The 115,343-nt window shown below is 58.7% G+C and carries 99 protein-coding genes, 2 tRNA genes and 2 pseudogenes (2 of these 103 cut by a window edge); 72 read left to right on the forward strand and 31 right to left on the reverse strand.

Annotation, left to right across the window (positions count from 1 at the left end; genetic code table 11):
• A protein-coding gene (locus ACQZ63_RS06940) for a LysR substrate-binding domain-containing protein (protein ID WP_065704488.1) crosses the window boundary here: on the reverse strand, positions 1 to 377 show its 5' portion. It extends 484 nt beyond the left edge of the window; only the first 377 of its 861 coding nucleotides appear in the window; it begins with the start codon at positions 375 to 377; its stop codon lies beyond the left edge, outside the window.
• Between the two features lie 99 nt (positions 378 to 476).
• Between ACQZ63_RS06940 and ACQZ63_RS06945 the strand changes: the two genes are divergently transcribed.
• Positions 477 to 1,496 carry a bile acid:sodium symporter family protein gene (locus tag ACQZ63_RS06945; protein WP_025595317.1) on the forward strand — a complete coding sequence of 340 codons (1,020 nt, stop codon included), beginning with the start codon at positions 477 to 479 and terminating at the stop codon, positions 1,494 to 1,496.
• Positions 1,497 to 1,562: 66 nt separating this feature from the next.
• Here the strand turns inward: ACQZ63_RS06945 and hspL are convergent, their stop codons facing one another.
• Complete coding sequence (gene hspL / locus ACQZ63_RS06950; protein ID WP_019564988.1) at positions 1,563 to 2,045, reverse strand: heat shock protein HspL; 483 nt, start codon at positions 2,043 to 2,045, stop codon at positions 1,563 to 1,565.
• A 384-nt stretch (positions 2,046 to 2,429) separates the two neighbouring features.
• Between hspL and ACQZ63_RS06955 the strand changes: the two genes are divergently transcribed.
• Complete coding sequence (locus ACQZ63_RS06955) at positions 2,430 to 3,371, forward strand: alpha/beta hydrolase (protein WP_111803340.1); 942 nt, start codon at positions 2,430 to 2,432, stop codon at positions 3,369 to 3,371.
• Positions 3,372 to 3,424: 53 nt separating this feature from the next.
• Here the strand turns inward: ACQZ63_RS06955 and hisN are convergent, their stop codons facing one another.
• Positions 3,425 to 4,201: a histidinol-phosphatase gene (gene hisN / locus ACQZ63_RS06960; protein ID WP_013761929.1), complete on the reverse strand. Its 777-nt coding sequence runs from the start codon at positions 4,199 to 4,201 to the stop codon at positions 3,425 to 3,427.
• A 319-nt stretch (positions 4,202 to 4,520) separates the two neighbouring features.
• On the reverse strand, positions 4,521 to 5,405 hold the full coding sequence (locus tag ACQZ63_RS06965) for an N-formylglutamate amidohydrolase (protein ID WP_113555455.1): 885 nt from the start codon (positions 5,403 to 5,405) through the stop codon (positions 4,521 to 4,523).
• Between the two features lie 181 nt (positions 5,406 to 5,586).
• Here ACQZ63_RS06965 and cpdR point away from each other — a divergent pair, with 181 nt between their 5' ends.
• The 11 genes from cpdR (at position 5,587) to ACQZ63_RS07020 (ending at position 18,962) form a co-directional block, all read left to right on the forward strand.
• Positions 5,587 to 5,949: a cell cycle two-component system response regulator CpdR gene (gene cpdR, locus ACQZ63_RS06970; protein ID WP_003497910.1), complete on the forward strand. Its 363-nt coding sequence runs from the start codon at positions 5,587 to 5,589 to the stop codon at positions 5,947 to 5,949.
• A gap of 81 nt (positions 5,950 to 6,030) precedes the next feature.
• Positions 6,031 to 6,105 (forward strand) — tRNA-Val (locus tag ACQZ63_RS06975).
• A 554-nt stretch (positions 6,106 to 6,659) separates the two neighbouring features.
• Positions 6,660 to 7,673, forward strand: coding sequence for a substrate-binding domain-containing protein (locus ACQZ63_RS06980; RefSeq protein ID WP_003511565.1), 1,014 nt, complete (start codon positions 6,660 to 6,662; stop codon positions 7,671 to 7,673).
• Positions 7,674 to 7,742: 69 nt separating this feature from the next.
• Positions 7,743 to 9,263 (forward strand): sugar ABC transporter ATP-binding protein, encoded by a 1,521-nt coding sequence (locus tag ACQZ63_RS06985; protein ID WP_113555454.1) that lies wholly within the window; start codon positions 7,743 to 7,745, stop codon positions 9,261 to 9,263.
• 12 nt (positions 9,264 to 9,275) lie between these two features.
• Entirely contained in the window at positions 9,276 to 10,277 is a 1,002-nt protein-coding gene (locus ACQZ63_RS06990; RefSeq protein ID WP_003511562.1) for an ABC transporter permease, read from the forward strand.
• Positions 10,278 to 10,306: 29 nt separating this feature from the next.
• Complete coding sequence (locus ACQZ63_RS06995; RefSeq protein ID WP_019564982.1) at positions 10,307 to 11,281, forward strand: sugar-binding transcriptional regulator; 975 nt, start codon at positions 10,307 to 10,309, stop codon at positions 11,279 to 11,281.
• Entirely contained in the window at positions 11,278 to 12,276 is a 999-nt protein-coding gene (locus ACQZ63_RS07000; protein WP_113555453.1) for an aldo/keto reductase, read from the forward strand. The genes ACQZ63_RS06995 and ACQZ63_RS07000 overlap by 4 nt, the downstream gene beginning before the upstream one ends.
• A 122-nt stretch (positions 12,277 to 12,398) precedes the next feature.
• A complete protein-coding gene (locus tag ACQZ63_RS07005) occupies positions 12,399 to 14,123 on the forward strand; it encodes a glycerol-3-phosphate dehydrogenase/oxidase (protein WP_113555452.1) in 1,725 nt (574 codons plus the stop codon).
• A gap of 2 nt (positions 14,124 to 14,125) precedes the next feature.
• Positions 14,126 to 14,968 carry a class I fructose-bisphosphate aldolase gene (locus ACQZ63_RS07010; RefSeq protein ID WP_113555479.1) on the forward strand — a complete coding sequence of 281 codons (843 nt, stop codon included), beginning with the start codon at positions 14,126 to 14,128 and terminating at the stop codon, positions 14,966 to 14,968.
• Positions 14,961 to 16,460 carry an FGGY-family carbohydrate kinase gene (locus tag ACQZ63_RS07015; protein WP_162763576.1) on the forward strand — a complete coding sequence of 500 codons (1,500 nt, stop codon included), beginning with the start codon at positions 14,961 to 14,963 and terminating at the stop codon, positions 16,458 to 16,460. Before ACQZ63_RS07010 ends, ACQZ63_RS07015 begins: the two co-directional genes overlap by 8 nt.
• A gap of 297 nt (positions 16,461 to 16,757) precedes the next feature.
• On the forward strand, positions 16,758 to 18,962 hold the full coding sequence (locus tag ACQZ63_RS07020; RefSeq protein ID WP_113555451.1) for a methyl-accepting chemotaxis protein: 2,205 nt from the start codon (positions 16,758 to 16,760) through the stop codon (positions 18,960 to 18,962).
• A 16-nt stretch (positions 18,963 to 18,978) separates the two neighbouring features.
• On the opposite strand, the gene ACQZ63_RS07025 is transcribed toward ACQZ63_RS07020, so the two are convergent.
• The 7 genes from ACQZ63_RS07025 to ACQZ63_RS07055 form a co-directional block, all read right to left on the reverse strand.
• Positions 18,979 to 19,947 carry a GNAT family N-acetyltransferase gene (locus ACQZ63_RS07025; protein ID WP_448799115.1) on the reverse strand — a complete coding sequence of 323 codons (969 nt, stop codon included), beginning with the start codon at positions 19,945 to 19,947 and terminating at the stop codon, positions 18,979 to 18,981.
• Between the two features lie 202 nt (positions 19,948 to 20,149).
• Complete coding sequence (locus tag ACQZ63_RS07030) at positions 20,150 to 21,298, reverse strand: alpha-hydroxy acid oxidase (RefSeq protein ID WP_111801866.1); 1,149 nt, start codon at positions 21,296 to 21,298, stop codon at positions 20,150 to 20,152.
• Positions 21,299 to 21,384: 86 nt separating this feature from the next.
• A complete protein-coding gene (locus ACQZ63_RS07035; protein WP_003511539.1) occupies positions 21,385 to 23,007 on the reverse strand; it encodes an ABC-F family ATP-binding cassette domain-containing protein in 1,623 nt (540 codons plus the stop codon).
• A 162-nt stretch (positions 23,008 to 23,169) separates the two neighbouring features.
• Positions 23,170 to 24,408 (reverse strand): vWA domain-containing protein, encoded by a 1,239-nt coding sequence (locus tag ACQZ63_RS07040; RefSeq protein WP_013761916.1) that lies wholly within the window; start codon positions 24,406 to 24,408, stop codon positions 23,170 to 23,172.
• 157 nt (positions 24,409 to 24,565) lie between these two features.
• Positions 24,566 to 25,444: a transglutaminase family protein gene (locus tag ACQZ63_RS07045; RefSeq protein ID WP_003511536.1), complete on the reverse strand. Its 879-nt coding sequence runs from the start codon at positions 25,442 to 25,444 to the stop codon at positions 24,566 to 24,568.
• 4 nt (positions 25,445 to 25,448) lie between these two features.
• The gene (locus ACQZ63_RS07050) at positions 25,449 to 27,854 is read right to left on the reverse strand and encodes a circularly permuted type 2 ATP-grasp protein (protein WP_003511535.1); all 2,406 of its coding nucleotides are present in this window, start codon (positions 27,852 to 27,854) and stop codon (positions 25,449 to 25,451) included.
• Between the two features lies 1 nt (position 27,855).
• Positions 27,856 to 31,185 carry a transglutaminase family protein gene (locus ACQZ63_RS07055; RefSeq protein ID WP_113555449.1) on the reverse strand — a complete coding sequence of 1,110 codons (3,330 nt, stop codon included), beginning with the start codon at positions 31,183 to 31,185 and terminating at the stop codon, positions 27,856 to 27,858.
• A 71-nt stretch (positions 31,186 to 31,256) separates the two neighbouring features.
• Between ACQZ63_RS07055 and ACQZ63_RS07060 the strand changes: the two genes are divergently transcribed.
• Both ACQZ63_RS07060 and ACQZ63_RS07065 read left to right on the forward strand, forming a co-directional pair.
• Positions 31,257 to 31,493: a hypothetical protein gene (locus ACQZ63_RS07060; RefSeq protein WP_003511532.1), complete on the forward strand. Its 237-nt coding sequence runs from the start codon at positions 31,257 to 31,259 to the stop codon at positions 31,491 to 31,493.
• Positions 31,478 to 33,286: an ABC transporter ATP-binding protein/permease gene (locus ACQZ63_RS07065; protein ID WP_025595330.1), complete on the forward strand. Its 1,809-nt coding sequence runs from the start codon at positions 31,478 to 31,480 to the stop codon at positions 33,284 to 33,286. The genes ACQZ63_RS07060 and ACQZ63_RS07065 overlap by 16 nt, the downstream gene beginning before the upstream one ends.
• Positions 33,287 to 33,324: 38 nt before the next feature.
• Here the strand turns inward: ACQZ63_RS07065 and ACQZ63_RS07070 are convergent, their stop codons facing one another.
• Positions 33,325 to 33,519, reverse strand: coding sequence for a hypothetical protein (locus ACQZ63_RS07070; RefSeq protein ID WP_013761913.1), 195 nt, complete (start codon positions 33,517 to 33,519; stop codon positions 33,325 to 33,327).
• A 172-nt stretch (positions 33,520 to 33,691) separates the two neighbouring features.
• On the opposite strand from ACQZ63_RS07070, the gene ACQZ63_RS07075 reads away from it, so the two are divergent.
• The 5 genes from ACQZ63_RS07075 to ACQZ63_RS07095 all read left to right on the forward strand — a co-directional run bounded on the left by ACQZ63_RS07075 (position 33,692) and on the right by ACQZ63_RS07095 (position 38,403).
• Positions 33,692 to 34,081, forward strand: a complete 390-nt coding sequence (locus ACQZ63_RS07075; protein ID WP_003511527.1) for an acyl-CoA thioesterase — start codon at positions 33,692 to 33,694, stop codon at positions 34,079 to 34,081.
• Between the two features lie 165 nt (positions 34,082 to 34,246).
• Positions 34,247 to 35,434, forward strand: coding sequence for an ATP-grasp domain-containing protein (locus tag ACQZ63_RS07080; RefSeq protein ID WP_111801864.1), 1,188 nt, complete (start codon positions 34,247 to 34,249; stop codon positions 35,432 to 35,434).
• 6 nt (positions 35,435 to 35,440) lie between these two features.
• A complete protein-coding gene (locus tag ACQZ63_RS07085; RefSeq protein ID WP_111801863.1) occupies positions 35,441 to 36,490 on the forward strand; it encodes a polysaccharide deacetylase family protein in 1,050 nt (349 codons plus the stop codon).
• A gap of 160 nt (positions 36,491 to 36,650) precedes the next feature.
• A complete protein-coding gene (locus ACQZ63_RS07090) occupies positions 36,651 to 37,691 on the forward strand; it encodes a four-carbon acid sugar kinase family protein (protein ID WP_113555448.1) in 1,041 nt (346 codons plus the stop codon).
• A gap of 4 nt (positions 37,692 to 37,695) precedes the next feature.
• On the forward strand, positions 37,696 to 38,403 hold the full coding sequence (locus ACQZ63_RS07095) for a FadR/GntR family transcriptional regulator (RefSeq protein ID WP_003511522.1): 708 nt from the start codon (positions 37,696 to 37,698) through the stop codon (positions 38,401 to 38,403).
• A gap of 48 nt (positions 38,404 to 38,451) precedes the next feature.
• Here ACQZ63_RS07095 and ACQZ63_RS07100 read toward each other — a convergent pair whose 3' ends face one another.
• The 3 genes from ACQZ63_RS07100 to ACQZ63_RS07110 are packed head-to-tail and all read right to left on the reverse strand — an operon-like array spanning position 38,452 to position 41,725.
• Positions 38,452 to 39,579, reverse strand: coding sequence for an iron-containing alcohol dehydrogenase (locus tag ACQZ63_RS07100; protein WP_065704462.1), 1,128 nt, complete (start codon positions 39,577 to 39,579; stop codon positions 38,452 to 38,454).
• Positions 39,576 to 40,532 carry a 4-hydroxythreonine-4-phosphate dehydrogenase PdxA gene (gene pdxA / locus ACQZ63_RS07105; protein WP_003511520.1) on the reverse strand — a complete coding sequence of 319 codons (957 nt, stop codon included), beginning with the start codon at positions 40,530 to 40,532 and terminating at the stop codon, positions 39,576 to 39,578. Before pdxA ends, ACQZ63_RS07100 begins: the two co-directional genes overlap by 4 nt.
• Positions 40,529 to 41,725, reverse strand: a complete 1,197-nt coding sequence (locus ACQZ63_RS07110; RefSeq protein ID WP_111801862.1) for an exo-alpha-sialidase — start codon at positions 41,723 to 41,725, stop codon at positions 40,529 to 40,531. The genes pdxA and ACQZ63_RS07110 overlap by 4 nt, the downstream gene beginning before the upstream one ends.
• Positions 41,726 to 42,045: 320 nt before the next feature.
• Here ACQZ63_RS07110 and ACQZ63_RS07115 point away from each other — a divergent pair, with 320 nt between their 5' ends.
• The 29 genes and pseudogenes from ACQZ63_RS07115 to ACQZ63_RS07255 form a co-directional block, all read left to right on the forward strand.
• A complete protein-coding gene (locus tag ACQZ63_RS07115) occupies positions 42,046 to 43,554 on the forward strand; it encodes an ABC transporter substrate-binding protein (RefSeq protein WP_065660504.1) in 1,509 nt (502 codons plus the stop codon).
• A gap of 73 nt (positions 43,555 to 43,627) precedes the next feature.
• Positions 43,628 to 44,542: an ABC transporter permease gene (locus ACQZ63_RS07120; protein ID WP_003511517.1), complete on the forward strand. Its 915-nt coding sequence runs from the start codon at positions 43,628 to 43,630 to the stop codon at positions 44,540 to 44,542.
• A gap of 14 nt (positions 44,543 to 44,556) precedes the next feature.
• Positions 44,557 to 45,480, forward strand: a complete 924-nt coding sequence (locus ACQZ63_RS07125; RefSeq protein WP_065660432.1) for an ABC transporter permease — start codon at positions 44,557 to 44,559, stop codon at positions 45,478 to 45,480.
• Positions 45,473 to 47,113, forward strand: coding sequence for an ABC transporter ATP-binding protein (locus ACQZ63_RS07130; RefSeq protein ID WP_111801861.1), 1,641 nt, complete (start codon positions 45,473 to 45,475; stop codon positions 47,111 to 47,113). The genes ACQZ63_RS07125 and ACQZ63_RS07130 overlap by 8 nt, the downstream gene beginning before the upstream one ends.
• Positions 47,110 to 47,991, forward strand: a complete 882-nt coding sequence (locus tag ACQZ63_RS07135; RefSeq protein WP_013761902.1) for a dihydrodipicolinate synthase family protein — start codon at positions 47,110 to 47,112, stop codon at positions 47,989 to 47,991. Before ACQZ63_RS07130 ends, ACQZ63_RS07135 begins: the two co-directional genes overlap by 4 nt.
• Before the next feature lie 197 nt (positions 47,992 to 48,188).
• Positions 48,189 to 48,278: transfer RNA gene (locus tag ACQZ63_RS07140), tRNA-Ser, on the forward strand.
• 318 nt (positions 48,279 to 48,596) lie between these two features.
• A complete protein-coding gene (locus ACQZ63_RS07145; protein ID WP_448799143.1) occupies positions 48,597 to 48,959 on the forward strand; it encodes a hypothetical protein in 363 nt (120 codons plus the stop codon).
• Positions 48,960 to 49,255: 296 nt separating this feature from the next.
• Positions 49,256 to 49,933, forward strand: a complete 678-nt coding sequence (locus ACQZ63_RS07150; protein WP_013761901.1) for a helix-turn-helix domain-containing protein — start codon at positions 49,256 to 49,258, stop codon at positions 49,931 to 49,933.
• 96 nt (positions 49,934 to 50,029) lie between these two features.
• Complete coding sequence (locus ACQZ63_RS07155) at positions 50,030 to 50,935, forward strand: class II glutamine amidotransferase (RefSeq protein ID WP_038494325.1); 906 nt, start codon at positions 50,030 to 50,032, stop codon at positions 50,933 to 50,935.
• A 35-nt stretch (positions 50,936 to 50,970) separates the two neighbouring features.
• Entirely contained in the window at positions 50,971 to 51,657 is a 687-nt protein-coding gene (locus tag ACQZ63_RS07160; RefSeq protein WP_003511508.1) for a GltB/FmdC/FwdC-like GXGXG domain-containing protein, read from the forward strand.
• Between the two features lie 16 nt (positions 51,658 to 51,673).
• A complete protein-coding gene (locus ACQZ63_RS07165) occupies positions 51,674 to 53,002 on the forward strand; it encodes an FMN-binding glutamate synthase family protein (protein ID WP_003511507.1) in 1,329 nt (442 codons plus the stop codon).
• A gap of 83 nt (positions 53,003 to 53,085) precedes the next feature.
• Entirely contained in the window at positions 53,086 to 54,393 is a 1,308-nt protein-coding gene (gene glnT / locus ACQZ63_RS07170; RefSeq protein ID WP_065660505.1) for a type III glutamate--ammonia ligase, read from the forward strand.
• A gap of 91 nt (positions 54,394 to 54,484) precedes the next feature.
• Positions 54,485 to 55,369: a formyltetrahydrofolate deformylase gene (gene purU, locus ACQZ63_RS07175; RefSeq protein WP_003511505.1), complete on the forward strand. Its 885-nt coding sequence runs from the start codon at positions 54,485 to 54,487 to the stop codon at positions 55,367 to 55,369.
• Between the two features lie 144 nt (positions 55,370 to 55,513).
• A complete protein-coding gene (locus ACQZ63_RS07180; protein ID WP_111801860.1) occupies positions 55,514 to 56,209 on the forward strand; it encodes a GntR family transcriptional regulator in 696 nt (231 codons plus the stop codon).
• 184 nt (positions 56,210 to 56,393) lie between these two features.
• Positions 56,394 to 57,254, forward strand: a complete 861-nt coding sequence (locus ACQZ63_RS07185; protein WP_013761897.1) for a transporter substrate-binding domain-containing protein — start codon at positions 56,394 to 56,396, stop codon at positions 57,252 to 57,254.
• A gap of 76 nt (positions 57,255 to 57,330) precedes the next feature.
• A complete protein-coding gene (locus ACQZ63_RS07190; RefSeq protein WP_003511502.1) occupies positions 57,331 to 58,020 on the forward strand; it encodes an amino acid ABC transporter permease in 690 nt (229 codons plus the stop codon).
• Positions 58,021 to 58,049: 29 nt separating this feature from the next.
• Positions 58,050 to 58,781, forward strand: coding sequence for an amino acid ABC transporter ATP-binding protein (locus ACQZ63_RS07195; RefSeq protein WP_025595347.1), 732 nt, complete (start codon positions 58,050 to 58,052; stop codon positions 58,779 to 58,781).
• A gap of 97 nt (positions 58,782 to 58,878) precedes the next feature.
• A complete protein-coding gene (locus ACQZ63_RS07200; RefSeq protein ID WP_111801859.1) occupies positions 58,879 to 60,057 on the forward strand; it encodes an iron-containing alcohol dehydrogenase in 1,179 nt (392 codons plus the stop codon).
• A 118-nt stretch (positions 60,058 to 60,175) separates the two neighbouring features.
• Positions 60,176 to 60,778, forward strand: a complete 603-nt coding sequence (locus ACQZ63_RS07205) for an amino acid synthesis family protein (protein ID WP_003511499.1) — start codon at positions 60,176 to 60,178, stop codon at positions 60,776 to 60,778.
• An 11-nt stretch (positions 60,779 to 60,789) separates the two neighbouring features.
• Positions 60,790 to 61,635, forward strand: coding sequence for an alpha/beta fold hydrolase (locus tag ACQZ63_RS07210; protein ID WP_019564955.1), 846 nt, complete (start codon positions 60,790 to 60,792; stop codon positions 61,633 to 61,635).
• The gene (locus tag ACQZ63_RS07215) at positions 61,632 to 62,570 is read left to right on the forward strand and encodes a flavin reductase family protein (RefSeq protein WP_111801858.1); all 939 of its coding nucleotides are present in this window, start codon (positions 61,632 to 61,634) and stop codon (positions 62,568 to 62,570) included. Before ACQZ63_RS07210 ends, ACQZ63_RS07215 begins: the two co-directional genes overlap by 4 nt.
• Positions 62,567 to 63,607 (forward strand): LLM class flavin-dependent oxidoreductase, encoded by a 1,041-nt coding sequence (locus tag ACQZ63_RS07220; RefSeq protein ID WP_111801857.1) that lies wholly within the window; start codon positions 62,567 to 62,569, stop codon positions 63,605 to 63,607. The genes ACQZ63_RS07215 and ACQZ63_RS07220 overlap by 4 nt, the downstream gene beginning before the upstream one ends.
• Positions 63,608 to 63,611: 4 nt before the next feature.
• Positions 63,612 to 65,078 (forward strand): aldehyde dehydrogenase, encoded by a 1,467-nt coding sequence (locus tag ACQZ63_RS07225; RefSeq protein ID WP_111801877.1) that lies wholly within the window; start codon positions 63,612 to 63,614, stop codon positions 65,076 to 65,078.
• Positions 65,079 to 65,082: 4 nt separating this feature from the next.
• A complete protein-coding gene (locus tag ACQZ63_RS07230; RefSeq protein ID WP_003511494.1) occupies positions 65,083 to 65,397 on the forward strand; it encodes an NIPSNAP family protein in 315 nt (104 codons plus the stop codon).
• A 56-nt stretch (positions 65,398 to 65,453) separates the two neighbouring features.
• Positions 65,454 to 66,464, forward strand: a complete 1,011-nt coding sequence (locus tag ACQZ63_RS07235; RefSeq protein WP_026330721.1) for an ABC transporter substrate-binding protein — start codon at positions 65,454 to 65,456, stop codon at positions 66,462 to 66,464.
• Positions 66,465 to 66,573: 109 nt separating this feature from the next.
• Complete coding sequence (locus tag ACQZ63_RS07240) at positions 66,574 to 67,401, forward strand: ABC transporter permease (protein WP_370647636.1); 828 nt, start codon at positions 66,574 to 66,576, stop codon at positions 67,399 to 67,401.
• Between the two features lies 1 nt (position 67,402).
• Entirely contained in the window at positions 67,403 to 68,203 is an 801-nt protein-coding gene (locus ACQZ63_RS07245) for an ABC transporter permease (RefSeq protein WP_111801856.1), read from the forward strand.
• Positions 68,200 to 69,282 (forward strand): ABC transporter ATP-binding protein, encoded by a 1,083-nt coding sequence (locus ACQZ63_RS07250; RefSeq protein ID WP_003511490.1) that lies wholly within the window; start codon positions 68,200 to 68,202, stop codon positions 69,280 to 69,282. Before ACQZ63_RS07245 ends, ACQZ63_RS07250 begins: the two co-directional genes overlap by 4 nt.
• 36 nt (positions 69,283 to 69,318) lie before the next feature.
• Positions 69,319 to 69,453: pseudogene (locus ACQZ63_RS07255) on the forward strand (aldehyde dehydrogenase family protein); the annotation flags it as partial.
• Positions 69,454 to 69,491: 38 nt separating this feature from the next.
• On the opposite strand, the gene ACQZ63_RS07260 reads toward ACQZ63_RS07255, so the two are convergent.
• The 3 genes from ACQZ63_RS07260 to ACQZ63_RS07270 form a co-directional block, all read right to left on the reverse strand.
• Positions 69,492 to 70,121, reverse strand: a complete 630-nt coding sequence (locus ACQZ63_RS07260) for a LysE family translocator (protein ID WP_035199708.1) — start codon at positions 70,119 to 70,121, stop codon at positions 69,492 to 69,494.
• Positions 70,121 to 70,576 (reverse strand): Lrp/AsnC family transcriptional regulator, encoded by a 456-nt coding sequence (locus ACQZ63_RS07265; RefSeq protein ID WP_013761886.1) that lies wholly within the window; start codon positions 70,574 to 70,576, stop codon positions 70,121 to 70,123. The genes ACQZ63_RS07260 and ACQZ63_RS07265 overlap by 1 nt, the downstream gene beginning before the upstream one ends.
• Positions 70,577 to 70,723: 147 nt before the next feature.
• On the reverse strand, positions 70,724 to 71,626 hold the full coding sequence (locus ACQZ63_RS07270) for a LysR substrate-binding domain-containing protein (RefSeq protein ID WP_111801855.1): 903 nt from the start codon (positions 71,624 to 71,626) through the stop codon (positions 70,724 to 70,726).
• Positions 71,627 to 71,733: 107 nt separating this feature from the next.
• Between ACQZ63_RS07270 and ACQZ63_RS07275 the strand changes: the two genes are divergently transcribed.
• The 3 genes and pseudogenes from ACQZ63_RS07275 to ACQZ63_RS07285 all read left to right on the forward strand — a co-directional run bounded on the left by ACQZ63_RS07275 (position 71,734) and on the right by ACQZ63_RS07285 (position 73,137).
• Positions 71,734 to 72,135, forward strand: coding sequence for a tautomerase family protein (locus ACQZ63_RS07275; protein WP_111801854.1), 402 nt, complete (start codon positions 71,734 to 71,736; stop codon positions 72,133 to 72,135).
• Positions 72,132 to 72,566, forward strand: a complete 435-nt coding sequence (locus ACQZ63_RS07280; RefSeq protein ID WP_113555447.1) for a cupin domain-containing protein — start codon at positions 72,132 to 72,134, stop codon at positions 72,564 to 72,566. Before ACQZ63_RS07275 ends, ACQZ63_RS07280 begins: the two co-directional genes overlap by 4 nt.
• Positions 72,563 to 73,137 (forward strand): annotated as a pseudogene (locus tag ACQZ63_RS07285) (DUF4865 family protein). Before ACQZ63_RS07280 ends, ACQZ63_RS07285 begins: the two are co-directional and overlap by 4 nt.
• 47 nt (positions 73,138 to 73,184) lie before the next feature.
• On the opposite strand, the gene ACQZ63_RS07290 reads toward ACQZ63_RS07285, so the two are convergent.
• Together ACQZ63_RS07290 and ACQZ63_RS07295 are read right to left on the reverse strand one after the other, a co-directional pair.
• The gene (locus tag ACQZ63_RS07290) at positions 73,185 to 74,216 is read right to left on the reverse strand and encodes a fatty acid desaturase family protein (RefSeq protein ID WP_111801852.1); all 1,032 of its coding nucleotides are present in this window, start codon (positions 74,214 to 74,216) and stop codon (positions 73,185 to 73,187) included.
• A gap of 598 nt (positions 74,217 to 74,814) precedes the next feature.
• Complete coding sequence (locus ACQZ63_RS07295) at positions 74,815 to 75,429, reverse strand: TetR/AcrR family transcriptional regulator (RefSeq protein ID WP_019564940.1); 615 nt, start codon at positions 75,427 to 75,429, stop codon at positions 74,815 to 74,817.
• 306 nt (positions 75,430 to 75,735) lie between these two features.
• Here ACQZ63_RS07295 and ACQZ63_RS07300 point away from each other — a divergent pair, with 306 nt between their 5' ends.
• From ACQZ63_RS07300 to ACQZ63_RS07315, 4 genes are all read left to right on the forward strand, one after another.
• Complete coding sequence (locus ACQZ63_RS07300) at positions 75,736 to 76,812, forward strand: efflux RND transporter periplasmic adaptor subunit (protein ID WP_111801851.1); 1,077 nt, start codon at positions 75,736 to 75,738, stop codon at positions 76,810 to 76,812.
• A complete protein-coding gene (locus tag ACQZ63_RS07305; protein ID WP_065660451.1) occupies positions 76,812 to 77,897 on the forward strand; it encodes an efflux RND transporter periplasmic adaptor subunit in 1,086 nt (361 codons plus the stop codon). The genes ACQZ63_RS07300 and ACQZ63_RS07305 overlap by 1 nt, the downstream gene beginning before the upstream one ends.
• Positions 77,894 to 80,965, forward strand: coding sequence for an efflux RND transporter permease subunit (locus tag ACQZ63_RS07310; RefSeq protein WP_111801850.1), 3,072 nt, complete (start codon positions 77,894 to 77,896; stop codon positions 80,963 to 80,965). The genes ACQZ63_RS07305 and ACQZ63_RS07310 overlap by 4 nt, the downstream gene beginning before the upstream one ends.
• Positions 80,966 to 81,182: 217 nt before the next feature.
• Entirely contained in the window at positions 81,183 to 81,899 is a 717-nt protein-coding gene (locus ACQZ63_RS07315; RefSeq protein WP_013761876.1) for a FadR/GntR family transcriptional regulator, read from the forward strand.
• Here the strand turns inward: ACQZ63_RS07315 and ACQZ63_RS07320 are convergent.
• On the reverse strand, positions 81,868 to 83,280 hold the full coding sequence (locus tag ACQZ63_RS07320) for an aspartate ammonia-lyase (RefSeq protein ID WP_162633708.1): 1,413 nt from the start codon (positions 83,278 to 83,280) through the stop codon (positions 81,868 to 81,870). The genes ACQZ63_RS07315 and ACQZ63_RS07320 overlap by 32 nt on opposite strands.
• Positions 83,281 to 83,569: 289 nt before the next feature.
• Here ACQZ63_RS07320 and ACQZ63_RS07325 point away from each other — a divergent pair, with 289 nt between their 5' ends.
• The 10 genes from ACQZ63_RS07325 to ACQZ63_RS07370 all read left to right on the forward strand — a co-directional run bounded on the left by ACQZ63_RS07325 (position 83,570) and on the right by ACQZ63_RS07370 (position 94,466).
• Positions 83,570 to 85,027, forward strand: coding sequence for an amino acid permease (locus tag ACQZ63_RS07325; protein WP_019564934.1), 1,458 nt, complete (start codon positions 83,570 to 83,572; stop codon positions 85,025 to 85,027).
• Positions 85,024 to 85,977: an asparaginase gene (locus ACQZ63_RS07330; RefSeq protein ID WP_065660454.1), complete on the forward strand. Its 954-nt coding sequence runs from the start codon at positions 85,024 to 85,026 to the stop codon at positions 85,975 to 85,977. Before ACQZ63_RS07325 ends, ACQZ63_RS07330 begins: the two co-directional genes overlap by 4 nt.
• Positions 85,978 to 86,143: 166 nt before the next feature.
• Positions 86,144 to 86,281 carry a hypothetical protein gene (locus tag ACQZ63_RS07335; RefSeq protein ID WP_003497749.1) on the forward strand — a complete coding sequence of 46 codons (138 nt, stop codon included), beginning with the start codon at positions 86,144 to 86,146 and terminating at the stop codon, positions 86,279 to 86,281.
• A gap of 12 nt (positions 86,282 to 86,293) precedes the next feature.
• A complete protein-coding gene (gene kdpF / locus ACQZ63_RS07340) occupies positions 86,294 to 86,383 on the forward strand; it encodes a K(+)-transporting ATPase subunit F (protein ID WP_003511473.1) in 90 nt (29 codons plus the stop codon).
• Positions 86,384 to 86,416: 33 nt separating this feature from the next.
• Complete coding sequence (gene kdpA, locus ACQZ63_RS07345; protein WP_035199696.1) at positions 86,417 to 88,120, forward strand: potassium-transporting ATPase subunit KdpA; 1,704 nt, start codon at positions 86,417 to 86,419, stop codon at positions 88,118 to 88,120.
• A 9-nt stretch (positions 88,121 to 88,129) separates the two neighbouring features.
• Entirely contained in the window at positions 88,130 to 88,294 is a 165-nt protein-coding gene (locus ACQZ63_RS07350; RefSeq protein ID WP_162995269.1) for a hypothetical protein, read from the forward strand.
• A 44-nt stretch (positions 88,295 to 88,338) separates the two neighbouring features.
• A complete protein-coding gene (kdpB, locus tag ACQZ63_RS07355) occupies positions 88,339 to 90,423 on the forward strand; it encodes a potassium-transporting ATPase subunit KdpB (RefSeq protein WP_035199695.1) in 2,085 nt (694 codons plus the stop codon).
• 11 nt (positions 90,424 to 90,434) lie between these two features.
• Complete coding sequence (kdpC, locus tag ACQZ63_RS07360) at positions 90,435 to 91,001, forward strand: potassium-transporting ATPase subunit KdpC (RefSeq protein WP_111801876.1); 567 nt, start codon at positions 90,435 to 90,437, stop codon at positions 90,999 to 91,001.
• Between the two features lie 54 nt (positions 91,002 to 91,055).
• Positions 91,056 to 93,758 carry a sensor histidine kinase gene (locus ACQZ63_RS07365; protein ID WP_111801848.1) on the forward strand — a complete coding sequence of 901 codons (2,703 nt, stop codon included), beginning with the start codon at positions 91,056 to 91,058 and terminating at the stop codon, positions 93,756 to 93,758.
• A gap of 18 nt (positions 93,759 to 93,776) precedes the next feature.
• Positions 93,777 to 94,466: a response regulator transcription factor gene (locus tag ACQZ63_RS07370; protein WP_003511468.1), complete on the forward strand. Its 690-nt coding sequence runs from the start codon at positions 93,777 to 93,779 to the stop codon at positions 94,464 to 94,466.
• 36 nt (positions 94,467 to 94,502) lie between these two features.
• Here ACQZ63_RS07370 and ACQZ63_RS07375 read toward each other — a convergent pair whose 3' ends face one another.
• Complete coding sequence (locus tag ACQZ63_RS07375; RefSeq protein WP_019564929.1) at positions 94,503 to 95,555, reverse strand: threonine aldolase family protein; 1,053 nt, start codon at positions 95,553 to 95,555, stop codon at positions 94,503 to 94,505.
• A gap of 371 nt (positions 95,556 to 95,926) precedes the next feature.
• On the opposite strand from ACQZ63_RS07375, the gene gltB reads away from it, so the two are divergent.
• Genes gltB through ACQZ63_RS07390 form a run of 3 tightly spaced genes read left to right on the forward strand, consistent with a single transcriptional unit; the run spans position 95,927 to position 102,309 of the window.
• Entirely contained in the window at positions 95,927 to 100,672 is a 4,746-nt protein-coding gene (gene gltB, locus ACQZ63_RS07380; protein ID WP_038494278.1) for a glutamate synthase large subunit, read from the forward strand.
• Between the two features lie 8 nt (positions 100,673 to 100,680).
• A complete protein-coding gene (locus ACQZ63_RS07385; RefSeq protein ID WP_153793133.1) occupies positions 100,681 to 100,839 on the forward strand; it encodes a hypothetical protein in 159 nt (52 codons plus the stop codon).
• A 15-nt stretch (positions 100,840 to 100,854) separates the two neighbouring features.
• Complete coding sequence (locus tag ACQZ63_RS07390) at positions 100,855 to 102,309, forward strand: glutamate synthase subunit beta (RefSeq protein ID WP_111801847.1); 1,455 nt, start codon at positions 100,855 to 100,857, stop codon at positions 102,307 to 102,309.
• Between the two features lie 180 nt (positions 102,310 to 102,489).
• On the opposite strand, the gene ACQZ63_RS07395 is transcribed toward ACQZ63_RS07390, so the two are convergent.
• From ACQZ63_RS07395 to ACQZ63_RS07410, 4 genes are all read right to left on the reverse strand, one after another.
• On the reverse strand, positions 102,490 to 103,845 hold the full coding sequence (locus ACQZ63_RS07395) for a sensor histidine kinase (RefSeq protein ID WP_076845432.1): 1,356 nt from the start codon (positions 103,843 to 103,845) through the stop codon (positions 102,490 to 102,492).
• Positions 103,842 to 104,516 carry a response regulator transcription factor gene (locus ACQZ63_RS07400; RefSeq protein WP_111801846.1) on the reverse strand — a complete coding sequence of 225 codons (675 nt, stop codon included), beginning with the start codon at positions 104,514 to 104,516 and terminating at the stop codon, positions 103,842 to 103,844. Before ACQZ63_RS07400 ends, ACQZ63_RS07395 begins: the two co-directional genes overlap by 4 nt.
• A gap of 206 nt (positions 104,517 to 104,722) precedes the next feature.
• A complete protein-coding gene (locus ACQZ63_RS07405) occupies positions 104,723 to 105,958 on the reverse strand; it encodes an SGNH/GDSL hydrolase family protein (protein ID WP_013761862.1) in 1,236 nt (411 codons plus the stop codon).
• Between the two features lie 64 nt (positions 105,959 to 106,022).
• Complete coding sequence (locus ACQZ63_RS07410) at positions 106,023 to 107,246, reverse strand: lytic murein transglycosylase (protein WP_003511460.1); 1,224 nt, start codon at positions 107,244 to 107,246, stop codon at positions 106,023 to 106,025.
• Positions 107,247 to 107,441: 195 nt separating this feature from the next.
• Here ACQZ63_RS07410 and galU point away from each other — a divergent pair, with 195 nt between their 5' ends.
• Positions 107,442 to 108,329 (forward strand): UTP--glucose-1-phosphate uridylyltransferase GalU, encoded by an 888-nt coding sequence (gene galU / locus ACQZ63_RS07415; RefSeq protein ID WP_003511458.1) that lies wholly within the window; start codon positions 107,442 to 107,444, stop codon positions 108,327 to 108,329.
• A gap of 59 nt (positions 108,330 to 108,388) precedes the next feature.
• Here the strand turns inward: galU and uppP are convergent, their stop codons facing one another.
• Positions 108,389 to 109,867, reverse strand: coding sequence for a polysaccharide biosynthesis protein UppP (uppP, locus tag ACQZ63_RS07420; RefSeq protein WP_111801845.1), 1,479 nt, complete (start codon positions 109,865 to 109,867; stop codon positions 108,389 to 108,391).
• 404 nt (positions 109,868 to 110,271) lie between these two features.
• Here uppP and ACQZ63_RS07425 point away from each other — a divergent pair, with 404 nt between their 5' ends.
• Complete coding sequence (locus ACQZ63_RS07425; protein ID WP_013761857.1) at positions 110,272 to 110,637, forward strand: PAS domain-containing protein; 366 nt, start codon at positions 110,272 to 110,274, stop codon at positions 110,635 to 110,637.
• Between the two features lie 60 nt (positions 110,638 to 110,697).
• The gene (locus tag ACQZ63_RS07430; protein ID WP_035199687.1) at positions 110,698 to 111,693 is read left to right on the forward strand and encodes a KpsF/GutQ family sugar-phosphate isomerase; all 996 of its coding nucleotides are present in this window, start codon (positions 110,698 to 110,700) and stop codon (positions 111,691 to 111,693) included.
• A 3-nt stretch (positions 111,694 to 111,696) separates the two neighbouring features.
• Here the strand turns inward: ACQZ63_RS07430 and ACQZ63_RS07435 are convergent, their stop codons facing one another.
• The 4 genes from ACQZ63_RS07435 to ACQZ63_RS07450 all read right to left on the reverse strand — a co-directional run.
• On the reverse strand, positions 111,697 to 112,164 hold the full coding sequence (locus ACQZ63_RS07435; RefSeq protein WP_035199685.1) for an NfeD family protein: 468 nt from the start codon (positions 112,162 to 112,164) through the stop codon (positions 111,697 to 111,699).
• A 2-nt stretch (positions 112,165 to 112,166) separates the two neighbouring features.
• Positions 112,167 to 113,216 (reverse strand): SPFH domain-containing protein, encoded by a 1,050-nt coding sequence (locus ACQZ63_RS07440; RefSeq protein ID WP_111801844.1) that lies wholly within the window; start codon positions 113,214 to 113,216, stop codon positions 112,167 to 112,169.
• 60 nt (positions 113,217 to 113,276) lie between these two features.
• Complete coding sequence (gene hemH / locus ACQZ63_RS07445; RefSeq protein ID WP_013761853.1) at positions 113,277 to 114,311, reverse strand: ferrochelatase; 1,035 nt, start codon at positions 114,309 to 114,311, stop codon at positions 113,277 to 113,279.
• 357 nt (positions 114,312 to 114,668) lie between these two features.
• Positions 114,669 to 115,343: the final stretch of a 5'-nucleotidase C-terminal domain-containing protein gene (locus ACQZ63_RS07450; RefSeq protein WP_035199683.1), read on the reverse strand. Its footprint extends 1,257 nt past the window's final position; only the last 675 of its 1,932 coding nucleotides appear in the window; its start codon lies beyond the right edge, outside the window; it ends in the stop codon at positions 114,669 to 114,671.

The following is a 115,343-nucleotide window of genomic DNA, read 5'->3' on the forward strand; positions in this document are numbered from 1 at the left end:
GACACCGTCAGCTCCAGATCGACCAAGGGATAGAGGCGGATGAATTCTTCCAGGATGGCGGTGAGCCGGCTGGCGACGAAATCCTCGGAAACGCCGAGCCTTAAGCGCCCGCGCAGGCGGTTTTCGCTGAACAGTGATGAAACCCTGCTGTCGATCTCCAGCATATTGCGGGCATAACCGAGCAGCGCCTCGCCTTCGCCCGTCAGCTTCACCTGATGGGTGCTGCGCGCAATCAACCGACGGCCAAGTGCCGCCTCAAGCCGCTGAATATGCTGGCTGACGGTGGATTGGCCGATGCCCAGCCGCTCGGCAGCCAGCGTGAAGCTGCCGGTTTGCTGAAGCATCACGAAGCTGGCAAGATGTTGAAGGTTCAGCATTTATCTCATATCGTGATAACTGTTAGTCTTTGCATCCGAATTCATGATGAGCGATAGTATGGGATATTTCAAGCAAAACCGATGTCGGAAAGACCTCCCATGACCCGCTTCCTGCCTGACCGTTTCACCATGATGCTGGTGGCCACCGTGATCCTGGCTTCCCTTTTGCCGATCAGCGGACAGCCAGCGGTGTATTTCGGGCTTGCCACGAAACTGGCAATCGCATTGCTGTTTTTTCTCCACGGCGCGCGGCTGTCGCGGGATGTGGTGATTGCGGGTATCTTGCACTGGCGCCTGCACATGGCGATCCTTCTCGTCACCTTCGGCCTTTTCCCATTGCTGGGCGTGGCGATCGGTTTCATTCCCGAGAGCATTCTGCCGGCACCGCTTTATATGGGTGTGCTGTTTCTCTGCGTCCTGCCGTCGACGGTGCAATCGTCCATCGCCTTCACATCCATGGCAGGCGGAAACGTGCCTGCCGCGATCTGTTCAGCCTCCGCCTCGAATATTTTCGGCATGGTGCTGACGCCGCTGCTGGTCGGGCTGCTGTTCACGGTCGGTGGCCATGGTGGTGGATTTTCGCTGGATGCGTTCCTGCAAATCTTCCTGCAACTGCTCTTGCCCTTCATCGCCGGCCAGGTGCTGCAGCCGTGGATCGGTGACTGGATCAGGGCACGCAAGAAATTGCTGTCGCCGGTCGATCGCGGTTCCATCCTGATGGTGGTCTATCTTGCTTTCTCCGAAGCAGTTATCGAAGGCATATGGCAGACGTTTTCCGTTCGCGATATCGGCGTTGTCATCGGCATCAATATCGTTCTTCTGGCGCTTGTTCTCTGCGTGACGATGTTCGGCAGCCGGGCGCTCGGTTTCGACAAGGCGGATGAAATCACCATCACCTTCTGCGGGTCGAAGAAGAGCCTTGCCAGCGGCGTGCCCATGGCAGGAGCGATCTTCGCCGGCCAGAGCATCGGCGCAATCGTATTGCCAATCATGCTCTTCCATCAGATTCAGCTGATGGTCTGCGCAGTGCTGGCCCAGCGTTATGCCCGCAAGGCCCATGAAAAAGCTGCGATAACGGAAACTGTCGCTGCGGAAGGTGCGGCAGTATCCACCCGCTGAGGGCTGAATTTTCGGCAAACAAAAACGGCCCCTTAACGGGGCCGTTGGTTTGACATCCGGATCGGCTTAGTTGACCTGGGCCGGCGTGATCTGTGCTTCGATCGTCTTCGGCGCATCTGCGCTGTCGGAGGAGATCGCGATACGGCGCGGTTTCATGGCTTCCGGAATATTGCGGACGAGATCGATGTGAAGCAGGCCATTCTTCAGGGAAGCGGTCTGGACTTCGACATGATCGGCCATCTGGAAGCGGCGTTCGAAAGCGCGCGTGGCAATGCCGCGATACAGGAACTCGCCTTCAGACGACTTCTCATCTGCAGCCTTCTCGGCTTTCACCGTCAGCGTATTGGCACGGGATTCTATGCTGAGTTCCGTTTCATCGAAACCGGCAACCGCCATGGTTATACGATAGGCGTTTTCACCCGTCCGCTCGATGTTATAGGGCGGATAGGACTGGGCCTGTTCGGGCTGGCCGAGGCCGTCGAGCATCGAAAAAAGACGGTCGAAACCGACGGTGGAGCGATAGAGGGGGGAAAAATCGACGTGACGCATGGTGTCCTCCTTATGAAGCGACTGTTTGCGGTTGATCCGGCGTCCCGTTCTGGCGACGGCCGGACATATGGCGCGGCCCCGTTCTGGCGGCCGCATGAATGAGATGGGAATGGCTTGGCGCTCCGTCAAGGGGGCGCTTTAAAGCGGAATGGGCGACACAAGATGAACCATCGCTGAACATCCGGTTCCAGCATCGTTCAGTTTGAGAGCCATAAATATCCGTCATCGGAGACATGCTCCGTGGCAGAAGCAATAACGTCCCTTCTTCTTCTGCCCTATTCGCCGGAACCGCGACTGCTTTAACCGACGGTTCCGGCAATTTTTTCTTTGACCTTCCGCCGTCGCCGACCTATCCCGAAAAGGCAGAGAAGCCGGAAAAGACCGATGATCGAAGCCACATTGCGCGAGAGCGAAGACAACCCGGTTCCCGGCAACCATACCGTCGGTTATTTCACCGGCCACGGCGGCAAACAGCTTCGATACGCGATCTTCCGCGCCAGCCGACACATTGCGCGCGGAACCGTGGTTCTGCTGCATGGTCGCAACGAATGTATCGAGAAATACTTCGAGACCGTCAGCGATCTGACGGCCATGGGATTCTGGGTCGCGACCTTCGATACGCGCGGGCAGGGCGGTTCCGAACGGTTGCTGAAGAAGCCAAGCGCCGGGCATGTACGACGTTTTTCCGACTACAAGCGCGATATAAGTTTGTTTCTCGAACAGGTGGTGCTGCCGGATACCCGGCTGCCATTCTTCATGATCGCCCATTCAACCGGCGCACTTGCAGCACTGGCCGCAGCACCCGGCCTGTCGAACAGGATCGACCGTCTGGCGCTTTGTTCGCCCTTTATCGAGCTGGACAGCCAGCAATCCGTTCCTTCGTCCGTCATCCGGCTGGTCGCGACCGCTTTAAGCCTGTTGGGTCTTGGAAAGCTTCAGCTCGGCAGGGATCAGCGCGAACGGGATTTCGATGGCAACCCGCTGACCTCTGACGCCAGACGTTTTGCCAGAAATCTTGCGCTGCATCGGCAATTTCCGGAACTCTTCATCGGCGCACCGACAGCGCGATGGGTTTATGAAGCGCTGAAAACGATGGATCGGGTGACCCGTCAGGACCATTTGACGGACATAACCATTCCCACCCTCATTCTTGCGCCGATGCTGGATACGATCACGCCCTATAAGGCGCAGGAGGAACTCTCGCGCAACTTCCGCGCGGCGCAGCTTCTTCCCATAACCGGTGCTCGCCATGAATTGCTGCATGAGCGCGACGTTTTCCGCAAACAGGCGCTGGCGGCCATCGACGCCTTTTTCGCGCCGGAATGACGCGGCGATGACGGGGATGGCGCGGTTTGCGCCATCCCCGTCAGTCGTATCATCTACAGTTTTGAAAGAATGGCGAGCGCCTGTTCGTGCACGGCTTTGGAACCGGCTGCCAGAATGCGGCCGCCATTTTCCGGACGCCCCCCATCCCAGGTGGTGATGATGCCACCTGCCTGTTCAATCACCGGAATGAGCGCGCCGACATCATAGGGCTTCAAGCCCGATTCGATCACCAGATCGACATGGCCGGCGGCAAGCAGGCAATAGGCGTAACAATCCACGCCATAACGGAAAAGGCGAACCTGATCCTGCACCTTGTCGTAAAGGGGCTTTTCTTCCGTCGTGAAGATATGGGGTGTCGTGGTGAACAGCACAGCATCCGACAGCGAAGCGCATTCGCGCGTGCGGATCTTGCGTTCACCATCCGGCCCGAAATACCATGCGGCCTCGCCGTCGGCGAAATAACGCTCTTTCGTGAAGGGCTGGTCCATGATGCCCATCGAAGCGCGGCCGGCCGACTGGAAGCCGATCAGCGTGCCCCAGACCGGCACGCCGGAAATGAAGGCGCGTGTGCCGTCAATCGGATCGATAACCCAGATATGTTCGCGATCGAGACCGACATTGCCGTGTTCTTCACCAAGAATGCCGTGTTGCGGGAAACGTGCCTCGATGAGGGCGCGAATGGCGCTTTCTGCTGCCTGATCGCCTTCCGTCACCGGATCATAGCCGCCGTCCTCCTTGTTGGTGACGGCAATGCCTGTGCGGAAGCGGGGAAGCGTTTCAGCGCTGGCGGCTTCGGCAAGTTTGAAGAAGAAATCCCGGTCGGGCAGCATGCGAAACCTCATTGCCTGAATTATTGGGCCTGAATTGTATGGCGAAATGCATAGACCGGAATTGCACCCGCCGTCCACACGTACGGATGCAGGCACGGCCGATTCCAAATTTTCAGCATAAGCCTAAAAAAAGTGCATAAAATAAAATGATTGACAATTGTGCATATAATGCGTAGCGTGACCCTGCAGTCTTTGACTGTAAATACCCTCCTTGGGTGTTTCCTCCCTAGACTTGACCGCGCCAAGGCGCGGTTTTTTTTGCCCGCGCGTGGCCAGGCGGTCTGGAACAGGGATCTGAAATATCCTGGAATTTGATGTGTTATTCGGCGGCGAGCGAGGTTTCGATCGCGTATTCCGAAACGAAAGCGCCGAGCTGGCGCATGAAGATTTCAAGCGATGCCTGAATGGCGGGAAAATCTGCTTTCTTCGAAAGCGTTTTTTCATCGACGTACAGCGCCCGATTGACCTCGATCTGGAGCGCGTGAAGAGAGCGGATCGGTCGCCCGTAATGTTCCGTGATGAAGCCGCCGGCATAGGGCTTGTTGCAGACCGCAACGAAACCCAGTTCTTCAAGAAAATGCAGGGCGGCGCGGGAGACCTCCTGGGAAGCACTGGTGCCGTAGCGATCGCCTATAATGATATCCGGCCGCAGGTTTGAGCCGGCAACGCGGATATTGCCCGGCATCGAATGGCAATCGATCAGTACCGCCATGCCGAAATTGGCGTGGGTGCGTGACAGTAGCCGGCGCAGGCAGGCGTGGTAGGGTTTGTAAATCGTCTCGATCCGTGACAGCGCCTCGTCCACCGGCAGGCGGTGGGCATAGATGTCCATATTCTCGGCGACGATACGGGGTACCGTTCCCAGGCCGCCGGCGACCCGCATGGAGCCGATATTGGCATAGGGAGGCAGAGTGCCTTCGAACATGCGCGGATCAAGCTCGTAGGGCTCGCGATTGACGTCGAGATACGCGCGGGGAAAATTGGCTTTCAGGAGCGGCGCACCGATGTCGGGCGCAGCGGCGAACAACTCGTCAACGAAGTGATCTTCCGAGCGCCGGATCTCGTGCGAATCAAGCCGCGCCGATTCCAGAAAGGAGATGGGGTAACAGCGACCGCTATGAGGTGAATTATAGACGAATGGCAGGGTTTGAACGGCAGGTTCCGTTACTTCGAACAGCTCGTATTCACCCGTTATCCAGTCCATTCAGTGCCATTTACCATGTCGTAAACTATCAGGATGTTCATGTTGCCAGTTACGGTGCGGCAAGTCCATACTATCGACCATGCAGCGCTATACCGATTCTTGTGTTCACATGATATTTACCGTGAAAATCCTATAATCGGGCTAGGGTATCTCAAACATTGAGCAGTTACGGTCACTTATGATGAATCAGAAAATTCTTCTCGCTGAAGATGATAACGATATGCGCCGCTTTCTCGTCAAGGCGCTGGAAAAAGCCGGTTACAAGGTTTCTTCCTTCGACAATGGCGCAAGCGCTTACGACCGGCTTCGCGAAGAGCCTTTCTCGCTGTTGCTGACAGATATCGTCATGCCCGAAATGGATGGCATCGAGTTGGCCCGGCGCGCGACTGAACTCGACCCCGACCTGAAAGTCATGTTCATCACCGGCTTTGCGGCCGTCGCGCTGAACGCCGATTCGAAGGCTCCAAAGGATGCCAAGGTGCTTTCCAAGCCGTTCCATCTTCGCGATCTGGTGGATGAGGTCAACAAACTCCTTGTGGCGTAAGGGGTCTCAAAAAACCTTCACAAAACCGAAAAAAAGCAGTTGACGCATGAACCGGTTTTGTGGTCTATCCGCCGCCACGGAGGGCGTGTAGCTCAGCGGGAGAGCACTACGTTGACATCGTAGGGGTCACAGGTTCAATCCCTGTCACGCCCACCATCCGAATTCTTAAATATCAAGGCCTTGCGAGAAATCGCAGGGCCTTTTTGCATAGTGGCCTCAGTGTCAATCGAACCTGTCCCCTATGGAGTATGCGTCAACGGTCCCATCACAGGAACACGCTGCGACACCGTCATAAATACCACTCCAACTAGGGCAAAGAGGATCGGCAGGAGGACTTAGCGGCCTTCCATGCGGCATGGACATGGAGGAGGGCGTGATGAACCGAAGCGTTTGCGTGCTGCCCGCCATTTGGCGTCCTGAGTGCATCGCGCCTTGCCATCCCTTGGTCTTAAGACATCCGACTGCCGCCAGCTGATTGGTATAGGCAAGCAGATTGACTGCCTATTCGATCCGCGGAGTTCGCTCGAGCGACGGGCTATCCTGTAGGCAGCGTCCAAACTATCCATGCGCTCCGCAATAAATTTCACTCAAAAAAATAAAATTCAAACCGGATTGACGCTTGCCCGGTTTCCCGATATCTCAAACGTCATGCAATAAATTACACGACTTAAAATTTATTGCGGGTTGGTCATTGTCCTTGGGAGGGGAATATGTTGGCTTTTCTGAAATCGACCGTTGCCGCGGGTGTCTTAGCCGTGGCGATTTCCGCAGGCGCCGGCTCTCAGGCCGCTGCTGCGGGCAAATTCGCCTGTGAACCGGGCGAGACCTATGTGATGAACGTCATGGTTTCGAGCCACCCCTACTGGGTGCCGGTCTTTGAAGGTTTCAAGCAGGCCGCGAAGGCCTTGGGCTGCGAGGCCGTTTTCACCGGCACGCCCGAATACGACATCACCAAGCAGATCGCGTCCTTCGAGCAGGAACTGGTGAAGAAGCCGAAGGGTATATTGCTGCATCCGATGCAGGCCGATCCCTTTATCGAACCGATCAACAAAGCGATCGACTCCGGTGTTTCGGTGACGACTTTTGCGGCGGATTCGCCGAAGTCGAAACGCACCGCCTACATCACCTCGGACAATGTTGCCGAGGCGAAATTTGCGGCTGACGAGATCGTCAAGAAGCTGGGCAAGAAGGGCGAATATGCCGTTCTCGAAAATCCGGGCCAAAGCAACCATGATCTGCGCGTCACCGCACTCATCGATTACATGGGGCGCACTTATCCGGAAATGAAGCTCGTCGGCCGCCAGGCGACCAACCAGGATGCAAACGTCGCCTATCAGGCGGTGGGTGCCCTGTTGCAGGCCAACCCCAATCTAGGCGCATTGTGGATTCCTGAAGCCGGCTCGGCTGAAGGCGCAACGACCGCTGTTCTCGAGGCCAAGAAGAAGGTCCTGATCCTGCATGCGGATATTACCCCGGCGACGCTGGAGCACATCAAGCAGGGCAACATCTACATGTCCATCAATCCCAATCAGGGCGTTCAGGGCTTCATGGGTTTCATGAACACCTTTCTGGGTGCCCATTCGGATCTGATCGACCCCTTCAACGACTACAAGGTATCGGGCTTCAACCCGATGCAGGTTCCTTCGATGGACAATGGTTTCGCCGTGATTACCAAGGCGAACGCCGCTTCCTTTGATCTCAATGACTATATGAAGGGGCGCTGACGCGCCGCCCTGAAACCGGCGAGGTTTACGCCTCGCCGGCAAAGGGGAGCCACGTTCGGGAGGGGCGTTATGGGCGAGGTCATCCTCAACATGACGAATATTCACAAGGCGTTCGGGCCCGTGCGGGCGTTACGCAGTGCTGCCTTTGAGCTGCGGCGGGGAGAAATCCATGCGCTCGCGGGTGAAAACGGCGCCGGTAAATCGACGCTGATGCATATTATCGATGGCATTTTGCAGCCCGATGGCGGCGAAATCCTGCTGGACGGCAAACCGGTCAAAATATCCTCGCCCAATGCGGCGAACCGGCTCGGTATCGGTTTCGTGCATCAGGAGATTGCGCTTTGCCCGGAAATTTCGGTTGCCGAAAACATGTTCATGTCGGAGACCGGCCAGAGTAAATCCTGGTTCATGAATTATCGCGATCTTGGCAAGCGGGCGGCAACCATCCTCAAGGAAATCGGCGATATCGATCCCGCCAGCCGTGCCGGTGATCTGTCGATTTCGCAACAGCAGATCGTCGAGATTGCAAAGGCGCTGACGCTGGACTGCCGTATCCTGATCCTTGATGAGCCGACGGCGGCTTTGACCGAAACCGAGGCCCAGACCCTTTTCCGGATCATGCACCGGTTGGCGGAACGCGGGATTGCGATCATCTATATCTCGCACCGGATGGCGGAGATTTTTGAGCATTGCGACCGCATCACGGTGATGCGCGACGGTTGCCACATCAGGACGGAGAATATCTCGGAGATTTCCCCGGAGGAAGTCGTCAACAGCATGGTGGGACGGGTGCTCGACAAGCTCTACCCACCGAAACTTGCGGAAGAAGAAAAATCGAATGACGTCATTCTCTCTGTTCGGGGACTGAACGAGGGAAAGCGCGTTTTCGATGTCGATTTCGATCTGCGCCGGGGCGAAATCCTCGGGCTCGCCGGCTTGATCGGCGCAGGGCGAAGCGAAATTGTCCGTGCGGTCTGCCGGCTGGAGGGAAAACCAAAAGGCGAGGTCACGTTGCGCGGCCGGCCGCTGAGGCTCAAGGACTATCGCGACAGCATTCGGGAGGGGCTGGTCTATCTGTCGGAAGACCGCAAGGGCGACGGGCTGTTTCTCAACATGTCCATTGCCGCGAATGTCTCGGCGCTCGATGTCGGCAGGATATCGAACGGCATGGGCTTTATCGAACGGCGCAAGGAAATGAAGCGCGCCGACGAGTTGGGACGCCGGCTGAAATTGCGGGCAAACAGCGTCGGTGACGCTGTCTCCACCTTGAGCGGCGGCAACCAGCAGAAGGTGGCACTGGCAAAGATGCTGTCGGTGGAGCCACAGGTCGTCTTTCTCGACGAGCCGACACGCGGGGTGGATGTGGGCGCAAAGGCCGAAATCCACCGCCAGATCCGGGAATTGGCACGCGAGGGTGTGGGCGTGATCGTCATATCCTCCGAATTGCCGGAACTCATCGGTGTCAGCGACCGCGTACTGGTCGTGCGCGAGGGGCGCATTGCCGGCGAGGTTGAGGGTGAGGACATGACGGAAGAAAAGATCATGCAGCTTGCATCGATCAATATTGCAGAGAGCCCGACAGGGGCCTGAGGGAGCGGGAAAATGGCAACATCGGAAACACCTTCGGGCATTGCAGAAGTGGCGGTTCGCCGCACAGGCTGGTGGGAACCGGCGCTCAAGGCACGGGAGACCGGACTTATCGTCATCATCCTCGCCCTTTTCGCGGTGATGTCTTTCATATCCCCGTATTTCCTGACGGTCGACAATCTGCGGGCCATGGCGATGGTTTTCGCCATCGAAAGCATCGTCGTGGTCGGCATGACGATCCTGTTAATCTCGGGCGGCATTGATCTATCCGTCGGTTCCGTCACGGCGCTTGCGATGGTTGCGGCTGGCTGGCTATTCCTCAACGGTGTCGATCCCTGGGTCGCGGCCGGGCTGGCAATCTGCCTCACCACGTTGGTCGGCATGGCCATGGGATTTCTGACAACGGTCATCGGCCTGCATCACTTCATCGTATCGCTCGGCGTCATGGTGATTGCGCGCGGCGTCTGCCTGCTCGCAACGGGCGGCCGGCCGCTTGGTCTCTACTCGCTGCCGCCGGAATTCAAATTCATCGGCCAGGGCGCGCTTGGCGGCATTCCGCTGGTGCTGATCATATTCGCGGTGGTGGTCGTCTGCTTCGATCTCTTGCTGCGGCGCACGACGGCATTCCGTAAGGTGTTCTATACCGGCAGCAATCCGAAAGCGGCGGCTTATTCCGGCATCCGCGTCGGCCGGGTGGTGTTTGCCACCACCACACTTTGTTCGATGCTGTGCGGTGTCGCAGGCGTGATCTACATGGCCCGCTTCGGGTCAGCACAGCCGAGCTTCGGAGTCGGCATGGAACTTAACGTGATTGCAGCCGCGGTCATCGGTGGCGCCAGCCTTTCGGGCGGCTCTGGCACCATTCTCGGCGCAATCCTCGGGGCGATCCTTCTGTCGGTCGTTTCCAGTTCACTTGCCTTGCTCAATGTGTCTGTCTACTGGCAGGACATCATCAGGGGAAGCATATTGCTGACGGCGGTCCTGTTCGACCACTATCTTGTCAAGCGTCGCCGCTGAGCGCCTGTGGTAATTGGAGATATACGATCATGCTGGATACCAAGGACGATTTCGATCAACAGAGGCAGATGTACTCCGTCCTGGTGCTGCATTTCATCGAGGGCGTGAAGCAGTCGGAAATTGCCGAGCGGCTCAATCTTTCCCACACCAAGGTGAACCGTATGATAGCGGCGGGCCGCAAGGCAGGCATGGTAAAGATCACTATCGCCAGTCCCTATCAGAGGCTGGTGGACCTCGAAAACGAGATCACACGCCGCTTCGGCCTCAGACAGTCGGTGGTGACACCAACGGTGTCCGACAATCCGGAAACCGCGCTGCAGATGGTCGGACGCGTGGCCGCCAACCACTTGCTGGAGACTATCCGCGACGGCGACGTGATTGCGATTACCGGCGGCAAGGCGGTGAGTGCCGTCGTCGATAATCTGGAGGCCGAGCGCCGTTTCGATGTGCGGGTAGTGCCGCTGACCGGCGGTGTCCAGGGCAAGCACTATACGGATGTCAATCATCTGGCCACGCAACTGGCGGAAAAGCTCGGCGGCAGCGCGTCGCTCATTCATGCGCCGCTATTTGCCGAGGATGAGGAACAGCGTGATCTCCTGATGAATGTCGCTTCGATCCGCGAAGTGTTCGACTTAGCGCGACAGGCGCAGGTGGCGCTGGTTGGCATCGGTTCCGTGGAGGCGCCCGGTTCCGGTTATTACGATCTGCTGCCGGATGTGGCCCGTGGCGGGCAGGCGCTGGTGGATGCGGGCATTGCCGGGGAATTCCTTGCCCATCTCACCATGGCGGATGGGCAACTGGCGCGGATCGATCTCAACTCGCGCGTGGTGGCGCTGGACCCCGGGCAGCTTGCCCGGTGCCCGAACATCATCGGCGTGGCGGCCGGGGCCATCAAGGCCGGACCGGTGGCAGCCACGCTTGCCGGCCGCTATCTGACCTCGCTCGTCGTGGACGAGGCGATCGCCGGCTATTTACTGGATCAGGAAGAGGGGGAAACTTCGTGACGGACAATTCAATATTGACCCGGACGATTGGCCGCAGCGGTATCAGCGCATCAGCCGTGGGGCTGGGCACCTGGGCCATCGGCGGCTGGATGTGGGGCGGCACCGATGAGCGGCAATCCATCGCCGCTATCCAGGCCTCCATCGATGCGGGCATTTCCCTGATAGATACCGCGCCAGCCTATGGCATGGGGCTTGCGGAAACCATCGTCGGCAAGGCGATTGCCGGCCGGCGCGACAAGGTGGTGTTGGTCACCAAATGCGGGCTGGTCTGGCATGTGAACGAGGGCGCCTATTTCTTCCACCAGGATGGCAAGCCCGTTCACCGTTATCTCGGCGCCGCTTCGATCCGGCATGAGGTCGAAGAGAGCCTGAAGCGGCTCGGAACCGACTATATCGACCACTATGTCACCCACTGGCAGGATGCGACGACGCCGATTGCCGAGACGGTGGAAACGCTTGTGCGCCTGAAGGACGAAGGCAAGATCCGTTCGATCGGCGCGAGCAACGTCTCGCCGGAGGATTTGGTAGCCTATATCGCCACCGGCGCGCTGGATGCCATCCAGGAAGAATATTCAATGGTGCGGCGGGACATCGAGACGACACTTCTGCCGCTTTGCCGCACGAGTGCTGTTTCGGTCCTGAGCTACTCGTCGCTGGCGCTCGGTCTTCTGTCCGGCAAGGTCGGACCTGAACGGGTTTTTGCAGGGGATGATCAGCGCAAGGGCAATCCGCGTTTCAGCCAGGCAAACCGCGAGAAGATCGCGCGGCTGATGCGGGGTCTGGAGCCGGTGGCCGAAGCGCATGGGGCGTCGATTGCGCAGGTCGTGATTGCCTGGACGATTGCCCAGCCCGGCATAACATTCTCGCTGTGCGGGGCGCGCGATCCGGCTCAGGCGGTTGAAAACGCTGCTGCGGCCCGCCTGCGCCTCGCGGAAAATGAACTGGCTCTCATCAGCGCCGGCGTTGCCGAGCATCTCGTGGGGCTCGATGCGTAAATCATGTAGCTGAGACGGGGCTTCAGGCGAATATCGCATAATTTTCGTCACCCCTCTCTCTCGTCGCTTTAAACGTTTAACAACATTGGGACGCTGGTTGTTAGCCAGCGAACGGTATTCCTATGCCCAGTTTTCGCGAGGACGCTCTACGCCGCATCCGGCAAGACGGTGATTTCGACGCCGTCGTCATCGGTGGCGGTATCAATGGTATCGCCGCCTATCGCGATCTCGCTTTACAGGGACTGCGGGTGCTTCTGGTAGAGCGCTACGACTTCTCGTCCGGTTGCAGTGCCGCACCCTCGCGCATGATCCACGGTGGCCTGCGATATCTCGAAAATGGTGAATTCGGCCTAGTGGCGGAATCGCTGCGGGAGCGTGATGCGCTTCTGACGCTGGCACCGCATATGGTTCATCCGCTGCCGACGACGATCCCGATCTTTTCAACCTTCAGCGGCCTGTTCAACGCGGCTGCGACCTTTGTGGGTTCCGGCGGAAAACCCGCCAGCCGGGGGGCACTGGCCATCAAGGCGGGCCTCATGCTCTATGACTTTGTCACCCGCAAAAATCGCATCCTTCCCCGACACACCTTCCGCAACGCACGCAAGACGTTGCAACGCTGGCCGGGCCTGACGCCAGGCATCAGATATTCGGCCACCTATTACGATGCGTGGATCAGCCAGCCCGAACGGCTTGCGCTGGAGCTTCTGATCGACACCCGGGCCGATGCGCCGCAAAGCATTGCGCTGAACTATGCCGAGTTTGTCCGTGCGGGCGACGACTATCGTCTTAAGGTGGAGGGCACGGACGAAACCTTGCCCGTCCGGCCACGCATCATCGTCAATGCGACGGGCGCCTGGATCGATGAGACGATTGGAGCGCTAACGACCACACAGGCTGCGGGGAGGGCGAAACCGACCGTTTCCGGCACCAAGGGATCGCATCTGATCCTCGCCAACGAGGCGCTCTTTAAGGCCTTAAACGGCCATATGATTTTTTTCGAGAATGCCGACAACCGTGTCTGTATCCTCTTTCCCTATCTTGGCCGGGTTCTCGCTGGTTCGACAGATATCAAGGTTGATCGTCCCGAACGGGTGCGATGCGAACCGGAAGAGCGTGATTATATTCTCGATGCGGTCCGTCAGGTCTTTCCGCATATTTCCATCGACCATTCCGACATCGTCTACAGTTTCAGCGGCATACGCCCGCTGCCGCGCAGCGACGCAGCTTTTACCGGAAGAATATCCCGCAGCCATTTCATCCACCGCGTGGAGGGCGATCCGCCGCAGCTCTGCATGATCGGCGGCAAGTGGACGACGTTCAGAGCCTTTGGCGAACAGGTGACCGACGAGGCTCTGGCCTTTCTCGGACGCAAGCGGCTGACTGGCACAATGAACCGCCCGATCGGCGGCGGCAGGAACTTCCCCAGCGGTGCCGGGCGCCTGCCGGCCCTGCTGTCGGAGGAATTTTCGATCGACCGGGACCGGGCCGAGTATCTGGCATCGGCCTACGGTTCACGTGCCTTCGAGTTGATGGGTTTTTGTCGGGGCCGTCCGGATGACAGTCCGCTTTGCGAAAAACCGTCGATCACGGCGGCAGAGGTGGTCTGGCTGATCCGCTGCGAACATGTCCGCCATCTGACCGACCTCATCCTGCGGCGCACGACGCTTGCCATTACCGGCGTCATCGATGCCGATCTGATCGATGCGATCCTTGGCGTCGCAGCGCGCGAGCTGGGATGGGCGCCACAGCAGGCGGCGGACGAACGGCAGCGGCTCGTTGATGAACTGGAGACCTTTTACGGGGTCACGACGGCAATGCTTAAACACAGATGCAAGGAGAATGCATGATGATGCGGATTTCGAAAAAGGCGCGCATGAACCGGCTGTTCCGCAATGGTGGATGCTTGGACGTTGCCATTGATCACGGGGTTTGCAACGAGCCGAGCTTCCTCGTCGGGCTGGAGGATATGGCTCAAACTGTCGACAGGCTGGTGGAAGCAGCTCCCGATGCCATCCAGATGACCTACGGACAGGCGGACCTGCTGCAGCAAAGGCCGCAGCGCGACAAGCCGGCGCTCGTCATGCGCATCGACATGGGCAACCCCTATAATTCAACGCGCCACAGAACCATGTGGTCGCAGCTCCAGAATTATCACGATCCGATCATCGGCGCGCTGGAGATGGACGCCGCCTGCGTCGTCGTGAATCTGTTCATGTTGCCGGACGAGCCGGAACTGTTTCGCCAATGCGTCGAGAATATCAGCCGCGTGCGCGCCGATTGCCATCGTTACGGCATGCCGCTGATGATCGAACCGCTGGTGATGTTGCCCAATGACGTGCGCGGCGGTTACCAGGTGGATGGCGATGCTGAAAAGATCGTCACCCTGGTGCGTCTTGCTTCGGAAATGGGAGCCGATATCATCAAGGCCGATCCCACCAGCAATCCGCTGGATTTTTACAAGGTCATCGAGGCAGCGCGGTGCCCGGTTCTGGTGCGGGGCGGGGGGCGTGAGGACTTGCGCAACGTGCTGGCGAAATCAGCGGCACTGGTGGCCGAAGGTGCGAACGGGATGGTCTATGGACGCAATATCTACCAGCATGACAACCCCAAGGCCGTCGTTGCGGCCTTGATGGCTATCATCCATCAGGGTGCGGGCAGCGAAGAAGCATGGGACATCTATAATCGTGGCTGATAAAAATCATATATTGGGTCTGGATGTCGGCAACACGGTTATCAAGGCGGTGCTGTTCGACACGGCCGGCCGGCAGGTCGCGCAACACGCCATCGACGGCCATTCGACATTTCCGCAGCCCGGTTACGTCGAGCGCGATCTGGAGGAGTTGTGGCGCAACGGATGCGAGGCGATCCGCCAGCTTCTGGCAAAATCGTCCGTCGATCCCCGGAGCATCCTCGCCGTCGGTTGCGCCGGCCACGGCAACGGTCTCTACCTGCTGGACAAGGATCAGCAGCCCCTGATCGGTATCCAGTCGCTTGACAGCCGAGCCGCCGATGTGGCGGTAGAGCTTGACCGGAAAAGCGGCGCGCAACTACAGAACCGTTGTCTGCAACGGCCTTGGCCCGCGCAAACGCCCAGCCTGCTGGCCTGGGTGAAAAGGCATGCGCCCGATACATATGCCCAGATCGGAACGGTGCTGTTCTGCAAGGATTTCCTGAACTTCCGCCTGACCGGTTGTCTTGCCAATGATATTTCCGATCTCAGTGGTGCGGGGTTGCTTGCCTTCCCCGAAGCGAAGCTCGACCGGGAACTCCTGTCGCTCTACGGGCTTGAGGATGCCGTCGCCTTTTTTCCGCGCCTCGTAGAATCGGCGGATATCGTCGGCCATGTGACAGCTGAGGCTTCGGCTCTGACGGGGCTTTCCGAGGGCTCACCCGTTATCGGTGGTTTTTTCGATGTCGTCTCCAGCGCCATGGGGTCGGGCGTCATCAACGCCGGGGAGGCTTCTATCATCGCCGGCACCTGGAGCATTAATCAGGTTTTCGCGGATAAACCGGTCATCAGCCCCGATGTCTTCATGGTCACGACCTTCGGACGTGACCGCTATGTCAATATCGAGTCCAGCGCCACCTCTGCGGCCAATCTTGAATGGTACGTGCACCGTGTTCGCGGTGACCATGGTGACCATGCCTTCGAGCGCTGCAACGATCTGGTCGGTTCCGTTTCGCAGCGCGCCGACGATCCGTTCTTCCACCCGTTCATCTTTGGCTCGCGACTGGGCGAGGAATTTCGGGGCGGGTTTTATGGTCTGGCGGGATGGCATGGCGAAGGCCACATGCTGAGAGCCCTGTTCGAGGGTGTGTGTTTCGAACACCGCCGCCATATCGGCGTTCTCAGGGAAGCGGGGCTGCCGGTCGACAGTGCCGTCATGTCCGGCGGCGGTTCCCGCAGCCAGCATTGGCCGCAGATCATGGCGGACGTTCTTGAAATCCCGCTGCGTGTCGCGGAGGCCCGCGAGACCGGCGCGCTTGGTGCGGCCATCGGCGCGGCCGTGGCGGTCGGTCTCTATCCCGGCTATGAAGCGGCGGTCGCAGCGATGACCCGCGTGGCCAGTGCCTACCGGCCGGATGCGGGGCAACTCCCGCATTATAGGCGGCGCTACGGCCTCTACACACAATTGACCGACCAGTTGCGCGGCTTTTGGAGTGATCTGCGTTTGCAGGACTAAAGGCTCCCGGTTTTCCTGATCAGCGGCACGCAATGATGCGTGCCGCATGAGCTTGCTCGTAGCTTGCAATATATGCTGGCGTTTCGGAAGGTTCGGATATCACGTAATATTTTGTTTGTACTGTAATATTACGGTTTTATAATTTATTTCTGTTTTCTTAATTGCGCTAAAAATATGAATTAAAGTAATTTTTAAGCATAGTTTTCTAATATTATCGTCTGGTCTGGTTGCTGACATTTTGGGCTTGCGCGCAGCGACCTCAGCCGTCGCGGCCGGGATTTTTTGTGGGGATGTGACATGCTGTTTAAATCGACAACGGGCCGTAATATCTTCGCAGTCGCCGCATGCGGCGTCGTTGCAACGATCGCGGCTTCGGCCGTGCTGTTTTATCGGTCCTTTGAGGATACGAGGGCCAACAGTATGGAGCGTATGCAGCAGATCGCGCAAGCTGAAGCCCTGACGACCGAGAAAAATATCGGCGGCATGATTCACATCGTCAATAGCCTCGGCTCGGTTCTGGAATCGATGAAGCAGTCGGGCGATGCCGATCGGAGCAAGGCCGATCAGCTTATCCGGCACATGCTGGCGAACAATCCCGATTTGCTTGGTCTCTGGACCGGATGGGAGCCCAATGCCTTCGATGGCAAGGATGCGGATTTCGTCAACAAGGAGGGATATGATGCGACTGGTCGTTATGTACCCTATTGGGTGCGGAGCGGAGGCAAAATAAGCAACACCGCATTGACGGATTATACCACCGCGGGTCCAGGCGATTATTATCAGTTGCCCTTCACATTGAAGAAAACAGTCGTCATCGAACCCTATTCTTACGCAATCGATGGCAAGGAGGTTCTGATTACCTCGGTCGCCAAACCTGTCATCGTCGACGGTAAAACTCTGGGCGTCGCTGGCCTCGATCTGTCGCTGGAGGAAACGAACAAGGCGTTGTCAGCCGTCCGGCCGATGGGAACGGGCTTCATGAGCCTTGTGAGTGGCGGCGGCAAGATCATCAGCCATCCCGATGCGACGATAATGGGTAAGAACCTCGCAGATGGCGGCGCACAAACTGCAGGCTGGGATAAACTGATCGCCAATCCCGGAAAAGAGCTGGAAATGACGGCACAGGACGGCACGGTTTCCCTTGCCGTCGCCTTGCCGGTCATGCTCACCGGCGACATGAAATGGTACGCAATCGTCTCGGTTCCGGAAGACACGGTCTTTGCGCAGCTGCATGCAATGATACGTGACGCCGTCCTGACGATCGTTACGGCGGCGGTGCTGCTGGCGTTGGCCGGCTGGTTTATTGCACGGCGGTTCATCAACCGCATCACGAATGTCATCGATGAGACCGCCCAGATCGCTCGGGGAAATCTCCAGCTGACATTGAAGGATATCGAGACCAGGGACGAGATCGGCGATCTTGCCCGCTCGCTTGACGTTTTGCGCGAAAACAATCGTGAAAAAGCCTTGCTGGAGCAGGAAGCGGAAGCCAACCGAACTCTTGGCGAACAGGAGCGGGTGGCCCGCGAACACAAGGCGGCCGATGAGGCGAGCGGCATCCGTTTCGCGGTTGACAGTCTGGCTCACGCGTTGGCCAGGCTCGCAGATGGCGACGTGTCCTGTCGTATCAACGATCCCTTTGTCGAGCGGTTCGATGCCGTGCGTAACGATTTTAACGGTTCTGCCGGGAAGTTGCAGAACGCGCTTCTGCGGGTATCGGATAATGCCGCCGGTATTGATGCCGGCGCTAATGAAATCAAGGCAGCCTCCGATGATCTGGCAAGGCGGACGGAACAGCAGGCTGCTGCCGTGGAGGAAACCGCCGCAGCTCTTGAAGAGATCACAATAACCGTGAAAGATGCCGCGAACCGTGCGCATGAGGCGGGCCGTCTGGTTTCCCGCACGCGCATCGGTGCGGAACGATCGGGCGAAGTCGTGCGTCAGGCCGTGATCGCGATGGAGCGGATCGAAAAATCCTCGAACGAGATTTCCAGTATCATCGGTGTGATAGACGAGATTGCCTTCCAGACGAACTTGCTGGCACTCAATGCCGGCGTGGAAGCGGCGCGAGCCGGCGAGGCGGGCAAGGGTTTTGCCGTGGTGGCGCAGGAGGTGCGCGAACTTGCGCAGCGTTCTGCCGGCGCGGCGAAGGAAATCAAGTCGCTGATCACAAAATCGAACCAGCAGGTCGAAGAGGGCGTGCATCTTGTCGGCGACACCGGCAAGGCACTCGACGCGATTGTCGCCGAAGTGCAGGAGATCAACCAGCACGTCGCCGCGATCGTCGAATCCGCGCAAGAGCAGTCGTCCGGCCTTCAGCAGATCAATACCGCCGTGAACCAGATGGATCAGGACACGCAGAAAAATGCCGCGATGGTGGAAGAAATGACCGCCGCAAGCCACAATCTTGCAGGCGAGGTCGATGCGCTGAACCGGTTGCTCGGCCAGTTCGAGCTGGGTTCAGGCGCACTTGCTCATCGGGGGGCTCTCAAGGCGGCTTGATCGGCCGCCACGGGGTTTAGTTCGCTTCACGTCCAGCGCCGCCAACCACAGGAAGCGGCCTGACAAAGCGCTGTTCCAGAACCTCGCTTCCCCATTGGCTGCCGGGACGTTCCTCTACACAGGTAAAACCTTGGGCCTCGTAAAGATGCCGTGCTGCCAAAAGTCCGTTGAAAGTCCATAGATGGGTTTCGGCGAACGCTTTTTCGTCCGTGAACGCAAGGGCGGTTGCCAACAGCCTTCGCCCGACGCCGCCGCCACGCACGCCATCATCGACGATGAACCAGCGCAGATGCGCGGTTCCCGGTCCCAGATCTTCACCGTCGATTGCGACGGAGCCGATGATATCGTCTCCACGCATTGCGACCCAGATCGCATTTTGCGGGCTTTCGAGCCGGTTGCAAAAGGAGGCCAGACCTTCGGCAACAACGGATTCGAAGCGCTGGCCGAAGCCTGATGTCCGGGCATAATAAAGCGCATGCATTTGCGTGATACGGGCAATAAGGCCGGGCCTGTAGCCCCTGACGATTTCGATCGGGGGAGCCGCGGCGTCGGCCCGGTCTCCCAGCGCGTCGGCATAAAGGCGAAGCCCGTCAAGGATTTTTTGGCCATCCGCAGGCGCGAGCCGCGACAGTGCGTTTGATACCTGTCGGTTTGCAAAGGTGTGGATGGCTTCGACCCGCTTCTGTCCTCGCCCGGCGAGGCGCAACCGCTTGATACGACTATCCTCTTCGTCCGTTTCTTCCAGAACATCGCCCGAAAGAACCAGTTTGCGAAGCATGCGGCTGATGCTCGACTTTTCAAGCCGAAGCATCTTTCCCAGATCGCGTGCGGAAATGCGTGGGCATGCCTCGATCTCGATCAGGGCGTGCACGGCGGAGGGCGGCAGATCGGTGCCGGCAAAGTCTCCACCCATGAAGCCGAGTTCGCGCACGAGCCGACGCGAGGTGGAGCGGATATCGTTTATGGGAAAGGGTCTTTCGGACATGCCAAAATCCATTATGGTTGCATCATGCAACCATAATCATATTTGATCGGTCTTGCCAAGGTCACCACTGCGCAGCGCCGATAACATGAAAACCTCTCGAAACCGCTGTGGTGGTATCAAAGGGATCATTCGGTACGGGTGATTATCCGACTATATTGTCGATAAGCTCGACAGGCCTCGATTTCCTCGCGCTGACACCGCTCTAGTCACGAAACCGCAGGTTCCGGCGTGTCAGTTGGTCGACGGTGGTGCAGCCCATCAGCTTCATGCCGCGCTCGATTTCGATGCGCATCAGCTCAAGCGCCCGCTCGACACCCGGCTGTCCGGCGGCGGCAAGCGGGAAAAGGTAATAGCGGCCAAGCCCGACGGCCTTCGCCCCCAGAGACAGGGCTTTGAGGACGTGCGTTCCGCGCTGAACCCCGCCATCCATCATGACATCGATACGGTCACCGACTGCGTCGACAATCTCGGCCAGTTGGTCGAAGGCGCTACGCGAACCATCGAGCTGGCGACCGCCGTGATTGGAAAGCACGATGCCGCTGCAACCGATATCGACGGCGCGTCTGGCGTCCTCCACGGACATGACACCCTTCAGACAAAAAGGGCCGCCCCATTCACGCACCATCTGTGCGACGTCGTCCCATGTCATGGATGGGTCGAGCATTTCGGTGAAATAGCGACTGATGGAGAGCGCGCCGCCGTCCATTTTGATGTGGCCGTCGAGCTGGGGCAGGCTGAAGCGCTCATGCGTCAGATAATTGATCCCCCAGGCCGGCTTGATGGCGAATTGCGCAATGCCGGAAAGATTGAGCTTGAACGGAATGGCAAAACCGGTGCGCTTGTCGCGCTCACGGTTCCCACCCGTGATGCTGTCCACCGTCAGCATCATCGTCTGCACACCCGCAGTCTTGGCGCGCGCCATCATATCGCGGTTGAGACCACGGTCCTTGTGGAAATAAAACTGATAGACCTGTGGGCCGCCGCTGATCCGGCGCGCTTCCTCGAGGCTGGTGGTGCCGAGTGAAGAAACGCCGAACATCGTGCCGAATTTTCCGGCTGCGGCCGCAACCGCCCGCTCCCCCTGATGGTGGAAGAGACGCTGAAGCGCCGTCGGGGAACAATAGACCGGCATCGCCAGCTTCTGCCCCATGACGGTGACAGACATGTCCACATCGGCCACGCCCCGCAACACGTCGGGAACGAGATCGCAATTGTCGAAGGCGGTCGTGTTTCTCCGGTACGTCACCTCATCGTCGGCAGCACCGTCGATGTAGTTGAAGATCGGTCCGGGAAGACGCTGTTTAGCCATTCGGCGAAAATCGTGGAAATTGTAGCAGTCTTTAAGTTGCATTTGTTAGTCCGCCGATCCGCTATGCAAACGTTAAAAGATGAAACCTGTCCCGGGAATTCTGCGTCTCATACGTCCGTCAAGCTGCCTCAGCTGCGCAGGCCCGGCGCTTCCTGTCCGGTGCTTTCGACATATTCCGTATATCCGCCGCCAAATTGGTGGATACCGTCAGGCGTCAGTTCCAGCACCCGGTTGGAAAGGGCGGCCAGGAAATGGCGGTCATGCGAAACGAAAAGCATCGTGCCTTCATATTCCGACAGGGCCTTGATCAGCATTTCCTTGGTGTCGAGGTCGAGATGGTTCGTCGGCTCGTCCAGCACGAGGAAATTCGGCGGGTCGAACAGCATGGCAGCCATGACCAGACGGGCCTTCTCACCGCCGGACAAAACGCGGCAGCGCTTCTCCACATCGTCACCGGAAAAACCGAAGCAGCCGGCAAGGGCGCGCAGCGGTGCCTGCCCGGCTTTCGGGAAACGTTCCTCCAGCCATTCCAGAATGGTGCTGTCACCATCAAGAACATCCATGGCGTGCTGGGCGAAATAACCGAGCTTGACGCTGGCGCCGAGAGTGACATTGCCGGAATCCGGCGTGGTCGTGCCAGTCACGAGTTTCAGCAAGGTGGATTTTCCGGCACCATTGACACCCATGATGCACCAGCGTTCCTTGCGCCGCACCATGAAGTCCAACTCGCCATAGATCGTGCGGCTGCCATAGGCCTTGTTCACTTTCTTCAGCGCGACGACATCTTCGCCAGATCTCGGCGCCGGCGCAAATTCGAAAGCGACCGTCTGGCGCCGCTTGGGCGGCTCGACGCGGTCAATCTTTTCGAGTTTCTTGACGCGGCTCTGCACCTGTGAGGCATGCGAGGCACGCGCCTTGAAGCGCTCGATGAACTTGATTTCCTTGGCGAGCATCGCCTGCTGGCGTTCGAACTGCGCCTGCTGCTGCTTTTCGTTCTGCGCACGCTGCTGTTCGTAAAAGCCGTAGTCGCCGGAATAGGTGGTGAGGTTGCCAGCGTCAATTTCGATGATCTTGGTAACGATGCGGTTCATGAATTCGCGGTCGTGCGAGGTCATCAAAAGCGCGCCGTCGTAGTTCTTCAGAAAATCTTCGAGCCAGATCAGGCTTTCGAGATCGAGATGGTTCGAGGGTTCGTCGAGCAGCATCACGTCCGGGCGCATCAGAAGGATGCGGGCGAGCGCCACGCGCATCTTCCAGCCGCCGGAAAGTTTGGCGACGTCGCCATCCATCATTTCCTGACTGAAGCTCAGCCCGTCCAGAACCTCGCGCGCGCGGCCCTCCAGCGCGTAGCCGTCCAGTTCTTCATACCGCGCCTGCACTTCGCCGTAACGCTCGATGATGGCATCCATTTCGTCCATCCGGTCGGGATCGGACATGGCGGCTTCCAGCTGCCGAAGTTCGGCTGCGACTTCGCTGACCGGGCCGGCGCCTTCCATGACTTCGGCCACGGCGGAACGGCCGGACATTTCGCCGACGTCCTGGTTGAAATAACCGACCGTCATGCCCTTTTCGACGACGACCTGTCCCTCGTCGGGCTGTTCCTCGCCGGTCATCATTCGGAACAGCGTGGTCTTGCCAGAGCCGTTGGGGCCAACAAGGCCGATCTTCTCGCCGCGATTGAGCGCAGCGGAGGCCTCGATGTAGAGAATGCGGTGACTGTTCGACTTGCTGATATTTTCGATGCGGATCATGACAGGGGCCTGTGAATGGGAGCGGCTCTCCTATGCCATGTGTCGCCGGCGCTGTCACCTGCCGCGCACGCCGTGCCAGCCATGCAACCCGGCAAGGTCGCCCAGGGAACATCGCTCCCCGGAAGCGGGGTCGTTTCCGGGGGATGCTGGCTTGATTTTCCCTTAATTGGTCAGCGTTGCCAAACTGCCGGCAGCCTTGCGGGCAATTTCGCCGAAGGCGGTAACGATCTGCTCCATGTTTTCAGGCGCGTAATAATTGTCGAGACTGGACGCACAATGTTGCAGCAGCGACTTGCCCTTGTCCGGCGCCATGAACGCGACGCTGAAAATCTTGATACCGTCTTTCTTGGCCGTATCGCAGGTATTGCGCACGGTCTGGTCGATGCTGGAACTCCAGGAGGAGCTGTTCCCCGTCATTTCGCCATCCGTCATGAGAACGATGTATCGCTCGAAGGATTCGCTTTTCTTGTCCTTGTGTTCTTTCGCTTCAACGGTATTCGCTTTTTTAAGGGCGTTGTATGCGGCATTCAGACTGCTGCGGGCATCCGTACCGCCAGACGGAAACTCCGGGATCTGTTTGTCGACATAGGTGGCAACGCTGCTAGTACCCCAAGTGATAGGCTGGGCCGCGTAGGTCTCATGCGTATAGACCGAGGCTCCTGTTCGAACCAGTTCGGAACCGCCGTTGGCGGTATAAGTGGGATCGGCCTTGTTCAACGTCGCGACGAGATAGCCGACCGCGGTTTTTAGCGAAGTAGCCTTGTTGACGTAGCAGGGCGATGTATTTTTGAGATTGGGATAACTCCCCCAGTTATCGACCGTGTAGTTCTGGCACGACGTTTTCTTGGTGTTGAGCGTATCGGTCTTGAAGGACATCGAACCCGAGCGGTCGAGCACCAGATACATGGAGATCGGCGCGCCCTTGTTGACAGTGCTTACCGCGGTGCCTGTCGCGGCAAGATCGAGTGTTTTCGCCCCGAAGAACCCCAAGAGCGGATTAAGCTGCATCTGGTAGTTTATCGTGGTCTGGATGGTGTAGGTCTTGCCGCGCGCATCGTCCGTTGTGCCAATATTGACTGGAGAGTTTTTCTCGAGCGCCTTCTTCTCCTCCTCGGTCAGGGTCTTTTCCATCTGGCTGGCGATGAAGGCCTTGGCGATTTCCTTGATTTGTTCGTCCGTCAGAGCGCCTTCTTTCAAGCGTGCCTCGGTCGCCGCCGCGAGAGCCGCCGAATCCGCCGTGTTCTGCAGGTCCGCTTTCACCTGCATCACATTCGCCAGCTCCATTCCGGCTCCGGCAAAACCAAGCAGCACCGGCAGCAATATTGCCGTCATCATGCCAAAATTGCCGCCCGTATCGGCAAGGAAACGGCGCGTCATTTTTTGATATGCGGAGGAGATCATAACGGGCTCACTAATTAGAACATTAGACTGAGCGCAGGAAACCCGCAAACGATGTAGAATCCACTAATGCAGACGGTTAAATTTTATACGTCGCTCAAATTGGGGCAGTTTTTCAAGTATTAATTCGAGTATGCTCATAATAACACGTAATGTATCATTACTGGACGGGAATGACGTCGACGGCCTGTTTGATCTGCTGGTTGCCGTAGCTCTTCAATACGCCGATCACCGGCGCGACATCGGAATAGTCCCGACCATAGCCAACGACGATATGGTCGCTGCCGGCAACGATATCGTTTGTGGGGTCGAGCTCCAGATAACCGGCGGCCTCACCGCACCATACGCGAACCCAGGCATGCATCGCATCGGCACCTTCCAGACGTTCCTTGCCCGGCGGGGGGATGGTGCGCAGGAAGCCGCTGACGTAACCGGCGGGAATGCCGAGGCTGCGCAGCGCCATGATCATGATATGCGAAAAGTCCTGGCATACGCCGCGTTTCAGCTTGAAGGCTTCCGACGGTGTCGTATCGACAGTCGTCGCCTCACCGTCATAGGTGAAGTCCTTGTGTATGCGTTTGCACATCGAGAGTGCGATTTCGCGAATGGTCATTCCGGGCTTCAGCAATTCCCGCGCATAGGCCGATATCGCCGTATCCGTCCCTAGCCGCGGGCTGGCGCCGATGAAGTGATGCGGTGACTGGAAGTCAACCGACCAGACGTCGGCAAGGTCTTGCGGCAGGCGTGAAAGCTCGGGTGAAAAATCTGCCGTCAGCGCAGGTGCCTCCACCATCACACGCGCCTGCATGCGGATATCCAGCTTTTCGTGCGGTGCGCGCAGATGCACTGAGGTGGCCGATTGATGAAAGAAATCTTCAAAGACCGCCCGTTCTTCCGGCACCGGCGAAACATCGATGGTGCCGGCGATGAAGCGCTGACGGCCCGGGATCGAAAGGGGTAGCACGCGGATGATGTGACGCGCGCCATGGGCCGGCGTGTCGTAGGTGTAACCCATATGCAGGGAAAGGTCATAAAGCATCGGGTTATCCGAGATATGTCTGGGCCAGAACATCGGAGAGATGTTCCATGTCCGTTTCGAGCTGTCGGTAGATCGCGCCGTTCATGTTTTCCGGCGTCATGACGGCAAGGCCGGAATGCAGCCGCATCGCCTCGCGGTAAAAGGGCGACATCTGGCCGTTCGTAAATGCGTTCGGCAGCTGCTCCACCTCGGTACGAATCTCGTTCAGCTGAAACAGGATGGACCGTGGGTTGAGCGGATCGAGCGCCAGAAGATCGGTGACGGTCAGACCCGCCGTGCTGACATTGTAGCGGCGGCGATGGGTCATGACGCTATCACCGATTTCGAGCAGCATGTCATAGGATCCATCTGGCGCATCTGGTCCGGTCATGTGGCCGAGAAGCCTTGTCATATGCAGGCCACGCTCGAGATAGCGGCCGATCGACAGGAAACGCCAGCCGGTGAAACGATACATGTTTTCGTGCACGAGACCGGCGAAGCCTGCAAGCTTGCGAAGGAGGATCGTCATGGCATGGGTCGCGTCGTCGCCCGGCGAAACCTTTGCGTGGAACCGACGGGCAGTCTTGGCAAGGTCATTCAGCGCAAGCCATCCGTCCGGCGAAAAACGGTCTCGGATGTTGCTGGCGGAATAGAGCGCGCTGTTGATGTTGTTCAGCAGGCTTTCCGGCACGGCATCGTTCATTTCCACATCCAGCGCTTCGAGATAACGCGTGACATGCGCAAGCAAGGGCTGACGTGGGTCGGCGGATTCGGCATAACGTCCGTGCCAGGCGCGCAAGATGCGCAATGCGCCTTCCGAACGTTCGATATAGCGGCCGAGCCAGAAGAGATTGTCCGCCGCACGGCTTGGCAGGCTGCCCGGCATATTTCGGGTGAAGCTTTCTTCCGCCGGTAAAAGCGTGGTGCGTTCCACCGGCTTGTCGCTGACGATCCAGACATCCGCAGCACTGCCGCCTGATTGCATGGCGATGGCCGATACATCGTTGCTGCTGCCGATCCGCGCAAAGCCGCCCGGCATGATCTGCCATCCATCCTGGGTGCGGGCGGCAAAAACGCGAAGGCTCATCGGGCGCGGCACGAGCTTGTTGTCGATATAGGCCGGCGTGGTGGAAAGCGTCACCACCTCTTGGCCGACAAGCCTGTGGCCATCGGAAGCGAGCCAGTCGCTGATCGATTCCTTCGCCGTTTCACGTAAGGACGAGCCGAGCACGGACTGACCGTTGTCTTCGAAGAAGGGCAGCCGGGAATAGGCCGGGCCGATGACCATGCCTTCGATATTGCCGGCAACGTGGCGGCGCTCGGATTCCTGTCCGCACCACCAGGTCGCGATGGACGGCAGTTTCAGGTCTTCGCCAAGCAGGTGGCGACAGACGCGCGGCATGAAGGACAGCAGGGCCCGTGTTTCGAGAATGCCGGTGCCGAGCGCGTTGACGATTGTCAGTGCTTCATTGCGCAGCGCCTGCACCATGCCGGGCGTGCCGATGTGGGATTGCTGGTTCAGTTCCAGCGGATCGGAATAGGAGGCATCAAGGCGCCGCCAAAGCACGCCGATCGGTTTCAGTCCGGCCACGGTTCTTACCATCACGCGGCCGTTGACAACGGTCAGATCCTCACCCTCTAGCAGCATGAAGCCGAGATAGCGGGCGATATAGGCGTGTTCGAAATAGGTCTCGTTTGCGGGGCCGGGCGTCAGCACGGCGATGCGGTCATCCGGATGTTTTCTGTGCGACTGCAAGGTGTCGCGGAAAGCGCCGAAGAATGAAGCGAGACGGTGAACATGGGTTTCGGCATAGATGTCGGAAAGCGCGCGTGTGGTCGCCACCCGGTTTTCCAGCGCAAACCCTGCGCCGGAGGGCGCCTGTGTCCTGTCGGCCAGTACCCACCAGTTGCCATCAGGTCCGCGTCCAATCTCGAACGAGCAGAAATGCAGATAATGGCCGCTTGCTGGTTTTACGCCGACCATCGGCCGCAGATATTCCGGATTGGAGGCGATCAGTGCCGGCGGTACGTAACCTTCCTTCACCAGCCGGTTTTCGCCGTAAAAATCGGCGACCATGGCTTCCAGAAGATTGGCGCGCTGTTTAAGCCCTTCGGAAAGAACCGTCCATTCCTTGTCGTCGATCAGCACCGGAATATGGGAGATCGGCCAGTTTCTTTCGCTGCTGCCCTTGCTGTAATCGCGGTAAAACACGCCCGCATCGCGCAGATAGCGGTCGGTGCGGGCAAAGCGCTCATGCAGTTCGCGTTCCGACATGCGCGACAGGGCACCGAGCAGGGTTTTCCAGACCGGTCTGACCTTGCCGTTGGTATCGAGCATCTCATCGGCCACGCCGGGCAAGGTGGAGTAGTCAAGCCCGCGCGATTGCGCGCTCGTTTCCGTCTTGCGTTCCGTGGCCGGGGCTTTGGACAATTTACACTCCGTATGGCCGGCGCAGATCGAGCGTCAGCGGAAATTCTGGCGACACGGTTTCCGCCATCAACGGATATTGCCCGGCCGTATGTCCCCATGGTTCGAAACGGGCAAGGCGGCGTGCCTCGGCCTCGTTGCCGTTGACGGGAAAGGTCTCGTAATTGCGACCACCCGGATGAGCAACATGGTAGATGCATCCGCCGATCGATCGTCCCGACCATGTATCATAAATGTCAAAGGTCAAGGGCGAATTGACCGGCAGAACGGGATGCAGGCCGGAAGAGGGCTGCCACGCCTTGAAACGAACACCGGCCACCGCAACGCTTCGGTTTTCCGTCGGAGTTAGCGGAACGGCGCGACCGTTGCACGCCACGGTATAGCGCGCAGGGTTGGAGGTTTCGAGGCGGACCTGCATACGCTCGACGGAGCTGTCGACAAAACGCACGGTTCCCCCGATGGCACCCTGTTCGCCCATAACATGCCAGGGCTCCAGAGCCTGGCGCAATTCCAGCTTCGCGCCTTCGTATTCCACCTCACCGAAGAAGGGGAAACGGAACTCCTGCTGGGCTGTGAACCATTCCGGCTTCAGGTCGAAGCCATTTTCCCTCAGGTCTCCGAGCACGTCGATAAAGTCCGCCCAGATGTAGTGCGGCAGCATGAATCGGTCTGCAAGTGCCGTGCCCCAGCGCACGAATTTGCCGGCGGCGGGGTTTTTCCAGAAACGGGCGATGAGGGCGCGCACCAGCAATTGCTGGGCGAGCGACATGCGGGCATTCGGCGGCATTTCGAAGCCGCGGAACTCCACAAGACCAAGGCGGCCGGTCGGCCCATCCGGAGAAAACAGCTTGTCAATGCAGATTTCGGCGCGGTGGGTGTTGCCCGTCACATCCGTCAGGAGGTTGCGGAACAGGCGGTCGACCAGCCATGGCAGCGGCGGCGCACCCTGGCCAGGGGCAGGCACCTGCGCCAACGCGATCTCCAGTTCGTAAAGACTGTCGTGGCGGGCTTCGTCGATGCGGGGCGCCTGACTCGTCGGTCCGATGAACAGGCCGGAGAACAGGTAGGAAAGCGACGGGTGCCGCTGCCAGTGCAAGACAAGGCTTTTCAGAAGGTCGGGACGGCGCAGGAAAGGGCTGTCATTCGGGTTGGCCCCGCCCACGACCACATGGTTGCCACCACCGGTGCCGGTGTGACGACCATCGATCATGAATTTGTCAGCGCCCAGACGCGTCTGTCGCGCCTCTTCATAGACCGCCGTGGTGATGTCGACACAATCCTTCCAGCTTGCGGCCGGGTGGATGTTGACCTCGATGACGCCGGGATCGGGTGCGACACGGATGACATTGATACGCTCGTCATGCGGTGGAGCATAACCTTCGATATGGACGGGCAGCCCGAGCTCGGCCGCTGCCGCTTCTGCCGCTGCGACCAGTTCCAGATAATCCTCGATGCGTTCGACAGGCGGCATGAAGACGCAGAGCCGTCCATCGCGCGGTTCCACCGACATGGCTGTGCGCACCGCGCCGCCGATTTCACCAAGCGTCTGCTCGATGCGTTCCTGGCCGGATGCCTCATCCGCGTGGAAAGACGCTTCCGGCATGGTGCGTCCGGAGGGCTGGAATTTCTCGGGAAGCGGCGCTCGCGGGATCGAAGGGTCAGCTTCATGGATATATGGATAGGCGGACGGCGGCACATGGGGCAGGGTACCAAGGGGCAGGCGGTAACCTACCGGGCTATCGCCTGGAACGAGAAAAATCTTGCCGCGCCGTGTTTTCCATTTCTCGCTGACCCAGCGTTTGTCTGTGGTGGGCTTGGCGTTCCACGCCTGCACCGGAAGAATATAACCCGTCGGTGTCGTCAGCCCGCGTTCGAACACGCGGGCAAGGCGATTGCGTTCTTCCGGGTCTTTCAGTTTCGAGTTGGACGGATCGACATTTTCGGGAAGACTACCTTCCTTGATGATCCATTCGGCCGGATCCTCATAGGCCGGAAGCACCAGATCCGGCTCCACACCGAGATGAGTGGCGATACCGCTCAGTAGCTTTTGCGCGTCGTCGGCCGCAACACCGGTATTTGCGCCTTCTTCGGCAATCAGCGCAGGGTTCTGCCAGATCGGCAGACCGTCCTTTCGCCAGTAGAGCGAAAATGTCCAGCGCGGCAGGCTTTCGCCCGGATACCATTTTCCCTGCCCGTAATGCAGGAAGCCGCCGGGCGCGAAACGTTCGCGCAGGCGGCGGATCAACACGTCCGCTTTTTCGCGTTTCGTCGGTCCAACCGCGCCGGTGTTCCATTCCTCGGATTCGAAATCGTCGATGGAAACGAAGGTCGGCTCGCCGCCCATGGTCAGCCTGACGTCATGGGCGTTCAGAACCTGATCGACCTTTTCGCCGAGTGCATTGAGGCTCTCCCAGCTCTCATCGGAGAAGGGTTTGGTGATGCGCGGGGTCTCGGCAACGCGCCGAACCTGCATGTCGAAAGCGAATTCCGTATTGGCCTCGCCGAAATAACCGCCGGAAATCGGCGCGGCATTGCGGAAATGCGGCGTTGCCGCCAGCGGAATATGGCTCTCGCCGGTCAAAAGCCCCGAAGTGGGGTCGAGACCGACCCAGCCGGCGCCCGGCATATAGACCTCGGCCCAGGCATGCAGATCGGTGAAATCGACCTCTGTCCCTGACGGGCCATCCAATGCCTTGAGATCCGGTGTCAGCTGGATGAGGTATCCCGACACGAAACGTGCGGCAAGGCCGAGATGTCTCAAGATCTGAACGAACAGCCAGCTGGTGTCGCGGCATGAACCCTTGCCGGAAGCCAGCGTTTCTTCCGGCGTCTGAACACCCGGTTCCATGCGGATGACGTAACCGATTTCCTGCTGCAGACGGGCATTGAGGCCAACGACCATATCCACCGTCGGCTGCCCGGGTGTGTGGTCCACGGTGGCCATGAAGGCGGAAAGCAGGGGGCCGGTCGGTTCCGGTTTCATGTATATGGACAGATCTTCCCGCAGCTCCTGCGGATAATCGAACGGCCACTTGGTCGCCTCTTCCTCAACGAAGAAATCGAACGGATTGTAAACCGTCATATCGGCGACAAGATCGACCTCGATCTTGAATTCCGTCGCCGGCTCGGGAAAAACGAAACGGGCGAGATAATTGCCGTATGGGTCCTGTTGAAGGTTCACGAAATGATTTGACGGCGAAACCTTGAGAGAATGGCTGATAACATGGGTTCTGGAGTGCGAGGCGGGCTTCAATCTTATGATTTGCGGTCCAAGGCGAACCGGATTGTCGTATTTATAATGCGTCAGATGATAGATGCTCGCTTTGATCGCCATTAATCTGCCTTGCCCGGTTTTCCGGTTTATGCGGTTTGTCCGCCCCTCTGAAATTATTTGGATTTTGTGCAATGCAGGAAAAGAAAGCAAGGATCATTTCCGGAGGCAACCGCATTGTTGGCCGAGGCGCCGATGTTTGCCGGCGCGAAGAATTGCCGCGGCTTTTTAATTGTCTCCCTGGGGATTTCTCCGCGGTTGTGGACAAGGTCGAACGGCGTGTTATTGCTGGGCATCGCAAGGTGCAGGATCGCAAACCGCTTTCCTTGCCGACTGACGTTTCGGAATGGAATGAATGGCAACAACGGTGACCGACGATCAGCGCAAGAGTGCGGCGAACCTTTCGGGCTTCGATCTCGATTTTCGTTCGCAACTGCGCATGATGGGCAATGCCTTCTGGACGTCGCCGGTTCGCAACCGGCTGATATTGCTGTCGATTGCCCTGCTCACGGTGATATTGCTCACCGCTTACGGGCAGATCAGGCTCAATGAGTGGAACGCGCCGTTTTACAATGCGCTGGAGCGGCGCGATCTTGACGCCTTCCTCCACCAGCTCGAAGTCTTCGCGATCATTGCCGGGCTGTTGTTGCTTCTCAATGTCATTCAGACCTGGCTTAACCAGATGACGGCGCTGAACATGCGCGAGGGTCTTGCCAAGGATATGGTGGACCAGTGGCTGAAACCGGGGCGCGCCGCCCGCCTTGCCGGTTTCGGCACGATTGCGATCAATCCGGACCAGCGTTTGCACGACGATGTCCGCAACCTTGCGGAAAGCAGCACGGCGCTTTCCATCGGCCTTGTGAATGCGACGATCCTGCTCATCAGCTTCATCGGCGTTCTGTGGACATTGTCGGCAGGCTTTTCCATCACGATCAACGGCGATCCGGTCGCGATTCCCGGATACATGGTCTGGGCGGCGATCCTTTATGCGGGCTCGGCGTCCCTGCTCAGCAACCTTGTCGGCTATCGTCTGGTCGGCCTGAATGCTGAACGTTATTCAAAAGAGGCCGAACTACGCTTTTCCCTGATGCGGGCCAGCGAAAATCTGGCGGCGATTGCGCTTGCGCGTGGTGAAAAAAACGAGCGGCGGCGGATCGGCGTCGATATCGATGCCGTGCTCGGCGTAATCCGCGGGCTCGCTTTAGCAATGACGCATCTGACCTGGGTGTCGTCGGGCTACGGCTGGTTGGCGGTTGTGGCGCCCATTCTTATTGCAGCGCCGGTCTATTTTTCCGGCAACCTCACCTTCGGCGGGCTGATGATGGCCGTCGGCGCCTTCAACCAGGTCAATACCGCACTTCGCTGGTATATCGACAATTTCGGGCCGATTGCCAGCTGGAAGGCGACGTTGCAGCGTGTTTCGGTGTTTCGCAACGCTCTGATCCAGATGGATAGCGTTGAACAGCACGGCCTCGCAATCGATCTTCAACGGAGTGCCGACAACGAAAAAATCCGCCTTCGGTCGGTGACTATCTGTCGTGATGCGGGCGGGCAGGATCTGGAGCGTGGTTTCCGGCTGCGTGAGGCCGAGGTTGAAATCGGGCGGGGTGATCGTCTGATGATCAATGGCGAACAGGGCGTGAACCGGCGGCTGCTGTTTGCCGCCATGGCCGGCCTGTGGCCATGGGGGCAGGGCAGGATAGAAATGCCCGAACAGTCCGACACGCTTTTCATTGCCCAGCACGGCTATTTGCCAACAGGTACGCTGCGCGAAATTCTGGCCTATCCGCGCGCGCCCCAGCGGTTTGCGGAGGCAGACTATGTCGCGGCGCTGACCGCGTGCGGTCTCGGTGAAATGGCGCCCCGGCTTGATGAACACATTCGCTGGGACAAGAAGCTGGATTCGGATGAACAGGCCAGCATCAGGATCGCCAATGCCCTGTTGTTGAAGCCGAAATTCATCGTCATCGACGATTTGCTGGAAGGGCTGGAAAAACAGACACAGGATACGCTGGCGGAGGTTTTGAATGGGATCGACGGCGTAGCGATTATCTATATCGGCAGATCAGAGACATTTCTGTCGGTTCTTACCCCGGCTTTGGCCCATCTGGACCATGCCCCCATGAAGGAAAATACCGTAAAGCCGGATATCGCTCCAAAATAAGCCGCCGGGTTATGCTGCTGTTGACACTATCGTGCGGATCAAAGCCGCAAATGCCATTTTTCGAGGTCCAGCCGTTGCTGTTTGGCAAGGCTTATGGTGCCGTCCGGCTCCATCTGCGAGCGCAGAACAAAGGTGCCGGTCGCCAGGCTGATGGCAATGACGCTGGCAACCGCGAGAATGATACGGTCGTAGCGCTGCTGTATCTTATTGTTTCCACTCCAGTCATAGGCCATTCGCACGCCCTCGCGGTTTTTTGGAATCGTGCCGCATCATGGTTAACCGAAGCTTACGATGGCTTCGTGATTCCTTGCTGTTTTGGAAGGGCTGCCGCGAAAAATCGGCTATTGGCTGAGGGGGCGCGGTTGTTTAAATCCGGCGGCGGGAGGTTCTTGAAAGGAATTTGATATGGAACAGCAACCGCCCGCCGATATGGAACTCACGCTCAGAACGCTTGCCATGCCGGCTGACGCCAATCCGGCCGGCGACATTTTCGGCGGTTGGGTGATGTCGCAGATGGACCTTGCCGCCTTCGTCCGCGCCAATGATGTGGCAGGCGGGCGTACCGTCACAGTGGCGGTTCATGAAATCGTCTTCAAGAAACCGGTCAAGATCGGCGATACATTGTGTGTCTATACCAGGATCGAAAAGGTTGGGCGCACCTCCGTCACGCTCAAGATCGAGGCCTGGACCCGCAGGCACTATCAGGATTCCCGGGAAAAGGTTACGGAGGCCGTCTTCATCATGGTAGCGGTGGATGACAAAGGCGAGCCGCGCCCTGTGCGCAAAGAGGCGTAAGGCGCTTGCCTTCGAAGCAAACTTCCGACCGTTCGCAGGCAGCCGAAAGAGCATGAGGCTCTTCGGCTCCGCCAATTCGATCTCCGAACGCGCAATACTTTAGAAATATCCAATTTATTTATCAATTTTTGCGATCAAGGTGTGGAATAGGGCGGGGATCAGGCTGTGACCATTCCAGGTGTTGTTATTGTTGGTGGCGCTCACGGCACGCTTGCCCTTGCCCGCAGCCTTGGCACCCTTGATGTGCCTGTGCACTATATCACCCATGATTCACCGCTGCCGGGCTGGTCGCGTTTCGTGACGAACACGATCCGCTGGTCCGGTCCTCATGATGCAGGGGCGATGGCGTTTTTACGCGATATGGCAGAGAAGCATCATCTGAAAGGTTGTCTTCTGGTGCCATCAGGGGATGGCGAGGTTCAGCTCGTTTCACAACATCGCGACGAGCTTTCCGCCCTTTACAAAATCGTCCTGCCTGATTGGTCCTCCCTTCAATGGTTGTGCGAGAAACCGCTGCTCTACAAACGCGCGGCGGAACTCGGTGTCAGCTTCCCCCGGACCTATGCCATGGCCTCGTCCGATGACGCCGATGCGCTGGACGTGACGTTTCCCGTTATCCTGAAGCCGAATATGGGCGGGGGCGATACCGCGATTTCCCGGGCGAAGGTTATCCGCGCCGATGACAGGCAGGCGCTGAAAGCCGCTTTTGCCGCTGCGAGCGGCGAGATCGGCGCGGGCAATGTCGTCGTGCAGGAGCTCATTCCCGGCGGGGGAGAAAGCCAGTTTTCCTATGCGGCGCTCTGGCGCAATGGCGAGCCTGTTGCAGAATTCACCGCCCGACGACTGCGTCAGTATCCCGTCGATTTTGGTTACACCAGCACCTGTGTCGAGGTTGTCGACAACCCTCAAGCGATCGATGCGGCAAGGAAAATATTGAAATCGGCTGGTCACAGCGGGTTGGTCGAGGTGGAGTTTAAGCGGGATGGCAGGGATGGATCGCTGAAACTTCTCGACGTTAATCCGCGCCCATGGTCGTGGTTTGGCCTGTGTTCAGCGGCCGGCATCGATCTCGGCGCGCTGCTGTGGCAGGTTGCCAACGACGTGCCGCGCGGCCAGATGCTCGAGGCGCGGCAAGGTGTGTCATGGTCCTATCTTGTCCGTGATGCCATTGCCGCATTGACGTTGAATCGACGGGGACAGGCGGGAATTGGGGACTATGTCGCCTCTCTGCGCACAATCCGCAGCTGGGCGGCTTTTGCGGCGAACGATCCTTTGCCGGGCCTTATCGACCTGCCCCTCACGGTCTGGAGAGTCATCAAAAAACGGGTTCTGCCCGGTTTGAAGTTGCGGTAATCGGCAATGGTGTTTTTGCGGTCGGTAAAACGCTCTCTGAAATATGGGGTCATAAGGGCGGGGCTGGAGATAGCTTCCCTGCCGGCGGTTCGTGCGGCTTTTCCGGCTCTTGCCGGGCGTGGCGTGATCTTCACTCTCCACCATGTTCGTCCGGACGAGGAAGCGTCAGCTTTTGCGCCGAATGCACACTTGTCGATCACGCCACAATTTCTGGAAGAGGCGATAGAGGCGGCGCTCGAATGTGGTCTCGTTCCCGTTCATCTACACGATCTGCCGGGCCTGCTCGCCGATAATTCCGAGAAACGGTCGTTCTGTGCTTTCACGCTTGATGATGGCTATCGCAACAATGCCGAATATGCTGCACCGATTTTCCGAAAATATGCTGTTCCCTATACGATTTTCATCACGCCGGGTTTTGTGGAGCGGACGCGTAGCGTGTGGTGGGAAACTACTGCCGCGCTGACGCAGAAAGCCACGTCCTTTGAATTCGATTTCGGGACAGGGCCGGAGGAGATTAAATCCGGCAGCCTTCCACAAAAAGCGGAAGCCTTTGCGCGTCTGGAAAACTTAGTCCAGATGTTCGCGGAGGACGAGGCGGTGGAGAGGATCGACCGTGTCGCGGGGCAACATGGTATCGATCCGATCGCGATCGTGGAAAAACTCGTCATGGATGCGGCCGAACTCAAGGCGCTGTCGAGCGATCCCCTGGTCCATCTCGGCGCGCATACCATGATGCATGTGAACATGCGCAAGATCGATGCGGCGCGCCTGGCCTACGAAATCGAGGAATCGACAAGACGGGTGGAGACCTATGTCGGCCGTCGGCCGAGGTCCTTTTCCTATCCCTATGGCTGGATGAAGGCCGTGGGAGAACGCGAGGCGAAAGCGGTGTTTGATGCGGGATTTCCCGTAGCTGTTACCACGCAGGCCGGTGTTCTTGGGGCCCATAGCCTTGAAAAGCCGATGCTGTTGCCGCGCGTTTCGCTGAACGGCCGCTTTCAGAAAAAGCGCTTTGTCAAAGCGCTCATCTCAGGCCTGCCTTTCCGGTTCGTCTAGGGATCAATCTCTCCCTGCCATCTTTCGCCGATGACGACGACGTGTGTCGGTGCGGCTAATCGAGCTGTCGTGTTGTTTTTGTTATTCACATCCATTTATCTATTGATTATAAATAAATTTATCGAAGGAAAACATTACAACTTTTCTTAAGGTTTCGCCCGTGCTGTTGATTTTTTCCGATGACCTGACCGGTGCGCTTGATGCGGCCGCCCCCTTCGCCGGGCGTGGGCTTTCGACTGAAGTTGCGATCGGTCTTGAGGGCGTCCGTGCAGCGGTGGCCGATGCGCCGGCCGTCCTCAGCGTCAATCTGGGTTGTCGGGATGGCAAGGCGGATGAAGCCCGCCGCCGCACGCAGGAACTGATGGCACTGGTTCCGGATGATACAGTTCTGTTCAAGAAGATCGATTCCCGCCTGAAAGGACATATCGCCGCGGAAATGGATGCTGTTTCCTATCGGCATGCGCTTGTAGCGCCAGCCATTCCGGATTTTGGACGCATCGTCGTAGACGGTTCCGTGTCCGGCTTTGGCGTTGACGGCACGATTTCGGTTCATGAAAGACTGGGGGGTCACGCCAGCCGCTGCGCAATACCAGACACCCTATCGCATGCGGACATCAGGGAGGCTTTGCTTGCCGGGCGCGCAAACGGGGTTGATCTTCTGGTGGGCGCGCGAGGGCTGGCCGAGGCGCTGGCCGAAATGATGACAGCGCAGGCAGTGCCCGAAGCGGCATCTATTCCCGCGGGTAAGGGCCTTTTCGTCATAGGTTCGCGCGACCCGATCACCGTTGAACAAATTGAAATCCTTAAAGGAACGGGGTTGGTATCGGTCACCGATGCACCCAATGGCGTCGTGCCCTTTCACGCGCATGCTCGTTCCAGCCTGACGCTCGTTTACGCGACGCAAGGGGCGGAAGATCTTTCCCCGCTCGAGGTTTCAGACCAGCTGGCGTATGGCGTCGTGCCGCTTTTCACCACCGGGACCGACACGTTGCTTTTGTCCGGCGGCGCCACGGCCGAAGCGGTGCTGCTTGCCATGGGGGTATCGCGTCTGCGCCTTGCCGGCGAGTGCCTGCCCGGTCTTGGTGTCGGCTGGTCCGGCGACCAATGTATCATTGCGAAGTCAGGTGGTTTTGGGCAAGCTGACACGTTGAAACGGATTGCGAAAATGATGCTTGGCGAAAATGACGCTGGAGAAAGCTGACCAGATGGGGCTGATGAAAGAAACGGCGCGCAAGGCACTTCCGGACATTATTTTCGAGAGAATGCACCGGGCGATCAAATCCGGCGCCTACAAGCCGGATGAACGGCTTCCGACCGAACATGAACTCGCCATGGAATTCGAAGTGTCGCGACCGGTGGTCCGCGAGGCGCTTCGGCGGCTGCGCGAACAGGGGTTCATCTATTCGCGAAGGGGTTCCGGCAGCTATGTGCGGGCATTCGGCCTGCGCGAGCCGCTGGGCTTTGGCCAGCTCGAAAATGTCGCTGACCTGCTGAACTGTTATGAATTCAGGCTGACTCTGGAGCCGGCAGCGGCGGCGGCGGCGGCCCTGCGGCATGATGGCGAGAGGCTCGTCGCAATCAAAAAGGCGCTCGAGCTGATGCGGGACGCAACCAATCGCCAGTCCCACCGTGAGGATGCCGATTATCAGTTCCACCTTGCCATCGCGCGGGCGGCACGGAATAGCTATTTCTCGACTGCGATGGAGGCTCTCAAGGACCACATTGCGGTGGGAATGAAGTTTCACGGCATGTCGGTGAAGCGTGAGGCATCCGGCCTTACCCGCGTGTTTGCCGAGCACGAGGCGATTGCGGTGGCGATTGCCGAAGGAGATGCCGAGGCCGCGCGGCGGCTGATGCACGACCATCTGACGGGATCACGTGACCGCCTCTTCGAGTCTTCGCATACGGATTGAGGGAAGTGACGGCGAGCCGGTGCGCGCGATAGCGCACCGGACTTTCGATTAGAAAGCGCGGCGGTAAATGCCGAGCACGTCATCAAGGCTCATATCGACGGGATTGTTGTCCATCAGCCGGCGGATTGCGTGAGCGTCTTGCGCATAACGGGGAAGGTCGGTTTCGCTTGCCCCGTGCCGCGCAAGGGACATTTCAATGCCGAGGCCGGCGCAGAAATCTGTCGCTGCCTTGCGAAGATCATCGGATGAAAGATGCTCGCGAAGCCCAAGCGCTCCGGCCACCTCCGCCGTCTTTGCCGAAACGGCGTGCTGGTTGAAAGCCAGAACATGCGGGAAGACGATAGCGTTTGCCAACCCGTGCGGCAGGTTGAGAAGCGTGCCGAGCGGATAGGCGATGGCGTGACCCGCCGCCGTATTGACCGGGCCAAGGCAGATGCCGCCATAGTAGGAGGCGAGCATCATTCCTTCGCGGGCTTCGGTATCAGCGCCGTCGCGAACGGCGCGCGCCAGATATTTGCCCACCAGCGAAAAGCCCATGCGGGCAAAACCGTCGATCATCGGATGGGCCTTGCGATTGGTGAAAGCCTCCACGCAATGCGCCATGGCATCCACCCCCGTCGCCGCTGTCACAGCTGATGGCACGGAATACGTGAGTTCCGGATCGAGCACCGCGAAATCGGCAATCAGATGAGGGCTTTCGACCGCGACCTTGCTGCCCTTGACGGGATCGGTGATGAGCGAGCGAATCCCGGCTTCCGAGCCGGTTCCGGCGGTGGTGGCGATCTGGACGAGCCTGGTGTCGCGCCCTGCGACCCTGTTCGGTCCTGCCACATCCTCAAGCGTCTGGCTGGAATTCCAGAGTGCGGCGACGAGTTTCGCCACATCCATCACCGAGCCACCGCCGAGGCCGATGACGAGATCGGGTTTGGCGGCGCGCGCTGCGGCCAGTGCTGCATCGAGCGTCCCTGTGTCCGGTTCGCCGGGAATGGCGTCAAAGACAGTGAAAGGACCCTGCAATTGCAGCCGGTCGGCAAATTTCGCGGTCAGCGGCGTGGCGATCACCAGGGTCGAAGCGGTTTTGACGGCCCAGGCGCCGACCTGAGAAATGGTGCCGGCGCCAACGGCAAGCCTGCGCGGCTGATGGATGAGAATGGAGGCTGTGGACATGGTGTTCATCCTCTTGCGCCCTTGCCCGCCACGAGCTTGCGCGCATAGGCTATGGCCTCATTCATGTTGCCGTGATTGGCGATGCCTTTGCCGGCGATGTCGAAGGCCGTTCCATGATCGACCGAAGTGCGATCAATCGGCAGATCGACCGAGACATTGACGGCGGTATCAAAGGCGACGAGCTTGATCGGGATATGGCCCTGATCGTGATATTGCGCGACGACCAGATCGAAAGTGCCCGAATAGGCGCGGTGGAACACGGTATCGGCGGAGATCGGCCCGTGTACCTCGATGCCTTCAGCGCGCGCGGCGGCAACCGCTGGCGCAATCTGGTCGTCATCCTCGGTGCCAAACAGACCGTTTTCGCCGCAATGCGGATTGATACCGGCAACCGCGATGCGCGGCCGCTCGTAACCGATGCGCTTTAAATGAGCATTGCCAGCGCGGATGGTCGCCAGCACCCGCTCCGTCGTTGCCCGGCGAATGGCTTCCTGCAGGGACACGTGGGTCGAGACGTGAATGACCTTCAGCCGCTCGGAGGCAAGCAACATGTAGGCGGCTGAAGAACCGGTTAGGCTGCGCAGCATGCCGGTGTGGCCGTCATAATGGTGGCCCGCAAGATTGAGGGCCTCCTTGTTAATCGGAGCAGTGACGATGCAGCCGATTGCGCCCGCTTCGGCATCCCGCACCGCTTTTTCAATGAAACGGAAAGCGGCGTCTCCGGCAACCGGCGACAGCGTGCCCCATGGCAGCGGCGCACCCTCCACCGGCAGATCGACCACATTCCGAGTAAGATCGATGTCGATGCCAAGCGCACCCCGCGCCGCTTCCAGCGTGGCAAGGTTGCCATAAATCCGCGTTGCTTCCCTATCCGGGGCGGACATTTCCGCAAGCGCGCGGACGGTGATTTCCGGGCCGACGCCGCAGGGGTCACCCATGGTGATACCAATGATGTTGCTCATCCGATTCTCCCGTCCTTGGCGTCTGCCCAGCCGGGCGCCAACCGGACATATTTGATTGCGCGGCGATGATAGGTGTAGCTTGCGTGCAGGGTACCGTCCGCTGCCTCCAGAAGCCATGGATAGGACATTTCCAGATTGCGGCCGTCGGTCGAATCGTTGGACAGACAGGTGCCCGGCCCGTCCTCGATCAAAATCCGGGTAGGAAAGCTGCGGCCGTCGTCATCGGACAGGCAGATGGAAACCGGCGCGCGCGGCACGCCCCATATGGGCACACATCCACCGCTCGGATCGGCATCCGGTCTGTCGTCTTCCTCGCCCAGTTCATCATAAAGCGAGGCGCGACGGTCGCTGGATTGCGCGGCGTTGACGGGGTTGCAGATCATCGCCAGCCTGCCGTGTGCGAGCCTGATCGCGGCGATGGAGGAATTATTGTTCGGTACGTCGGTCGGCAGCGGTTCTGTCCATGAGCGACCGCCATCTGTGCTTTCCGTGCGGTAAACGAAATCGGCCTGACGGCGGCGAAAAAAAGCGGAGTAGCGCCCATTCGCGCCCGCAACCGGGCTCATATGAACGCAGCCGGTCGAGCCCGCCAGCTCCTGCAATTGCCATGTGAGGCCGTTATCTTTCGATATGCCGAGTGCTGCGGTATCGTGGCTGCCGTTCCATTTCTGGCCGGGGCGTTGGACGCAGCGGAAGATCGGCAGAAGCCATGCGCCGTCATCGCGGATGCGAAGCGGCGCACGGATGAAGCAGCCTTTCGGAAGATCGAGAAAACGGCCATCTTCGGCGGACAGCTTTTCCGGCGTTGCCGGATCGCGTACGACCCGCGCCATGCGGATGCGGCATTCGTCCTGATTACCGGAGGGCTGGGCGGTGTGAAACAGCCAGAGAGTGCCATCAGGTGCGGTGAAAATAACCGGGTTCTGTTCGGAATGGGCGGGATCGTTGCTCAGGCGCTGCGGCGCTCCCCACCGGCTCGCGCCGGGTGTGAGCGCGGACGCGAAGATCGAAATATCCGATTTTCCCTCCAGCGTTCCGCCAAACCAGGCGCACAGCAGGGTGCCGTCCTGCAGAAGGTGCAGAAAGCTCGCATGGTTCTGGATCATCGGCGATGGCAGGAAAGCTTCGTGCCGGTTTTCCGAAACAGCATGGATGGCTCCGGTCATGGCGTGAGCAATGTCATCAGGGGTCATCGTGGTCTCCTCTTGGTCTGATGAAAATGACATATTCAAAAAGTTGTCAAGTTTATTTAAGACAAAAAGAGGTCCTAAAATTTTTGATGACTTAAAATAAATGTATGTTTTATAACGATAAAACTTCTGTACTAGGCCTCAATAAAAAATCCTTCTGAAAAATAATTTGACAAAAAATGTGATAGCGTCGATGCTTTGATAACGGGTGGAGGAGACGATCATCCGCACGCCATGCTCCTCAATGCAGGAGACGGGGCTTTTGAATGCCTCTTGCGGCACGCCGCCATGTTGCTGAATTTCTGATCTGGGAGGAGAACGGAATGAAGAAGTCATTGATTGCGGGCGCCCTTGTTATGGGTTGCCTTAGCGCCGCGATTTCGCCGGCGCTTGCGGCGTCGGGGCCGATCAAGATCGTGCTGGCGGAAGAGGCTGACCTGCTGGAGCCTTGCATGGCGACCCGCTCCAATATTGGCCGTATCATCATGGAAAATGTCAGCGAGACGCTGACCGAGCTTGATGTGCGCGGCAAGAACGGCGTGCAGCCGCGCCTCGCTGAAAAATGGGAGCAAAACGCGGATGGCAGCTGGCGTTTCCACCTGCGTGAAGGCGTGAAGTTTTCCGACGGCACGGGTTTCGATGCCAAGGATGTCAAGCATAGCTTCGAACGCATCATGAGCGACAAGAATGCATGCGAATCCCGTCGTTACTTCGGCGGTATGACCGTCACCCCCACGATTGTCGACGACCATACGATCGACTTCAAGACAGAGCCGGCCCAGCCCATTCTGCCGCTCCTGATGTCGCTCGTCACCATCGTGCCCGAAGAAACCAAGATGGAATTTATCCGCGAGCCTGTTGGCACCGGACCTTACAAGCTGACCAACTGGACACCGGGCCAGCAGATTGTTTTGACTGCACGTGACGACTATTGGGGCGCCAAGCCGCAGGTGACGGAAGCGACCTATCTTTTCCGCGCTGATCCCTCGGTTCGCGCCGCCATGGTGCAGACCGGCGAAGCCGATCTTTCCCCCTCCATTTCGCAGCTCGACGCGACAAACCCGAAGACCGACTTTTCCTATCTCGACAGCGAGACGGTCTACATGCGCCTCGACCACAACATCGCGCCGCTGAATGACGTGCGGGTGCGCCGTGCACTCAACCTCGCCATCGACCGGCAGGCTTTCCTCGGCACGCTGGTTCCCGAAGGTGCTGTGCTGGCCACCGCACTCGTTCCGCCGACCACGCTCGGCTGGAACCCTGATGTAAAGGTTTTCCCCTACGACCCTGATGGCGCGAAGAAGTTGCTGGAGGAGGCAAAAGCTGCTGGTGTGAAGGTGGATACGCCGATCACCATCATCGCGCGCACCGCGAACTTCCCTAATGTCACCGAGATCATGGAGGCGATCCAGCAGCAATTGCAGGAAGTCGGCTTCAAGATCGACCTCAAATTCGTGGAAGTGGCCGAGCACGAAAGCTATTATTCCAAGCCCTTCAAGGAAGGCCGGGGACCGCAGATCGTCGCTGCCATGCACGACAATTCCAAGGGTGATCCGTCCTTCACCATGTTCTTCAAATATGCCACCAAGGGCACGCAATCCGGCTTCTCGGACCCCAAGGTGGATGACTTGATCGAACGAGCATCTGCAGCCGTCGGCGATGAACGCGCCAAGCTCTGGTCCGAGCTCATCGCCTACCTGCATGACGATGTCGTGGCGGATGTGCTGCTGTTCCACATGGTTGGCTTCTCACGCGTCTCCGAACGGCTGGACTTCAAGCCCACCATCGCCACCAATTCGATGCTGCAGCTTTCGGAAATCGGCATCAAGTAAGCCGGTATCTCATCTGCCAAAGAGCGGCGGCGGAGCTTTAGCTTCGCCGTCGTGCTGAACACCGGAGGTAACCATGCTGAGCTTCATCCGAAAACGTTCCGTTGCGAGCCTGATCTCCCTGATCGGCCTCATCGTAATGGTTTTCTTCCTCTCCCGCCTGACGGGCGACCCGGCCGCGCTGTTTTTGCCGGTGGAGGCTTCGGAGGAATTGAAGCAGCAGTTTCGTGCGCTGCATGGGCTGAACGATCCGCTGATGGTGCAGTTCCTGCGCTACGCGGGCGACGTGATGACGGGGGATCTGGGTGAATCGCTCAGGAAAGCCCGCCCTGCGCTGGATGTGGTGCTGGAGGCTTTCGTCTGGACGCTGTGGCTTGCTGTCATCACCATGTCGCTCGTCACCACCGCAGCCATCGTCGTCGGTTCGCTTGCCGCTTTCCGCTCCGGTGGCTTCTTCGATCGCATGGCCTCCACCATTTCGCTCATCGGCGCTTCCGTGCCGGATTTCTGGCTTGCGATCGTGGCGATCGTGGTGTTTTCCGTCAATCTCGCCTGGCTGCCCACTTCAGGCACCGGCTCGGTGCTGCACTGGATATTGCCGATCTCGGTTCTGTTCGTGCGCCCCTTCGGCATCATCGTTCAGGTGGTGCGCGGCTCGATGATCGGTGCGTTGTCCTCTGCCTATGTCAAAACGGCGCGCGCCAAGGGTGTGAAATCGGGTCCGATCATCTTCATCCACGCCTTGCGAAACGCCATGCTCCCGGTCATCACCGTCATCGGCGATCAGGCGGCAAGCCTTCTCAACGGCGCAGTCATCGTCGAAACCATCTTTGGTTTCCCCGGGGTTGGCAAGCTGATGATCGATTCCATTCTTCAGCGCGATTTCAACGTCGTGCTGGCAGCAATACTTGTGACCGCGCTTGCGATCTTCCTGATGAATCTTCTGATCGATATCGCCTATGCGTTGCTCGATCCACGTATCCGGCACTGAGGAGACGTTCAGCCATGAGCCTTTCGAACGCCGATACAGAAATCATTGATGAGCCATCCTTTGCAACGCGCATGCTGCGCATGTTGTGGGCGGATAAATTCGCCCTCTGCGCCGCGATCTTCCTCGTCGTCGTCATCATTCTCGCCTTTGTCGGCCCGGCGTGGCTTGGCGAGCTGGCGACGAAGCAGAACCTGCGTGGACGCAACCTTGCCCCGTTCGAATGGCAACGCGAATGGTATTTCTGGCTGGGGGCGGATGCGCTCGGTCGCCCGCTGCTGGCGCGCATCGTCGCCGCCACGCAAAATACACTGATGATCGCCGCCGGTGCCGTTTTCCTTTCCGCCGTCACCGGCACCGTGCTTGGCCTGATCGCCGGTTTTTCCTCCAACCGTGTTGGCCAGATCATCATGAGGCTCGCGGACGTGATCATGTCGTTTCCGTCACTGTTGATCGCGGTCATCGTGCTTTATCTGCTCGGCTCCTCCATCCTCAACCTGATGCTGGTTCTGGCGATAACCCGCATCCCCGTTTACATCCGCACCACAAGGGCCGAAGTGCTGGAGGTGCGTGAACGCATGTTCGTACAGGCGGCGCGCGTGATGGGCGCATCCGGCAAACGTATCCTGTTCCGCCATATTCTACCCGTGGTCCTGCCGACGCTGACAACGCTTGCGACGCTTGATTTCGCCTATGTGATGCTGGCGGAAAGCGCGCTGTCTTTCCTTGGTATCGGCATTCAGCCGCCGGAAATCACCTGGGGCCTGATGATCTCGCAGGGGCGGCAGTACCTCACCAACGCCTGGTGGCTGTCCTTCTGGCCGGGCCTTGCCATCATACTCACCACCCTGTCGCTCAACCTGCTGTCCAACTGGCTGCGCATTGCGCTCGACCCCGTGCAGCGCTGGCGGCTGGAAATGAAAGGCCGCAAACATGGCTGACCATCTTCTCGATGTGCGCAACCTTTCCGTGGAGTTTCACACCGCAGGCGGTGTCGTGCATGCGGTGAAGGATGTTTCCTATCATATCGACCGTGGTGAAACGCTTGCGATCCTGGGTGAAAGCGGCTCAGGCAAATCGGTATCGTCCTCGGCCATCATGAACCTCATCGACATGCCGCCCGGACGTATCAGCGGCGGCCAGATATTTCTTGATGGCAAAGACCTTCTGACAATGCCGGCTGAGGCCCGCCGCGAGATCAATGGCCGGCGCATCGCCATGATCTTTCAGGACCCGCTCAGCCATCTCAATCCGGTCTATACCGTCGGCTGGCAGATCCGCGAGGCGATGACCACCCATGGAATGGACAGGGCGAAAGCCGAAGCGGAGGCGAGGCGGCTTGTCGCGCGTGTTGGAATTCCTGATCCGGACGGAGCCTTGAAGAAATATCCGCATGAATTTTCTGGCGGCCAGCGCCAGCGTGTGATGATCGCCATGGCGCTTGCGCTCCGGCCCGATCTCCTGATCGCCGACGAGCCGACCACGGCACTCGATGTGACGGTTCAGGCTGAAGTTCTTGCCCTGCTCAAGGAATTGCAGCGGGAAACCGGTATGGCCGTTCTCATCATCACCCATGATCTTGGCGTCGTTGCCGAAATCGCCGACCGCGTGGTCGTGATGGAAAAGGGCGTGCTGGTGGAGGCAGGCACGGTTCGCGAGGTCTATCGCAACCCAAAGCATCCCTATACCCGCAAGCTCATCAGCGCCGCCCCCGGCAGGGGCGAAATGCACGAGCCGAATGCGACCGGCGAACCGCTCCTCCGTGTGCGCGATGTGCGCAAACGTTATGGGGCATTCGAGGCACTGAAGGGCGTTTCCTTTGACCTTATGGCGGGGGAAACCATAGCTGTCGTCGGCGAAAGCGGTTCCGGCAAATCGACACTCGCGCGCATTCTGCTCCGGCTCGACGAGCCGGATGCCGGCAGCGCCGAGTGGAAGGGGCGTGATCTCTTCAAGCTTTCGCCTGCCGAACTCTTTGCCCTCAGGCGTGATTTACAGATGGTGTTTCAGGATCCAACCCAGTCGCTGAACCCCCGCATGACCGTGTTCCAGCTGGTTTCCGAAGCCTGGGTGATCCATCCGGACATACTACCCAAAGCGAAATGGCGCGAACGGGTCGCGGAATTGCTGCATCAGGTCGGCCTCTCGCCGGAACATATGCGCCGTTATCCGCATCAGTTTTCCGGTGGCCAGCGGCAGAGGATCGCGATTGCCCGCGCGCTGGCGCTGGAGCCGAAGCTCATCATCTGCGATGAAGCGGTCTCGGCGCTCGACGTGTCTGTCCAGGCGCAGGTTGTTGCACTTCTTGACAAGCTGCGCCGTGAAATGGGCCTCTCCTTCATCTTCATCGCGCATGACCTGCCGGTGGTCCGCGATTTTGCCGATCACGTCATGGTCATGCAGCGGGGAGAGGTTGTGGAATTCGGGACTGTCCGGCAGGTTTTCGAAGCGCCGCGAGAGGCCTATACGCGCGCACTTCTTTCCGCCAGCCTCGATCCCGACCCCGATATGCAGTCTGTGCGTCCGATCGATGCCGATCACACTATTGGAAATCCAAGCGGAGTTCTTTCATGACCAAACAAGCCTTCGTCGCGCTCGTGACCTGTTTCAACGAGGACGAAACCATCAATTACGAAGCGACCCGTGCGCAGGTGCGCCGTCAGGTGGCGGCTGGCAACAACATCATGTGCGCCGGAACTAACGGCGATTTCACCGCACTGACGCATGAAGAAAAAATCCGGCTGACGGAAGAGGTGGTGGACGAAGTTGCGGGCCGTGCGAAGGTCATCGTCAACGCCGGCATGCCCGCCACTTTCGAAACGCTGCAACTCGCCAAAGCCTTCGACCGCATCGGCGTCGACGGTATTGCCGTCATCACACCCTTCTTCATCGCCTGCACCCAGGATGGGCTGATCCGCCATTTCTCGACTGTGGCCGACGCCGTCGAAACACCGGTCTATCTTTACGATATTCCCGCCCGAACCCAGAACCACATAGAGCCGGAAACCGCCCGCAAACTTGCCGCCCATGGCAACATTGCCGGCATCAAGGATTCGGGCGGTGCGCAGCAGACGCTGGAAGCCTATCTACAGGTAGCAAAGGAGATGCCCGGTTTCGAAGTCTATTCCGGCCCGGATCATCTCGTTCTCTGGTCGTTGCAGAACGGTGCCGCCGGCTGCATCTCCGGCCTCGGCAACGCGCTCCCGCATGTACTTGCCGGCATTCTCAATGCTTTCAACGCCAGCGATATCGCTGAGGCCGAACGCCAGCAGGCGATCTATACGGATTTTCGCACCGATCTCTATGCGCTCGGTTTTGCACCCGCCATGGTCAAGCGCTCGCTTTACCTTCAGGACCCATCCGTCGGCGCCAGCCGGCAACCCGCCCTTCTGCCGGATCAGGAACAGGACGATCGGATCGTGGAAATCTTACGTCGTTATCAACAGCTGTGACGCCACCGCCCGAATGTGACGTGCAGGAGTGAAGCCGTGTGGCGCCACGTGAAAAATATCCACAAAACGGCCAGAAGCCGAAGCATTTATACAGCCTTGTCCGGGACGAATAATTTGTGACACAAACACGAAATTTCCCTTGTCAGTCCCGCCATTGATGTTTATGAGGAGCGCGCAACGCAAGCGTTCGCGCATGCGGAGAGGTGGCAGAGTGGTCGAATGCACCGCACTCGAAATGCGGCATACCTGCAAGGGTATCGTGGGTTCGAATCCCACCCTCTCCGCCATAATTTACGCTGAGCCGTAAGATTTTTCCGAGATAGCCTGATTCATTCGTTGGTCGCTTTGATGCTACAGTCTGGTAGGGAAGCCGGTGCCGCTTTGCGCCAGCGGAGGCAGACTGGTTGAGATAGCCGTTGGCTTCCATTTCGTTGCGTCCCACTAGCGATCTTCAGCACCTGTTGGAGGCCCACATGGTGACGATCCCGAAAAATTGGGATGCCGGCAATTGCTCGTTCATATCCGCCATTGCCTCTTACGGCAGAGGCGCTATCATAATTGTGTTGTAGGACGATAAGCTTTGGGAGGAGCGATACGTGAGACGGATGTGGCCAGACGAATTTGCCTTTCTGCTAGACGGCGCGGAAGAGGTTGACCTGCATATTCCATCGGGGGCACACGACGACAGTTCGCCCGAAGAAACGATATCCAAGAAGGCTTTGAAAGCCCGCATCAGCCAGCAGGATTTTGAAAAGATTTGGCATCTTGCAGAGGCTCGCTATCGGCTGACCGGCAGGTTTTCGGGCAAGGCGATTACGCTGATCGCCAACAATCCTCACTATCAGAAATGGCATCCCTCCGACGGCCGCAGCGTCGAGAGCGTGTCCGATAGCGGTCAGAAATACACGACGCGCTATGTGATCGTGCATTTTCTCGTTGATGATGTTCGCGAGCTGGTCGAAGCCTGAACTCCGCAGGAACGGTTCTTGCCATTGACTGGTCGAAGGGCCTTTCGAAATCCAGCGGTGCCGGGTAATTCTTGGCACCGCTTGGCGGCGTCTTAGGCGTGAGCTTCAATATCTGCGTAAGACTACTATGGACAGCGCTTGTCCGTAGTCCACTGAAATGCCTCTATACTGGTGCCGTCTCTGATCTCTCCGATGGCAGGGTGACGTACTGACCTTCCGCAGGCTTTACCGCTGCTGCGATGTAAAAATTTCCTCTGAATTAAAATAGTTTTCCTTTAAAGAAGGGAAAACACGTTATGCCGGAGGACCCCATGGCAAAGGACAGCACAAAGACCGAGCCTGCGCTTTTGTCGCAGGACCCGCATGCGGTTCGCGAGCCGAGGGTCAATAATCTCGAAATGGCGATCGGCCATGAGGTGCGTGCCTATCGCAAGAAGCTGGGCATCACGGTCACCGATCTCGCATCGGCCACCGGCGTATCGGTGGGAATGCTCTCAAAGATCGAAAACGGTAATATTTCCCCGTCCCTCACCACGCTGCAGACGCTTTCAAAGGCGCTCGGCGTGCCGATCACGGCGTTCTTCCGTGGCTTCGAGGAGCCGCGCAGCGCCACCTTCGTCAAGGCTGGCCAAGGCGTGAATATCGAGCGTAGAGGCACCCGCGCCGGCCATCAGTACAGCCTGCTTGGCCATATCGACAACAATACCAGCGGCGTCACCGTCGAGCCCTATCTCATCACGCTGACGACGGACTCGGATGTATTTCCTACCTTCCAGCATGAGGGCATGGAGTTCCTCTACATGCTGGAGGGAGAGGTGGTTTATCGCCACGGCGAGCAGCTTTTCACCATGCAGGCGGGTGACAGCCTGTTTTTTGATGCTGATGCGCCGCACGGACCGGAGGAGCTGGTGAAGCTTCCCGCTCGCTATCTGTCGATCATTTCCTATCCGCAAAGGCGGCTGACAAATGATTGAAAAGTTGCCTTAGAAGAAAAAAATATTCCTGATAGTTGACGAGATGGAATTCCATATGCTAGCTCTTCATTCAGAAACGAATGGAGGTGCCTGTCGATGTGCGGCATTGTTGGACTATTCCTGAAAGACAAAAGCCTTGAACCGCAGCTGGGTGAGCTGCTTTCGGACATGCTCGTGACCATGACGGATCGTGGACCGGATTCCGCCGGCATCGCGATCTATGGAAGCGCTGCCGATGGCCGGGCAAAAGTAACCATCCAGTCGGCCGATCCCGTCACCGATTTTTCGGGCCTTGCCGAAGCGCTGAAGGAAAATGGCGTTGAAGCTTCGGTTGCGGTGAAAAGCACCCACGCGGTCCTGGATATTCCATCGGCAAAGCTCACGGAAATTCGCTCGGTCCTCGCCGCCATTCGTCCCAATGTGCGGGTGATGGGCTCCGGCGACAGCGTGGAAATCTACAAGGAAACCGGCCTGCCGAAAGATGTCGTCGCCCGTTTTGGCGTGCGCTCTATGGCGGGCAGCCATGGCATCGGCCACACCCGCATGGCAACGGAATCGGCTGTGACGACGCTTGGCGCACACCCCTTCTCCACCGGTGCCGACCAGTGCCTGGTGCATAACGGTTCGCTCTCCAACCACAATAATCTGCGTCGGGAACTGGTACGCGAGGGCATGACCTTCGAAACCCAGAACGACTCGGAAGTGGCCGCCGCGTATCTCACGGCTGAAATGGCCAAGGGCAAGGATCTGGGCGAAGCGCTGACCGGCGCGCTCGATGATCTCGACGGGTTCTTTACCTTCGTCGTCGGCACCAAATCCGGTTTCGGCGTGGTGCGCGATCCCATCGCCTGCAAGCCGGCGGTGATGGCCGAGACCGATCAATATGTCGCTTTCGGCTCTGAATACCGCGCGCTGGTCAATCTGCCCGGCATCGAAAATGCCCGCGTCTGGGAGCCGGAGCCGGCGACCGTCTATTTCTGGGACCATGAAAAGGCCGCGTGAAACCGTCATCGGCGCATATTGCGAAAGTCATATCCATGCCAGTTTTCGATCTCTCCCACACGCCTTTGCGTGAACTCAACAGCGCGCTCCATGGGCTTTCCTCGGGCGCAAACGACACCGAATTCGAAGTTGTCAATCCGCGCGGCCACCATGCCGTCGCTGTTGGCATAGACAGCCCCGTCATCGTCGATGTCCGCGGCTCGGTCGGTTATTATTGCGCCGGCATGAATGATGGCGGCACGGTCACCGTTTACGGCTCGGCCGGGCCGGGCGTTGCCGAAAACATGATGTCGGGCACCGTCGTCATCGAGGGCGACGCTTCGCAATACGCAGGTGCCACCGGTCGCGGCGGGCTGCTGGTCATCAAGGGCAATGCCGCTTCCCGCTGCGGCATTTCCATGAAGGGCATCGATATCGTCGTGAAGGGCAATATCGGCCACATGTCCGCTTTCATGGGTCAGTCCGGCCACCTCGTTGTCTGCGGCGATGCGGGCGATGCGTTGGGTGACTCCCTTTATGAAGCGAAGCTTTTTGTGCGCGGCTCGGTCAAGAGCCTGGGTGCCGACTGCATCGAGAAGGAAATGCGGCCCGAACATCTGGAGAAGCTTGCCGAACTTCTTGAAAAAGCCGGCGTCTCCGATGTCAGCCCAAGCGAGTTCAAACGCTACGGTTCGGCCCGCACGCTCTACAATTTCAACATCGACAACGCCGACGCGTATTGAGGCGAGGGATTTTCCGATGAGCTATCACAACCCCTTCACCCCACCACGCAAGTCCGCGACTTTCGATGATCACACGCTGGCGGAAATCCGCCGTGCGGCTGCGACCGGCATCTATGATATTCGCGGCGCAGGCACGAAGCGGAAGGTGCCGCATTTCGACGACCTGCTGTTTCTCGGCGCGTCCATCTCGCGTTATCCGCTCGAAGGTTATCGCGAGAAGTGCGATACGACCGTCACCCTCGGCACGCGCTTTGCCAAGAAGCCGATCACGCTGAAAACGCCGATCACCATTGCCGGCATGAGCTTCGGCGCGCTTTCCGGCAACGCCAAGGAAGCGCTCGGCCGTGGCGCGACCATTGCCGGCACGTCCACCACGACGGGCGATGGCGGCATGACGGATGAGGAACGCGGCCACAGCCAGACGCTGGTCTATCAGTATCTGCCGTCGCGTTATGGCATGAACCCCAAGGATTTGCGCCGTGCTGACGCCATCGAGGTGGTTGTCGGCCAGGGTGCGAAACCGGGCGGCGGCGGCATGCTGCTTGGCCAGAAGATTTCCGATCGCGTCGCCAATATGCGCAATTTGCCGAAGGGCATCGACCAACGTTCCGCCTGCCGTCATCCTGACTGGACCGGCCCGGACGATCTGGAAATCAAGATCCTTGAACTGCGCGAAATCACCGATTGGGAAAAACCGATCTACATCAAGGTTGGTGGTGCGCGCCCCTATTACGACACCGCACTTGCAGTGAAGGCCGGTGCCGATGTGGTGGTGCTTGATGGCATGCAGGGCGGCACGGCGGCCACGCAGGACGTCTTCATCGAAAATGTCGGCATGCCCACGCTTGCCTGTATTCGCCCCGCAGTACAGGCGCTTCAGGATCTCGGCATGCATCGCAAGGTGCAATTGGTCGTGTCCGGTGGCATTCGCTCGGGTGCGGATGTCGCCAAGGCTCTGGCGCTTGGTGCCGATGCGGTTGCCATCGGAACGGCGGCGCTGGTGGCGCTGGGCGATAACGACCCGAAATGGGAAGACGAATACCAGAAGCTAGGCACCACGGCCGGCGCTTATGATGACTGGCACGAGGGAAAAGACCCCGCAGGCATCACCACGCAGGACCCGGAACTTGCCGCACGTCTTGACCCAATCGCCGCCGGTCGCCGCCTCGCCAACTATCTGAAGGTCATGACGCTCGAAGCCCAGACCATCGCACGCGCCTGCGGCAAAAACCATCTCCACAATCTGGAGCCGGAAGATCTGGTGGCTCTGACCATGGAGGCTGCGGCAATGGCGCAGGTTCCGCTGGCGGGAACAAACTGGTTCCCGGGTAAAGGCAGCTTTTAAAAAACACAATGGACGGGCGCATTTGGGAGGATGTGGCCGTCTTTTTCGATGAAGTGTCTGATATTCAAAAAAAGGGGAATGACGTGACACTGGACCTCTCCAAGTTTGCTGCCGAAAAAGGCATCAAATATTTCATGATCAGTTATACCGATCTCTTCGGTGGCCAGCGCGCTAAGCTGGTTCCTGCAGAAGCGATTGCCGATATGCAGAAGGGCGGCGCCGGATTTGCCGGTTTCGCCACATGGTTCGATCTGACGCCCGCCCATCCCGATCTCTTCGCCGTGCCGGACGCCTCCTCGGTCATCCAGCTTCCCTGGAAAAAGGATGTGGCATGGGTTGCTGCCGATTGCGTCATGGAAGACCAGCCTGTGGAACAGGCGCCGCGCGTCGTTTTGAAAAAGCTCATCGCGGAAGCGGCCGGGCAAGGGCTGCGGGTTAAAACCGGCGTGGAACCGGAATTTTTCCTGATTTCGCCGGACGGCGCGAAAATCTCCGATGAGTACGACACGGCGGAAAAGCCCTGCTACGACCAGCAGGCAGTGATGCGTCGTTACGATGTGATTGCGGAAATATGCGATTACATGTTGGAGTTGGGCTGGAAACCCTACCAGAACGACCATGAGGACGCGAACGGCCAGTTCGAGATGAACTGGGAATATGACGATGCGCTCCAGACGGCGGATAAACATTCCTTCTTCAAGTTCATGGTCAAGTCGGTTGCCGAAAAGCACGGGCTGCGCGCGACATTCATGCCGAAGCCTTTCAAGGGGCTGACCGGCAACGGCTGCCACGCCCATATTTCGGTCTGGGACCTGGATGGCAAGGTCAACGCTTTTGCCGACAAGGCAATGCCTTTCGGGCTCTCCGCCAAGGGCAAGACGTTTCTGGGCGGCATCATGAAACATGCCTCCGCTCTTGCGGCCGTCACCAATCCGACGGTTAATTCCTACAAGCGCATCAACGCGCCGCGGACCATCTCGGGCGCGACCTGGGCGCCGAACACGGTGACCTGGACCGGGAACAACCGCACCCACATGGTTCGCGTGCCAGGGCCGGGGCGTTTCGAACTGCGTCTGCCGGATGGCGCCGTGAACCCCTATCTGCTGCAGGCCATCATCATTGCGGCCGGTCTGTCGGGTGTCCGCTCACAGGCCGATCCCGGTCCGCATCACGATATAGACATGTATCGCGAAGGTCATACCGTGACGAATGCGCCGAAACTGCCGCTCAATCTTCTCGATGCGCTGCGCGAATACGAGAAGGACGAGGAACTGCAGCAGGCATTGGGCATGGAGTTCTCAAAGGCCTATCTCAAGCTCAAGCAGGGCGAGTGGAACTCTTATTGCGCGCAATTCACTGCCTGGGAGCACCAGACAACGCTCGACGTTTGAGTTCGGGTTTCCCCGCCGCCCTCGCGGCTTTTCCCCGCGCTCATCAGACAGCGCGGGGTTTTTCCAATATCGATGACAGAGAGAGTGCCGGATGACGAACTTCGTCCTGACCGTAACCTGCAAGTCCACCCGAGGCATCGTCGCTGCCCTTTCAGGCTTTCTCGCTGAAAAAGGCTGCAACATCGTCGATAGTTCGCAGTTTGATGATCTCGGCACTGGCCGTTTCTTCATGCGCGTGGGCTTCATTTCCGAAGAGGGAGCAAAGCGTGACGACTTGATGGCTGGACTGATGCCGATCTCGCAGAAATTCGGCATGGAAGTGGCGCTTCATGACCAGTCCGAGCGGATGAAGGTCCTGCTGATGGTCTCGCGCTTCGGCCATTGTCTGAACGATCTGCTTTACCGTTGGCGCATCGGTGCCTTGCCGATCGATATTGTCGGCGTCGTCTCCAACCATTTCGATTACCAGAAAGTGGTGGTCAATCATGATATTCCCTTCCACCACATTCCGGTGACGAAGGAAAACAAGCCACAGGCTGAAGCCCGGATCATGGATATTGCCGAAAGCACCGGAACCGAACTGATCGTGCTTGCGCGTTATATGCAGGTGCTTTCCGACCGGATGTGCGAGACGATGTCGGGGAAGATCATCAACATCCACCATTCTTTCCTGCCGTCCTTCAAGGGCGCCAACCCTTACAAGCAGGCCTATCAGCGCGGCGTGAAGCTGATCGGTGCGACGGCCCACTATGTCACCGCCGATCTCGATGAAGGTCCGATTATCGAGCAGGATATTGTGCGTATTACCCATGCCCAGAGCGCGGAGGATTATGTTTCGCTCGGCCGGGATGTCGAGGCGCAGGTTCTGGCACGCGCCATCCACGCCCATATCCACCACCGTACTTTCATCAACGGTAACCGCACCGTGGTCTTCCCGCCAAGCCCGGGCAGCTATGCATCGGAACGGATGGGGTGACGCGGCATTGCGACAAGCTGGTCGCGCGCTGTTGCCATAAACATGGTGCGCGGCTAAATAAGTTGGTACGCCATAATATAAAGAGCCAGAACCTGTTTTCACGCCCGGCGGGCGGAAGCGGGATGTGCCAAACGAGGTGATACCATGACCGGTGCTTTGCAGGGAACTGCCATTCGCGTTGAGCGTCCGACCAAGACGCTGAGGGAGCTTGCGCTCGACAAGGTGCGCGACGCCATCGTGAACGGTTACTTCCGTCCGGGAGATCGCCTCGTAGAGCGCGATCTCTGCGCCCAGCTGGGCGTTTCCCGCACCATCGTGCGCGAAGTCCTGCGGCATCTGGAGTCCGAGGGGCTGGTGGCGAATTTGCAGAACAAGGGGCCGATGGTTGCGCTGCTCGATCTCGCCGAGGCCAAGCAGATTTACGAAATCCGCGGTGCGCTGGAGGGAATGGCGGCGCGCCTTTGTGCGGAGCGTCGCGATCCCGCCATTGTCGAGGCGCTTGAGGCTTCACTCGAGCATATTCGCGAAAGTTACGTTGCCAAGGATATGCCCGGTGTTCTCGCGCATACCTCGTCTTTTTATCATACGCTGTTCAGCAAGATCGACCGGCATGTCGCCTGGGGCGTCGTCAATTTGCTGACGGTGCGGATCAACCATCTTCGCTCCATGACGATTAAGACGAAAAGCCGCGATACCGAAGGTCCGGCGCAGATGAAAAAGATCGTCGATGCGATCCGGAAAGGTGACGGGGACGCCGCTTACAAAGCCGCTCTCGATCATGTCACCAGCGCATGCGCTATCGCCGAAGCCGTTCTCACCGCGCAAAAAACGGCTGACTGACGGTTTTTGGCGCTCCGTTCTGCTTGTCTTGCGGTTGCCCAGTTGGCGGCCGCAGGCTCTGCGGTTTTTTGATTTTATGGTTGTTTTACAATAATTTAGAAAAACAAATGACCGCTTATTGACAGGGCAATCCGTTTGGTGTGATGGTATGCCATAATAAATAATATAAAGAGCGGAGCTTAATATGAACTGGAATCCGATTTCCCGGAAATGCATAGCCGTGCGCGCCAAAACCTCTCTGGCGGGCTTTGTCATCAGTCTTCTTGCCGGTGCGGCCGTTGCACAGGACTGCACGCCGAAAATATCCAACGATCACCTCATCAAGCCCGGCCATCTCGTGATGGCGACCAGCCCGACATTGCCGCCCATGGCCTATGCCGACCAACAGGGTGTGCTCAAAGGCCTTCGTATCGAGTTGGGTTATGAAATCGCCAAGCGCCTCTGCCTGAAGCCCGAATATATCAGCACGGAATATGCCACCATGGTGCCGGGCCTGCAGGGCGGCCGCTGGGATATGATCAATGCCGGCCTGTTCGTGACGGCGGAGCGGCGCAAGATCCTGTTCATGATCCCCTATGAGAGTCTCGCCATCAGCATTTCAACGGCCGTCGGTGCATCCGAGCCCATCACCAAGGTGGACGATCTGGCCGGTAAGGCCGTCAGCACCGATATCGGTGGCTATGCCGAGCGCAAGATCAAGGAATTGAACGAGGACTTCAAGAAACGCGGTCTTGCGCCGATGACCATAAACCTGTTCGACAATTACGCGACCGTCTATCAGGCGCTGCGGGCAGGTCAGGTTCAGGCCGCGGTCTCCATCGATCCTGTCGCCAAGCAATACCAGGATCGCGGCGAGTTCACGCATGCACTTTCCGGCATGTACCCTACGCCCGGTTCGCTTTCCTTTGGAAGCAAGGACGTCGCCAGTGCCGTCTCTGCTGCTCTCAAGGAAATGAAGGCCGATGGTTCGCTTGAAAAGCTGATGGGTGGTTATGGCGTGAGCATCGCGCCCGGCGACCTCGCCGTTCTTGGTCCGGAAGGCTGAAATCTCCTCCATCTGAACTGTCAGCGCGGCGGGAGAGTTCTCGCCGCGACCATTCCCGCATGAATTGGAGAAAGACGTGAAGGGTTGGAACTGGGAAGGTTTCTTCGAATACCTGACGAATTATTATCTTTTCGAGGGGGCGATGGTGACGCTCGGCCTCACGGTTTTTGCCATGACGGCGGGTCTTGCGCTGGGCTTCGTCATTGCGGTGATGCGCATGTCGAAATACCGGTTCCTCTCCGGACCGGCCTATTTCTACACCTGGATATTTCGCGGCACGCCGCTGCTGGTGCAGCTCATCATCATCTATACCGGCCTGCCGCAGCTCGGCATCAAGCTGACGGTTCTGCAGTCCACCCTGATCGGCCTGTCGCTTTGCGAGGCCGCTTATCTGTCGGAGATCGTCCGGGCAGGTATCGCCGCGGTTCCCAAAGGCCAAATCAATGCGGCGCGCGCCATCGGCATGACCGAGGCGCAGGTGATGCGCTACATAGTTGCGCCGCAGGCCTTCCGCATCATCATTCCGCCGCTTGGCAATTCCGTCAATGGCGTGCTGAAGACAACGTCGATCGCCTCCATCATTTCCATGGAGGAGCTGCTGCGCCGCACGCAGGTTCTTATCCAGGAAAAGTTCCTCGTTCTGGAGCTCTTCATGGTTGCGGCCCTTTATTACCTCGCCATGACGACCGCCTGGGAACTCATCCAGCGCCGTATCGAGAAACGATTCGGCAAGGCCTACGGCCCAATGTCGGCTGACGTACACTAGGGAGAAGTCCGATGTCTCAAGCAACCAGCATGATCGAACTTCAATCCGTCAACAAATGGTACGGTCCGACCTTTCAGGTTCTGACCAATTGCAGCCTGAATGTCGCCAAGGGCGAAGTCGTCGTGATCTGCGGGCCGTCCGGTTCGGGCAAGTCGACGCTGATCAAATGCGTCAATGCGCTGGAGACGATCGGCAACGGCATCATCACCGTCAACGGGGTTGAGGTGACCAACCCCAAGACCGATATGCCTAAGCTGCGCTCCAAAGTGGGCATGGTGTTCCAGCATTTCGAACTCTTCCCGCATATGACGATCCTCGAAAATCTGTGCATCGGGCAGGAGAAGGTTCTCGGCCGCTCCCCTGCGGAGGCGCTGGTCAAAGCCAACGCCCTTCTGGAGCGGGTGGGGCTTACCGCGCATGCGAAGAAATATCCCGGTCAACTTTCCGGCGGTCAGCAGCAGCGCGTCGCAATCGCCCGCGCGCTGGCGATGGATCCGGTCGCCATGCTTTTTGACGAGCCTACATCGGCGCTTGATCCGGAAATGATCAACGAGGTGCTCGACGTCATGGTCTCGCTTGCGCAGGAAGGCATGACGATGATGGTGGTGACGCATGAAATGGGGTTTGCCCGCAAGGTGGCGGACCGCATCGTCTTCATGGATGGCGGCGAGATCGTCGAGATCGGCGAGGGGGACAGCTTCTTCACCAATCCGAAGACGGATCGCGCACGCTCGTTCCTGTCGAAAATCCTGGCGCATTGAGGCCACGGTGACCGGAGCGGGATGACGAAGTCCCGCTTCAGATCGTGTGCCTTAGGCCGTTCCGAACAACGCAGAATGATAGTGGCGGAGAACCGCAATGATAAACCGTGTCCTGATGCCTCGCGAAATGCTCATCGGCGGGGGCAGCCGTTTCCGATTGCCGTCACTGCTGAAATCTCTGGGGGTGAAGCGCCCTCTGCTCGTCTGCGATCCAGTCATGCAGAAACTCGGCCATGCGGATGCGCTTTTGCAGGCGCTTGGCGGCGAGGGTATCGATGCCGCCATTTTTGCGGATGTCGTGGAAGATCCAACGGATATATCCATCGCCACACTGGTGAAACGCGTTTCCGGGGGCGGTCATGATGGTCTCGTCGCACTCGGCGGCGGTAGCGCCATGGATACGGCGAAAGCAGGTGCCATCGTTGCAACTAGTGGCGAAGAGCTGCGGGCGCTGAAAGTTCCAAGGATCGTGGATTTTGCCGTCATGCCGGTAATTACCATACCCACAACCGCAGGAACCGGATCGGAAGTAACACGCGCCGCCGTCGTGACGGATACGGCTGCCAGCGAAAAAATGCTCATCCTCGGCACTGCCGCTTTGCCCGTTGCGGCCATCATCGATTACGAGCTGACGCTGACCTGCCCTTACCGCGTCACGGTAGATACCGGCATAGATGCGCTGACCCATGCGCTGGAAGCGCTGGTCAACCGCAACGGTAATGCCCATTCCGAGGCGTTGGCGCTGTCCGCGCTGAAACTGATCGGGGCAAATCTCGAAAAAGTCGCGAACGACCCGCAAAACCGGGAAGCACGCGAAGCGATGATGCTCGGGGCGACGCATGCGGGTCTTGCCGTTTCCAACACATCCACAGCGTTGATCCACGGCCTCAGCCGGCCGGTCGGTGCCTTTTTCCATGTTCCGCACGGCATGTCGAATGCGATGGTGCTGCCGTTGGTCACACAATTTTCGTTGAATTCCGCTCTACCGCAATATGCCGCCGCCGCCCGCGCACTTGGTTGCGCGAGTTCGACGGACAGTGACCAGATAGCAGGCGCAAAGATGGTGGAGGCTTTCATCGGCCTGAACAGGCGGTTGAAGGTGCCGACCCCGCAGGAATTCGGTATCGACAAAACCCGCTATCTCGATCTTTTGCCGGAAATGGTGCGGCAAGGCCTCGCCTCCGGCACACCGGCAAATAACCCACGGGTTCCGACGGCAGCGGAAATGACGCGCCTTTACGAACTTGCCTTTGACGGCCGCATGGAAGGGCCGTGAGCCATAACCTCCTGTAAGAATTGTTGTTTTTCACAACTTCAAGCCACAGATTTCCGCCACTTGACACTTACATATTATGGCATACCATAAGACATCATATTTATCGGAGAGAACGCCAATGCCCATCCAGATCCGTAAGACCCTGTTGCAGGTCGAAACAACGTTGATTGAAGGAGGCAAGGCCGCAGCGACACCTTTGAAGCTGTTCACCGCCATCGCGGTCGTGAAAAATCCCTGGGCTGGAAAAGGCTTCGTGGATGATCTCAAACCGGAAATCCACGCCGGGGCGCCGGTGCTGGGCGAACTGCTGACGAAGATGATCCTTGATGCCGTGGGTTCCGGCGAAGCGGTGGAGGCCTATGGCAAGGCGGCCGTCGTCGGGCTGGATGGTGAGATCGAACATGCCTCCGCGCTCATTCACACGCTGCGTTTCGGCAATCACTATCGTCAGGCTGTGGGTGCCAAGTCCTATCTGGCCTTCTGCAATACGCGTGGTCCCGGCAATGCGCCGATCATGATCCCGTTAATGGACAAGAACGATGAAGGCCGCCGTTCGCACTACCTGACTATCCAGACCTCCGTTCCCGATGCTCCGGCTGCCGACGAGATCGTCGTGGCGCTCGGTGCTTCAGTCGGCGGTAGGCCTCATCACCGCATCGGCGACCGCTATCAGGATCTGAAGGATCTCGGTCAGGATGTTGCCAACCCGGCGGGCGTTTGAGGGTGATGCAAATGCAGGAGGCCGCCACCACGTCACGGGTCAATGCTGCAAAGGCAGGTGCTGCCGCGCTCCCTCGCAAGGTGACCGAGGGCGGGGCGGCCTATTTCGAGGCAGGCGCCGGTGAAGACCTGATCCTCATCCACGGCGTGGGAATGCGGCTGGAAGCCTGGAAGCCGCAGATCGAAATCTTTTCAAAGACGCACCGTGTCATCGCGGTAGATATGCCGGGGCATGGCGGCAGTGAACGCCTGCCAGCGGGCAGCTCGCTCAAGGATTTTGTCGGCTGGTTCGGCCGCTTTCTTGACGATATGCGGATCGCGCGTGCCAATGTGGCCGGGCATTCTATGGGTGCGCTGATTTCCGGCGGTGCCGCTGCAACCTTTGGAGATCGAATTGCGCGCGTCGGTTATCTGAACGGCGTCTACCGCCGTGATCCGGCCGCGAAGGCTGCGGTTCTTGCACGCGCGGCTGCCATCCGGACCACCGGCGTGGACAAGGAAGGCCCTTTGTTACGTTGGTTCGGCGACGATCCAAAGAGCCAGCAGGCGCGGGAGTTGACGCGGGGCTGGCTGGAAATGGTCGATCCCGAAGGTTACGCGGTTGCCTATACCGCATTTGCGGGCGGCGACGAGACCTATGCGGATCGGTGGCCCTCGGTCATCTGCCCGGCTCTTTTCCTGACGGGTTCGGACGATCCCAATTCGACGCCTTTGATGGCCGAGCAGATGGCGGCGATCACACCGCGCGGTTACGCCCGCGTCGTTGAGGCGCACCGGCATATGGTCAATCTGACCGCACCTGAAACTGTCAATGCAATGATGGCCGAATGGCTGGCTTTAGAGGAGGAGCCGCAATGACTGTTGCAACTCTTGATCCGCGCGCTTTGCGCGATGCATTCGGCGCTTTCGTTACGGGAGTAACGATCGTGACCACCCGGGACGATGCAGGAAAGCCCATCGGTTTTACCGCCAACTCCTTCACCTCGGTTTCGCTCGATCCGCCGTTGCTGCTGATCTGCCTTGCCCGTAGCTCGCGCAATTTCGCGACGATGACGGGCACCAAAAACTTCGCGGTCAATATTCTGTCGGAAAGCCAGAAGGACCTCTCCAACACCTTCGCCCGGCCGGTCGAAGACCGTTTCGCCACCGCCAGCTGGTTGGATGCGCCGAAGGGCTCCCCGGTCTTTGCAGACGTCGCGGCCTGGTTCGAATGTTCGATGCAGGAGGTTATCGAGGCCGGCGATCATGTCATTCTGCTCGGCCGTATCGAGGCTTTCGACAATAGCGGCCTGAACGGTCTCGGTTATGCGCGCGGCGGCTATTTCACGCCGATGCTGGCTGCAAAGGCGGTATCGGCAGCGGCGGAGGGCGATATCGTCGTGGGCGCCGTTCTGGAACGGCGCGGCGAGATTTACCTCGTTGGCAACGACGTGCTGTCGCTTCCCGGCTGTGTCGTGGCAAGCGGCGATCCGGTCGCGGCGCTGACATCACGTCTCGAAGACCTGACGGGTCTCTCCGTCAAAACGGGATTTCTCTACTCGGTTTATGAGAACAAGACGGATGGGCGCCAACACGTCGTCTATCACGCGCTTGCCGATGGCGATCAAGCGCCGCGCGAGGGCCGTTTTCTGTTGCCCGGCGCGCTGGCTTCGGCAAAATTCGACTCCGGCGCTACGGCGGATATCGTCAATCGTTTCGTGCTGGAAAGCTCGATCGGCAATTTCGGTGTTTATGTCGGGAACGAGACCGCCGGCAAGGTTCATCCCATCTCCATGAAGGGGCCAAAACCATGAAATTCTCCCTCTTCGTTCATATGGAGCGGCTGGACGCCTCCCAGGACCACAAGACGCTCTACGAGGAGTTCGTAACGCTCTGCGAGATCGCCGATCGTGGTGGCATGCATGCCATCTGGACCGGCGAACATCACGGCATGGATTTCACCATAGCGCCCAACCCCTTTGTAACGATCGCCGATCTGGCGCGGCGTACGAAGACGGCACGCCTGGGTACGGGAACGGTGATCGCGCCTTTCTGGCACCCGATCAAGCTTGCCGGAGAAGCGGCGATGGCGGATCTGATCTGTGACGGCCGTCTTGATATCGGCATTGCGCGTGGCGCCTATTCGTTCGAATATGAGCGGCTGCTTCCAGGCCTCGATGCCTGGGGCGCCGGCCAGCGGATGCGCGAGCTTATTCCGGCTGTCAAAGGGGTTTGGGCGGGTGACTACACCCACGACGGCGAATTCTACAAGTTCCCGGCCACCACATCGGCTCCCAAACCGCTGCAGCAGCCTTTTCCGCCCATCTGGGTGGCGGCGCGTGATCCGAATTCGCATGAATTCGCTGTCGCCAATGATTGCAATGTTCAGGTGACGCCGCTCTGGCAAGGCGATGACGAGGTGGAAACCCTGATGGGCCGCTTCAACGATGCCTGTGCGAAAAATCCGGATAAACAGCGGCCGAAAATCATGCTGCTGCGCCACACCTATGTCGGCTCCGGTGAAGCCGACATTGCCCAGGCGGCCCATGAGATGAGCGTCTATTACAACTACTTCTTTGCATGGTTCAAAAACGAAAAGCCCGTTCATCAGGGGCTGATCGAGCGTATTGCGCCGGAGGAGATTGTCGCAAACGCCATGCTTTCCGGTGATGTCATGCGCAAGAACAACGTTGTCGGCGATGCCGATGAAGTCATTACCCGGCTTAAGGCCTACGAGGCCATGGGCTACGACGAATATTCCGTCTGGATCGATACCGGCATGAGCTTCGAGCGCAAGAAGGCCTCGCTGGAACGCTTCCTTTCCGATGTCATGCCGGCTTTCAAGGAGTAAGATGATGCGCCGTTTCCAATGTTACATCGACGGGCGCTTCGAGGATGGTGAGGCGAGCTTTTCCAGCCTCGACCCGGCAACCGGTGAACCTTGGGCAGAAATGCCGGAAAGCCGCGAAGCGGATATTAGCCGCGCCGTAGAGGCTGCGCATCGGGCGCTTTATGACGATGCCGCCTGGTCGAAACTGACGGCGACGCAACGCGGCAAGCTGCTCTATCGGCTTGCCGATCTGGTTGCCGAAAATGCAAAGACGCTTGCCGAGCTCGAAACCCGTGACACCGGCAAGATTATCCGCGAGACCTCGGCGCAGATTGCCTATGTCGCGGACTATTATCGCTATTATGCGGGCTTGGCTGACAAAATCGAGGGCGCTTACCTACCGATCGACAAGCCGGACATGGATGTCTGGCTGCGGCGCGAACCCGTGGGTGTGGTGGCCGCGATCGTCCCGTGGAACAGCCAGCTTTTTCTGGCAGCCGTTAAAATCGGCCCGGCGCTCGCTGCCGGCTGCACAATCGTCATCAAGGCCTCGGAAGACGGACCGGCGCCGCTTCTGGAGTTCGCCCGGCTGGTGCAGGAGGCTGGTTTTCCTGCCGGCGTCGTCAATATAGTCACTGGTTTCGGTGCGTCCTGCGGCACGGCACTCACCACACACCCGAAGGTGGCCCATATCGCCTTTACCGGCGGGCCGGAAACGGCGCGTCACATCGTTCGCAACTCGGCCGAAAATCTTGCCTCCACGTCGCTCGAACTCGGCGGCAAATCGCCAATCCTCGTCTTTGCCGACGCCGATCTCGAAAGCGCCGCCAATGCGCAGGTCGCGGGAATTTTCGCGGCGACCGGTCAGAGCTGTGTTGCCGGATCACGGCTGATTGTCGAGAGAAGCGTGAAGGATCGCTTCCTCGGGATTTTGAAGGCGAAGGCCGACGCGATCCGCATCGGCTCGCCGCTGGACATGGCAACGGAAGTGGGGCCGCTCGCGACCGAGCGGCAGCGCAAGCATATTGTCTCTCTGGTCTCCGCTTCCGAAAAAGCCGGTGCGACGGTGGTGACGGGCGGTGTGGCGGTGGATGGCGCTGGTTATTTCTACCCTCCGACCATTCTCGATTGTGACGGCATTCATTCGCCGTCCATGGAAAGGGAGTTCTTCGGCCCGGTTCTTTCGGTTGTTTCCTTCGAAACCGAGGCGGAAGCGATCGCTTTGGCCAATGACACGGTCTATGGCCTCGCCTCGGGCGTCTTCACGCAGAACCTGACGCGCGCCCATCGGCTGATGAAGGCGATCCGTGCCGGTGTGGTTTGGGTGAACACCTATCGCGCCGTCTCACCGATTGCGCCTTTCGGCGGTTTCGGTCTTTCCGGTGATGGTCGCGAAGGCGGGCTTGCGGCAGCGCTCGCTTACACGCGCACGAAGACCATATGGCTTAGAACCTCCGATGACCCGATCCCCGATCCATTCGTGATGCGGTGACGCGATGTTTTACGAAATCCGCACCTACCGGCTGAAGAACGGCGCCATTCCGGCCTACCTTGGGGTTGTCGAGGAGGAAGGCATCGAAATCCAGAAAAGCCATTTGGGCGAGCTGGTGGGTTACTTCTTTTCCGAGATCGGGCCGATCAATGAAATTGTCCACATCTGGGCTTTTTCCAGCCTGGATGACCGCGAAGAACGGCGCGCGCGGCTACTGGCCGATCCACGCTGGTTGTCTTTCCTGCCTAAGATCCGCGACCTCATTGAAGTCGCCGAAAACAAGATCATGAAGCCGGCGCCTTTTTCACCGCTGAAGTGAATCTGCCGGCCGCGAAGTGCATGCCAACAACAAGCTCTAAAACGGAGTAAGGGAACATGAGATCGAAACTGGTATTGATGACATGCGCAGCAATTTTCGCCCTGGGCGCATCCGCACAGGCGAATGATCTGGTTTTTTCCAGCTGGGGAGGAACCACGCAGGACGCGCAGAAGGCGGCCTGGGCCGAAAAATTCATGGTGGCGACCGGCATCAACGTGCTTCAGGATGGCCCGACGGACTATGGCAAGCTGAAAGCCATGGTCGAGGCGAACGGCGTGACATGGGATGTGGTCGACGTGGAGGGCGACTACGCCGCGCAGGCCGGGCCGAAGGGCCTGCTGGAGAAGCTTGATTTCGCCGTCATCGACAAAACGAAGCTAGACCCTCGTTTCGTCACTGATTACTCCGTCGGAAGCTTCTATTATTCCTTCGTCATCGGCTGCAATGTTGATGCTGTAGCCGCCTGCCCCAAGAGCTGGGCCGACCTTTTCGATACGGCAAAGTTCCCCGGCAAGCGCACCTTTTACAAGTGGTCCGCGCCGGGTGTGATCGAAGCAGCCCTGCTGGCCGATGGTGTTGCCGCCGACAAGCTATACCCGCTCGATCTCGATCGCGCCTTCAAGAAGCTGGACACGATCAAATCCGATATCATCTGGTGGTCTGGCGGTGCGCAATCGCAGCAGTTGATCGCTTCTGCGGAGGCACCCTTCGGCAGCGTCTGGAACGGCCGCATGACAGCGCTTGAGAAGAGCGGTGTGAAGGTGGAGACCTCCTGGGAGCAGAACATCACGGCAGCGGATTCCCTCGTGGTTCCCAAGGGAACGAAGAACAAGGACGCGGCGATGAAGTTCATCGCTCTTGCGACCTCCGCGCAGGCGCAGGCGGATATGGCGTCTGCCACGGGTTATGCCCCGGTCAATGTCGAATCCGCAAAGCTGATGGATCCGGAAACGGCAAAGACCCTGCCTGACCAGCAGACAGCGAGCCAGGTCAATGCCGACATGAACTACTGGGCGCAACATCGTGACGAGATCGGTGAGCGCTGGTACGCCTGGCAGGCCAAGTAAGGCAACGGCGCGGGCAGCCAAAAGCGCCCGCGCAAATTTTCACCTCCGGGGAGGTTTGGGCATGGTCTCGCTTACCGATGAAACAGAAAGCCCGAAGACGAAGGTGCGGATGCCCTTCCGGCCCGGCAATTTTGCCGCCACCCTGCCGGCATTCGTTCTGCTTGCCCTGTTCTTCGTCGTGCCGGTTATCATCCTGCTGTCGCGCAGCGTTACCGAGCCTGTTCTGGGCTTTGGCAATTACGCCGCATTGCTGGGCAGCTCCACCTACCTGAAGATTTTCTTCAATACATTCGCGGTCTCGGCGCTGGTCACGCTCGTAACGCTGGTCATCGGTTTTCCTGTCGCGTGGGCGCTTGCCATCATGCCGTCGCGGCTTGCCTCCGTCGTTTTCGCAATTTTGCTTCTGTCCATGTGGACCAACCTTCTGGCACGCACCTATGCCTGGATGGTGCTGTTGCAGCGGACGGGTGTCGTCAACAAGACGCTGATGGGCCTTGGCATCATCGACAAGCCGCTTGCACTGGTCAACAACCTGACCGGCGTCACGATCGGCATGACCTATATCATGCTGCCATTCATCATCATTCCGCTCTATGGCGTCATCCGCAAGATCGATCCGGCCATTCTCCAGGCGGCGGCGCTGTGCGGGGCAACCCGCTTTCAGGCGCTGACCCGCGTTCTCATTCCACTTGCCGCTCCCGGTATGATCTCCGGCGCGCTGATGGTGTTCGTCATGTCGCTTGGCTATTTCGTCACCCCGGCGCTGCTGGGCGGCACGGCGAACATGATGCTGGCCGAGCTTATCGCGCAATTCGTGCAGTCTCTCGTCAACTGGGGCATGGGCGGGGCAGCGGCGCTGGTGCTTCTGGTGGTGACGCTGACGCTTTACGCAATCCAGCTGAAATTCTTCGGCGCGGCCGGGGCAGGGGGGCGCTGACATGCTTTTGAACTACAACAGCCTTGGCGCATGGAAGTGGCTGCTCCTTTTAATCACCGTGCTGACAGCGGCATTCCTTATCCTGCCGATTGTCTTCATCGCTGCTTTGTCCTTCGGCTCGTCGCAATGGCTGATCTTTCCGCCGCCCGGCTGGACGCTGAAATGGTATGCGGATTTCTTTGCCGATCCGAGGTGGCTGGATGCTGCCTGGACAAGCCTGCGTATCGCCGTGATGGTCACAGTCCTGTCGGTGTTGATCGGCCTCGTGGCCTCCTTCGGCCTGGTGCGGGGGCGTTTCATTGGGCGCGAGGGTCTGCGGGCTTTGTTCATGACGCCGATGATCCTGCCTGTCGTGGTGCTGGCGGTGGCGCTTTATGCTTTTTTCCTGAAGCTCGGCCTTGCGGGCACCACCACGGGCTTTGTCATTGCCCATCTTGTCGTGGCGCTGCCTTTCTCCATTCTGGCGTTGACCAGCGCGCTCGAGGGTTTCGACAAATCGATCGAAGACGCTGCAGTGCTATGCGGCGCGAGCCCGCTGCAGGCCAAAATCCGCATCACCTTGCCGGCCATCAGCCATGGCCTGTTCTCAGCCGCGATCTTTTCTTTCCTCACTTCCTGGGATGAGGTGGTGCTGGCGATCTTCATGGCAAGTCCAAACTTGCAAACGCTGCCGGTGAAAATCTGGGCGACGCTGCGGCAGGATCTGACGCCGGTGATCGCCGCTGCATCGACGCTTCTCATCGCGGTGACCATCATTCTCATGCTGCTTGTCGCGGCTGTGCGAAAAGGATTGAAAACATGACCAAACCGCTCCTGCAAATTCGCGGCATCGCCAAGCAATACGGACCGGTCGTTGCCGTTCAGGACGTCAATCTCGAGGTGCAGCCGGGCGAGTTCATGACGTTTCTCGGACCATCCGGTTCGGGCAAGAGCACGACGCTCTACATTCTGGCCGGTTTCGAACAGCCGACGGCGGGCGACATCCTGCTGAACGGCGAAAGCCTGCTCTCCACGCCGTCGCACAAGCGCAATATCGGCATGGTCTTCCAGCGTTACACGCTGTTTCCGCATCTGTCTGTTGGCGAGAATATCGCCTTTCCGCTGAAAGTGCGCCGAAAGAGCAAGGCGGAAATCGATACGAAGGTGAAGGAGATGCTGAGGCTCGTTCGTCTCGAAGGTTTCGAGGACAGAAAGCCTGCGCAGATGTCGGGCGGCCAGCAGCAGCGCGTGGCCTTGGCAAGGGCGCTCGCTTATGATCCGCCGGTTCTTCTGATGGACGAGCCGCTCTCGGCGCTCGACAAGAAGCTCAGGGAAGAAATCCAGTTCGAAATCCGTCGCATCCACCAGCAGACGGAAGTAACGATCCTTTACGTCACCCACGATCAGGAAGAGGCCTTGCGTCTTTCCGACCGGATCGCGGTGTTTTCAAAAGGCGTGATTGACCAGATCGGTACGGGGCCGGAGCTTTACGCTCACCCCACCACCCGCTTCGTGGCCGAATTCATCGGTGACAGCGACTTCATCGCCTGCGATCTCCTCGCCGCCTCGGGCGGCAAGGCGACGGTTTCGCTCGGGCAGAATATCGTCTTTGACCATATTCCGGTTCATGGCGAAGCTGCGCCGGGAAAAAAGGCGGCGCTGATGCTGCGTCCGGAGCGTTTACAGCTCAGCCGCAACAGGCCCGGCTCTTACGCCGGTTTTCAGGCGACCGTCAGCGATATCACCTTCCTTGGCAACAACGTCCATGTCGTCGCCCATACAGGTTCGGGAGAGCCCTTTGCCGTGCGCCTGCCATTTGGCCATGAGGCAATTTCGGGCCTCAACCGTGGTGATCTCGTGCATCTGGCCTTCGATCCCGCGTCGGCGCAGGTTTTCTGTTGAGGGTCGGAAATATGCATCTTAATGATCCCATGCTCTTCGGCGAGCACGGGAGGACATCTCTACCGGCAATGCGCGCCGACCATCAAGAAACTGGGACTGGAACTTTGCGGCAATGCGCCCTTCATCGTCGACGACGCCGATCTCGATGCGGCCGTGGAGGGAGCGCCGATTTTCCCAGAAGTTGGAGCCGCAGAAAAAACCGTTGCATTTCAATGAGCCATCATGCCCCAGGCAAGTGAACCTAGGGAAAAAATCCCGAATAAGACAAGGATCACTCCGGACAGGCGGGAAACCCAGCGGGCAAAGGTGGTGGGAAGGCGCTGCCGGGCAAATGCAACGCCGCCGCTCAACATGAACCACCACAATAAAGACCCTAGAAAAACGCCCGCGACCACAAAAAACGCGCTCGTCGCTCCCGATGCGTCAGCAAGGCCGAGACCCGCGAAAATTGCTGCAAAGGACAGAATCGTCATGGGGTTGGTGATCGTCAGGAAAAAGGTCGCGGTGATGGTGCCGAGCAGATCACGCGCTCCAACCTTGGCCGCTTCTGCCAGAGGTTTGGGCCTCAGGCTTTTCCAGCCGAGCCACAGCATGAAAAGGCCGCCGACGATTTTGAGCGGCGTATCGATTGTCGCAAGGGTCGCCGCGAAAGCGGAAAAGCCCAGCGCTGCGAGGCTGGCATACACGGCATCCGCCAGAGCAGTCCCAAGGCCACCTGCCACTCCCGCCCAGAACCCGCGCTCAAGGGTCCGGTTGATGCAGAGGGCGCCGATGGGGCCGAGCGGGGCTGCGACCGCAAGGCCCAGCACAATGCTTTTCAAAACGAGCATCAGTTCCATCAGTCCACGCTTTCCTTCGGCATAAATGGTCCCGGCACGACAGAAGACAGGGCGATGATCGTTTCGGTACGGGCAAGGAACCCGTTCTGTTTCATTGTCGCCAGAAAGGTTTCGATCTCCGCCAGCGACCCGACGTGAACTTTGACGAGGTAGGACCACTGCCCGGTCACATGGTGACATTCCGCAATAGCGGACTGCGACGCCGCATAGACACGAAACGCGGCCTCGTCCGCATCCGGCGCCAACGCGATCCACACGAAGGCGATCACGGGCAAATCGAATGCGGATGGATCGGCATCAACGGTGATGCGACGGATCGCCCCGCTGGCCGTCAGGCGTCGGATGCGCTCGTTCACGGCCGAAGCGGAAAGCTCCACGACATTTCCGATATCGGCCAGAGAGCGGCGGGCGTCTTCTGCAAGAAGACTGATGATTTTGCGGTCTGTTGAATCCATTTCCGCAGATAATCATGTTTACTGTGATAATGAAAGATATTATGCGGAATTTTTGTGAATCGAGCGCAAGCCTTTAAACCGAGCCAAGAATCCCCTGCAGCTTCGCCGTGCCTGTAATCTTGGCGGAAGCTCATGCTATTTCAGCGATTACGGTCGCACTATCCATGCTTCCGGCAGCGTTTCCTGCAAGGCTTGGCGGATGATCGTGGCGAGATGGGCGCTGATTCGATTTTCGTCTTTTCCGGAGCGAAGAAGGCTGAGCCCCAGCGACGGGAGTTGTGGCAAACCATTGGTGAGTGGATCGAGAACCCGTACGGAAGGCGGCCGGCCGAACGGTGTGCGAAGTGCGATGCCAAGGCCTGCGGCTGTCGCAGCCCACAACCCGCCGAGGCTAGGGCTGACGAATGCAATGCGCCAGGCGATACGCTGTTGATCAAGGTGGTTGCAGGCAATGCTACGTAAAAGGCACGGCGCTTCCAAGACTGCAAGTGGCAGCGGCTCTTTCCCGCCGGTCTGCCAGACAGTTTCTGTTTCCGCCGCGCCCAGCCAGCACAGTGGCATGGATGCAACCGTTTCAGCCGGCGAAGCCGTGTCGTCATTCCAAGCCAAGGCGAGGTCAAGATGGCCGGACTCGACCTTCTCCCGCAATTCGCTATTGCGAGCGATGCGCCCTTCGATCCGAACCCGCGGATGGGCCCGTGCGAAACGGCCCAGCACCTGCGGCAACACGGTTTCTCCGAAATCTTCCTGAATCCCGAGGCGGATCCAGCCTGCGAGTTCCGGCCCGCGAACGGCGCTGATCGCCTCGTCATTCAGGCTCAATATGCGGCGGGCATAGGACAGCAGCACTTCGCCGCTCTCGGTCAGCGCCAGCCCCCGGCCGGATTTGCGCACCAGAGCGGTTTCGGTCTGGTCCTCCAGCTTCTTGAGTTGTGCGCTGACCGCAGAGGTCGAACGCCCCAGTCTGTCTGCGGCCTGCGCGAACGACCCGCTCTCGATGCCAATCACGAAACTGCGGAGCGCGTCCAGATCCAAATGGGTAAGGCGCAAATTAAATGTCCCTAAAATCAGGACGTAATGTCCTGAATAATTTGATTTTCAGGATGATGATGTCGTTTCATAGTGTGGCTGTCAATCCTCTTGAACGGAGCGCATCCATGCCTTTCACCCGAATATCTTTGCTTGCGGGCAAATCCACCGACTATCTCAAGGCGGTTTCCGACAGTCTCGACCGCGCGCTTGTCGACTGCTTTGACGTTCCGGAAAACGACCGCTTCGCTGCAATCCACCAGCACCAACCGGGCGAACTGATCTTCGACCGAACATATCGCGGCGGCCCTCGGTCGGATGATTTCATTTTCTTTCATATCACCACCGGCAAGACGCGATCGCCGGAAACCAAGGCGCGCTTCTATGCGAGGCTCGTCGAAAACCTGGCGGTGTCGCCCGGTGTGAGGCCGGAGGATGTGATGGTCGCCATCGTCAACTCGACGTTTGATGACTGGTCCTTTGCATCAGGCGTTTCAGCATGCACACCAGCGGATGGGAGTGGCCGATGACCGATTTTTTCGAGATGCAACCGGCCTGTCCATCCACCATGAGCGTGCGTCGAGCCGGTGACGGAATAGTTGCTGCACCTGAGGGTATCTCCAGCGGAGCCTTCCTCGTCCAGATGCTGTTATCGAGCCGGATCGATGGCGAGATGACGGCAATGCGCGCTTTTGTGCCGCCGGGGGTCCTGACCCATTGGCACAGTCATCCGCGCGGCCAGCTTCTCTTCGTGCTGGATGGCATCGGTCTCGTCCAACGCAAGGGTGACGATCCGCGTGAAGTCCGTGCCGGAGATGCGGTGTGGTTTGCGCCCGGCGAAGCCCATTGGCATGGCGCCGAGCCGTCCTGTCCCTTCAGCTATCTCAGCGTTCAGCCGGTCAGGAGTGGAACTGCCGTCCACTGGATGGAACCTGTCAAAAAAGAGGAGAGCACGTCATGATCGCCATGCAATACAGCTTCACGCTGCCTGCCGGCTACGACATGGCGATCATAGACCGGCGCATAAGGGAGAAGGGGCCGCTGCTCGATGGCTTTCCACGCCTGCGTTTCAAGGCCTATCTTTCGGCGAGAAAGCAGGATGCCGGCTTCACCAGTGCTGAAAATCTCTACGCGCCGTCTATCTCTGGGACGAGCCAGAAGGGATAGACAGCTTCCTGTCCGGTCCAGGTTTTGCGGTTCTGACACGGGACTTCGGCTGGCCGTCGGTGCAGACGTGGCTGGTCTGGCACGCCGACCACGTACCTGATCTTACAGCCTCGCGATATGCCACACGGGAGGTCCGGTCCATAGCGCCCCATTGTGATCTGGCCAAGCTGCGCGATACCGCGACCGCGGACGCGCGTTCAGCAATCAGGGCCGGCGCGCTCGCGGCCATAGCCGCATTCGATCCAACAAAATGGCTGCTGCTACAGTTCAACCTCTGGCCGACAGTGCCGGCCGTTACTGAAACAATGCAAACCTACACTGTTGGCCACGTCTCGTTGGGGTCGGTTCTGCATTTAGCGGAATGATATCTCACGCACCGGCTCAATGGGTATTGCGTCGCTCCAGCTCTCATCTATCGCGGTTGCTTTTCTGCCTCACGTAGCGAAATCAGCCGTTTTGTGGATTCGTCCCACAGAATGAGCTTTACGCAGCCCAGGCTGTCGCGAAGGCTGATGCGACCAAGTTTCGCAAGCTCCGGGTAGTCGTGCAGAATCTCTGGCAACCTGTAAAAAGGTACCTTGCTCGACAAATGGTGGACATGGTGCATGCCGATATTGCCGGTGATCCAACGCAGCGGACCCGGCAGATCGTAATACGAGGCGCCATGCATCGCCGCATGGGGAAAAGTCCATGCCGGAGGCTTGGACCAGTGGGTTTCTTCAAACTGGTGCTGGACATAAAACAGCCAGACACCTGCTGACCCGGCAAGCAGCACTATTGGCAGATGAACCAACAGAAAAGGCACGAGCCCTATCGCCCAGATAAGAAGAATGGCCAATACGGCCACACCGGCATTTGTTGCCATTGTCGAAATCCAGGGCAACGCTCCAGACCGCATCATGCCAAACGGTAGCCTTTGTTTGAACAGAAACAGGAAAGCAGGACCGATGCCGAACATCACCAGCGGATGCCTGTACAAGCGATAACCGAGTTTTCCGCGCGGGGAGAGCGCACGATATTCGGTCACGGTCAGAGTTGTAATGTCGCCAACCCCTCGCTCATCGAGATTGCCAGCTGACGCATGGTGTTCCGCATGCGCGCGGCGCCAATAGTCGTAGGGCGTCAGCGTCAGGATACCGATTGCGCGACCCGTCCAGTCATCCCAGCGACGGCGCCCGAAAAAAGAGCCGTGTCCGCAATCGTGTTGCAGTATGAAGAGCCTCAACAGGAATCCGGCTGCGGGGATCACCAGAAGCAGGCCAAGCCAGTAACCAAAATGAATCGATACCGACGCTGCTGCCCAAAGGAATACAAAGGGAACAAGCGTCACGGCAAGTTCGTACAGGCTGCGGCCCGTCCGGGGTTTGCGATAATTCGAAAGTATTTTAAGCAGGGCCTTTTCACTCGCGCCGCCAGGTAATTGGGCTGTTAACGTCGCGGTCATGGTTGATAGCAATCCTTCTGGTCGCCTGCATTTCGAAAAAAGTGTCCACCGCGCTGGCGGTCGTTTTCTGGAATAGCCCGATCTCGAGCCAACACGCGTTGCCGCGGCGGTTCCGTGCTCTGCTCGGCGCGGGCATTCACTGTTTTGTTCATAAATGTTCGAGCTGTAAGCTCGCTCCTGAAATCTGAAACGGTTAATTAAGTCGATCTGCTCGGCGAGGATCTCGCACAACTCTGCGCGGCTGGAACCTGTTCTGTCTAACTGTACCTGCGCTGTTTGCACAGAGGGGCAGGGTGACCTCAAATTGATTGAAGGGTACTAGAATTTAATCGGCACTGGCATTCTCGCGCAGGAGCACAGCTCGACTCGGCAACTAAAATCGCTGAAAAGTTGGAGTGGTGAGCGGGTCTCGGCAACAGGATGGCAATTACTCGTTCAAATACGAGCAATATGCTCGAGGCAACAGACCCATACCGCAGCATTGTGGCTGTATCGCGCCCGACATGTAAGGTTTCTTGCGATGTATCAGATCGCAGCATCAGGGGTCATCGAAAACTAATTCTCCTTGTCAAAGCCGGGTCTGGTAGGAGAATGTCGCTTATGCCAGCAGCCCGCGCATGATCAGTTCGAGATGAATCTTCAGAACGACCTGCTTGTCCAGACTGCGCCGATCGTCGAAAATCAACCGGAAAACCAATGTTCCGACTATGGGTGACATGACGACCTTGGCCAGTTCGGTGGGGTTGGCTCTAAACCTTTTTTTCGCCACGCCCTCTTCGAGGATCGTATTGATCCGCTCGAATACCGGCGCCATCACCACGTCATGGTGCTGGTCGATGAGATCGGGGAATTTTGCTCCTTCCGCAACGATGAAGCGAAACAGTTCCCGCATCTTTCTATTGTCGACGAGGGCGTCGAACAGGAATTCAAGAAGCATCCGAAGCTCCTCGACGGGATCATCCGACGTGCGTGCATAAGCCTTGAATGCCTCCTGAAAAGGTGCCGAGGCATGCCTGATCATCGCCTCGAAAAGAGCCTCCTTGGTTTCGAAATAGACGTAGACCGTGCCTTTCGTCACTCCCACCCGCTCGGCAATGTCCTCCACCCGCGTGGCCGTAAATCCTCTCTTGGTGAATTCCTCGAATGCGGCGTCGAGAATTTCCAACGGACGTTGTATCTTCTGTTCTGCGCGTGTCAGTTTTGCTTTTGCCATAACCCCGGATCCCTACGTATTCTTTCGGCACTTGCCTTTTTACCCGTCGCAATCGGCGGAAATGACAGGTGGTTTGCCTATAGCACCGGCGTAAAAACCGGAATCGATTTTTACAAGACGTGGTGCGTGGTTCAATATGTCAGCACATCCCGCAATGCGTCCGCGACGACGCGCCGGGCAAGTCGGAATGATCATTCGGGGAGCCGAGTTTGACGTCCACACGGTTCCCGATCGGCGACACAAGAATTTCATTGACTATTCAGTCAGTCAAATATTATAGGGTGAGGCGAAGATCAAGAGGTCACCATGAAAAGCATTCTTTTAGCAGTGGCGGTCGGCGGCATTTTCGCCCTGTCGTCCTGCAGCAACGAAGAGCCGCCTGCTGAAAAGCCGTTGCGTGTCGTCGATGTGGTTGCGGCAGCGAAAAAGCCCGTCGGCCGCGGCAGCGTCATCACCGGCGAAGTAAGGGCACGGGTCCAGACGGACCTTTCCTTTCGGGTGAGCGGCAAGATCACCGAGCGGCTGGTGGATGTGGGTACGCCGGTAAAGGCCGGGCAATTGCTTGCTCGCATCGACCCGGAAGAGCAGAAGGCGGATATCGACGTTGCGGTGGCCAACCTGCAATCTGCCGAAGCGCAGATGACGCAGGCGCAGTTGGCATTCGATCGCCAGCAAAGTCTTTTCAAGACGCAGGTGACTTCGCGCTCCGCGGTCGACAAGGCGCAGGAAACCCTGCTCACCACACAAGGCGCCGTCAGATCGGCGCAGGCCCAGCTGGATACGGCGCGCGATGCGCTTTCCTACACCGAACTCAGGGCCGATGCGGATGGTGTGATCACCGCGCGCAATGTCGAAGTCGGCCAGGTGGCGCAGGCCGCTCAGCTCGTTTTCACGCTGGCGCATGACGGGCCGCGCGATGCGGTATTTGATGTCTACGAATCCCTGTTCCTCGAGCGCGATATCGACAATCTCGTCAATGTCAGCCTCCTGTCGGATCCCGCCCGCGCTGTCGAGGGACCGGTGCGGGAGATTTCCCCGACGATCGACCCCGACAATGGGACGATCCGGGTCAAGGTTGGCCTGAACGGCGATATGACCATGCCGCTCGGAGCACCGGTATCGGGTCATTTCCGCTTCAAGCAGGTGGAGGCGATTGAGCTTCCCTGGTCGGCGATGGCATCGCAGAACGGCCTTCCCGCCGTCTGGGTGGTCGATGCGCAGTCCTCGGAAATCGCCATGCGCCGGGTTGAGGTCTCCGACTATGAGACGGGTCAATTCGTCGTGGCGGACGGACTTCTTCCCGGCGATCTCGTCGTGACCAGCGGGACCAAATTTCTCCGCACCGGTGAAAAGGTCGCCTATGAAAAGGGGCAGGCACAATAATGTTCAGGATAAACAGAAGCTTGTTTTTGCTGCTTCCGGCGATTGCGGTCTCGTCCTGCCAGGAAAAGCAGGAAGCGCCCGCTGAGGCGCCACGCCCGGTGCTCTCCGTTGTCGTAGGGGAGACGCGCGCCGATGCGCTGCGGCTGACCGGCACGGTGGAATCGAGAATTCAGACCGATCTCGGCTTTCGTGTTCTCGGCCGGATCATTGCCCGCAATGTCGATGTGGCCGATCTGGTCAAGAAAGGCGATGTGGTGGCCTCGATCGATCCGCTCGCGCTGGAACTTTCGGTAAAGAGCGCCCAATCCGATCTGTCAAACGCCGAAGCGCAACTGGCCAATGCGGTGACGACCGAGCAGCGTCAGCGCGTGCTGGCCGAGGCCCGCAGCGGCACGGAAGCAGCACTTGAAGAGGCCGAGCAGGCCACGCGAACGGCCAATGCCGCCGTCGCCAAAGCCCGTGCAAATCTTGATAAGGCCGAGGAGCAACTGGGCTATACGCAGCTACACGCGGAATTTGACGGCGTGGTGACTGCGACATCCGGTGAGATTGGCCAGGTCGTCTCTGCCGGACAGACGGTCGTGACCATTGCCCGCCCGGAAGTGCGGGATGTTGTGGTCGATGTTCCGCAATTTGCGGCGCAGCGACTTGATATCGGATCGACCTTCGATATCGCCTTGCAACTGGACCCAAAGATCCGCACCACCGGCGTGGTGCGTGAGATTGCCCCAGAAGCCGAAACCGCGACACGCACGCGCCGCACGAAAATCAGCCTTCAGGATGCGCCGCCGACATTCCGGCTCGGCTCGGTCGTCACGGCCTCGGCAATTGCCGCCTCCGAATCGCAGATCATGCTCCCCTCGTCGGCCCTGCTGAAAACCGAAGACGGTTGGAGTGTCTGGATCGTCAATACCGATACGGCAACGGTCACCTCGCGCCCGGTCACAATAGAGGGCGAGCCCGCTGAAGGCGGCAGTGTGCGCATCACCGGCGGCGTCAAGCCCGGCGAACGTGTCGCCAGTGCCGGCGTTCACAAGCTTAAGGATGGTCAAGCCATCAGGATCGATCAGGAGGTCCATCAGTGAAGAAATTCAATCTTTCCGACTGGGCGCTCGAGCACCGTTCGCTCGTCTGGTACTTCATGCTCGTCTTCGTTCTTGCCGGTGTTTTCTCCTATCTCAACCTCGGACGTGAGGAAGATCCGAATTTCACCATCAAGACAATGGTGATCAGCGCGCAATGGCCCGGCGCTTCCGCGGAGGAAGTGGCCAGACAGGTGACCGACAGGATCGAGAAGAAGCTCGAGGAACTCGACAATCTCGACTATCTGCGCAGCCAGACAGTGGCTGGCAAGACGACGATTTTCGTGGAACTCGTGCCGGAAACCAAAGCCAAGAATGTCGAACCCACCTGGGTGCGCGTGCGTAACATGATCGGCGACATCAAGGGTGAGTTCCCCTCGGGCGTTGTCGGCCCGTTCTTCAACGACCGTTTCGGCGATGTTTATGGCAATATCTACGCCTTCACCAGCGACGGTCTCAGCCAGCGGCAATTGCGCGATCTGGTGGAGGACGCGCGTGCCAAGGTTCTAACTGTCGATAATATCGGCAAGGTTGATGTCATCGGCGCGCAAGACGAGGCGATCTATCTGGAGTTTTCCACGCGGCAGATCGCAGCGCTGGGCATCGATCAGCAATCAATCATCAAGACGCTGCAAGCCCAGAATGCTGTCACCCAGTCCGGCTTCGTCAATGCCGGGCCGGAACGTGTTGCGCTGCGTGTCAGCGGCCAGTTCACCTCGGAAGACAGCCTTCGCGCCATCAATCTGCGCGTCAACAACCGGTTCTTCCCGCTGACGGAAGTGGCGACGATCCGGCGCGGTTATGTCGATCCCCCGTCTTCGCTGTTCCGCTTTAACGGGCAACCGGCCATCGGTCTTGCCATAGGCATGAAAACCGGTGCGAACCTCGTGCATTTCGGCGAGGAGCTGGATGCACAGATGAAGCGTATCGTGGCGGACCTGCCTGTTGGCGTCGATGTGCACCGCGTGTCCGATCAGCCGGCCGTGGTCGATGAGGCCGTCTCCGGCTTCACTTCGGCGCTGTTCGAGGCAATTGCAATCGTTCTCGTCATCAGCTTCATCAGCCTCGGATTGCGGGCGGGCATGGTGGTTGCGGTCTCCATTCCGCTCGTGCTGGCGATCACCTTCGTCTACATGGAATATACCGGCATTTCGCTGCAACGCATCTCTCTCGGCGCGCTTATCATCGCGCTCGGGCTTCTCGTCGACGATGCTATGATTGCTGTCGAGATGATGGTCGCACGCCTCGAGGTCGGCGACGATCTCAGAAAAGCGGCGACCTATGTTTATACTTCGACCGCCTTCCCGATGCTGACCGGTACGCTGGTCACCGTTGCCGGCTTCATTCCCGTCGGCCTCAACAACAGCGCGGCGGGTGAGTTCACATTCACCCTGTTCGTGGTGATCGCCGTTTCGCTGATCGTGTCGTGGATTGTCGCGGTTGTGTTCACGCCACTGCTTGGCGTGGCGATGTTGCCCAAGACGATGAAATCGCACCATGAGAAGAAGGGCCGTTTTGCCTCTGGCTTTTCCTGGCTTTTAGCCCGGGCGCTGCGCTTTCGCTGGGTAACGATCATCCTCACGGTTGCGTTGTTTGCCCTTTCCGTTGGCGGCATGAGCCTCGTGCAGCAGCAGTTCTTCCCGGCTTCCGACCGTGTGGAACTGATCGTAGACTGGAACCTGCCACAAAACAGTTCGATTGCCGAAACCAACCGGCAGATGGCACAGTTCGAGCAGGAAGCGCTGGCGAAAAACCCTGACATCGACCACTGGACGACCTATGTCGGTGAAGGCGCACCACGTTTCATCCTCTCCTTTGACGTGCAGACGCCTGATGTCACCTTCGGCCAGACGATCATCGTCACCAAGGGGCTTGATGTGCGCGACAAGGTGCGCGCTGAGTTGCAGGACTATCTGAACCGGACGTTTACCGGCACCGACGCCTTCGTGAAATTGCTCGACATCGGCCCTCCGGTCGGAAAGCCGGTGCAATATCGCTTGAGCGGCCCGGATATCCAGCATGTCCGCGAACTCGGCCAGCAGCTGGCGGGCATCGTCGGCGAGCATCGGCTGCTGTCCAACATGGTCATGGACTGGAATGAGCCGACGCGGGTGGTCAAGGTCGACGTTTTGCAGGACAAGGCCCGCCAGCTCGGTGTCTCTTCGGAAGACATCGCCAATGCCATGAACAGCATTGTCGAGGGTTCCACCGTGACGCAGGTCAGAGATGATATCTACCTCGTCAATGTGGTGGCGCGTGCGCAGCTGGCGGAGCGCGGCTCCATCGAAACATTGCAGAACCTGCAATTGCCAGCCACGAACGGCAAGGCCGTGCCGCTGTCGGCAATCGCCAATTTCCGCTACGAGCTGGAACAGCCGACCATCTGGCGTCGCGACAGAATTCCGACAGTCACCGTCAAGGCCGCCATCATCGGCCCGACGCAGCCGGCGACGATCGTGGAGCAGTTGAAGCCGAAACTCGAGACTTTCGAAAAGTCGCTCCCCGTGGGGTACAAGGTGGAAATAGGTGGCTCGGTGGAATCAAGCGCGGATTCGCAGGCGCCAATCGTAGCCGTGGTGCCTCTGATGCTGTTTGCGATGGCAACGATCCTTATGGTTCAGTTGCAGAGCTTCAGCCGGCTGTTTCTTGTCTTTGCCGTTGCCCCGACGGCGCTGATCGGCGTGGTGGCAGCGCTGCTGCTCTCCAACGCGCCGATGGGTTTCGTCGCCATTCTCGGCATATTGGCACTGATCGGTATTCTGATCCGAAACTCGGTCATTCTCGTCGTTCAGATCGAACATCTCAGAAGCGAGGGGGTCTCTGCCTGGCACGCCGTCATCGAGGCGACCGAGCATCGCATGCGACCGATCATGCTGACGGCTGCGGCGGCAACACTTGCTCTCATCCCCATATCTCGGGAGATATTCTGGGGTCCGATGGCCTATGCCATGATGGGCGGGATCGTGGTTGGCACGGCGCTCACGCTGCTATTCCTTCCGGCACTATATGTCGCGTGGTTCCGCATTCCGCGCGAAGATGACAAACAGGAAGTTCAGGAAATCAAGACGTAATTTCCTGTGAGACAGCCACACCCTCGTGATCGCGAGGGTGTGGCGCCGGCAAAGCCACTGTCCCGCTTAAATTCTGCAAATGTGCCCGCCATCGTTGTTCCTTCGGCGCAGATAGTGTTAGGAAGATCGGCTTAGCTGCGGGAGCGGCGCTGTCCTTCAATAGATAAGCGTTTACTTCTGCGTCGTTGACAGACCAAGGGTGCCGGAGGGTTCAAGGATGGGCGGGTTGTCGGATTGGCTTGCGGACGCAAAGCCGATCAATCGCAAGAATGCCGCAGAAGTGGTGTTCGAAGATATCCGTTCGGCCATCACCTCTGGTCAGCTCGTGGTCGGAACCCGGCTGCCCTCCGAAGCCCATCTGGCGGAAAGATACGGTGTCAGCCGGCCGATCGTGCGCGAGGCGTTGCGATCTCTCCAGACTCTGGGGTTGACGCAGACGCGCACGGGTAGCGGCACCTATGTGATGACCGCCATACCGCCTGCTGAATTGAGTTACGGAGCATATTCCGCCCGTGATCTGATCGAGGCACGCCCCTTCATTGAGGTGCCGGCGGCCGGTTGGGCGGCGCTGCGGCGCACGGATGCCCAACTAGAGACTCTGCTCGAACTCTGCGACAGGATGGAGGCTGAGGAAAGGCCGCATCCGTGGGTGCTGCTGGACGGGCAGTTTCATTGCGCCATTGCGGAAGCCTCGTCCAATGCACTGTTTGCCAAGGTTGTGGCCGATGCGCGCGAGGCTCTTTCCCAACAGTCCGAGATGGTCAACCTGATGGCTGGCCGGCGCGTTGCATCGAATTTGGAGCACCGCCGGATCGTCGAGGCGATCCGGCGGGGTTCAGCCCCCGATGCGCGAGAAGCGATGGAGCTTCACCTGGGTCAGGTGAAGCAGGTGGTAACGACCATTATTGGAGAAGATCGGGTTCCACACCCGTAAGCGCGGGTAGGTTGGCGAGGTGGCGGGGGCTCAGTGCCTGCTGAAGTTGCGCCTCCGTCAGATAGCCGCGCTCCAGCACCACCTGCGGCACGGTGCGGCCGCTGGCCAGCGCCTCCTTTGCGACGTCAGTTGCTGCATAGTATCCGATCAGCGGGTTAAGCGCGGTTGCGAGACCGATCGATTCCTCCACACGCTGTGCCATGATGGCGGGATTGGCGACGATGCCATCGACACAACGTGCCGCCAAAGTCCGGCAAGCGGCGCTTAGCTGGCTGATGCTCTGGGAAAGGGCACGCACCATGATCGGCTCGAAGGCGTTCAGCTGAAGCTGCCCGGCTTCGGCGGCCATTGTGATGGTGATGTCGTTGCCGATTACCGCATAAGCCACCTGATTGACCATTTCGGGAATGACCGGATTGATCTTGCCCGGCATGATGCTGGACCCTGCCTGAACGGAGGGCAGGGTGATTTCGCCGATGCCGGCGCGTGGGCCGGAAGAGAGCAGGCGAAGGTCGTTGCAGGTTTTCGACAGTTTGACGGCGACACGTTTCAACACGCCGGACAGATGCACAAATGCGCCGGGGTCCTGCGTCGCTTCGATCAAGTCGGCGGCCGTCACCAGCGGGCGTCCGGTCAACCGCGCCAGATGCTGGCAGGCAAGCGCCGCATAACCGCGCGGTGCATTGAGCCCGGTGCCGATGGCGGTGGCGCCGAGATTGATCTCGTGCAGCAGGGCTGCGGATTCGATGAGGCGGGCCTGATCCTCACCCAGCATCACCACGAAAGTGCGGAACTCCTGACCGAGCGTCATCGGCACGGCATCCTGCAATTGCGTCCGTCCCAGCTTGATGAAGCCGGAAAACTCCTGTGCCTTGCGATCGAACGCGTCTTTCAACACACCCATCGAAGCCGCGAGATCGTCGATCGCTTCGATCATTCCTACATTGACCGCCGTCGGATAAGCATCGTTGGTTGACTGGCTGAGATTGACGTGGTCGTTTGGGTGAAGGTGGGCATAATCGCCTTTCGCGTGGCCGAGCAGTTCAAGTGCCCGGTTGGCGATGACCTCGTTGGCGTTCATGTTGGTGGAAGTGCCAGCACCGCCCTGAATTTCATCCACGACGAACTGCTCGTGAAGCGCACCCTCACGAATTTCGCGGCAGGCTCTGACGATTGCTTCCATTCGCTCCCGGTCAAGCAAGCCAAGCTCGTGATTGGCGAGGGCGGCGGCCTCCTTCACATAGGCCAGTCCCCTGACGAGATAGGGGTTGTGGCCGATCGTTACGCCGGTGATCTGAAAGTTCTCCACCGCGCGCGCCGTGTGCACGCCCCAATAAACATTTGCCGGAATTTCCTTCGTTCCGAGCAAATCATGCTCCATGCGCGTCACGCCCACTTTTTCCTCCAATAGCTCAAAGCGTTACCTAAATCTGTAAAGCTGTCTTACAGATTTTTCGACCTTAATCCTTCGCCGTACGAAGGTCAATAATGCTTCGATCCCCTTGACGAACGGCATTCTCTGCAATTATGAGGGCAAAAATCTGTCATGCAGCTTTACAGCGATGCATGAGCTTGCTGGCGCTGTATCCAGCGCCGAGCATGCCAGTTCCAATTTTGATTTCCGGCGTATCGCCGACTGCAAAGCAAATTCATTGGGAGGAGAAATATCAATGAAATCTGTAAAAACGGCACCTGCCGAACGCGAGGTCTTCACGGAAGAAGACCTCGGATACCACAAGGCACTTAAACCGCGTCAGATCCAGATGATCGCGATTGGTGGCGCAATTGGCACCGGGCTGTTCCTGGGCGCCGGTGGACGGCTGGCGCAGGCCGGTCCGGCGCTGGTGTTCGTTTATGCGCTTTGCGGCTTCTTTGCGTTTCTGGTGCTGCGTGCACTTGGCGAACTTATCATGCATCGCCCGAGTTCCGGCTCTTTCGTGTCCTATGCCCGCGAGTTCTATGGCGAGAAGATGGCTTTCTTTGCCGGCTGGATGTATTGGTTGAACTGGGCAATGACCTCGGTGGCCGATGTGACCGCCGTTGCGCTCTATATGAACTTCTTCAAGCACTACGTCCCCTGGCTGGCGGGCATCGACCAATGGGTGTTTGCGCTGACGGCACTTCTGGTTGTGCTGGCGATGAACATGCTGTCGGTGAAGGTTTTTGGCGAGCTTGAGTTCTGGTTCAGCCTGATCAAGGTGCTGGCGCTTGCGATCTTCCTCGTCGTTGGTGTCTATTTCGTCATCTTTGGCACGCCCATCGAAGGGCATGTGACAGGCTTCAGCATTATCACCGACAATGGCGGCTTCTTCCCGAACGGCATTCTTCCTGCCTTCGTCATCATTCAGGGGGTAGTGTTCGCTTACGCCTCGATCGAACTGATCGGCACGGCGGCAGGGGAAACCGAAGACCCGCGCAAGGTCATGCCCCGTGCCATCCGCGCCGTGGTGCTGCGCCTCGTGGTGTTTTATGTCGGCTCGGTATTGCTGTTCACGCTGCTTCTGCCTTATACCGCCTATAAGGCTGGCGAGAGCCCCTTCGTTACCTTCTTCGGTTCCATCGGTGTTCAGGGTGCGGATGTGATCATGAACCTTGTGGTGCTAACCGCCGTGCTGTCTTCGCTCAATGCTGGCCTTTATTCTACCGGCCGTATTCTTCATTCGATGGCGGTCTCTGGATCGGCGCCGGCAGCGCTGGCAAAGATGAACAAGGCTGGCGTGCCCTATGGCGGTATTGCGGTGACCGCCGCCGTCACCGTTCTCGGTGTGGCGCTGAACGCCGTCGTGCCAGCTGCGGCCTTCGAAATTGCACTCAACCTGTCGGCGCTCGGCATCATCTGCGCATGGGCCGTCATCGTGCTCTGCCAGCTCAAACTGTGGCAGCTTTCCAGGCGCGGCGAACTGGCTCGCCCGGATTTCCGCATGTTCGGTGCGCCTTACACTGGCATTCTCACGCTCGTCTTCCTGTTCGGCGTGCTGGTGCTGATGGCTTTTGATTACCCTGTCGGCTCGTGGACCATCGCTTCGCTGCTGGTCATCATCCCGGCGCTGGTCATCGGCTGGTATATGCTGCGCGACCGTATCCACCGTCTGGCCGGCGAACGTGCAGGCGCGGGAGCGTCGCATTGAGCGGGCATGGTGAAGCTCCACTGGTGGCGGTCATCGCCACCGGTGGTACCATCGCCAGCAGGCGCGGCGCCGATGGCGCCAGCACACCAAGCCTTTCGGGTGAAGACTTGCTTGCACTGGTTCCGCAAATTAACGCGAGGCTGAAGCCGGTCGATCTGATGGCGAAGGATTCCTCCAGCCTGACATTGGCCGACATGCAGCGCATCAGCGATGCGGTAGGCGTGGAGCTCAATGATCCCGCTGTCACCGGTGTCGTCGTTCTGCATGGAACCGATGCGATGGAAGAATCCTCGCTGCTCGTGCATTTGCAGTATGCCATCACCAAGCCGGTTGTCTTCACCGGCGCACAGTTTACAGCCGACCATCCGAATGCGGACGGGCCGTCCAATCTGGCCGCGGCCATAGAAACGGCGCTTGATCAGACGAATGCCGAACGCGGCGTGCTTTTATCCTTCGGTGGCAGATGTCTGCCGGCATGGGGGCTGTACAAGCTGAGCGCGGATGCGGCGGATGCGTTCCGCTCTGCGCGGCCGGCGGCCCATGCCGCAGCGCTGGAGCTTGCTGTGCCCCTCGCCGATCTGCGGGTTGATATCGTTGCCATTTATCCCGGTTGTGATGCCGCCCATATCGAGGCGAGCCTGCAGGCCGGTGCGGATGGGATCGTGCTTGCCGCACTTGGCTCCGGCAACGCCAATCCGGGCATCGCTGTGGCGGTGAAGCGCTGTGCCGAGCGAGGCGTTCCCGTCGTCGTCTCCAGCAGGGTCCCGGAAGGACTGCTGGTGGCGAGTTACGGCGGTGGCGGCGGTGGTCACGATCTGGTCGCGGCCGGTGCCATCCATTCGTCAACGCTGCGCCCCGGACAGGCGCGTATACTGCTTGCGGCGCTGATTGCCGCCAACAGCCCGGCGGAAAAGATCGTTTCCGCGTTCAAAGACGGCTCGCTCTCTTAAGCATCGGCTGCAATGCCCGCATTGGCGGGCATCGAAATTCCTATGAGATTCCTATTTTATTCCATCTGCCGCCGTCTCGAACCTTTATGCGGTTCGGGTGCATTCTTCTGTGCGGGAAGGGATGGTGTTTCTTCCCAGCCAGAAAGAATGAAAAGCGACGTCCCACATGACGGCGCTTTTCTTCCTGTCCGGCTCCTCGGTTAAAAAAGGAGTCCCATCGATGATGGACGTTATTCTGATCGGTGCAGCCACGGTGTTTTTCGCGCTTTGCTTTGCCTATACGCGCGCCTGCGACCGGCTTTAGGCGGAGGTCGAGATGTTATTCGATTATGTTTTGAGCGGTGCCGTCACCGTCTTTATCGCCGCCTACCTCACCTATGCTCTCATTCGCCCCGAACGCTTCTGATCGGGAAGCGGCGGCTATTGAAAGTTCAATACCATGACCCTCAATGGATGGTTTCAGATCCTGCTTTTCTGCGGGATCGTTGTCGCGCTGGTGAAGCCTCTCGGCTTCTATATGGCGCGAGTCTTCAATGGCGAACGCACCCTGCTTTCGCCGGTTCTCGCACCCGTCGAGCGCGGCCTTTATGCCCTTGCCGGGACAAGCGAGCGCGAAGAACAGCACTGGACGACCTATGCGTTTTCCATGCTCCTCTTCAATCTCTTCGGTTTTGCCCTGCTCTACGCCCTGATGCGCTTTCAGGGTATGTTGCCATATAATCCGGAAGGAATGGCAGCAGTCGGGCCGGAACTGTCTTTCAACACGGCAGTCAGCTTCGTCACCAATACCAACTGGCAGAATTATGGTGGCGAAAGCACCATGTCCTATCTGACCCAGATGGCTGGTTTCACCGTGCAGAACTTTGTTTCTGCCGCGACGGGCATGGCGATTGCAATCGGGCTAATCCGCGCCTTCGCGCGCGCTTCCGGCAAGGCCATCGGCAATTTCTGGGTGGATATGGTGCGCTCGACGCTCTACATCCTGCTGCCTGCCTGTATCGTGCTGACCCTGGTTTACGTATGGCTCGGCGTGCCGCAGACGCTTGGCGCTTATGTCGGTGCCCAGACGCTTGAAGGCGCGCGGCAGACGATCGCAGTCGGCCCGGTAGCGTCGCAGCTGGCGATCAAGATGCTCGGCACCAATGGCGGCGGTTTCTTCAATGCCAATTCCGCGCATCCGTTCGAAAACCCTGATGCCATCTCCAACATGATCCAGATGGTGTCGATCTTCGCGATCGGTGCTGCCTTCACCAACGTCTTCGGCCGTATGGTCGGCAACACCCGTCAGGGCTGGGCAATCCTTGCTGCCATGGGTGTTCTGTTCATCGCCGGTGTTGCAGTGACCTATTGGGCGGAAGCGGCCGGAAATCCGCTTATGCACAGCTTCGGCCTTGCCGGAAGCAACATGGAAGGCAAGGAAGCTCGCTTCGGCGTGGCACTCTCGTCGCTCTTTGCGGTCATCACCACCGCTGCCTCCTGCGGTGCGGTCAACGCCATGCATGGCAGCTTCACGGCGCTCGGTGGTCTCATTCCGCTCATCAACATGCAACTGGGTGAGGTAATCGTCGGCGGCGTTGGCGCGGGTTTCTATGGCATTCTTCTCTTCATCATCATCGCCATTTTCGTGGCGGGGCTGATGGTCGGGCGCACGCCGGAGTATCTCGGCAAGAAGATAGAGGCCAAGGAGATGAAGATGGCGGTTCTGGCCATTCTCTGCCTGCCGCTCGCCATGCTGGTTTTCACAGCCACCGCCACCATCCTGCCCTCGGCGGTCGCGTCGGTCGGCACAGCCGGACCGCACGGGTTCTCCGAGATTCTTTATGCCTATACCTCGGCTGCTGCCAATAACGGCTCTGCCTTCGGCGGCCTCACGGGCAACACGACCTGGTACAACATCACGCTTGGTTTTGGCATGTTGATGGGACGTTTTCTGGTGATCATCCCGGCGTTGGCGATTGCCGGCTCGCTGGTTACCAAAAAGACCGTTCCGGCATCAGCCGGCACCTTCCCCACGGACGGCCCGCTCTTCGTCGGTCTGCTCGTCGGCACGATCGTGGTCGTCGGTGGCCTCACCTTCCTGCCGGCCCTGGCGCTTGGTCCGGTCGTGGAACATCTGGTCATGGCCACCGGCCAGGTATTTTGAGGTGGTGCCATGACGAAGGATACTCCCCGACGTAACCGCACCCTTCCTGTCCGCACTGGCGCTCCTGTTCACGGGAGCGCCGGCCCGGGCGGCTGGTGCGCATCCAATCTCATTCTTGCAATGATGGCGGCTCTGTTCGCCGCCGTCTGCGCTCTCGAAGTTCTCACGGGCTGATCGACCCTCATCGGTCGCCCTGTTTCAAACGCTGGAGTCTCTTCATGAGCCAGTCCAAACAAGCGAGCATCCTTGATTCTCGCATTCTCGTTCCGGCAATTGCCGACGCATTCAAAAAGCTCAATCCGCGCACGCTTGCGCGCAATCCGGTCATGTTTGTCGTGGCAACGGTATCGGTGCTGACTACCGTGCTGTTCGTTCGCGATCTCATCATCGGCAATGCAAATCTCGGCTTTTCCTTCCAGATCAATCTATGGCTTTGGTTCACCGTTCTCTTCGCCAATTTCGCCGAGGCCGTAGCCGAAGGGCGCGGCAAGGCGCAGGCGGATTCGCTGCGGAAAACCCGCACGGAAACCCAGGCGAAACTTCTGACCGGTGATGATCGTAGCCAATATACGATGGTAGCCGGCGCTGGCCTCAAGGTGAACGATGTCGTTCTCGTCGAGGCTGGCGACATCATTCCGTCCGACGGTGAAGTCATCGAAGGTGTTGCCTCAGTCAATGAAGCGGCAATAACGGGCGAATCCGCCCCTGTTATCCGCGAATCCGGCGGCGATCGCTCGGCTGTCACCGGTGGTACGCAGGTGCTGTCGGACTGGATAAGGGTTCGCATCACCGCTGCTGCCGGCTCCACCTTCCTCGACCGGATGATTTCGCTCGTTGAAGGCGCCGAGCGCCAGAAGACGCCGAACGAAATCGCGCTCAACATTCTGCTTGCGGGCATGACGCTCATCTTCGTTCTGGCCACCGCGACCATTCCGAGCTTTGCGGCCTATGCCGGTGGCTCCATCCCGATCATCGTGCTGGTGGCGCTGTTTGTGACGCTCATCCCGACGACCATCGGCGCTCTCTTGTCGGCGATCGGCATTGCCGGCATGGACAGGCTGGTGCGTTTCAACGTGCTTGCCATGTCCGGCCGCGCGGTGGAAGCCGCCGGCGACGTCGACACGCTGCTGCTCGACAAGACCGGCACGATAACGCTCGGCAACCGCCAGGCAACCGAATTCCGCCCCGTCACCGGTGTTTCCGAACAGGAACTGGCCGATGCGGCGCAGCTTGCATCGCTTGCCGACGAAACGCCGGAAGGCCGTTCCATCGTCGTTCTCGCCAAGGAAAAATACGGCATCCGTGCCCGCGACATGCAGAAACTGCACGCCACTTTCGTGCCCTTCACCGCCCAGACCCGCATGAGCGGTGTGGATTTTGAAGGCTCTTCCATTCGCAAGGGGGCTGTCGATGCCGTTCTTTCCTATGTCGATGGCGGTGTTACGCAGCAAGGCAATACGGCGCTTGCCGTTAAAACAGAAACGGATGTAACGCGTGACATCCGCACGATCGCGGAAGAGATAGCCAAGACAGGCGGCACACCGCTTGCCGTCGTGCGCGACGGAAAGCTGCTCGGCGTCGTGCAGCTGAAGGATATCGTCAAGGGCGGCATTCGCGAGCGTTTCGCCGAACTTCGCCGCATGGGCATCCGCACGGTGATGATCACCGGCGACAATCCCATGACGGCCGCTGCCATCGCGGCGGAAGCAGGGGTGGACGATTTCCTCGCCCAGGCGACCCCGGAAAACAAGCTGGAGCTTATCCGCGAGGAACAGGCCAAGGGCAAGCTCGTCGCCATGTGCGGTGACGGCACGAACGATGCGCCCGCACTGGCGCAGGCCGATGTGGGTGTCGCCATGAACACCGGCACGGTCGCAGCGCGCGAGGCTGGCAACATGGTCGATCTCGACAGCGATCCGACCAAGCTCATCGAAATCGTCGAAATCGGCAAGCAATTGCTGATGACGCGCGGCGCGCTCACCACATTCTCCATCGCCAACGACATCGCCAAATATTTCGCCATCATCCCGGCAATGTTCCTGGCCTTCTATCCGCAGCTTGGCGTGCTGAATGTAATGGGTCTTTCGACACCGCAAAGTGCGATCTTGTCTGCCATCATCTTCAACGCGCTCATCATCATCGCGCTCATCCCGCTCTCGCTGAAGGGCGTCAAATACCGCCCGATCGGTGCCGGGGCGCTGCTGTCGCGCAATCTCGTCATCTATGGTCTGGGCGGCATCATCGTGCCCTTCATCGGCATCAAGGCCATTGACCTCGCCATTACGGCGCTTGGTCTCGCCTGAGGAGTATGGAAATGTTGAAACAGCTACGTCCCGCACTGGTGCTGATCCTTGCCACCACCGCAATCACCGGCCTTGCCTATCCTCTTGGAATGGCGGGCCTCGCACAGGCTATCTTTCCCTTCCAGGCAAATGGCAGTCTGATCGAGAAGAATGGGACTGTTGTCGGGTCGCAATTGATAGGGCAGGCCTTCACCGGCGAGAAATATTTCCACGGCAGGCCGTCGGCTGCCGGCGACGGCTACAATGCCGCGTCGTCTTCCGGCTCCAACCTGGGACCGACGAGCGCAAAGCTTATCGACCGGGTGAAGCAGGACTACGAGGCTGCTAAAGCCGAAAATTCGGCAGCCGAGGTTCCCATTGATCTGGTGACGGCATCGGGCAGCGGTCTCGACCCGCATGTGTCGCCTGAGGCCGCCTATTTTCAGGTCTCGCGTGTCGCCAAGGCAAGGGGCATGAACGAAGCGTCACTGCGCGCCGTCGTCGACGCCCATGTGGAGGCGCCTGAATTGGGCTTCATGGGCGAGCCCGTTGTAAATGTGCTGGCTCTCAACATGGCTCTTGACGCAGCCGGCTCATGAACTGAAATGGCTATGGCTTCTTTGGAAGCCATAGCTTATCCACTGGTGGGTTAAATGCCTGACGATAATCGTGATATGCCGAGCAGACCATCGCCGGATGCGCTGCTTGAAAACGCCCGGCGCGAGGCGCGAGGGCGGCTGAAGATTTTTCTGGGCGCAGCTCCCGGTGTCGGCAAGACCTATGAAATGCTGATGTCCGGCCGGGCAAAACTCGCAGATGGTGTCGATACCATTATCGGTGTCGTGGAAACGCATGGCCGCAAGGAAACCGAAACACTTGTGCAGGGTTTCGAGATCATTGCGCGCCGGAACATTGATTATCGCGGCCAGTCGCTGAACGAGATGGATCTCGACGCCATTCTCGCCCGTCGACCGGCGCTGGTTCTGGTCGATGAGCTGGCCCACACCAATGCGGCCGGCAGCCGGCATCCCAAGCGCTATATGGATGTTCAGGAAATTCTCGCGCAGGGCATCGATGTCTATACGACATTGAACATTCAGCATGTGGAAAGCCTGAACGATGTGGTGGCGCAGATCACCCGTATCCGCGTGCGCGAAACGGTGCCGGACAGCATCATCGACCGGGCTGACGATGTTGAGATCATCGATATCACCCCCGATGATCTGATCAAGCGCCTGCAGGACGGCAAGGTCTATATGCCCCGCACCGCGCGGCGCGCCATCGAGAACTATTTTTCGCGCGGCAATCTGACGGCCCTGCGCGAGCTTGCGCTACGGCGCACAGCGCAGCGGGTGGACGAGCAATTGCTCAACCACATGCAGTCGCACGCCATCTCCGGGCCGTGGGCTGCGGGAGACCGTGTTCTGGTCTGTCTGGACCACGGCGGCAACGGCCCCGGTCTGGTGCGTTATGCCCGAAGGCAGGCCGATCGCCTGCGCGCGCCGTGGACGGCACTGCATCTGGACACGCCTCGCTCTCAGCAATTGTCGGAGGCAGAGAAGGATCGGCTGGCCGGCACCATGCGGCTCGCGCAGCAGTTGGGCGGCGAGACCGTAACCCTGCCGGCGCTCGACCTGACGCACGAAATCATATCCTATGCCAACGCCAATAACTTCACCCACATCATCATCGGCCGTCCCAGAAGGTCGTGGTGGCAGAGAATTCTGCAGCGTTCGCTGACGCATGATTTGATAGACCATGCCGGCGATATCAGCGTGCATGTCATTTCCGGCGACAAAAACGCGGAGAAGCCGGTCCAGACCGTGAAGCCGGCAACGGCTCAATCGCGGTTTTCGATACTGCCCTATCTCAACAGCACCCTGTTTGTCGGACTGGCAATCGTGGCCGGCATCGTGCTTGACCAAGCCCTTGATGTTCAAAATCTGGCGCTGGTGTTCCTGATGGCGGTTTTTGCGGCAGCCGTGCGCGGAGGGCTGGGGCCTGGCCTTTATGCTTCCCTGCTTGGTGCCTTTGCGTTCAATTTTTTCTTTCTTGAACCGCGTTATACCCTGACTGTCCGCGATCCCGAAAGCGTCGTGGCGCTGCTGTTCTATCTCGGTGTGGCGCTTGTCGCCTCAAATCTGACTGCGGCGGTGCAGCGGCAGGCCGCAGCTGCACGGATGCGTGCGCGAACCACGGAAGATTTGTACCTTTTTTCCAAAAAACTCGCGGTTACCGGCACGCTGGATGACGTATTGTGGGCAACCGCGTTCCAGATGGCATCGATGCTGAAAGTCAGGGTCGTCCTGCTTCTGCCCGAAAACAATTCGATCACCGTCAAGGCGGGCTATCCGCCCGATGACACGCTCGTGGATGCGGACATTGCGGCCGCACACTGGGCCTGGGAACACAACAAGGCTGCAGGCCGGGGCGCCGATACGCTCCCGGGTGCCAAACGCCTTTATTTGCCGCTGCGCACCGGCAGCGGCGCCGTCGGGGTGGTGGGGCTGGACGACGACCGGCTTGGCCCGCTTTTCACACCTGAGCAGCAGCGGCTTTTCGATGCGCTGGCGGATCAGGCGGCACTTGCCATCGAGCGCATCCAGCTGGTTTCGGATGTCGATCGGGCAAGGCTTGCGGCGGAAACCGACCGGCTGCGCACCGCGCTTTTGACCTCCATCTCCCACGACCTGAAAACGCCGCTCGCCGCCATTCTGGGTTCCGCCGGAACGCTGAAGGATTTCGCCGACGACATTCCGCTCGAGGCGCGCACCGAACTGCTTCTAACCATCGTCGAGGAATCCGAAAGGCTGAACCGCTTCATTTCCAACCTGCTCGATATGACGAGGATCGGTTCGGGCGCGATGGAGCCGAATTACGGATTGCATTTTGTTGGCGATATGGTCGGAACAGCGCTTTCACGCGCGGCGAAAATCGTTGTCAGGCACGAGATCGTTCTGGACATTCCCTCCGATCTGCCGATGCTGAAGGTCGATCCGGTGCTTTTTGAGCAGGTTCTGTTCAATCTGATCGACAATGCCGCCAAATACGCGCCCGAACAAACCGTAATCCAGATTCGCGGGTGGCGGCAGGGCAGACATGTCTTCCTGTGCGTTGCCGACGAGGGGCCGGGTATTCCCCCTGATGATACCGAGCGGGTGTTCGACAGTTTCTACCGTGTGCGCAAGGCGGACCATGTGCAGGCCGGGACCGGCCTCGGGTTATCCATCTGCAAGGGGTTTATCGAGGCCATGGGTGGATCTATTCGCGCTGAAAACAGATCAGGTCGCACGGGCGCGCAATTTACCATAAGCCTGCCCGTTCCCGCCGAAGTGCCGGTGCTGAACCATGACTAGGGCTGAAGGAGATCGGCAATGACCAATTCCGCCGTTCGCATTCTGATCGTCGACGATGAACCGCCGATCCGCAAACTTTTGCGGGTCGGTCTCTCGACGCAGGACTATGCGGTCAGCGAGGCGATGAATGCCCGCGTCGCGATGGAGTTGATGAACGAGGACAAGCCCGATCTCGTGGTCCTTGATCTCGGTCTTCCGGATATGTCGGGACACGAGCTTCTGGAGAAATGGCGGGGCGAGGGACTTTCCCTACCCGTCATCATTCTTTCCAGCCGCACTGATGAGGCGGGTATCGTCAAGGCACTGGAGCTGGGTGCCGACGATTACATCACCAAGCCTTTCGGCATGAACGAGCTTGTTGCCCGCATTCGTGTCGCCCTGCGCCATCGCCTTCAGAGCCAGGGTGAGAGACCGGTGTTTCATACCGGCGATCTTTCGGTCGATCTCGTCAGACGCATCGTCAAGGTGGAGGACCGGGAGGTGAAACTCTCGCCCAAGGAATATGATATTCTGCGGGTCCTGGTCCAGCATGCGGGCAAGGTGCTGACGCACCGTTTCCTGCTGGAGCATGTGTGGGACGAGTTGACCGACGTGCAATATTTGCGCGTTTACGTACGCCAGCTTCGCCAGAAGATCGAAAAAATTCCGGATCAGCCGCGCTATATCCTTACGGAAACTGGTGTCGGCTACCGGCTGCAGGAGGTTTGAGGGCGCCGTTAAGAAACGGCGCCCCCGAATGTTTTGTCAGACGGCGGCGCAGATCGACAGGAATTCGTCGACATCAGCCTCGGTCGTTGCGAAGCTGGTGACCATGCGGATCAGCACCTCGTCCTTTCCGACCTTTTCCGGCATATCGCGGGGCACCAGCCAGTCGTAGAACTTCGCGCCTTTCTCCGTTGCCGCTTCAGCGGCGGCTTTCGGCAGAATGGCGAAAACCTCGTTTGCAGTGGTTGGCCATGCCAGACGGGCACTGTTAAGCGAGGCGAAGCCGGCCCGCAGCCGATTGGCCATGGCATTGGCGTGGCTTGCGAGACCCAACCAGAGATCGTCCTGCAGATAGGCTTCGAATTGTGCGGCGATGAAGCGCGACTTCGAAAAAAGCTGGGCGGTGCGCTTGCGCAGGAAGGCGAAGTCTTTGGCGAGCGCGGGGTCGAAAAACACGATCGCTTCCGCGCACCAGCAGCCGTTTTTCGTGCCACCGAAAGAGAGCACATCAACGCCGCGTTTCCAGGTCATTTCGGCGGGCGTGGTGCCGAGTGCGGCAAGCGCATTGGCAAAGCGCGCGCCGTCCATATGCAGCGGCAGGCCGTTCTCCTTGGCGATTTTGGCAATCGCGTCGATTTCATCGAGCGTATAGACAGTACCGGCCTCGGTTGCCTGTGTCATCGTAACCGCTGCGGCGCGTCCGTGATGAACGGCGTCCTGCGGATAGCGCGAAATGCGCTCGATCAGATTTTCCGGCAGCATTTTGCCGTTCGGTCCCTCGACGGCAACCATGCGCATGCCGGAGAAGAAATCCGGCGCTCCACATTCATCCTCGATCACATGGGCTTCGGAATGACAGAAGGTCAGGCCGCCGGGGCGGGCAATGCTTGCCAGCGAAAGAGAATTGGCCGCCGTACCTGTGGCGACGAAAAACACCGCCACTTCGCGTTCGAATATTTCATTGAAGCGCTTTTCTATGGAAAGGTCGAGGGCGCTGGTGCCATAGGCAGCCGCAAATCGGGTGGATTCCCGCGAAAGGCGCTCGTTGATGGCAGGGTGGGCGCCGGCCCAGTTGTCTGAGGCAAAAAACATCTCTGAAAGCTTTCCGATGGCTGTTGTGCTGGTGTTGGGAATGCGTTGACGATGATCCGCAAAGTTCTAGGACCTAACCTCGCGGTTGGCAAATCCGGCAATGAAAGCAACGGCCCGAAGCGTTTTGTGACAAGAAAGTTTCGCGCAATGGGTCAGTATCGAAACTTCGCTGCAAATCGGCACTGCGACTAATTGGATTCGCACCCTTGCTAAACCCGCGGGTTTCTGCCAAAATTCTCTCGAATTGAGACAGCTTTGCTGTCCTAAATTTGGTCGAGCCGGATTGAATGCGGATTTTTCGGAAAGCGAAATTCGTGTCGAGCCGGATCTTCGCATGAAACCATGCAAGTAATTTTGCAGGAGGGACGAAAATGACAAACAAGCTGCAGGCAGACAACGTCGCCGCAACCCTGACCACAGACTGTCCCACCGCGGCTGCGGCCGCACCCGTTTCTGCGAAGGGGCGTTTCGCGGGCGGCCTGCCGGAAAAGCAGGGTCTTTACGATCCGCGCAATGAGCACGATGCCTGCGGCGTCGGCTTTGTTGCCCATATGAAGGGTCAGAAGTCGCACCAGATCGTCAAGGACGGCCTGTTCATTCTTGAAAACCTGACGCATCGCGGTGCTGTCGGCGCTGATCCGCTGATGGGCGATGGTGCGGGCATTCTCGTGCAAATCCCCGACCGCTTTTTCCGCGAGGAAATGGCGAGCCAGGGTGTGACGCTGCCGAAAGCTGGCGAATATGCCGTTGGCCACATCTTCATGCCGCGCGATCCGTCCCGTATCGATCACTACAAGAAGGTCATTGTCGACGTGATCGGCGAGGAGGGACAGCAGTTCCTCGGCTTCCGCGACGTGCCAGTCGACAATTCTTCCCTTTCCAAGGCACCCGATATCGCTGGCACCGAACCGCACCATGTTCAGGTTTTCATCGGCGCCGGCCGCGATGCGGCGACCAATCATGACTTCGAGCGCAAGCTGTTCCTGATCCGCAAGGTTCTCTCCAACCGCATCTACGACGAGGGCGGCGGCAAGGAAACGCAGGATTTCTATCCCGTCTCGCTGTCCTCCTCCACCATCGTCTACAAGGGCATGTTCCTCGCCTATCAGGTTGGGGCCTATTACAAGGATCTGGCGGACCCGCGTTTCGAATCCGCGGTTGCGCTGGTGCACCAGCGTTTCTCCACCAACACCTTCCCGTCCTGGAAGCTCGCGCATCCCTATCGCATGGTCGCCCATAACGGCGAGATCAACACGCTGCGCGGCAACGTGAACTGGATGGCGGCGCGTCAGGCGTCTGTTTCGTCGGCGCTGTTCGGTGACGATATCTCCAAGCTCTGGCCGATTTCCTATGAAGGCCAGTCGGACACCGCCTGCTTCGACAACGCGCTCGAATTCCTCGTGCGCGGCGGTTACTCCATGGCCCATGCCGTGATGATGCTGATCCCGGAAGCCTGGTCGGGCAACTTGTCCATGTCGGCTGAACGCAAGGCTTTCTACGAATATCATGCCGCGCTTATGGAGCCGTGGGACGGCCCGGCCGCCGTTGCCTTCACCGATGGCAAGCAGATTGGCGCAACCCTCGACCGTAACGGTTTGCGCCCGGCGCGCTATCTCGTCACCGACGACGACCGCGTCATCATGGCGTCGGAAGCCGGCACGCTGCCGGTTCCGGAAGAACGCATCATCAAGAAGTGGCGTTTGCAGCCCGGCAAGATGCTGCTGATCGACATGGAAAAGGGCTCGATCATTTCCGACGAGGACGTGAAGCACGAGCTTGCTGCCAAGCACCCCTATCGCACCTGGCTAGACCGCACCCAGCTCATTCTTGAGGATCTGAAGCCGGTGGAGCCACGGGCGCTGCGGCGTGACGTGTCGTTGCTCGATCGCCAGCAGGCCTTCGGTTACACCAGCGAAGATACCAAGCTCCTGATGTCGCCGATGGCAACAACGGGCCAGGAAGCCATCGGCTCGATGGGTACCGATACGCCGATTTCGGCGATGTCGGACAAGTCCAAGCTGCTTTACACCTATTTCAAGCAGAACTTCGCGCAGGTCACCAACCCGCCGATCGATCCGATCCGCGAAGAATTGGTGATGAGCCTCGTTTCGTTCATTGGCCCACGCCCGAACCTTCTCGATCACGAGGGCGCGGCCCGTGCCAAGCGTCTGGAAGTGCGCCAGCCGATCCTCACCAATGGCGATCTGGAAAAGATCCGCTCCATCGGCCACACCGAAGACCGTTTCGATACCAAGACGCTCGACTTTACCTATGATGTGGAGCGCGGCGCCGAAGGCATGCCTGACATGCTCGACCGCCTGTGCGAGCGAGCTGAATCCGCTGTTCGCGGTGGTTACAACATCATCGTTCTGTCCGACCGCCAGCTTGGCCCGGACCGGATTGCGATCCCTGCGCTGCTGGCGACGGCTGCCGTGCATCACCACCTGATCCGCAAGGGTCTGCGCACCTCGGTCGGCCTCGTCGTTGAAACCGGCGAACCGCGCGAAATCCATCATTTCTGTCTGCTCGCTGGCTATGGCGCGGAGGCGATCAACCCATACCTCGCCTTCGACACGCTGCTCGACATGCACAAGCACGGCGCCTTCCCGAAGGAAGTGTCGGACGACGAAGTCGTCTATCGCTACATCAAGGCGGTGGGTAAGGGCATCCTCAAGGTCATGTCCAAGATGGGCATTTCCACCTACCAGTCCTATTGCGGCGCGCAGATTTTCGACGCCATCGGCCTGTCGTCGGAATTCGTCGAGAAGTATTTCTTCGGTACCGCCACCTCCATCGAGGGCGTGGGTCTGACCGAGATCGCCGAAGAAACCGTAACGCGCCACACGGCGGCTTTCGGCAAGGATCCGATCCTTGCCAACACGCTCGATATCGGCGGCGAATATGCCTATCGCATGCGCGGCGAAAGCCACGCCTGGACGCCGGATGCCGTCGCCTCGCTGCAACACGCCGTGCGCGGCAACAGCCAGGAGCGCTACCGTGAATTTGCCGCCATGGTGAATGAGACGGCGCTGCGCATGAACACCATTCGCGGCCTGTTCAAGGTCAAATCGGCGGAAGCGCTCGGCCGCAAGCCGGTTTCCATCGACGACGTCGAACCGGCGGTCGATATCGTCAAGCGGTTCTCGACGGGCGCCATGTCCTTCGGCTCGATCAGCCGCGAGGCACATACGACGCTTGCGATTGCGATGAACCGCATCGGCGGCAAGTCCAACACCGGCGAAGGCGGCGAAGAATCCGACCGTTACATGCCGCTTCTGAACGGCAAGCCGAACCCCGAGCGTTCCGCCATCAAGCAGATCGCATCCGGCCGCTTTGGTGTGACGACGGAATATCTCGTCAATGCCGACATGTTGCAGATCAAGGTCGCGCAGGGTGCCAAGCCCGGCGAAGGCGGCCAGCTGCCCGGCCACAAGGTGGATGCGACGGTTGCAAAGACCCGTCACTCCACGCCGGGCGTCGGCCTCATTTCGCCGCCGCCACACCACGATATCTACTCCATCGAAGATCTGGCGCAGCTGATCTACGACCTGAAGAACGTCAACCCGGAAGCAGATGTTTCTGTGAAGCTCGTGTCGGAAGTGGGCGTTGGCACGGTTGCGGCGGGTGTCGCCAAGGCGCGCGCCGACCATATCACCATCGCCGGTTTCGATGGCGGCACCGGTGCTTCACCGCTGACGTCGCTGAAGCATGCCGGTTCGCCCTGGGAAATCGGCCTTGCCGAAACGCAGCAGACGCTGGTGCTGAACGGCCTTCGTTCGCGCATCGCGCTGCAGGTGGATGGTGGTCTGAAGACCGGCCGCGACGTCATCATCGGCGCGCTGCTTGGTGCGGATGAATTCGGCTTTGCCACCGCGCCGCTGATTGCTGCGGGCTGCATCATGATGCGCAAGTGCCATCTGAACACCTGCCCCGTCGGCGTCGCAACGCAGGACCCGGTTCTGCGCAAGCGCTTCAAGGGCACGCCGGAACACGTCATCAACTACTTCTTCTTCGTGGCTGAAGAAGTGCGCGAAATCCTCGCCTCGCTTGGCGTTACCAAGCTGGACGAGATCATCGGCGCTTCCGAACTCCTCGAAAAGGATGAGATGCTGGCGCACTGGAAGGCCAAGGGTCTGGATTTCAGCCGCATCTTCCACAAGGTAGAGGCTCCCAAGGAGGCAACCTTCTGGACCGAGCGTCAGAAGCACCCGATCGATGATATTCTCGACCGCAAGCTGATCGAGAAGTCGCTACCGTCGCTGGAAAACCGCGAGCCTGTCGTTTTCGAAGTCCCGATCAAGAACGTCGACCGTTCCGCCGGTGCCATGCTGTCAGGCGCGCTTGCCAAGCGCTGGGGCCATAAGGGTCTGAAGGACGATACGATCCACGTGACGCTGCGCGGCACGGCCGGTCAGTCCTTCGGCGCGTTTCTCGCTCGCGGCATCACCTTTGATCTGGTGGGTGACGGCAACGACTATGTCGGCAAGGGTCTTTCGGGTGGCCGCATCATCGTGCGCCCGCCGGAAAACACCCGTATCGTCGCGGAAAACTCGATCATTGTCGGCAACACCGTTCTTTACGGCGCCATCACCGGCGAGTGCTATTTCCGTGGTGTTGCGGGTGAGCGCTTTGCAGTGCGCAACTCCGGCGCGGTCGCGGTTGTCGAAGGTGTCGGCGACCACGGTTGCGAATATATGACGGGCGGTATTGTCGTGGTGCTCGGCGAGACGGGCCGCAACTTCGCGGCCGGCATGTCCGGTGGCGTGGCTTACGTTCTCGACGAGAAGGGCGATTTCGCCACCCGCTGCAACATGGCCATGGTCGAGCTGGAGCCGGTTCCGGAAGAGGACGACATGCTCGAGAAGCTGCACCATCACGGTGGCGACCTCATGCACAAGGGACGCGTTGACGTCTCCGAGGATATGACGCGTCACGACGAGGAGCGGCTCTACCAGCTGATTTCCAATCACTTCCACTACACCAATTCTGCACGCGCCAAGGATATACTCGACCGCTGGAGCGAGTTCCGTCCGAAATTCCGCAAGGTCATGCCGGTCGAATACCGTCGTGCGCTTGAGGAAATGGAGCGCATGCGCATGGGCGTCGCGGCGGAATAATCCGCCGCGTGAGGATACTACACCAACTGGTCTCGCTGATGATCGCGGTCGCCGTTCCCTTGGTGATCTATTGGACAAGCGGCGAGACCGGATTTGAATTCATCGTATTGGGGGCGGCTTTCGGTTTCGCTTACTGGTACTGGGGCCCAACAGGCGCTCCGCTTTGATGTGAGGACATAAACGTGGGCAAGGTTACAGGTTTTCTTGAGATCGACCGGCAGGTGGGCAAGTATCAGCCCGCATCGGACCGTATCCGCCATTTCCGCGAATTCACCATTCCGATGTCGGATGCCGAGGTACAGAAGCAGGCGGCGCGCTGCATGGACTGCGGCATTCCCTACTGTCACGGCCCGACGGGCTGTCCCGTGCACAACCAGATCCCCGACTGGAACGATCTGGTTTATAACAACAATTGGGAAGAGGCGATCCGCAACCTCCATTCCACCAACAACTTCCCGGAATTCACCGGCCGCGTCTGTCCGGCACCCTGCGAGGAAGCCTGCACGCTGAACCTCGAGGATGCGCCGGTCGCCATCAAGACCGTCGAGCAGGCGATTGCCGACAAGGCCTACGAGCTGGGCTTTATCGTGCCGAAGCCGGCGACGATCCACACCGGCAAGAAGGTCGCCATCATCGGTTCCGGTCCTTCCGGCATGGCGGCAGCGCAGCAGCTTGGCCGCGCCGGTCATGAGGTCCACGTTTACGAGCGTGAATCAAAGCCCGGCGGTTTGCTGCGTTACGGTATTCCGGATTTCAAGATGGAGAAGAACTTCATCGACCGCCGTGTCGAGCAGATCAAGGGTGAAGGTGTTAGCTTCCATTGCGGCGTCAACGTCGGCGTGGATGTAACGGTCGAAGCGCTTCTGGCTGATCACGATGCGGTTCTTTATTGCGGCGGTTCGGAAACCCCGCGCCCGGCCGGCATCGGTGGCGCCGATTTCAATGGCGTTTACGACGCCATGCCCTATCTCGTGCAGCAGAACCGCCGCGTTGGCCGCGAAAACATCGACAGCATCGGCTGGCCGGCCGATCCGATCCTCGCCGGCGGCAAGCATGTCGTCGTCGTCGGCGGTGGCGATACGGCGTCTGACTGCGTCGGCACGGCGTTCCGTCAGGGTGCGGTTAAAGTCACACAGCTCGATATCCGCCCGATGCCGCCGGAAAAGGAAGACAAGCTCGCCGTATGGCCCTTCTGGGCAACGAAAATGCGCACCTCTTCTTCGCAGGCAGAAGGTGCCGTTCGCGAGTTCCAGGTTGCCACGCTTGAATTCGTTGGTGAAGACGGCGTTTTGACGGGTGTGAAGTGCTGTCAGGTGGACGACCGGCGCAAGCCCATTGCCGGTACGGAATTCATCATCAAGGCTGATCTTGCCTTCATCGCCATCGGTTTTTCCGGTCCTTTCACCGATAGCGTGCTGAAGGAAATGGATGGCAAGCTCTCGCTCAACACCGATCGTCGCGGCTCCACCAATGTGATCGCCAACGAAACGGACTACAAGACCTCGGTCGACAAGCTGTGGGCGGCAGGCGACGTTCGCCGTGGCCAGTCGCTGGTGGTCTGGGCAATCCGCGAAGGCCGGCAGGCGGCACGTGCTATTGACGAAGAGCTGATGGGCGCAACCGTCCTTCCGCGCTGAGCGGGTTGACGCGGCGCAAGCCGTCGTAACGAAAACAAAAAGGCCTGTTGTATTTCACAACAGGCCTTTCGTTTGACTGGAGAACCGAAACGCGATGGAGGTGTCGCATTCAGGGGGACGGCAACATATCGCGCCTGAGAATTGCAATGACATTACGTGCTTCCGAAGACGGGGTTCGTGTCAGCAATAGGGAAGGCTGATACGGAAGGAGGCGCCGCCGGATGGGGAATCACTGATGGTGATCTCCCCTCCATGGTAGCGGACGATTTCCTGCACGAGATTGAGACCGAGCCCGGTACCGCGATCCTTCGGTATCAACCGGTGAAATGCGTCAAACACGGCTTCCCGGTCCTCTTCGGGAATTCCGTTGCCTTCGTCGGATATGTCGATCACGCGGTTGGCCCCCACTTTTATGGTGATCGTTCCGCGATTACCGCCATGTTCGATGGCGTTTTGCACGACGTTCATCAGGGCGCGTTGCAGCGAGGCGTCATCGGCAAGGGCGAGGATCGGCTCTTCGTCCGGCTCGAACGAAAGTTCGTAGCCTTGAGAGATTGCAAGCGGCGCCATATCAGCGACGACAGACCGGCAGAGGCCAACAAGATCTAGTGGAATAAGCGGCGCCTTTTGCCCGCCAAGTCGTTGCAGATCGAGCAACTGTTCGGCAAGCACGGCGATGCGGCTGGCATCGGCTAATATCCGGCTCCGGTCCGGTCCGTCCAGCAACGTTTCGACACGGGTCTGGAGAATGGCGACAGGGGTCCGCAATTCATGGGCGGCGTCGAGAATGAACCGCTTGTGCCGCTCGTAACCATCGTCCAGACGTTTCAGCGCGCCGTTGACGGCATGCACGAGCGGCTGCACCTCCCATGGAATATCGCCATCCGGCAATCGATATCCGCGCTTGTCGATGTCGATGCTTTCCGCCGTTCGCGCAATAGCGGAAAGTGCGAAAAATTCCCGACGGATGATCCATGGAATGGTCACGATTGTCACAATGGACATGATAAGGAGGATCGGCATGATCAGTATGTTGGAGAACAGTAGGACGGGGAATGCCATACTGAAGGCTCCGCCCTTGCCGACCATAACGAATTCGCCCGCCGGTCCCGATGCACGACGCACGACGGCGATTCGCAAGACAGCAAGATAGGAGTAGGACAATGCCGCATCGCGTACGTCCGACACTTTGACGTCGCTAAGCTGTTGATCCATGTTGCTAAAGGCCTCAGGCACCGGCCCACCCTGCACGATCTCACCTTTCTCGCTGACCGCAACGAACCAGAAACCGGGCATGCTGTCGCGCAGCTCGACAAATTCATTTGTTTCGTCAAGCATCAGCCGGCCATCCTTGTCACGCATGATGGCATTGGCTGTAATCTGGGCCGCTGCCGGGCTGAGAAGGGCGCTGCCCGAGGCGCCGCTGGACAGGTAAGCGACGAAGGCGGCAGTGACGATGAAAAGGCTGCCGATCTGGAAAAGCAGCAATTGAATGGTCAGGCGTCGCTTGAGCGATTTCCTTCCGGCCGATTTCATGAGGCCGCCCTCAGCAGATAACCGACGCCGCGAATACCGTGAACCTCCAGACCCGCATCCGCTGCCTGCAATTTGCGGCGCAGACGGGAGATATGGGAATCAAGCGCATTCGACTGGATTTCATCGTCGAAATTATAAACCGCCTCTTCCAGTACCGATCGCAGCACCGTTCTGCCCTGCCGACGCAACAGGGCCTCAAGGATCAGCAATTCGCGTCTGGTCAGGGCAATAAACTCTCCCTTGATGCGGACTTCACGGGTTTCGAAGCAAAATTCCAGCTTGCCCAGTTTCGCCGTCATCGTCACGCTGCCGGCCGGCCGGCGCATCAGGGCGCGGATGCGAGCAAGGAGTTCCTCGACAGCGAAGGGCTTGGCTAGATAATCGTCCGCACCAAGGTTCAGGCCGTTCACCCGATCCGCAAGCGTGCCTTGCGCGGTCAGCACGATGACGGGCGGTGTGACGGGCAGCAGACGCAGATCTTCTATAAGCTGGATGCCATCGCCATCGGGCAATTGCCGGTCGAGTACGACAAGATCGTGAACACCGTCCATGATCGCATGCCGGGCAAGATCGAGCGTGCCGACATTGTCCACGATGATATCGAACCGGTGCAGGGCGGCGGAAAGGGCTGCTGCCATTTCGCGTTCGTCTTCAACAAGCAGCAGGCGCATGAATTGTTCTCGGCAGTGTCTGGCGTGCGCCTTCCCGGAGAGGAAGGGGCGCGGGGGCATCGGATAAATATCACCGTGCAGTAAGACGCGGGCAGGGGAGGGCAATTGGCCGACCCCGCATTTGCTGCAAAGCTGAATTTATCCTGCCATTGCCGGGTTGCCTCAACATTACGCCGGTTCGAGCCGTAGCGACGGCGGAGAAGTGGCTACTGTCTGGCCTGAGCAGTATCCGGGACAATCCGGTAGTCATCGATACGACCCGCCGGTGCATCGGCCATCTCACCCCGCTTGGTCAGCCGTTCGCGTGGCGATTCCACCACCGAGACACGTGTCGATACGGCCGTCGAAGGGACATCGCCAAGCAGCTTGTCACCGCCATCGAGGTTCGGATCGGTCAGGCTGATCGGCTGGGTGCGCACCTGTCCCGCGTCGATGCCAAGCGCGGGCAGGGAGGTGAGTGCAGGCAAATTGCTGCCGTCCAGTTTCACGAGGTCCGGTCCGGCGCTGTCGAGGTGCCTGCGCACGAATTTCTCGACGTAAAAAGCAAGCTTGCGTTTGCCGGCCTGCGTCATGCCGACGCCATCTGCCTCACGCAGACGGGCCTGCTGCCCGTTCATGTCGTAGCCGGTGATGACAAATTTACCGGCCTCGTCGACAAAGCCGTCCCAGACATCGACGAATTCGCCGCCGTATTTTTCGATATGGCTGCGATAAAGCCGGTTGAAGCCGACGAGATCGGCCGAGAGTGAGGTTGACTGGAAGGCCGGCAGGCCAACCCACAGCAGCGGCACCTTCGGGCGGCCGGCAAGGGTCAGAAGTTCATCGATCCGCCGCTCATATTCCTTGAACCAGACATCGGTGCCAAATTTTTCCCTGGTATCGCCGATCTGCATCTGCTGGCGATCGTTCGATCCCATCATGATGACGATCGTGGCGGGATTTGTTTCGGTTATGAACTGCGGCAGATTGGCGAACCAGTCGTAATAGTCCGTGCGTACGAGGCCCGAAGAACCATTCGCGCGCACATCGACCGAAATTCCCGGAGAGCTGGCGAAGGCATTGACCAATTCTTCCCCCATGCCACCGGCCAGAAAATCACCGACGACCAGAACACGCCTGGCATTTTCAAGCTTGGCGGTCGGCTCCGGTTTTATGGTTCGCATCTGAACCACCGAAGGCGCTTTTCTTGCGGGTTGCGGGCGGGTGACTGATTTTTCACGCGGGGCAGCCGGGAAATCCCGGCGACTGCGGGGCTGGTATTCGCGGCCTGGCGTGTCCTCCCGGCCCACGGGCCGGCCAAACAGCATTTCGAACAGGGTGCGTCGCTGTTCCTGGGCGAAGGTTTGCGAAGGGACAAGCGGCGTGCACAAGACAGCACAAAGAATGGTGGCGCAGATGCGCCAGCCCGTACTTGTGCTTTTCGCCGCAGGTTTCCTACTCATGACATCGATCCTTCCGGATACTTCGGCGGCGTTGAAGACCGCCGCCGAATTCACCGGCATATTATCAATTCCGCAGTGCTCTCAGCAATCGCTGCGACGGCTGACCGTCGGTTTCGAGGCCCATGCGCGACTGGATGGCGCTGATCGCCGCCTTCGAGCCGGAGCCGAAATTGCCATCGACTTCGCCATCGTAATAGCCAAGTTCTTTCATGCGGGTCTGGAGTTCGAATTTTTCACGAATATCCAGCGTGCCGTCTGGACGCGGCCATTTCTGCTGCATGCCGCCATAACCGGCGATCTCGTCAGCAAGCAGGCCAACGGCCAGCGCATAGCTGTCGGATGCGTTGTATTTCTTGATGGTGAAGAAGTTTTTCATCATCAGGAAACCTGGACCATTTGCCCCACCCTGCAGTTTCAGCATGGCGCGATCGGAGCCGCGGGTGAAATTCTTGCCGTTCGGGCGGGCAAAGCCAAGCTTGGTCCATTCCGCAATGGACTTCGTCTGCCCCTCATAACGGGCGCCGCCACGCGGCACGGCTGTTTCGTAACCCCAGGTCCGGCCGGGTTCCCAGCCATTCTTGGCGAGTAGATTGGCGGCCGTCGCCAGCGCGTCCGGAACCGAGTGCCAGATGTCGCGCTTACCGTTGCCGTCCGCATCGACAGCATAGAGCAGGTAGCTGGTCGGAATGAACTGGGTATGGCCCATTGCCCCCGCCCAGGAACCCGTCAGCTGCTTGGGCGTGACATCGCCTGCCTGCAGGATTTTGAGTGCGGCGATCAATTGCGTGCGCGCGAACTTGGCGCGTTTGGGGTCGGAATAGGCGAGCGTGGCCAGTGCCTGCGGAATATTGTGCAGGCGCTCCGGCTTTTCGAGAACCGCGCCGTAATTCGATTCCATCGACCAGATGGCGAGAATGATATGTTTGTCGACGTTGAAGTTGCGCTCGATCCAGTTGAGCGTCGTCGCGTGCTTCATCTTCATCTCGCGGCCGATGCGCACCGTATAGGGGTTGACGCGGGAATCGAGATAATCCCAGATCTGGGTGGTGAATTCCGGCTGGAAGGTCGCCTTGCGCAGCGCATCCGGATCCGGCTCGCTGACACCAGCAAAGGCTTTCTGGTAGGTCGCCTTGCTAATGCCTTCTTTCGCGGCTGTTGCGTAGAACTGGTTGATCCACTGCTTGAACCCAGCATCGGCCCGGGCCGAGACGGGGGCCAGCGAGATCGCCAGACCTGCAACCATCATGCAGCCGAATTTGCGGACATTTGAAAGGATCATCTTTGTCATCGTCAGTCTTTCGTTCTCTCGAATATCATTTCGATTGCGAAAACGCATCGGGCGTCGTCATGCATAACAAAAGAATGTCAACAAATTCTTTACCATTAATAGATGGTAGCGTCACCCTTTACAAAACGTTGTTATTTTTGAAATAACAACACTGTGCGGGGATTGTGATCAAGTTTTATCTCTCAGGAGGGATATGTGGTAGAACATAAGAAAATTCGGAAGGCCGTATTTCCGGTCGCAGGTCTGGGTACGCGTTTCCTGCCCGCAACCAAGGCGGTTCCGAAAGAAATGCTCACTGTCGTTGACAAGCCGGTCATTCAATACGTCGTCGACGAGGCGGCGGAAGCGGGCATCGAGCATTTTGTATTTGTCACCGGCCGCGGCAAGGCGGTGATTGAAGATTATTTTGATATTCAATTTGAACTCGAACAAATGCTGCGCGAGCGCAACAAGAATGCCGAGCTTACATTGCTGGCCGGCCTTCTGCCCAAGGCGGGCACGGCAAGCTTCACGCGTCAGCAGGTGCCGCTTGGTCTTGGCCATGCGGTCTGGTGTGCGCGTGATATCGTCGGCGACGAACCTTTCGCCGTGCTGCTGCCTGATATGATCATGCATTCACAGAAAAGCTGCCTCAAGGGCATGGTCGAACTTTATGACCAGACCGCCGGCAACGTCATCGCGGTGCAGGAATGCGCTCCCGATCAGACGCATAAATACGGCATCGTCGGCGTGGGTAACGCCGTGGGCGAGGGTTTCAAGATCACTGAAATGGTCGAGAAGCCTGCCAAGGGTACGGCACCTTCGAATTTCTACATCAACGGTCGCTACATCCTTCAGCCTGAGATTTTCGACATTCTGGAAAATCAGGAACGGGGCGCCGGCAACGAAATCCAGCTGACGGACGGCATGTTGACGCTTGCCAAGTCCCAGGAATTCGCTGGCTATCATTTCCGCGGGCAGACGTTCGATTGCGGCGCCAAGGACGGTTTCATTCTTGCCAACGTTGCTTTCGCGCTCGAACGCGCTGACATCCGCCCCGCAATCGAGGAGCCGATCAAGGCTCTTATCGACGGACTGAAGTAATTTACCAACTGGACAACGGGATCCCGGCCTTCGCGCCGGGATTTCTGTTTGGGGCAACGTTATCGTTTCAGGACAAGCCCCGCGCCGACGCGCAGTTCGTTGCTGTCATAAATTGGCGTCCACTGATAACTAACGTCCGCCGTCAGATCGAGATAGCGGTTCAGCCCCCAGGTCAAGCCAGCGCCTGCGGTGTATTCCACGGCATCCTCGATATCGGAGGAGGGAAATGTCCGGTGCACGATCTGCCCGGTCAGCCGCGCGACCAGATTGCTGCGCAATTCATGGGTCAGCCCGGCATCCAGCCGATAGGAAATCCAGCCGCCCTGTGGTCCGCCGGCGAAATCCTCTATCGTCGTGCGCAGGCCAAGATTGACGTTGGTGCCGCGCTGCGGCGACCAGTTCAGTTCGCCGTCCAGTGTCAGCGCGCCGATGGAAGCGATGCGGTCGTCGTCATATTGTTTACGTAGATAGCCGATGGCGGCCTCGCCGCGGGTCTTCTCGCCAAGATCGACCTCGGCTCCAATTTTGGCGCCGTAGGAATTCGAGGACCGTGCGTAACCGGTATTGTCCAGGCGCCTGTCATATTTGGTCGTTCCCGCGTTCAATTCGAGGAACGGGATCAGGGCCGGTGACAATTCGTAGCCGATACGGCCGCGCAGGTTCGCGCCGTTCTGGTCGCGATCGCTAAGACTGATCGGCTGGCCGTTTATGCCCTTTGCATCCGTGTAGACCGTACGCGACAGATCGAGCGCCGCTAGCCCGCGCAGCTTGCCGAAATCCCGTTGGATCGATGCGCCGGTCGTGAAACGGTGTTCTCCGCCCTGCACGGCAGCGCCAGTCAAAGCGTTGGGGTCCGTAGTGCCTTCACGACTGAATTCGTAACCCGCCTTGAGATTAGCCGTCGTTTCTTCGCCGAGATCGAGGCGCAGATCGGCTTCTATCCGCGCCCTCGGCTCTTCACCATTCTTGCTGCCGAAATTTTTCTCCCAGGCTCCATCGCCTGTTACAGTCAGCGCATGGCGGGACCAGTCGCTGGTTAGTGTGCCGCGAATACCTGTCGTTAGGTAGTTACGTCTGGAAGGGCCGCCGGTGTTCGTCTGCTTTTCCGTATTGATCGTCTGGCTGATCGAAGGCCGCAGCAGGAATGTACCGAGCCGGATACCGGGGGTTTGTCCGGGTTCGGTGGCTCTTTGCGGGTTTTCACCGCCGTCTACCGTTGGCTCATATGGGTTTTCCGCGTCGGCATAAGGCTGGCCCGCTTCTTCCCGCTGTTCGGAAATCGGGTCGCCCGGATTATTCGAGGGGCGCCATAGTTGCTGTGGCGGTGCTGCTCGCACCGTGCTTGCCTCGTTTTCAGTTGTCGTTGTCGGGTTCTCGGCCGGCGTTGAATCGCCGGATGGAACTGCGACCGGCAGCCGCGTGGCCGCTGTTTGCGCGAAAACAGTTCCCGGGGTGTAGAGAAGCGTACAGGCAAGCAGCAGCAGGGTTGCTGCTTTCCGCGACGTCGGCAGACGTGTGGCGGTGCCCTTCACAATCATTCCTCTTCACCCGGCGCATTTGGCCCATGTCGGATCGAAAGTTCGTCTCAGCATTTCCTGAAGCCGAATGAGCGGCAGACAGATGAAGTGGACGACCAAGAGACCAGACACGCGACGCAAGTTTTAATATCGCTTTAACAATAGGATTTTTATGGTTAACAGTTGATAAAGACCTCCCCGATTTCACCACATCTGTGGCTGTGGCAAAGCTGGGGGGCTTCCTCGTTCGATCTGGCCGCTTCGGCACCGCGACTGAAGAAAATTTGCCGAGATGCCCAATATTTCGAATATGATCAGATTTAAACGTTTCATTTTGATACGGAATCGCCCTATGATTGGGTGGAACTCATCCGTTTTATTTTAGCAATCCAATTGATTTTTATTTTGTGTCACAGCGTCGTTTCATGAATCCCGTTTTGAACGTCAAGCAGGTCGGTTTTTATTGCTGGGATATTACCAATGACCGATTCTATCTAGACGAAGTCTGCGCTGAACTCTTGGGCATTCCTTTGCGGCAGGCGATGCAGGGCATCAGCATTTTTCAGATGCTCGAAAAAGTGGATATCGGCCATCGCAATCATGTGATCGAAACTGCGCTCACGACGCTCAAGGCCGCCAGCTTTTACCATCAGGAATATGCCGTGCGCCGTGATGACGGCTCTATCTCGTGGATAAGGACAGTAGGGCGATATCTGGTCGATGAAGAGAACATCCCTTTCAAGCGGATGGGAACGATGGAGGAGATTTCTCCGCCGAACCTGCGCCACTAAAGAGCGGCGATTTTCGGCTGTAGAGTGGACTTATTCCGGTTGAAATAGTAACAGTCGGCCATGATTACGAGAGCCGTCAAACTGGTTGAAGACAATGCGATTGAATCCGCCGTGCGGACGATTTCGATGGAGAGGGCTGGCCTTGCCGCTCTTGAAGAGGCCCTCAAAAACGGGCTTTCCGAACCTTTCTGCAAGGCGATCGAGACGATCGGCCAGTCTAATGGCCGCCTCATCATCACCGGTGTTGGTAAAAGCGGCCACATAGGCGCCAAGCTCGCGGCCACCTTCGCCTCCACCGGAACGCCTGCATTTTTCGTGCATGCGGCAGAGGCCAACCACGGCGATCTGGGCATGATCGGCGGCGATGATGTGGTGCTGGCGATCTCCAAAGGCGGTGAAAGTTCAGAGCTGCGTAGCATCATCAACTATTCGCGCCGTTTCTCCATCCCGCTGATTGCACTTACCTGTTCGGAGAGTGCATCGCTGGCGAAGGCAGCCGATATCGTGCTTCTGGTTCCCAATGAACAGGAAGCCTGCCCGCTCGGTCTTGCGCCTACCACCTCCACATTGATGCAGCTGGCACTTGGCGATGCCCTTGCCGTTGCGCTTCTGGAAGCACGCAATTTCACTGCCGGTGATTTCAAGGTGTTTCACCCCGGCGGCAAACTGGGCGCGGGCCTTACGCTGGTCAGCGATATCATGCATACCGGCGACCGGGTGCCGCTAGTCGGCAAGGGAACTTCCATGCCGGAAGCAGTCAGTGTTCTTTCCCGCAAGCATTTCGGCTGCGTCGGTATTCTGGACGAGGATGGCCGTCTGTGTGGCATCGTCACCGAGGGCGATATGGCGCGCAACCTGTCGCGCAACCTCGCTGAATTGACGGTGGACGACATCATGACCCGTACTCCGAAAACGGTCAAAAAATCGGTGCTGGCGACCAGCGCTCTCGCGACGCTGGAAAAATTCCACATCGGTGCGCTGATCGTCGTTGATGACGATAACCGGCCGATAGGGCTGGTGCATTTCCACGATCTGTTGAGAATCGGTGTGGCCTGATCGCTATGAGCGGTCGAGCGGCTCTATTGTCAGGGTGCGGCCACGCGCAGCTGCGATCCTGACACGTGTTCCTGCTGGCATGTCCTCACCGTTAACGGACCACCAGGTATCGTCCAGCCTTATGCGGCCGCGCCCTTCGACAACCGGCTCCTGCAGGGTCGCTGTGCGGCCAACAAGGCTGGCTTCCCGCTGATTGAGGAAGGGTTCGTCGCTTGCCTCACGGTTTTTGCCGAAATATTTCCTGCCAAGCAGGGCGAAGGCGATGGAGAGGGCGGCAAACAGCACCAGTTGCAATTGCCACGCCCAGAATGCGGCATCCCAGAACAGCAGGGAGAGCGCGCCGATCACCAGCGCGGCAATGCCAATCCAGATCAGAAACACGCCCGGAGCGACCAGCTCGGCAGCCAGCAGAATGAAGCCGGCAATCCACCAGCTCCATGGTCCCAGTTCCGTGGCAAGCCGTTGCAGCATCGTCACTTCCCCGATGAAGAGCCGAAGGGATTACCGGGAATTGTCACGTTGATGGCCTGGGCCGAAGGCCGCGACGGCGGCACCGAGCGGGAAGATGCGGGGACGGCAGGCGCCGTTGGTGCATCGCCCTTGTCGCCGAAAACGTCACGGGCGATTGCCCCTATGCCGCCGAGCGAGCCGATCAACGCAGACGCCTCCATCGGCATCAACACGATTTTCGAGTTTTTGGCGGTACCGATACTGGAGAGCGCTTCGGTATATTTCTGGGCAACGAAGTAATTGATCGCGTGGACATTGCCGGCAGCGATGGCTTCCGACACCATGCGGGTGGCGTTGGCTTCGGCCTCGGCCAGACGCTCGCGGGCCTCGGCATCGCGGAACGCCGCTTCGCGCTGGCCTTCCGCCTCGAGAATGGCAGATTGTTTTGCGCCCTCTGCGCGCAGAATCTGAGCATTGCGGGCGCCCTCGGCCTCCAGCACCTGCGCGCGTTTTTCACGCTCCGCCTTCATCTGCCTAGCCATGGAATCGACGAGATCTTTCGGCGGCGCGATATCTTTTATCTCGATGCGCGTGACCTTGATACCCCATGGTCCCACCGCCTCGTCCACCACGCGCAGCAGGCGATCGTTGATGGCATCACGGTTCGACAATAACTCATCGAGATCCATCGAGCCCATTACCGAGCGGATGTTGGTCATGGTGAGGTTTTCAATCGCCATTTCCAGATTGGTAATCTGGTAAGCGGCCTGTGCGGCATTGAGGACCTGATAGAAAGTGACGGCATCAGCCGAGACACTGGCATTATCGCGGGTGATAACTTCCTGTGTCGGTATATGCAGAACCTGCTCCATCACATTCATCTTCGAACCGATGCTTTCGAAGAACGGCACGATGAGGTTGAGGCCCGGCTCGAGTGTGCGGGTGTAGCGCCCGAACCGTTCAACCGTGTAGCGATGTCCCTGCGGTACGGTCTTGATGCCGGCAAAGAGCACCAGAATGACCAAAACAACCGCCGCTATGACGACGATATCGAAACCGCCCAATGCAATCATCACTTCTTCCTCCAGCACCACAACCTTTTGGGATCTTACACCCGCATCGTTATGGCAAGATTACACCCAACCTTGCAACTCTTGTCGTACAACCTTTTCGAGAACTGTCATACCCTCTACGCTGTCGTTGAGACACGGGATGTGGGTGAATTTCTCGCCGCCATTGTGCAGGAAGATTTCTCCGGCCTCACCGGCAATTTCCTCCAGCGTTTCAAGACAATCCGATACGAAACCGGGGTTCATGACGGCGATGCGCTTGATGCCCTCGGATGCCAGCTTTTCCATGGTCTTGTCGGTATAGGGCTGCAGCCATTCTTCTGGCCCAAAACGCGACTGGAAGGTGATCATGAAGTTCTTCTCGGTCCGTCCCAGCGCTTCCTTCAGCAGACGGGCGGTCTTCTGGCAGTGGCAATAATAGGGATCGCCCTTCCTGAAGTAGGATTGCGGAATGCCGTGGAAGGAGGTGATCAGCATCTCCGGTTCCCAGTCCAGCGTTGCCAGATGGTTTTTCACGGAGGCGGCAAGCCCCTCGATATAGGCAGGATCGTCATGATAGGGCGGAACGGTGCGGATGGCGGGCTGCCAGCGCAGCTTCATCAGATGTTCGAAAGCCTTGTCGTTCACCGTCGCCGTGGTCGATGCGGCATATTGCGGATAGAGCGGGAATAGCAGGATTTTCTCGCATCCCTGCTCCTTCAGCGCGTCGATTTTCGAGGCGATGGAAGGCTGGCCGTAGCGCATGGCCCAGTCAACGACGACATTGGGCAAATCCTTCAGCGCCTGTGCCATTAGTTCGCCCTGGCTGCGGGTATAGGTGCGCAGATAGCTTTCGTTGCGATCGCGGTTCCAGATTGCCTCATAGGCCTTGCCGACCTTCTGCGGGCGCTTGTTGAGGACGATGCCGTACAGGATCGGATACCAGTAGAGGCGCGACCATTCGATGACGCGTTTGTCGCTCAGAAATTCCGCCAGATAACGGCGCATCGGCCAATAGTCCGTACCATCCGGCGTGCCAAGATTGACAAGCAGAACGCCGACCTTGCCAAATCTTACGCGGGGATGGTCTACGGGAAGTGCGGATAATTCTGTCGTCATGAATGACACCCTGAACTCGTACTGGTTGCGTGAGAACGTTTCCGTTTGGGATAAAGGGCGGAAACGCTCCATTTTTTGTTTTTATACATGGCCGGACGCAAACCGTGACGCGGTTTTGCCGGAAATGCTCAAGCTATATGCTCGTGCCGTCAATTTGTTCACGTGTTCTAGACGAAATTTGTAAGGATTGAACCACCTGCGGAGGTGATTTCCGAGGTGCGGTAACGAACGCATTGTCTTTTGATAAAACGCAGCCTGTAATGATCTGTTTTTAAAGGGAAAATAAGAAGCCGGCCTCATGGTGCGAGGCCGGCTTCCCATCTGCGGCAAATTGCCCTGTCTGTATGTGTTCGCGGCTTATTGAGCCGGAACCTCCAGTTCCTCGCCGATCTCGATATGGTTCGGATGCTTCAGCGTGTTTGCCTTGGCAATCCTGGTCCAAAGGGCACCGTCGCCATACTTCTCCGCCGCGATCTTCCAGAGCGAATCGCCCTTTGCGACAACATATTTGCTGGCGGCAGCCGCGGCCGCTGCCGGCGTGGTGGTGGCAGGTGCGGTCGCGGCAGGTGCTGTGGGAGCCGGGGCCGGTGTGGCGGCCGGAGCGGTTGCAGTTGCCGCCGGTGCTGTTGCGGCAGGCGCTGGTGCAGCGGGCTTTGCCGGAGCTACATAACCGGCAGGCGTCACTTCAGTGATGCGGCCGTCCGTGAAGGGCTTATAGGGGCTGTTGGCCGTAATATATGCAGCTACAGCCTCTTCGAGGTTGGGGCCGAAGTCATAGGCGTTGATCGCCTTGGTCGCGAATACCTTGAAGCCATCGCCGCCGGTGCGAACGTAATTATTCGCCGCAACAGTGTAGGTCTTTGCCGGGTCGAGAGGCACGAAAGCGTCGCCCTCCTTGACCTCGACCGCAGTAACACGGCTGCCGGCCGGCTTGGAGCGGTCGAAGGAATATTTCATGCCTGAAACCTGCATGAAACGACCTGCGCCATCGTCGATCTGGCTGACGCCGTTTTCGAGGGCAGCGCGAATATC

This window comes from Agrobacterium sp. CG160-95 (assembly GCF_053521725.1).

Bases quoted from the DNA above. Each gene is read 5' to 3' on its own strand.
- ACQZ63_RS06945 (WP_025595317.1), top strand. From the start codon at position 477: ATGACCCGCTTCCTGCCTGACCGTTTCACCATGATGCTGGTGGCCACC.
- hspL (WP_019564988.1), bottom strand. From the start codon at position 2,045: ATGCGTCACGTCGATTTTTCCCCCCTCTATCGCTCCACCGTCGGTTTC.
- ACQZ63_RS06955 (WP_111803340.1), top strand. From the start codon at position 2,430: ATGATCGAAGCCACATTGCGCGAGAGCGAAGACAACCCGGTTCCCGGC.
- hisN (WP_013761929.1), bottom strand. From the start codon at position 4,201: ATGCTGCCCGACCGGGATTTCTTCTTCAAACTTGCCGAAGCCGCCAGC.
- ACQZ63_RS06965 (WP_113555455.1), bottom strand. From the start codon at position 5,405: ATGGACTGGATAACGGGTGAATACGAGCTGTTCGAAGTAACGGAACCT.
- cpdR (WP_003497910.1), top strand. From the start codon at position 5,587: ATGAATCAGAAAATTCTTCTCGCTGAAGATGATAACGATATGCGCCGC.
- ACQZ63_RS06980 (WP_003511565.1), top strand. From the start codon at position 6,660: ATGTTGGCTTTTCTGAAATCGACCGTTGCCGCGGGTGTCTTAGCCGTG.
- ACQZ63_RS06985 (WP_113555454.1), top strand. From the start codon at position 7,743: ATGGGCGAGGTCATCCTCAACATGACGAATATTCACAAGGCGTTCGGG.
- ACQZ63_RS06990 (WP_003511562.1), top strand. From the start codon at position 9,276: ATGGCAACATCGGAAACACCTTCGGGCATTGCAGAAGTGGCGGTTCGC.
- ACQZ63_RS06995 (WP_019564982.1), top strand. From the start codon at position 10,307: ATGCTGGATACCAAGGACGATTTCGATCAACAGAGGCAGATGTACTCC.
- ACQZ63_RS07005 (WP_113555452.1), top strand. From the start codon at position 12,399: ATGCCCAGTTTTCGCGAGGACGCTCTACGCCGCATCCGGCAAGACGGT.
- ACQZ63_RS07010 (WP_113555479.1), top strand. From the start codon at position 14,126: ATGCGGATTTCGAAAAAGGCGCGCATGAACCGGCTGTTCCGCAATGGT.
- ACQZ63_RS07020 (WP_113555451.1), top strand. From the start codon at position 16,758: ATGCTGTTTAAATCGACAACGGGCCGTAATATCTTCGCAGTCGCCGCA.
- ACQZ63_RS07025 (WP_448799115.1), bottom strand. From the start codon at position 19,947: ATGTCCGAAAGACCCTTTCCCATAAACGATATCCGCTCCACCTCGCGT.
- ACQZ63_RS07030 (WP_111801866.1), bottom strand. From the start codon at position 21,298: ATGCAACTTAAAGACTGCTACAATTTCCACGATTTTCGCCGAATGGCT.
- ACQZ63_RS07035 (WP_003511539.1), bottom strand. From the start codon at position 23,007: ATGATCCGCATCGAAAATATCAGCAAGTCGAACAGTCACCGCATTCTC.
- ACQZ63_RS07040 (WP_013761916.1), bottom strand. From the start codon at position 24,408: ATGATCTCCTCCGCATATCAAAAAATGACGCGCCGTTTCCTTGCCGAT.
- ACQZ63_RS07045 (WP_003511536.1), bottom strand. From the start codon at position 25,444: ATGCTTTATGACCTTTCCCTGCATATGGGTTACACCTACGACACGCCG.
- ACQZ63_RS07055 (WP_113555449.1), bottom strand. From the start codon at position 31,185: ATGGCGATCAAAGCGAGCATCTATCATCTGACGCATTATAAATACGAC.
- ACQZ63_RS07060 (WP_003511532.1), top strand. From the start codon at position 31,257: ATGCAGGAAAAGAAAGCAAGGATCATTTCCGGAGGCAACCGCATTGTT.
- ACQZ63_RS07065 (WP_025595330.1), top strand. From the start codon at position 31,478: ATGGCAACAACGGTGACCGACGATCAGCGCAAGAGTGCGGCGAACCTT.
- ACQZ63_RS07070 (WP_013761913.1), bottom strand. From the start codon at position 33,519: ATGGCCTATGACTGGAGTGGAAACAATAAGATACAGCAGCGCTACGAC.
- ACQZ63_RS07075 (WP_003511527.1), top strand. From the start codon at position 33,692: ATGGAACAGCAACCGCCCGCCGATATGGAACTCACGCTCAGAACGCTT.
- ACQZ63_RS07085 (WP_111801863.1), top strand. From the start codon at position 35,441: ATGGTGTTTTTGCGGTCGGTAAAACGCTCTCTGAAATATGGGGTCATA.
- ACQZ63_RS07095 (WP_003511522.1), top strand. From the start codon at position 37,696: ATGGGGCTGATGAAAGAAACGGCGCGCAAGGCACTTCCGGACATTATT.
- ACQZ63_RS07100 (WP_065704462.1), bottom strand. From the start codon at position 39,579: ATGAACACCATGTCCACAGCCTCCATTCTCATCCATCAGCCGCGCAGG.
- pdxA (WP_003511520.1), bottom strand. From the start codon at position 40,532: ATGAGCAACATCATTGGTATCACCATGGGTGACCCCTGCGGCGTCGGC.
- ACQZ63_RS07110 (WP_111801862.1), bottom strand. From the start codon at position 41,725: ATGACCCCTGATGACATTGCTCACGCCATGACCGGAGCCATCCATGCT.
- ACQZ63_RS07115 (WP_065660504.1), top strand. From the start codon at position 42,046: ATGAAGAAGTCATTGATTGCGGGCGCCCTTGTTATGGGTTGCCTTAGC.
- ACQZ63_RS07120 (WP_003511517.1), top strand. From the start codon at position 43,628: ATGCTGAGCTTCATCCGAAAACGTTCCGTTGCGAGCCTGATCTCCCTG.
- ACQZ63_RS07125 (WP_065660432.1), top strand. From the start codon at position 44,557: ATGAGCCTTTCGAACGCCGATACAGAAATCATTGATGAGCCATCCTTT.
- ACQZ63_RS07130 (WP_111801861.1), top strand. From the start codon at position 45,473: ATGGCTGACCATCTTCTCGATGTGCGCAACCTTTCCGTGGAGTTTCAC.
- ACQZ63_RS07135 (WP_013761902.1), top strand. From the start codon at position 47,110: ATGACCAAACAAGCCTTCGTCGCGCTCGTGACCTGTTTCAACGAGGAC.
- ACQZ63_RS07145 (WP_448799143.1), top strand. From the start codon at position 48,597: ATGTGGCCAGACGAATTTGCCTTTCTGCTAGACGGCGCGGAAGAGGTT.
- ACQZ63_RS07150 (WP_013761901.1), top strand. From the start codon at position 49,256: ATGCCGGAGGACCCCATGGCAAAGGACAGCACAAAGACCGAGCCTGCG.
- ACQZ63_RS07155 (WP_038494325.1), top strand. From the start codon at position 50,030: ATGTGCGGCATTGTTGGACTATTCCTGAAAGACAAAAGCCTTGAACCG.
- ACQZ63_RS07160 (WP_003511508.1), top strand. From the start codon at position 50,971: ATGCCAGTTTTCGATCTCTCCCACACGCCTTTGCGTGAACTCAACAGC.
- ACQZ63_RS07165 (WP_003511507.1), top strand. From the start codon at position 51,674: ATGAGCTATCACAACCCCTTCACCCCACCACGCAAGTCCGCGACTTTC.
- purU (WP_003511505.1), top strand. From the start codon at position 54,485: ATGACGAACTTCGTCCTGACCGTAACCTGCAAGTCCACCCGAGGCATC.
- ACQZ63_RS07180 (WP_111801860.1), top strand. From the start codon at position 55,514: ATGACCGGTGCTTTGCAGGGAACTGCCATTCGCGTTGAGCGTCCGACC.
- ACQZ63_RS07185 (WP_013761897.1), top strand. From the start codon at position 56,394: ATGAACTGGAATCCGATTTCCCGGAAATGCATAGCCGTGCGCGCCAAA.
- ACQZ63_RS07195 (WP_025595347.1), top strand. From the start codon at position 58,050: ATGATCGAACTTCAATCCGTCAACAAATGGTACGGTCCGACCTTTCAG.
- ACQZ63_RS07200 (WP_111801859.1), top strand. From the start codon at position 58,879: ATGATAAACCGTGTCCTGATGCCTCGCGAAATGCTCATCGGCGGGGGC.
- ACQZ63_RS07205 (WP_003511499.1), top strand. From the start codon at position 60,176: ATGCCCATCCAGATCCGTAAGACCCTGTTGCAGGTCGAAACAACGTTG.
- ACQZ63_RS07210 (WP_019564955.1), top strand. From the start codon at position 60,790: ATGCAGGAGGCCGCCACCACGTCACGGGTCAATGCTGCAAAGGCAGGT.
- ACQZ63_RS07215 (WP_111801858.1), top strand. From the start codon at position 61,632: ATGACTGTTGCAACTCTTGATCCGCGCGCTTTGCGCGATGCATTCGGC.
- ACQZ63_RS07220 (WP_111801857.1), top strand. From the start codon at position 62,567: ATGAAATTCTCCCTCTTCGTTCATATGGAGCGGCTGGACGCCTCCCAG.
- ACQZ63_RS07225 (WP_111801877.1), top strand. From the start codon at position 63,612: ATGCGCCGTTTCCAATGTTACATCGACGGGCGCTTCGAGGATGGTGAG.
- ACQZ63_RS07230 (WP_003511494.1), top strand. From the start codon at position 65,083: ATGTTTTACGAAATCCGCACCTACCGGCTGAAGAACGGCGCCATTCCG.
- ACQZ63_RS07235 (WP_026330721.1), top strand. From the start codon at position 65,454: ATGAGATCGAAACTGGTATTGATGACATGCGCAGCAATTTTCGCCCTG.
- ACQZ63_RS07240 (WP_370647636.1), top strand. From the start codon at position 66,574: ATGCCCTTCCGGCCCGGCAATTTTGCCGCCACCCTGCCGGCATTCGTT.
- ACQZ63_RS07245 (WP_111801856.1), top strand. From the start codon at position 67,403: ATGCTTTTGAACTACAACAGCCTTGGCGCATGGAAGTGGCTGCTCCTT.
- ACQZ63_RS07250 (WP_003511490.1), top strand. From the start codon at position 68,200: ATGACCAAACCGCTCCTGCAAATTCGCGGCATCGCCAAGCAATACGGA.
- ACQZ63_RS07260 (WP_035199708.1), bottom strand. From the start codon at position 70,121: ATGGAACTGATGCTCGTTTTGAAAAGCATTGTGCTGGGCCTTGCGGTC.
- ACQZ63_RS07265 (WP_013761886.1), bottom strand. From the start codon at position 70,576: ATGGATTCAACAGACCGCAAAATCATCAGTCTTCTTGCAGAAGACGCC.
- ACQZ63_RS07275 (WP_111801854.1), top strand. From the start codon at position 71,734: ATGCCTTTCACCCGAATATCTTTGCTTGCGGGCAAATCCACCGACTAT.
- ACQZ63_RS07280 (WP_113555447.1), top strand. From the start codon at position 72,132: ATGACCGATTTTTTCGAGATGCAACCGGCCTGTCCATCCACCATGAGC.
- ACQZ63_RS07290 (WP_111801852.1), bottom strand. From the start codon at position 74,216: ATGACCGCGACGTTAACAGCCCAATTACCTGGCGGCGCGAGTGAAAAG.
- ACQZ63_RS07295 (WP_019564940.1), bottom strand. From the start codon at position 75,429: ATGGCAAAAGCAAAACTGACACGCGCAGAACAGAAGATACAACGTCCG.
- ACQZ63_RS07300 (WP_111801851.1), top strand. From the start codon at position 75,736: ATGAAAAGCATTCTTTTAGCAGTGGCGGTCGGCGGCATTTTCGCCCTG.
- ACQZ63_RS07305 (WP_065660451.1), top strand. From the start codon at position 76,812: ATGTTCAGGATAAACAGAAGCTTGTTTTTGCTGCTTCCGGCGATTGCG.
- ACQZ63_RS07315 (WP_013761876.1), top strand. From the start codon at position 81,183: ATGGGCGGGTTGTCGGATTGGCTTGCGGACGCAAAGCCGATCAATCGC.
- ACQZ63_RS07320 (WP_162633708.1), bottom strand. From the start codon at position 83,280: ATGGAGCATGATTTGCTCGGAACGAAGGAAATTCCGGCAAATGTTTAT.
- ACQZ63_RS07325 (WP_019564934.1), top strand. From the start codon at position 83,570: ATGAAATCTGTAAAAACGGCACCTGCCGAACGCGAGGTCTTCACGGAA.
- ACQZ63_RS07335 (WP_003497749.1), top strand. From the start codon at position 86,144: ATGACGGCGCTTTTCTTCCTGTCCGGCTCCTCGGTTAAAAAAGGAGTC.
- kdpF (WP_003511473.1), top strand. From the start codon at position 86,294: ATGTTATTCGATTATGTTTTGAGCGGTGCCGTCACCGTCTTTATCGCC.
- kdpA (WP_035199696.1), top strand. From the start codon at position 86,417: ATGACCCTCAATGGATGGTTTCAGATCCTGCTTTTCTGCGGGATCGTT.
- ACQZ63_RS07350 (WP_162995269.1), top strand. From the start codon at position 88,130: ATGACGAAGGATACTCCCCGACGTAACCGCACCCTTCCTGTCCGCACT.
- kdpB (WP_035199695.1), top strand. From the start codon at position 88,339: ATGAGCCAGTCCAAACAAGCGAGCATCCTTGATTCTCGCATTCTCGTT.
- kdpC (WP_111801876.1), top strand. From the start codon at position 90,435: ATGTTGAAACAGCTACGTCCCGCACTGGTGCTGATCCTTGCCACCACC.
- ACQZ63_RS07365 (WP_111801848.1), top strand. From the start codon at position 91,056: ATGCCTGACGATAATCGTGATATGCCGAGCAGACCATCGCCGGATGCG.
- ACQZ63_RS07370 (WP_003511468.1), top strand. From the start codon at position 93,777: ATGACCAATTCCGCCGTTCGCATTCTGATCGTCGACGATGAACCGCCG.
- ACQZ63_RS07375 (WP_019564929.1), bottom strand. From the start codon at position 95,555: ATGTTTTTTGCCTCAGACAACTGGGCCGGCGCCCACCCTGCCATCAAC.
- gltB (WP_038494278.1), top strand. From the start codon at position 95,927: ATGACAAACAAGCTGCAGGCAGACAACGTCGCCGCAACCCTGACCACA.
- ACQZ63_RS07395 (WP_076845432.1), bottom strand. From the start codon at position 103,845: ATGAAATCGGCCGGAAGGAAATCGCTCAAGCGACGCCTGACCATTCAA.
- ACQZ63_RS07400 (WP_111801846.1), bottom strand. From the start codon at position 104,516: ATGCGCCTGCTGCTTGTTGAAGACGAACGCGAAATGGCAGCAGCCCTT.
- ACQZ63_RS07405 (WP_013761862.1), bottom strand. From the start codon at position 105,958: ATGAGTAGGAAACCTGCGGCGAAAAGCACAAGTACGGGCTGGCGCATC.
- ACQZ63_RS07410 (WP_003511460.1), bottom strand. From the start codon at position 107,246: ATGACAAAGATGATCCTTTCAAATGTCCGCAAATTCGGCTGCATGATG.
- uppP (WP_111801845.1), bottom strand. From the start codon at position 109,867: ATGATTGTGAAGGGCACCGCCACACGTCTGCCGACGTCGCGGAAAGCA.
- ACQZ63_RS07425 (WP_013761857.1), top strand. From the start codon at position 110,272: ATGAATCCCGTTTTGAACGTCAAGCAGGTCGGTTTTTATTGCTGGGAT.
- ACQZ63_RS07430 (WP_035199687.1), top strand. From the start codon at position 110,698: ATGATTACGAGAGCCGTCAAACTGGTTGAAGACAATGCGATTGAATCC.
- ACQZ63_RS07435 (WP_035199685.1), bottom strand. From the start codon at position 112,164: ATGCTGCAACGGCTTGCCACGGAACTGGGACCATGGAGCTGGTGGATT.
- ACQZ63_RS07440 (WP_111801844.1), bottom strand. From the start codon at position 113,216: ATGATTGCATTGGGCGGTTTCGATATCGTCGTCATAGCGGCGGTTGTT.
- hemH (WP_013761853.1), bottom strand. From the start codon at position 114,311: ATGACGACAGAATTATCCGCACTTCCCGTAGACCATCCCCGCGTAAGA.